Annotated in this window: 114 protein-coding genes (2 of these 114 only partly in view); 50 read left to right on the top strand and 64 right to left on the bottom strand. The window is 71.4% G+C overall.

Annotation, left to right across the window (positions count from 1 at the left end):
- Positions 1-122, top strand: the end of a protein-coding gene (locus C4T78_RS06430; RefSeq protein WP_093353507.1) for an ABC transporter ATP-binding protein. It extends 679 nt beyond the left edge of the window; only the last 122 of its 801 coding nucleotides appear in the window; its start codon lies off the left edge, out of view; the stop codon is at positions 120-122.
- 63 nt (positions 123-185) lie between these two features.
- Here C4T78_RS06430 and C4T78_RS06425 read toward each other — a convergent pair whose 3' ends face one another.
- Both C4T78_RS06425 and C4T78_RS06420 read right to left on the bottom strand, forming a co-directional pair.
- Positions 186-968, bottom strand: coding sequence for an SDR family NAD(P)-dependent oxidoreductase (locus C4T78_RS06425; RefSeq protein ID WP_093353505.1), 783 nt, complete (start codon positions 966-968; stop codon positions 186-188).
- A 318-nt stretch (positions 969-1,286) separates the two neighbouring features.
- Positions 1,287-1,739 carry a hypothetical protein gene (locus C4T78_RS06420; RefSeq protein WP_170210408.1) on the bottom strand — a complete coding sequence of 151 codons (453 nt, stop codon included), beginning with the start codon at positions 1,737-1,739 and terminating at the stop codon, positions 1,287-1,289.
- Positions 1,740-2,117: 378 nt separating this feature from the next.
- On the opposite strand from C4T78_RS06420, the gene C4T78_RS06415 reads away from it, so the two are divergent.
- Positions 2,118-2,369 carry a helix-turn-helix domain-containing protein gene (locus tag C4T78_RS06415; protein WP_093353502.1) on the top strand — a complete coding sequence of 84 codons (252 nt, stop codon included), beginning with the start codon at positions 2,118-2,120 and terminating at the stop codon, positions 2,367-2,369.
- 65 nt (positions 2,370-2,434) lie between these two features.
- Here C4T78_RS06415 and mug read toward each other — a convergent pair whose 3' ends face one another.
- From mug to C4T78_RS06400, 3 genes are all read right to left on the bottom strand, one after another.
- Positions 2,435-3,025, bottom strand: coding sequence for a G/U mismatch-specific DNA glycosylase (gene mug, locus C4T78_RS06410; protein WP_093353500.1), 591 nt, complete (start codon positions 3,023-3,025; stop codon positions 2,435-2,437).
- Between the two features lie 579 nt (positions 3,026-3,604).
- On the bottom strand, positions 3,605-4,636 hold the full coding sequence (locus tag C4T78_RS06405; protein ID WP_235863577.1) for a coiled-coil domain-containing protein: 1,032 nt from the start codon (positions 4,634-4,636) through the stop codon (positions 3,605-3,607).
- A gap of 522 nt (positions 4,637-5,158) precedes the next feature.
- Positions 5,159-6,394: a multidrug effflux MFS transporter gene (locus C4T78_RS06400; protein ID WP_093353497.1), complete on the bottom strand. Its 1,236-nt coding sequence runs from the start codon at positions 6,392-6,394 to the stop codon at positions 5,159-5,161.
- 51 nt (positions 6,395-6,445) lie between these two features.
- Between C4T78_RS06400 and C4T78_RS06395 the strand changes: the two genes are divergently transcribed.
- Positions 6,446-6,967 (top strand): CGNR zinc finger domain-containing protein, encoded by a 522-nt coding sequence (locus tag C4T78_RS06395; RefSeq protein ID WP_235863576.1) that lies wholly within the window; start codon positions 6,446-6,448, stop codon positions 6,965-6,967.
- Between the two features lie 183 nt (positions 6,968-7,150).
- Here C4T78_RS06395 and C4T78_RS06390 read toward each other — a convergent pair whose 3' ends face one another.
- Together C4T78_RS06390 and C4T78_RS06385 are read right to left on the bottom strand one after the other, a co-directional pair.
- Positions 7,151-8,041 carry an NmrA family NAD(P)-binding protein gene (locus tag C4T78_RS06390; protein ID WP_093353496.1) on the bottom strand — a complete coding sequence of 297 codons (891 nt, stop codon included), beginning with the start codon at positions 8,039-8,041 and terminating at the stop codon, positions 7,151-7,153.
- A gap of 117 nt (positions 8,042-8,158) precedes the next feature.
- Positions 8,159-8,989: a helix-turn-helix domain-containing protein gene (locus tag C4T78_RS06385; RefSeq protein ID WP_177247627.1), complete on the bottom strand. Its 831-nt coding sequence runs from the start codon at positions 8,987-8,989 to the stop codon at positions 8,159-8,161.
- A gap of 174 nt (positions 8,990-9,163) precedes the next feature.
- Here C4T78_RS06385 and C4T78_RS06380 point away from each other — a divergent pair, with 174 nt between their 5' ends.
- Both C4T78_RS06380 and C4T78_RS06375 read left to right on the top strand, forming a co-directional pair.
- Positions 9,164-10,081: an aminoglycoside phosphotransferase family protein gene (locus C4T78_RS06380; RefSeq protein WP_093353491.1), complete on the top strand. Its 918-nt coding sequence runs from the start codon at positions 9,164-9,166 to the stop codon at positions 10,079-10,081.
- A 116-nt stretch (positions 10,082-10,197) separates the two neighbouring features.
- Positions 10,198-11,385, top strand: coding sequence for a tyrosine-type recombinase/integrase (locus C4T78_RS06375; protein ID WP_093353489.1), 1,188 nt, complete (start codon positions 10,198-10,200; stop codon positions 11,383-11,385).
- 6 nt (positions 11,386-11,391) lie between these two features.
- Here the strand turns inward: C4T78_RS06375 and C4T78_RS06370 are convergent, their stop codons facing one another.
- The 4 genes from C4T78_RS06370 to C4T78_RS06355 all read right to left on the bottom strand — a co-directional run bounded on the left by C4T78_RS06370 (position 11,392) and on the right by C4T78_RS06355 (position 15,730).
- On the bottom strand, positions 11,392-12,300 hold the full coding sequence (locus C4T78_RS06370; RefSeq protein ID WP_093353488.1) for a helix-turn-helix transcriptional regulator: 909 nt from the start codon (positions 12,298-12,300) through the stop codon (positions 11,392-11,394).
- Positions 12,301-12,430: 130 nt separating this feature from the next.
- The gene (locus tag C4T78_RS06365) at positions 12,431-13,657 is read right to left on the bottom strand and encodes a cytochrome P450 (RefSeq protein ID WP_093353485.1); all 1,227 of its coding nucleotides are present in this window, start codon (positions 13,655-13,657) and stop codon (positions 12,431-12,433) included.
- A 67-nt stretch (positions 13,658-13,724) separates the two neighbouring features.
- Positions 13,725-14,927: a cytochrome P450 gene (locus C4T78_RS06360; protein ID WP_177247626.1), complete on the bottom strand. Its 1,203-nt coding sequence runs from the start codon at positions 14,925-14,927 to the stop codon at positions 13,725-13,727.
- A gap of 29 nt (positions 14,928-14,956) precedes the next feature.
- Entirely contained in the window at positions 14,957-15,730 is a 774-nt protein-coding gene (locus tag C4T78_RS06355) for a tRNA-dependent cyclodipeptide synthase (RefSeq protein ID WP_177247625.1), read from the bottom strand.
- A 468-nt stretch (positions 15,731-16,198) separates the two neighbouring features.
- Between C4T78_RS06355 and C4T78_RS06350 the strand changes: the two genes are divergently transcribed.
- From C4T78_RS06350 to C4T78_RS06340, 3 genes are all read left to right on the top strand, one after another.
- The gene (locus C4T78_RS06350; protein WP_093353479.1) at positions 16,199-16,606 is read left to right on the top strand and encodes a RidA family protein; all 408 of its coding nucleotides are present in this window, start codon (positions 16,199-16,201) and stop codon (positions 16,604-16,606) included.
- A 114-nt stretch (positions 16,607-16,720) separates the two neighbouring features.
- Positions 16,721-17,623 carry an MBL fold metallo-hydrolase gene (locus C4T78_RS06345; protein WP_093353477.1) on the top strand — a complete coding sequence of 301 codons (903 nt, stop codon included), beginning with the start codon at positions 16,721-16,723 and terminating at the stop codon, positions 17,621-17,623.
- Positions 17,624-17,637: 14 nt separating this feature from the next.
- Positions 17,638-19,074, top strand: a complete 1,437-nt coding sequence (locus C4T78_RS06340) for a carboxylesterase/lipase family protein (RefSeq protein WP_093353475.1) — start codon at positions 17,638-17,640, stop codon at positions 19,072-19,074.
- 64 nt (positions 19,075-19,138) lie between these two features.
- Here the strand turns inward: C4T78_RS06340 and C4T78_RS06335 are convergent, their stop codons facing one another.
- Positions 19,139-20,116, bottom strand: coding sequence for an esterase/lipase family protein (locus C4T78_RS06335; RefSeq protein WP_107916136.1), 978 nt, complete (start codon positions 20,114-20,116; stop codon positions 19,139-19,141).
- A 293-nt stretch (positions 20,117-20,409) separates the two neighbouring features.
- On the opposite strand from C4T78_RS06335, the gene C4T78_RS06330 reads away from it, so the two are divergent.
- From C4T78_RS06330 to C4T78_RS06320, 3 genes are all read left to right on the top strand, one after another.
- On the top strand, positions 20,410-20,811 hold the full coding sequence (locus C4T78_RS06330; RefSeq protein WP_093353470.1) for an SgcJ/EcaC family oxidoreductase: 402 nt from the start codon (positions 20,410-20,412) through the stop codon (positions 20,809-20,811).
- Positions 20,812-20,836: 25 nt separating this feature from the next.
- Positions 20,837-21,460, top strand: a complete 624-nt coding sequence (locus C4T78_RS06325) for a TetR/AcrR family transcriptional regulator (RefSeq protein WP_235863575.1) — start codon at positions 20,837-20,839, stop codon at positions 21,458-21,460.
- 115 nt (positions 21,461-21,575) lie between these two features.
- Positions 21,576-21,986 carry an MmcQ/YjbR family DNA-binding protein gene (locus C4T78_RS06320; protein WP_093353464.1) on the top strand — a complete coding sequence of 137 codons (411 nt, stop codon included), beginning with the start codon at positions 21,576-21,578 and terminating at the stop codon, positions 21,984-21,986.
- Between the two features lie 77 nt (positions 21,987-22,063).
- On the opposite strand, the gene C4T78_RS06315 is transcribed toward C4T78_RS06320, so the two are convergent.
- The 3 genes from C4T78_RS06315 to C4T78_RS06305 are packed head-to-tail and all read right to left on the bottom strand — an operon-like array spanning position 22,064 to position 23,915.
- On the bottom strand, positions 22,064-22,357 hold the full coding sequence (locus C4T78_RS06315; RefSeq protein WP_093353461.1) for a DUF6204 family protein: 294 nt from the start codon (positions 22,355-22,357) through the stop codon (positions 22,064-22,066).
- A complete protein-coding gene (locus tag C4T78_RS06310; protein ID WP_093353459.1) occupies positions 22,345-22,998 on the bottom strand; it encodes a TetR/AcrR family transcriptional regulator in 654 nt (217 codons plus the stop codon). Before C4T78_RS06310 ends, C4T78_RS06315 begins: the two co-directional genes overlap by 13 nt.
- An 11-nt stretch (positions 22,999-23,009) precedes the next feature.
- Entirely contained in the window at positions 23,010-23,915 is a 906-nt protein-coding gene (locus C4T78_RS06305; protein WP_093353456.1) for an EamA family transporter, read from the bottom strand.
- Positions 23,916-23,983: 68 nt separating this feature from the next.
- Here C4T78_RS06305 and C4T78_RS06300 point away from each other — a divergent pair, with 68 nt between their 5' ends.
- Positions 23,984-24,847 (top strand): LysR family transcriptional regulator, encoded by an 864-nt coding sequence (locus C4T78_RS06300; protein WP_093353453.1) that lies wholly within the window; start codon positions 23,984-23,986, stop codon positions 24,845-24,847.
- An 18-nt stretch (positions 24,848-24,865) separates the two neighbouring features.
- On the opposite strand, the gene C4T78_RS06295 is transcribed toward C4T78_RS06300, so the two are convergent.
- Entirely contained in the window at positions 24,866-25,405 is a 540-nt protein-coding gene (locus C4T78_RS06295; RefSeq protein WP_093353451.1) for an AAA family ATPase, read from the bottom strand.
- 615 nt (positions 25,406-26,020) lie between these two features.
- Between C4T78_RS06295 and C4T78_RS37265 the strand changes: the two genes are divergently transcribed.
- The gene (locus C4T78_RS37265) at positions 26,021-26,266 is read left to right on the top strand and encodes a GNAT family N-acetyltransferase (protein ID WP_328586469.1); all 246 of its coding nucleotides are present in this window, start codon (positions 26,021-26,023) and stop codon (positions 26,264-26,266) included.
- 4 nt (positions 26,267-26,270) lie between these two features.
- Here the strand turns inward: C4T78_RS37265 and C4T78_RS06285 are convergent, their stop codons facing one another.
- From C4T78_RS06285 to C4T78_RS06275, 3 genes are all read right to left on the bottom strand, one after another.
- On the bottom strand, positions 26,271-27,416 hold the full coding sequence (locus C4T78_RS06285; RefSeq protein ID WP_177247624.1) for a glycosyltransferase family 9 protein: 1,146 nt from the start codon (positions 27,414-27,416) through the stop codon (positions 26,271-26,273).
- Between the two features lie 40 nt (positions 27,417-27,456).
- A complete protein-coding gene (locus C4T78_RS06280; protein WP_093353448.1) occupies positions 27,457-28,200 on the bottom strand; it encodes an SDR family oxidoreductase in 744 nt (247 codons plus the stop codon).
- A gap of 133 nt (positions 28,201-28,333) precedes the next feature.
- Positions 28,334-28,921, bottom strand: coding sequence for a CGNR zinc finger domain-containing protein (locus C4T78_RS06275; RefSeq protein WP_093353446.1), 588 nt, complete (start codon positions 28,919-28,921; stop codon positions 28,334-28,336).
- A gap of 103 nt (positions 28,922-29,024) precedes the next feature.
- On the opposite strand from C4T78_RS06275, the gene C4T78_RS06270 reads away from it, so the two are divergent.
- Positions 29,025-30,197, top strand: coding sequence for an epoxide hydrolase family protein (locus C4T78_RS06270; protein WP_093353443.1), 1,173 nt, complete (start codon positions 29,025-29,027; stop codon positions 30,195-30,197).
- Positions 30,198-30,246: 49 nt separating this feature from the next.
- Here C4T78_RS06270 and C4T78_RS06265 read toward each other — a convergent pair whose 3' ends face one another.
- On the bottom strand, positions 30,247-33,342 hold the full coding sequence (locus C4T78_RS06265) for a UvrD-helicase domain-containing protein (protein ID WP_093353441.1): 3,096 nt from the start codon (positions 33,340-33,342) through the stop codon (positions 30,247-30,249).
- Between the two features lie 120 nt (positions 33,343-33,462).
- Between C4T78_RS06265 and C4T78_RS06260 the strand changes: the two genes are divergently transcribed.
- Positions 33,463-34,938 carry an MFS transporter gene (locus C4T78_RS06260; RefSeq protein WP_093353438.1) on the top strand — a complete coding sequence of 492 codons (1,476 nt, stop codon included), beginning with the start codon at positions 33,463-33,465 and terminating at the stop codon, positions 34,936-34,938.
- On the opposite strand, the gene C4T78_RS06255 is transcribed toward C4T78_RS06260, so the two are convergent.
- From C4T78_RS06255 to C4T78_RS06240, 4 genes are all read right to left on the bottom strand, one after another.
- Positions 34,939-35,760, bottom strand: coding sequence for a pentapeptide repeat-containing protein (locus C4T78_RS06255; RefSeq protein WP_093353436.1), 822 nt, complete (start codon positions 35,758-35,760; stop codon positions 34,939-34,941).
- 115 nt (positions 35,761-35,875) lie between these two features.
- Entirely contained in the window at positions 35,876-37,066 is a 1,191-nt protein-coding gene (locus C4T78_RS06250) for an MFS transporter (RefSeq protein ID WP_093353433.1), read from the bottom strand.
- A 78-nt stretch (positions 37,067-37,144) separates the two neighbouring features.
- Positions 37,145-37,726: a TetR/AcrR family transcriptional regulator gene (locus C4T78_RS06245; RefSeq protein ID WP_235863597.1), complete on the bottom strand. Its 582-nt coding sequence runs from the start codon at positions 37,724-37,726 to the stop codon at positions 37,145-37,147.
- A 108-nt stretch (positions 37,727-37,834) separates the two neighbouring features.
- On the bottom strand, positions 37,835-38,245 hold the full coding sequence (locus C4T78_RS06240) for a RidA family protein (RefSeq protein WP_177247623.1): 411 nt from the start codon (positions 38,243-38,245) through the stop codon (positions 37,835-37,837).
- Between the two features lie 316 nt (positions 38,246-38,561).
- Here C4T78_RS06240 and C4T78_RS06235 point away from each other — a divergent pair, with 316 nt between their 5' ends.
- From C4T78_RS06235 to C4T78_RS06225, 3 genes are read left to right on the top strand one after another with little or no spacing between them, the layout of a single operon-like run.
- Positions 38,562-39,644: a serine hydrolase domain-containing protein gene (locus C4T78_RS06235; RefSeq protein ID WP_093353428.1), complete on the top strand. Its 1,083-nt coding sequence runs from the start codon at positions 38,562-38,564 to the stop codon at positions 39,642-39,644.
- A 49-nt stretch (positions 39,645-39,693) separates the two neighbouring features.
- On the top strand, positions 39,694-40,152 hold the full coding sequence (locus C4T78_RS06230; RefSeq protein ID WP_093353426.1) for a GNAT family N-acetyltransferase: 459 nt from the start codon (positions 39,694-39,696) through the stop codon (positions 40,150-40,152).
- Between the two features lie 28 nt (positions 40,153-40,180).
- Complete coding sequence (locus C4T78_RS06225; RefSeq protein ID WP_093353423.1) at positions 40,181-40,573, top strand: VOC family protein; 393 nt, start codon at positions 40,181-40,183, stop codon at positions 40,571-40,573.
- Between the two features lie 4 nt (positions 40,574-40,577).
- Here the strand turns inward: C4T78_RS06225 and C4T78_RS06220 are convergent, their stop codons facing one another.
- Entirely contained in the window at positions 40,578-41,120 is a 543-nt protein-coding gene (locus tag C4T78_RS06220) for a GNAT family N-acetyltransferase (protein ID WP_093353421.1), read from the bottom strand.
- Positions 41,121-41,226: 106 nt separating this feature from the next.
- On the opposite strand from C4T78_RS06220, the gene sph reads away from it, so the two are divergent.
- Entirely contained in the window at positions 41,227-42,171 is a 945-nt protein-coding gene (sph, locus tag C4T78_RS06215; protein WP_218161598.1) for a sphingomyelin phosphodiesterase, read from the top strand.
- Between the two features lie 64 nt (positions 42,172-42,235).
- Here sph and C4T78_RS06210 read toward each other — a convergent pair whose 3' ends face one another.
- Entirely contained in the window at positions 42,236-43,222 is a 987-nt protein-coding gene (locus C4T78_RS06210) for a malate dehydrogenase (RefSeq protein ID WP_093353418.1), read from the bottom strand.
- Between the two features lie 320 nt (positions 43,223-43,542).
- On the opposite strand from C4T78_RS06210, the gene C4T78_RS06205 reads away from it, so the two are divergent.
- Entirely contained in the window at positions 43,543-44,310 is a 768-nt protein-coding gene (locus C4T78_RS06205; protein WP_218161597.1) for a DUF899 family protein, read from the top strand.
- A gap of 85 nt (positions 44,311-44,395) precedes the next feature.
- The gene (locus tag C4T78_RS06200) at positions 44,396-45,034 is read left to right on the top strand and encodes a LysE family translocator (RefSeq protein WP_093353416.1); all 639 of its coding nucleotides are present in this window, start codon (positions 44,396-44,398) and stop codon (positions 45,032-45,034) included.
- Positions 45,035-45,037: 3 nt separating this feature from the next.
- Here C4T78_RS06200 and C4T78_RS06195 read toward each other — a convergent pair whose 3' ends face one another.
- From C4T78_RS06195 to C4T78_RS06140, 12 genes are all read right to left on the bottom strand, one after another.
- Positions 45,038-45,304, bottom strand: a complete 267-nt coding sequence (locus C4T78_RS06195; protein ID WP_093353818.1) for a YdeI/OmpD-associated family protein — start codon at positions 45,302-45,304, stop codon at positions 45,038-45,040.
- 26 nt (positions 45,305-45,330) lie between these two features.
- Positions 45,331-46,587 carry an MFS transporter gene (locus C4T78_RS06190; RefSeq protein WP_093353413.1) on the bottom strand — a complete coding sequence of 419 codons (1,257 nt, stop codon included), beginning with the start codon at positions 46,585-46,587 and terminating at the stop codon, positions 45,331-45,333.
- Between the two features lie 77 nt (positions 46,588-46,664).
- Positions 46,665-48,953, bottom strand: coding sequence for a PQQ-dependent sugar dehydrogenase (locus C4T78_RS06185; RefSeq protein ID WP_093353411.1), 2,289 nt, complete (start codon positions 48,951-48,953; stop codon positions 46,665-46,667).
- 29 nt (positions 48,954-48,982) lie between these two features.
- Entirely contained in the window at positions 48,983-49,633 is a 651-nt protein-coding gene (locus C4T78_RS06180; RefSeq protein ID WP_093353408.1) for a hypothetical protein, read from the bottom strand.
- Entirely contained in the window at positions 49,630-50,499 is an 870-nt protein-coding gene (locus C4T78_RS06175; protein ID WP_235863596.1) for a sugar phosphate isomerase/epimerase family protein, read from the bottom strand. The genes C4T78_RS06180 and C4T78_RS06175 overlap by 4 nt, the downstream gene beginning before the upstream one ends.
- A gap of 20 nt (positions 50,500-50,519) precedes the next feature.
- The gene (locus C4T78_RS06170) at positions 50,520-51,701 is read right to left on the bottom strand and encodes a dihydrodipicolinate synthase family protein (RefSeq protein WP_093353403.1); all 1,182 of its coding nucleotides are present in this window, start codon (positions 51,699-51,701) and stop codon (positions 50,520-50,522) included.
- Complete coding sequence (locus C4T78_RS06165; protein WP_177247622.1) at positions 51,698-52,852, bottom strand: Gfo/Idh/MocA family protein; 1,155 nt, start codon at positions 52,850-52,852, stop codon at positions 51,698-51,700. The genes C4T78_RS06170 and C4T78_RS06165 overlap by 4 nt, the downstream gene beginning before the upstream one ends.
- A gap of 31 nt (positions 52,853-52,883) precedes the next feature.
- Positions 52,884-53,624 carry an ABC transporter ATP-binding protein gene (locus C4T78_RS06160; protein ID WP_093353401.1) on the bottom strand — a complete coding sequence of 247 codons (741 nt, stop codon included), beginning with the start codon at positions 53,622-53,624 and terminating at the stop codon, positions 52,884-52,886.
- Positions 53,614-54,342 carry an ABC transporter ATP-binding protein gene (locus C4T78_RS06155; RefSeq protein ID WP_093353398.1) on the bottom strand — a complete coding sequence of 243 codons (729 nt, stop codon included), beginning with the start codon at positions 54,340-54,342 and terminating at the stop codon, positions 53,614-53,616. The genes C4T78_RS06160 and C4T78_RS06155 overlap by 11 nt, the downstream gene beginning before the upstream one ends.
- Positions 54,339-55,373: a branched-chain amino acid ABC transporter permease gene (locus C4T78_RS06150; RefSeq protein ID WP_177247621.1), complete on the bottom strand. Its 1,035-nt coding sequence runs from the start codon at positions 55,371-55,373 to the stop codon at positions 54,339-54,341. The genes C4T78_RS06155 and C4T78_RS06150 overlap by 4 nt, the downstream gene beginning before the upstream one ends.
- Positions 55,357-56,241 (bottom strand): branched-chain amino acid ABC transporter permease, encoded by an 885-nt coding sequence (locus C4T78_RS06145; RefSeq protein ID WP_093353396.1) that lies wholly within the window; start codon positions 56,239-56,241, stop codon positions 55,357-55,359. Before C4T78_RS06145 ends, C4T78_RS06150 begins: the two co-directional genes overlap by 17 nt.
- Positions 56,242-56,248: 7 nt before the next feature.
- The gene (locus C4T78_RS06140; protein WP_235863574.1) at positions 56,249-57,463 is read right to left on the bottom strand and encodes an amino acid ABC transporter substrate-binding protein; all 1,215 of its coding nucleotides are present in this window, start codon (positions 57,461-57,463) and stop codon (positions 56,249-56,251) included.
- A gap of 117 nt (positions 57,464-57,580) precedes the next feature.
- Here C4T78_RS06140 and C4T78_RS06135 point away from each other — a divergent pair, with 117 nt between their 5' ends.
- Both C4T78_RS06135 and C4T78_RS06130 read left to right on the top strand, forming a co-directional pair.
- Complete coding sequence (locus tag C4T78_RS06135) at positions 57,581-58,612, top strand: LacI family DNA-binding transcriptional regulator (protein ID WP_093353393.1); 1,032 nt, start codon at positions 57,581-57,583, stop codon at positions 58,610-58,612.
- Positions 58,613-58,697: 85 nt separating this feature from the next.
- Entirely contained in the window at positions 58,698-59,408 is a 711-nt protein-coding gene (locus C4T78_RS06130) for a hypothetical protein (RefSeq protein ID WP_093353808.1), read from the top strand.
- A 52-nt stretch (positions 59,409-59,460) separates the two neighbouring features.
- Here C4T78_RS06130 and C4T78_RS06125 read toward each other — a convergent pair whose 3' ends face one another.
- The 4 genes from C4T78_RS06125 to C4T78_RS06105 form a co-directional block, all read right to left on the bottom strand.
- The gene (locus tag C4T78_RS06125) at positions 59,461-60,363 is read right to left on the bottom strand and encodes an RNA polymerase sigma-70 factor (RefSeq protein ID WP_093353391.1); all 903 of its coding nucleotides are present in this window, start codon (positions 60,361-60,363) and stop codon (positions 59,461-59,463) included.
- 45 nt (positions 60,364-60,408) lie between these two features.
- A complete protein-coding gene (locus C4T78_RS06120; protein WP_093353806.1) occupies positions 60,409-61,596 on the bottom strand; it encodes an NAD(P)/FAD-dependent oxidoreductase in 1,188 nt (395 codons plus the stop codon).
- Positions 61,597-61,961: 365 nt separating this feature from the next.
- Positions 61,962-63,428, bottom strand: coding sequence for an SMI1/KNR4 family protein (locus C4T78_RS06110; RefSeq protein ID WP_093353386.1), 1,467 nt, complete (start codon positions 63,426-63,428; stop codon positions 61,962-61,964).
- 55 nt (positions 63,429-63,483) lie between these two features.
- Positions 63,484-64,263, bottom strand: a complete 780-nt coding sequence (locus C4T78_RS06105; protein ID WP_093353383.1) for an SDR family NAD(P)-dependent oxidoreductase — start codon at positions 64,261-64,263, stop codon at positions 63,484-63,486.
- A gap of 296 nt (positions 64,264-64,559) precedes the next feature.
- On the opposite strand from C4T78_RS06105, the gene C4T78_RS06100 reads away from it, so the two are divergent.
- Together C4T78_RS06100 and trpS are read left to right on the top strand one after the other, a co-directional pair.
- Positions 64,560-65,306 (top strand): GNAT family N-acetyltransferase, encoded by a 747-nt coding sequence (locus C4T78_RS06100; RefSeq protein ID WP_093353381.1) that lies wholly within the window; start codon positions 64,560-64,562, stop codon positions 65,304-65,306.
- Between the two features lie 196 nt (positions 65,307-65,502).
- The gene (gene trpS / locus C4T78_RS06095) at positions 65,503-66,555 is read left to right on the top strand and encodes a tryptophan--tRNA ligase (RefSeq protein WP_093353378.1); all 1,053 of its coding nucleotides are present in this window, start codon (positions 65,503-65,505) and stop codon (positions 66,553-66,555) included.
- Positions 66,556-66,603: 48 nt separating this feature from the next.
- Here the strand turns inward: trpS and C4T78_RS06090 are convergent, their stop codons facing one another.
- Positions 66,604-67,287, bottom strand: coding sequence for an ABC transporter ATP-binding protein (locus C4T78_RS06090; RefSeq protein ID WP_093353376.1), 684 nt, complete (start codon positions 67,285-67,287; stop codon positions 66,604-66,606).
- Positions 67,284-68,351: an FtsX-like permease family protein gene (locus C4T78_RS06085; protein WP_093353373.1), complete on the bottom strand. Its 1,068-nt coding sequence runs from the start codon at positions 68,349-68,351 to the stop codon at positions 67,284-67,286. Before C4T78_RS06085 ends, C4T78_RS06090 begins: the two co-directional genes overlap by 4 nt.
- A 234-nt stretch (positions 68,352-68,585) precedes the next feature.
- On the opposite strand from C4T78_RS06085, the gene C4T78_RS06080 reads away from it, so the two are divergent.
- Positions 68,586-69,803 (top strand): sensor histidine kinase, encoded by a 1,218-nt coding sequence (locus C4T78_RS06080; protein WP_235863573.1) that lies wholly within the window; start codon positions 68,586-68,588, stop codon positions 69,801-69,803.
- The gene (locus C4T78_RS06075) at positions 69,803-70,435 is read left to right on the top strand and encodes a response regulator (RefSeq protein ID WP_177247620.1); all 633 of its coding nucleotides are present in this window, start codon (positions 69,803-69,805) and stop codon (positions 70,433-70,435) included. The genes C4T78_RS06080 and C4T78_RS06075 overlap by 1 nt, the downstream gene beginning before the upstream one ends.
- 55 nt (positions 70,436-70,490) lie before the next feature.
- Here C4T78_RS06075 and C4T78_RS06070 read toward each other — a convergent pair whose 3' ends face one another.
- Positions 70,491-71,063, bottom strand: coding sequence for an ASCH domain-containing protein (locus C4T78_RS06070; RefSeq protein ID WP_093353366.1), 573 nt, complete (start codon positions 71,061-71,063; stop codon positions 70,491-70,493).
- A 109-nt stretch (positions 71,064-71,172) separates the two neighbouring features.
- Here C4T78_RS06070 and C4T78_RS06065 point away from each other — a divergent pair, with 109 nt between their 5' ends.
- Entirely contained in the window at positions 71,173-71,898 is a 726-nt protein-coding gene (locus C4T78_RS06065) for a 3-keto-5-aminohexanoate cleavage protein (RefSeq protein ID WP_093353363.1), read from the top strand.
- Positions 71,899-71,958: 60 nt separating this feature from the next.
- On the opposite strand, the gene C4T78_RS06060 is transcribed toward C4T78_RS06065, so the two are convergent.
- The 4 genes from C4T78_RS06060 to C4T78_RS06045 form a co-directional block, all read right to left on the bottom strand.
- Positions 71,959-72,738, bottom strand: a complete 780-nt coding sequence (locus C4T78_RS06060) for a MerR family transcriptional regulator (RefSeq protein WP_093353361.1) — start codon at positions 72,736-72,738, stop codon at positions 71,959-71,961.
- 4 nt (positions 72,739-72,742) lie between these two features.
- Positions 72,743-73,897, bottom strand: a complete 1,155-nt coding sequence (locus C4T78_RS06055) for a serine hydrolase domain-containing protein (RefSeq protein ID WP_093353803.1) — start codon at positions 73,895-73,897, stop codon at positions 72,743-72,745.
- Between the two features lie 106 nt (positions 73,898-74,003).
- Positions 74,004-74,879 (bottom strand): alpha/beta fold hydrolase, encoded by an 876-nt coding sequence (locus tag C4T78_RS06050; RefSeq protein ID WP_093353358.1) that lies wholly within the window; start codon positions 74,877-74,879, stop codon positions 74,004-74,006.
- Positions 74,876-75,547, bottom strand: a complete 672-nt coding sequence (locus C4T78_RS06045; RefSeq protein WP_093353354.1) for a TetR/AcrR family transcriptional regulator — start codon at positions 75,545-75,547, stop codon at positions 74,876-74,878. The genes C4T78_RS06050 and C4T78_RS06045 overlap by 4 nt, the downstream gene beginning before the upstream one ends.
- A 201-nt stretch (positions 75,548-75,748) precedes the next feature.
- On the opposite strand from C4T78_RS06045, the gene C4T78_RS06040 reads away from it, so the two are divergent.
- A complete protein-coding gene (locus C4T78_RS06040) occupies positions 75,749-76,576 on the top strand; it encodes a GNAT family N-acetyltransferase (protein ID WP_177247619.1) in 828 nt (275 codons plus the stop codon).
- A 1,008-nt stretch (positions 76,577-77,584) separates the two neighbouring features.
- On the opposite strand, the gene C4T78_RS06035 is transcribed toward C4T78_RS06040, so the two are convergent.
- Both C4T78_RS06035 and C4T78_RS06030 read right to left on the bottom strand, forming a co-directional pair.
- Positions 77,585-78,091 carry a putative immunity protein gene (locus C4T78_RS06035; protein WP_093353798.1) on the bottom strand — a complete coding sequence of 169 codons (507 nt, stop codon included), beginning with the start codon at positions 78,089-78,091 and terminating at the stop codon, positions 77,585-77,587.
- Positions 78,092-78,253: 162 nt separating this feature from the next.
- The gene (locus C4T78_RS06030; RefSeq protein ID WP_235863572.1) at positions 78,254-78,733 is read right to left on the bottom strand and encodes a DUF6463 family protein; all 480 of its coding nucleotides are present in this window, start codon (positions 78,731-78,733) and stop codon (positions 78,254-78,256) included.
- Positions 78,734-78,815: 82 nt separating this feature from the next.
- Here C4T78_RS06030 and C4T78_RS06025 point away from each other — a divergent pair, with 82 nt between their 5' ends.
- A complete protein-coding gene (locus tag C4T78_RS06025) occupies positions 78,816-79,367 on the top strand; it encodes a TetR/AcrR family transcriptional regulator (RefSeq protein ID WP_093353351.1) in 552 nt (183 codons plus the stop codon).
- A 32-nt stretch (positions 79,368-79,399) separates the two neighbouring features.
- Here the strand turns inward: C4T78_RS06025 and C4T78_RS06020 are convergent, their stop codons facing one another.
- Positions 79,400-79,783 carry a winged helix-turn-helix transcriptional regulator gene (locus C4T78_RS06020; protein WP_093353349.1) on the bottom strand — a complete coding sequence of 128 codons (384 nt, stop codon included), beginning with the start codon at positions 79,781-79,783 and terminating at the stop codon, positions 79,400-79,402.
- Positions 79,784-79,885: 102 nt separating this feature from the next.
- On the opposite strand from C4T78_RS06020, the gene C4T78_RS06015 reads away from it, so the two are divergent.
- On the top strand, positions 79,886-80,284 hold the full coding sequence (locus C4T78_RS06015; RefSeq protein ID WP_218161596.1) for a RidA family protein: 399 nt from the start codon (positions 79,886-79,888) through the stop codon (positions 80,282-80,284).
- 42 nt (positions 80,285-80,326) lie between these two features.
- Here C4T78_RS06015 and C4T78_RS06010 read toward each other — a convergent pair whose 3' ends face one another.
- Together C4T78_RS06010 and C4T78_RS36910 are read right to left on the bottom strand one after the other, a co-directional pair.
- Positions 80,327-80,635 (bottom strand): DUF6221 family protein, encoded by a 309-nt coding sequence (locus C4T78_RS06010; RefSeq protein ID WP_093353344.1) that lies wholly within the window; start codon positions 80,633-80,635, stop codon positions 80,327-80,329.
- A 226-nt stretch (positions 80,636-80,861) separates the two neighbouring features.
- The gene (locus C4T78_RS36910; RefSeq protein ID WP_235863571.1) at positions 80,862-81,032 is read right to left on the bottom strand and encodes a hypothetical protein; all 171 of its coding nucleotides are present in this window, start codon (positions 81,030-81,032) and stop codon (positions 80,862-80,864) included.
- Between C4T78_RS36910 and C4T78_RS06005 the strand changes: the two genes are divergently transcribed.
- Positions 81,013-81,948, top strand: a complete 936-nt coding sequence (locus C4T78_RS06005) for an N-acetylmuramoyl-L-alanine amidase (RefSeq protein WP_235863570.1) — start codon at positions 81,013-81,015, stop codon at positions 81,946-81,948. The genes C4T78_RS36910 and C4T78_RS06005 overlap by 20 nt on opposite strands.
- A gap of 90 nt (positions 81,949-82,038) precedes the next feature.
- Here C4T78_RS06005 and C4T78_RS06000 read toward each other — a convergent pair whose 3' ends face one another.
- Together C4T78_RS06000 and C4T78_RS05995 are read right to left on the bottom strand one after the other, a co-directional pair.
- Positions 82,039-83,022, bottom strand: coding sequence for a TerC/Alx family metal homeostasis membrane protein (locus tag C4T78_RS06000; RefSeq protein WP_093353341.1), 984 nt, complete (start codon positions 83,020-83,022; stop codon positions 82,039-82,041).
- A gap of 166 nt (positions 83,023-83,188) precedes the next feature.
- Complete coding sequence (locus C4T78_RS05995) at positions 83,189-84,382, bottom strand: MFS transporter (protein WP_309599261.1); 1,194 nt, start codon at positions 84,380-84,382, stop codon at positions 83,189-83,191.
- A gap of 77 nt (positions 84,383-84,459) precedes the next feature.
- On the opposite strand from C4T78_RS05995, the gene C4T78_RS05990 reads away from it, so the two are divergent.
- Entirely contained in the window at positions 84,460-84,903 is a 444-nt protein-coding gene (locus C4T78_RS05990; protein ID WP_093353336.1) for a winged helix-turn-helix transcriptional regulator, read from the top strand.
- 64 nt (positions 84,904-84,967) lie between these two features.
- On the top strand, positions 84,968-86,119 hold the full coding sequence (locus tag C4T78_RS05985) for a glycosyltransferase (protein ID WP_093353334.1): 1,152 nt from the start codon (positions 84,968-84,970) through the stop codon (positions 86,117-86,119).
- 36 nt (positions 86,120-86,155) lie between these two features.
- Here the strand turns inward: C4T78_RS05985 and C4T78_RS05980 are convergent, their stop codons facing one another.
- Positions 86,156-89,146, bottom strand: a complete 2,991-nt coding sequence (locus tag C4T78_RS05980; RefSeq protein WP_093353331.1) for an alpha-mannosidase — start codon at positions 89,144-89,146, stop codon at positions 86,156-86,158.
- A gap of 154 nt (positions 89,147-89,300) precedes the next feature.
- On the opposite strand from C4T78_RS05980, the gene C4T78_RS05975 reads away from it, so the two are divergent.
- The 4 genes from C4T78_RS05975 (at position 89,301) to C4T78_RS05960 (ending at position 92,964) form a co-directional block, all read left to right on the top strand.
- Entirely contained in the window at positions 89,301-89,561 is a 261-nt protein-coding gene (locus C4T78_RS05975; protein ID WP_093353328.1) for a metallothionein, read from the top strand.
- A 705-nt stretch (positions 89,562-90,266) separates the two neighbouring features.
- Positions 90,267-91,016 carry a putative protein N(5)-glutamine methyltransferase gene (locus C4T78_RS05970; protein ID WP_374703860.1) on the top strand — a complete coding sequence of 250 codons (750 nt, stop codon included), beginning with the start codon at positions 90,267-90,269 and terminating at the stop codon, positions 91,014-91,016.
- 101 nt (positions 91,017-91,117) lie between these two features.
- Positions 91,118-91,987, top strand: coding sequence for a helix-turn-helix transcriptional regulator (locus tag C4T78_RS05965; protein WP_093353323.1), 870 nt, complete (start codon positions 91,118-91,120; stop codon positions 91,985-91,987).
- Positions 91,988-92,109: 122 nt separating this feature from the next.
- Positions 92,110-92,964 carry an oxidoreductase gene (locus C4T78_RS05960; RefSeq protein ID WP_093353321.1) on the top strand — a complete coding sequence of 285 codons (855 nt, stop codon included), beginning with the start codon at positions 92,110-92,112 and terminating at the stop codon, positions 92,962-92,964.
- An 88-nt stretch (positions 92,965-93,052) separates the two neighbouring features.
- Here C4T78_RS05960 and C4T78_RS05955 read toward each other — a convergent pair whose 3' ends face one another.
- The 7 genes from C4T78_RS05955 to C4T78_RS05925 form a co-directional block, all read right to left on the bottom strand.
- Positions 93,053-94,207, bottom strand: coding sequence for an AAA family ATPase (locus C4T78_RS05955; protein WP_218161595.1), 1,155 nt, complete (start codon positions 94,205-94,207; stop codon positions 93,053-93,055).
- 252 nt (positions 94,208-94,459) lie between these two features.
- Positions 94,460-95,992: a hypothetical protein gene (locus tag C4T78_RS05950; protein ID WP_093353319.1), complete on the bottom strand. Its 1,533-nt coding sequence runs from the start codon at positions 95,990-95,992 to the stop codon at positions 94,460-94,462.
- A gap of 220 nt (positions 95,993-96,212) precedes the next feature.
- A complete protein-coding gene (locus tag C4T78_RS05945; protein ID WP_093353316.1) occupies positions 96,213-97,460 on the bottom strand; it encodes an MFS transporter in 1,248 nt (415 codons plus the stop codon).
- Entirely contained in the window at positions 97,457-97,936 is a 480-nt protein-coding gene (locus C4T78_RS05940) for a MarR family winged helix-turn-helix transcriptional regulator (protein WP_093353314.1), read from the bottom strand. The genes C4T78_RS05945 and C4T78_RS05940 overlap by 4 nt, the downstream gene beginning before the upstream one ends.
- Positions 97,937-97,993: 57 nt before the next feature.
- Positions 97,994-99,253 (bottom strand): carboxylesterase family protein, encoded by a 1,260-nt coding sequence (locus C4T78_RS05935; protein WP_258958335.1) that lies wholly within the window; start codon positions 99,251-99,253, stop codon positions 97,994-97,996.
- 91 nt (positions 99,254-99,344) lie between these two features.
- Positions 99,345-99,872 (bottom strand): gamma carbonic anhydrase family protein, encoded by a 528-nt coding sequence (locus C4T78_RS05930; protein ID WP_093353308.1) that lies wholly within the window; start codon positions 99,870-99,872, stop codon positions 99,345-99,347.
- Positions 99,869-100,627, bottom strand: a complete 759-nt coding sequence (locus C4T78_RS05925; RefSeq protein WP_093353788.1) for a GntR family transcriptional regulator — start codon at positions 100,625-100,627, stop codon at positions 99,869-99,871. Before C4T78_RS05925 ends, C4T78_RS05930 begins: the two co-directional genes overlap by 4 nt.
- 154 nt (positions 100,628-100,781) lie before the next feature.
- On the opposite strand from C4T78_RS05925, the gene C4T78_RS05920 reads away from it, so the two are divergent.
- The 12 genes from C4T78_RS05920 to C4T78_RS05865 all read left to right on the top strand — a co-directional run.
- Positions 100,782-101,999: a CaiB/BaiF CoA transferase family protein gene (locus C4T78_RS05920; protein ID WP_093353306.1), complete on the top strand. Its 1,218-nt coding sequence runs from the start codon at positions 100,782-100,784 to the stop codon at positions 101,997-101,999.
- Positions 102,000-102,048: 49 nt separating this feature from the next.
- Complete coding sequence (locus C4T78_RS05915) at positions 102,049-103,026, top strand: tripartite tricarboxylate transporter substrate binding protein (RefSeq protein WP_093353303.1); 978 nt, start codon at positions 102,049-102,051, stop codon at positions 103,024-103,026.
- Entirely contained in the window at positions 103,023-103,505 is a 483-nt protein-coding gene (locus C4T78_RS05910) for a tripartite tricarboxylate transporter TctB family protein (RefSeq protein WP_093353301.1), read from the top strand. The genes C4T78_RS05915 and C4T78_RS05910 overlap by 4 nt, the downstream gene beginning before the upstream one ends.
- 21 nt (positions 103,506-103,526) lie before the next feature.
- Entirely contained in the window at positions 103,527-105,026 is a 1,500-nt protein-coding gene (locus C4T78_RS05905) for a tripartite tricarboxylate transporter permease (RefSeq protein ID WP_093353299.1), read from the top strand.
- Complete coding sequence (locus tag C4T78_RS05900) at positions 105,019-105,792, top strand: enoyl-CoA hydratase/isomerase family protein (protein ID WP_093353296.1); 774 nt, start codon at positions 105,019-105,021, stop codon at positions 105,790-105,792. Before C4T78_RS05905 ends, C4T78_RS05900 begins: the two co-directional genes overlap by 8 nt.
- A gap of 107 nt (positions 105,793-105,899) precedes the next feature.
- A complete protein-coding gene (locus C4T78_RS05895) occupies positions 105,900-106,811 on the top strand; it encodes an aminoglycoside phosphotransferase family protein (RefSeq protein WP_093353294.1) in 912 nt (303 codons plus the stop codon).
- Between the two features lie 137 nt (positions 106,812-106,948).
- Positions 106,949-107,407 (top strand): MarR family winged helix-turn-helix transcriptional regulator, encoded by a 459-nt coding sequence (locus tag C4T78_RS05890; RefSeq protein ID WP_235863569.1) that lies wholly within the window; start codon positions 106,949-106,951, stop codon positions 107,405-107,407.
- 40 nt (positions 107,408-107,447) lie between these two features.
- Positions 107,448-108,833 carry an MFS transporter gene (locus C4T78_RS05885; RefSeq protein WP_235863568.1) on the top strand — a complete coding sequence of 462 codons (1,386 nt, stop codon included), beginning with the start codon at positions 107,448-107,450 and terminating at the stop codon, positions 108,831-108,833.
- Between the two features lie 33 nt (positions 108,834-108,866).
- Complete coding sequence (locus tag C4T78_RS05880; protein WP_093353286.1) at positions 108,867-109,163, top strand: DUF1330 domain-containing protein; 297 nt, start codon at positions 108,867-108,869, stop codon at positions 109,161-109,163.
- Between the two features lie 187 nt (positions 109,164-109,350).
- A complete protein-coding gene (locus C4T78_RS05875) occupies positions 109,351-110,145 on the top strand; it encodes an MBL fold metallo-hydrolase (protein WP_093353786.1) in 795 nt (264 codons plus the stop codon).
- Between the two features lie 202 nt (positions 110,146-110,347).
- Positions 110,348-111,268 (top strand): NADP-dependent oxidoreductase, encoded by a 921-nt coding sequence (locus C4T78_RS05870; protein WP_093353284.1) that lies wholly within the window; start codon positions 110,348-110,350, stop codon positions 111,266-111,268.
- 14 nt (positions 111,269-111,282) lie between these two features.
- Positions 111,283-111,631 carry the 5' portion of a cupin domain-containing protein gene (locus C4T78_RS05865; protein WP_093353281.1) on the top strand. 95 nt of this gene lie beyond the right edge of the window, so the window shows 349 of its 444 coding nt (coding positions 1-349); the start codon lies at positions 111,283-111,285; its stop codon lies off the right edge, out of view.

Raw genomic sequence — 111,631 nt, 5'->3', positions numbered from 1 at the left:
ACGGCCAGTGCCTGGCCTCCGGCGAGGTCGACGAGGTGATCACCACCGACCACATCAGCAAGTGCTTCGACCACCCGGTGCGCATCACCCGCACCGACGGCCGCTGGCACGCCCGCGCCTGACCCGGGTCCGCGCCCGCCGGTCCGCGCGACCGCTCTCCGGCGGTGGCGCGGACCGGCTCCCGGTCACAACGCGTGGCCGCCGGCGACCTGCAGGACCTGCCCGGTGATCCAGCGCGCCTGGTGCGAAGCCAGGAACACCACCGCATCGGCGATGTCATCGGGCTCACCGACCCGGCCCATCGGCACGATCGCGGTCACCGCATCGATCTCCTCGGCACCGATCCACCCGGTCTGCACCGGCCCCGGCGCGACCGCGTTCACCCGGACGCCCCGAGCCGCCAGATCCAGCGCCATCGACCGGGTCAGCGCCTCCAGCGCCGCCTTCGAGGTGCCGTAGCCGGTCTGACCGGGAAACGCCCGCGCGGCGTCCGTGGTGATGTTGACGACCGACAACTGCCCGCTCTCGCGCCGCGAGCGCACCGCTTCGGTGATCAGCACCGCCGGAGCGATGGCGTTGACCCGGTAGTGCCGCTCCAGCGACCCGGCGGTCAGCGAATCGACCGAGTCCGGCAGCTCGCAGTGCGCGGCGTTGTTGACCAGCACGTCCACCGAACCGGCCTGCTCCACCACCGCCCGCACCAGCCGCCGCGGCCCCTCCGGTTCGGCCAGATCCTCGCTCACGGCGAAAGAACCGTTGCCGAGCTCGGCGGCGAGCTCGGTGGCCGCCGAGCTCGCGGGCGTGATGTGCGCCCACTCGACGTGCTCGGGCGCGGGGGTGTCCTGTGCGAGGTAGTGGACCGCCACGCGCGCGCCTTCAGCGGCGAACGCCCGGCTGATCGCCGCACCGACATTCCCCGAACCTCCGGTGACCAGCACGGTCCGACCGGCAAGACGGGTATCGATCATCGTCGTCCTCCTCCATCAACGGGATGCTCAACCAGCGATCACCCGTCGAGGAGGAGGCCCGCGCGCCCCAGCAGAGGCGCGCCCGGAAAAACGACAGAACATGAACCCGACCCGTCAACGCGCAGCACCCCGCCGGGCAGCACGCCTCGGACGCGGGGAAGGACGAGATCAGGAACGCATGCCTGGCACCCTACCCGAACCCGATCAACTCAGACGACCGGCCGGGCAGAACGGGCAGTGGGAATGACAGTGGCCCCGGTCCCGGCGCAGGATGCAGGTCTGCGCCAGGGCCGAGGCCACCGCTGTTGACGCTCGGGGTCAGCGCCGCTTCTTCGGCGGGTCCTTGCGCAACAGGTCCGGTCCGATGATCCGCCGCACCACGCGCCGCACCAGGCTGCGCTTCTTCGCCGGAGCCGCCGGTGCCTTCGCGGCGGGCCGCGAGGCGGGCTTGGGCTGCGGCGGCGCGACTGCCGGCTGCGGCCCCGTCAACACCGGCGAGGCCGCCGGGGGATCGGGGTTGAGCCGCTTGGCGAACTCGGGCTGCTCATCGCGGATCGCGGGAATGTAGGGCTGGGTGACCTCCACCCGCTCCGGCGCGTCGGCCATCGTGGGTGGGGGAACCGGTCGAGTGGGAACGATCACCTCGTCCAACGGCAGCTGACCGACGATGCGAGTTGTCGGCGGCCCGGCGTCGGGACGCGGCGCCTGCTGGGCCGCCGTCGGGAGCGCCGGCTGGAACCACGGTCGAGCAATGTCGTCTTGAATAGTCATCCGTATCGACTCTGCGAGGGAGCAAACGGCCAGTGTCACCGGAACGGGGTCTTCCCGATCCAGCCGATCAGACCCTACCGGTAACGGACAGATAAAGCACACCCCCGTGTTCCCTAGCTCTCCCCGGCGATCACGCCCAGTGCTGAATCGGCCATTCAGCGCTACCGACTGCTCCACCAGGCGTGGCGCGAATAGCGGAATCGGCGTTCCACCAGCGCAAACACCTACCAGGCTCCGCTGATCGTCCACACCGGAACAACCCGGCCCGCGATCACGGCGCCGCCGAACCTACGGACGGAGACAGAAAGATCCACTCCGGTAGCGTGTCCGCAGCCGCCCGCCGGCCGGCGCGGGCACCAACGACGAGGAGAAACATCCATGCCAGATGGCGGCGACCGCCCAGCGCAGGTCGAGCAGGAAACCGAACACCCCCACGACACCGAAGACCTGGTGCGGCTGGTGACCCTCATCCGCACCGAGCAGGGCTGGACGAAGACCAGGCTGTCCGACGCCACCGGCGTCCCCGAGTCCGAGATCTCCCGCTTCGAAGCGGCCGAGATCGTGCCCGCCAAACCGATGGCGATGCGCTTGCTCGAAGGAATGGGCAGCATCGAGCCCGGCCTGTTCTGAACTGATCCGCGGGGGAAGGCGGGCCCGCACCGCGCGGATGCGGGCCACCGCCCCGCGCACGTCGCCTAGCGGGCCGTTTCGCGGTCGCTGCGATCGGCCGGCGGCTCGGGCAGCGCAGCCTGCCGCAACTGCCGGAACTCCGCGGCCAGCGTGCCCGCTGTCCAATGCGCGTTGAGACCGCTGGGATTGGGCAGCACCCACACCTGCGCGCCCTCGATCAGCCGGTCCTGACGGCCCACCGTCGCCCGCCGCTCACCGAAAGCCACCCGGTAGGCGGTGATCCCCACCACCGCCACCCACTGCGGGCGGTACTGCCGCACCTTCGCCGCCAGCGCCACGCCACCGGCGCGCAGCTCGTCATCGGACAACTCGGCGGCACGCGCACTGGCCCGCGCCACGAAATTCGTGATTCCCAGGCCTAAACCCGGCAACTCGTCCTGCTCGTGGGGCGCCAGCAGCCGCGGCGTGAACCCGGAAGCGTGCAGCGCCGGCCAGAACCGGTTGCCCGGGCGGGCGAAGTGGTGCCCGGTCGCACCCGACCACAATCCGGGGTTGATCCCGCAGAACAGCACGCGCAGACCGGGGGAGAGGACGTCCGGGATCCTCGCCCCCTCCGCTGCGGCCAGCTCCTGCGCACTCGGACGGTTCCCCGACAACTCCCACCTCCGGTACAGGCACCCGATTCACCCCGGACCTTAGCCGGGCACCCGAAGCCGCCCGCCCCCAACCCCGAATCGCACCGGCATCGCCAACCGGGCGGAAAAGACCGGCCCGGACCGGCAACATCACTTTCTGGTGCGGAAAGACGTTCCAGCGGAGATCCATCGCAATACCGGGGGCGATCTCATTCCGAGCCCGAATGCATCCTCACACGCCAGACCCGCGTGATACGCGGGAACAGGGCTACCGCCCGCGGCTCCGATGCCCGAAAACGCCGAGATAAAGCCGGTTCGACGTTTCCAGCGCAGGAGCGCGGCCTCGATTCGCGATTTGCTTTTACTTCCGCATCGGTGTGCACATCGAGGCGAGAAACCGGGGGATCGGACCGGCATCACACGCAGAATGCAACCCCGCTGATTCCGCCAAAGGAACTCGCCGGATTCCGCTTTCGCATTGATTTTCTCCGGACAGCTGTTCCACGCGGAATGCGCATTCCGCGCGACAATGCCTGACTCGGCCTGCAACGTCGGGCAACCAGGTCAAGATCACGCTCCCAGCCACACCACCCAGTTTCGTCACTGTGACGATCCCGGTGCGCGATCGGCAGCCGGATCGCCGGGCTCCAGGACCGACTCGACGCGCTTTCGCAGCGCGGCGTCGTCCCCGGCGCTGTCCAGCGCACTGGCGATCCGGTTCCTCAGCTCCGCCAGCTCCCGGCGCGCGGCCGCTTCGGCCTCGCGGCACCGGGCGGCCTCGCTGCGCAGGGAATCGAGCTGGCCGTGCAGCGGAGCCAGGTTGCCTGCGTAGTTGTGAGCGGCCTCGGCGAGCTGATCGGTCAGCTTCGCGATGCGCCGATCAGCAGCGTCCTGAACGTTCTGCAGCCGCAGAGCGTGTTCCTCGGCTTGAGCGCGCAACCGTTGCTCACCGTTCTCGGTCAGGGCAGCGCGCAGTTCCTGACGAACCTGTTCCTCCTCACGACGCAGCTGATCGAGCCGTTCGAGCCCGACAGCACGCTCATCGGCCAGAGTTCGTTGCAGCTCGGTGATGCGGTCCTGGGCATCGGTGAGCTGCGCGAGAGCCCGCTGCCGGTCACTGCGAGCGCTCTCGGCCGCCTGCTGCGCCTCATCACGTTCGGCGAATGCTCGGTCACGCTCGGATTCCGCCCGGCGGGCCTGCTCCTCGGCGGCCGCTCGTTCCTTCCGGGCTTCCTCGGCCTCGCTGCGCGCCAGCTCGGCCGAGGAAGCCGCCTGCTCACGGGCGACCTCAGCTGAGCGCGCGGCCTGCACGGCCTGCTGGCGTTCGCTCTCAGCCGCCTCGCGAGCGGCGAGCGCAGAGGCCAGCTCCCCGGCGGTGTGGGCCTGCAGGGCCGCGACCTCCTGGCGCACCGGGTCCAGCGCGGAGTGCAGCACGGTCAGACGTTCGTCGAGCGTGTGCACGTCGAAACGGGTCATCGGCTGATCCGGGCCGTAGACCTGCACCCAGATCTCGCGGTGCTCATCGAGCATCGCGCAGGTGATGGTCTTGGCGCCCCAGTTGCCGTAGCGATCGGGATCGGCGGGGCAGTAGGGGGTCGGCCGGCCGCCCCGAGGCGGCAGCGGCGGCAGCACCTGCCCGCAGTAAGCGCAGAAGGCCTCCTCCCCGGCAGCCAGGGCTCGCAACGTCACCTCCCGCCGCTGCTCCCGGCTGCCCCTGCGTGCCGGAGCGGTCACCCGCCCCTGCCCATCGGTGATCTCCGCGCCTTCCAAGCCATCCACCTCGGCACTCATACCGCCATGACCTGCACTTTCTCAAGCCACCAAGTTTCAGTTCCAAAACTCTAACATCAACTTCGAGGTTTCAATCCAAAACCATGCCGAGTGTCATGATGGATCGACGTCATATAAATAAGGAGGATTATGGATATAAACTCGGATGGGGCCGCAGGCCCCCGGAGCGCAGGGCTGTCACCCCCTGAACTGGGTGCCGTTTGGTCGCGAGGGGTGCCCGTTCTGACTGGGCTCGGGGCCAGGGCGGGGGAATGGCACTCAGCCTTCTCATACGTCACCGTGACGAAATGACGTGGTGTCCCAGAACCTTGATCGGCGCACCGGAGAAGAGCTGATCGCCCCGTCAGGCCCCCAGCCACGTCCTCAGCTTCGGCCGACCGGTTCGCCGTGGCCCTCCCACGGCCGGGCGAGCACGACCAGCGCCAGCGCGGAGACGAGGACGAAGATCAGCACCACCGCGGTCATGGACGCGGCAGTGGTACTGCCCAGAACACCGGGCAGAGGTGCGGCCACGGCGCCGAGTGCGAACTGGGCTCCGCCGAGCAACCCGGAAGCCGCACCAGGGGCAGCACCGCCCACGGCGAGGATGATCGTCGTCGCCGCGGGCAGCACCAACCCGAACCCGAACGTCACGCCGAACAGGCAGACCCAGGTACCGGAGAACGTGCTGACACCGGCGGAGAGCAAGCCCGCCAGGCCCACCACGGAAACCACCATGACGGCCACCCCGACGACGAGCAGGGTGTTGAGCCGCACCCGACGGGCCAGCCGTCCGAACAGGACACCTGCCGCCACCGTGCCGACGGCGTTGGTGGCGAAGACGAGGCCGTACCCGGCCGAGGACAGGCCGTAGACGCTCTGGAAGACGAACGGCGAACCGCTGATGTAGGCGAACAAGGCCGCCAGGCCGCAGCCCATGACGAGCAGGTAGCCGATCAGTTCGCGACGCCGCAGCAGTCCGCCCATCGCCACGACCGCAGCGCGCAGGCCACCGGACCGGCGCTGTTCGACGGGCAAGGATTCAGGAACCCACGCCCAGACCGCGACCGACAACAACAGCCCGCTCGCGGCCAGCGCCAGGAACACCAGCCGCCAGGAACCGACGCCGAGGAGGAGACCTCCGGCCACCGGCGCCAGCACCGGCGCGGTCATGGCGATCACGCTCAGCACCGAGAGCTGCCGCGCTGCACCGGCACCGGTGAACCTGTCGCTGATGACGGCCCGGCCGATGACCAGCCCCGCGCTGCCGGCGACTCCCTGCAGCAGTCGAGCGGCGTTGAACACCGCGATGGACGGCGCGAGCGCGCAGGCCGACGACAGCACGGTGAACAGGATCGAACCGATCAGCAGCAGGCGCCGCCGGCCCATCGCGTCGCTGAGCGGGCCGAGAACGACCTGACCGGTGGCGAGCCCGACCAGGCAGGCCGTCAGGGACAGCTGAACCGCGGTTCCCGAGGTGCCGAAGGAGGCGAGGATCTGAGGGAAGCCAGGGGTGTACATGTCGGTGGCGAAAGGAGATGCGGCCGAGAGCCCGCCGAGAGCGAGGACGAGCCGCCCGGTTCCGGTCCGCGACGTCGCGGAAACGAGGCCGGCGCTCATCGGACACCGAAGATCGCATTAGGCATGCCTACACTATGTTGTAATACCCTTGTGCAGGAAAACCATTACTACCGGGACGCGCTGCGGCTCGCGACCGACCTCGTGAATCGTCCGCCGCTGCGGCCGGAGGAACTGGCCGACCGGTGGAACGAACTCGGTCTCGGCAGCCGCGCGAGGGCGTCCGACGCCGATCTGGAGGAAGTCTCGCGCTTCACGCAGCGGTGGACCGCCGTGATCGACGCGCGGACAGAGGAAGAACGGGTCGCCCTGCTCAACGAGCTTCTCGCGGAAGCGGCCGCCTACCCGCGGATCACCGACCACGACGGTTCGGGCTGGCACCTGCACTACCGCGACGACGACGTACCGCTGGCGGCGATGATCCGCGCCGTGACCGCGGTGGCCGCGGCCAAGCACCTCACCGAGCACGGCATGCACCGCCTCGGCCGCTGCGCACTCGCGGAATGCGCGCAGGCCTTCGTCGACCTCACCAGGGGAGGCCGGCAGCGCTACTGCACCCGGGTGTGCGCCAACAGGGATGCCGTGCGGCGGCATCGCGCCCGCCACCAGCGGTGAGGCACCGGAAGCGGGCTGCGCCCGCTGCGCCACCCGTCCGAACTCGACGAGGAACAGATCGACCGCTCATGGATGGGCGCCCTCGACGACTTCCAGGAGACATCCGCCTTGTCAGGCCTCTCCGACGCCGGTCCTGCCGGTCTGTGGGTGGAAGGACATTCCCCAGCGTTTTCGCAGGGCCGGTCAGGAGGCGTTGAGTGCGGGCACGAATTCGGTCCTGATGAATGTCTCCAGCGATGTCGGGGTGGTCGTTCCTGCGGTCCGTGGCTGGGTCATGCGCAGGTGACCGGTGTTCACAGCGTGCGGGACCTCCGTCATCATCGCGGCGACGTTGTCCGACACGCCGGCTTCGCGCAGCTGCTCGTGGAAGGCCTCCACGGTGCAGCGCTCGTAGGTCACGGGTGCGTCGATCGCTGTTGCGATCGCCTGTGCGACCTCGTTCATGGTCACGTCTCGTTCGCCTTGCAGTTCTCGGATTCGTGTCCCGATCTGCGGCCGTGTCAGTTCCTCGGCTGCGGCGGTGCCGACGTCGGTCGTGGTGATCAGCGGCAGCGGCACGTCGGGGTCGAACGGCGCGATGATCCGGCGGCGGGTGCGCACGGAATCGAGGTGGTCCAGGAGGTTTTCCATGTAGTAGCCCGCGCGCAGCCACGTGATGTCCACTCCGGGAACGGCCGAGAGGCGCTTCTCGAAGCGGTGCAGACCTGCGACGGGACCGGTACCGCTGGGGTGTTGTGCTCCCCAGCTGCTCAAAGCCACGACACGGCGCACTCCGGATCGGGCGAGCGCGTCGGTGAGCGCGGCTGCCGCCTGGTCTTGGAAGGCGGCGAAGTCGGGGTGGTCGGGGATGTAGTTGGGCTGGATGACCAAGTAGGCGGTATCGGCCTCTCGGAGGGCGTTGGCCATCGCGGTGGGATCGGATTGGTCGGCCTGGTGGATCTGAGCTCCGCGGTCGGCGAGGTGCGCGAGGTTGCGCGGGTCGCGGCCGACTGCTCGTACGTTGTGGCCCTGTTCCAGCAGGTGCGCTGCTGCGGCGCGGCCGGTGCGGCCGCTGGCTCCGGTGATGACGTGCATGCCTTTTCCTGTGTCAGTAGCGGTTTCCGGCGATCTCGGTGAGATCGTCCGCGGTGCCCTGTTCCGGTACCTGCAGCGAACCCAGGTGCCGTCTTCCGAGAGAGGTCCGAGGAGGCGTCATGATGTGCTCTCCTCTCGGGTGGTGAACGTGGAAGCCGACAACGTGGCAAGCGATCCGAGGCGCACCAGCGCTTCTTCCGTGGCGTCGTCGGTGGGGTGGTAGGCCCAGATCCGGTGACCGTCGCTGTCGGGGAGTTCCAGCACGTGCTGGTCGAACGCGAGCGCGCCGACCAGCGGGTGCCGGAGCCGCTTGCGGTCGACGGCCTTCTCGTACACCTCGTGCTGCGCCCAGGTGGCGCTGAACACCTCGCTGGCCACGGCGAGCTCACCCACCAGCCGCTCCAACCGGCCCGAACCCGACTCGGAACCGGCGCCGGCGCGCAACGCCGCCACCATGCAGTGGGCCAGCTCGGACCAATCGACGAAGAACTCCTGCGCCCCCGGCGACAGGAACACCATCCGCGCGTAGTTCTCCCGATGCTCCAACCCCTCGTGAAGCATCTCACCCAACGCATTGGCGGCCACAACGTTGAGCCAGCGGTCCACCAGGATCGCGGGGACGGTCAACGAGCCGAGCAACGGACGCACCGCATCCAGCCGCCTTGGCTCAACAACACCACCGACGTCGGCGTCGTAGTCGGCCGCGGCGAGCTCACGCAGATACCGCGACGAGGCGCGGTCCAGCAGCAAAGCCGCCGACAGCCCGTCCAGCACCATGCGCGAAGGATGCCGCTCCCGGCCCTGCTCCAGCCGCACGTAGTAGTCCGTGCTGATCCCCGCCAGCATCGCGACCTCATCACGCCGCAGCCCCGCCACCTGCCGAGACCCGCCCGGCACGAGGCCCTGCTGCTCCGGACGCACCTGCTGACGCCGCGCCCGCAGGAACACGCCCAGCGGGCTGTCCAGCGCCTTCGCCTCCCATGAGTCCATGAACCCACCGTAGGCAGCCCACCCGGACCCGGGGGTAGGAGCACAACACCCACCCCGACCCCGCAGACAGGCCGAAGAGGTGATCACCGGCTGCGGTCGGTCGCCGATCGCGGCCCTAGTACGTTTCTGCGCATGACCCACACCAAGATCGAGATCACCGCGGAGCTGATCCGCGACCTGCTGCGCGACCAGCACCCCGATCTCGCCGATCTGCCGGTGGAACTCGGTGCGCGCGGCTGGGACAACCAGCTGTGGCGGCTCGGTGACGAACTCGCGGTCCGGCTGCCCTGGGCCACGGAGTCCGCCGACGTCCTGCTGCGCAAGGAGCACACCTGGGTGCCCGCGCTCGCCCCGCACCTGCCGCTGCCGGTTCCGGTTCCGCAGCGGCTGGGCGAGCCCTCCGAACTGTTCCCGCGGCCCTGGATCGTCACCACCTGGGTGCCGGGCGAGCCTGCCGACCGGGCTCCGGTCACCCGCACCGAGGACGCCGCCGAAACTCTGGCCGCTTTCCTGACGGCACTGCACCGCAGCGCTCCCGACGCCGCACCCGCCGGCCGCGGCCGCGGCGGACCGCTGGCCGAAGCGTCCGGGTGGGTCGCCGAACAACTCGCCTCGGCCACCGGACTGGGCCTGATCTCCGATCCGGACGCGGTCCGCGCGGTGTGGGAGGACGCCCTGGCAGCACCGGTCTGGACAGGACCGGCCCGGTGGCTCCACGGCGATCTGCACCCGGCCAACGTCCTCACCGAGGACGGCACCATCTGCGGGGTGATCGACTTCGGCGATCTCTGCGCCGGCGACCCGGCCCACGACCTGGCCGCCGCGTGGATCCTGCTGCCCGACGGCGGCGCCGAGCACTTCCACCGCGCCTACCAGCCCGCCGCGGACGCCGCGATGCTGCGCCGTGCCCGCGGCTGCGCGGTGATCAAGGCACTGATGCTCTTGCACGTCGGAGACGCCGGTGTGCACGGCCGTCCCGGTGGAAAGGCGACCTGGGGGCCACCCGCCCACGACGCGCTGCGACGTCTCATCGCGACAGCCGGCGGCTGATTTCCCGGCCCAGCACCGCCAGAACCGGGCGCACGAACCGCAGTCAGGCCCCCGCTGCCGGACGGACCCGGCGGTGCCCGATCATGAACCCGCCGCGAATGCCCGAGGAGGTGCCCGTGACCAAGGCGATCGCCCCGCTGGAGGAGGAGCTGCGCAAGAGCGGCCAGGAGCGGTTCGCGGAGTTCCTGCGCATCTACGCATCGCTGAACACCCGCCTGGCCTACGCCACCGATCTCGGGATCCCGCTGGACTGGGTCCCCGGCTACCGGCCACCGGACCCCACCCGGCGCCGGGGCCGCGCCCGCCGAAGCCAGCCCACCGGCCTGGAATGGCTGCCGTGGTGCCTGCGCAACGGCTTCACCTCCTTCGCCGAGGTCCGCGTCGAGCACGTCGAGCGCTGGCTCGGCGAACTGGCCGCCGCAGGCTACCGCGACGCCACCCGGGCGCGGATGCTCTCAGCGGTGTCGGCCTTCTACCGCAAGTACCTCCTGCGGGAAGGCCTCGCCGAGCACAACCCGGTGGCCCTGGTCGACCGCTCCGCCCAGCACCTCAACCGCCCCGCCGGGACCCCGTCGAGCACCGTGCTGTGGTCCTTCGAAGCCTGCCGCGCGCTGCTGCTGGCCGCCTACCTGCTCGCGGACCGCCACCGCCACGGGCTACGCGACCGCGCGATGGTCGAGATCCTCATCGGCACCGGGGTGCGCGCGGAGGAACTGGTGGGCATCGACATCGCCGACTACCACCGGCCGGAACCCGGCGGGCCGGCCGCCCAGCGGGTGCACGGCAAAGGAGCCAAGGACCGGCGCGTGGCGCTGGCACCACCGGTGGCCGACGCCGTCGAGGCCTACCTCGCCGAGCGCCTGCCCGCCACGGTGCCCGCCCGCACCGGGCAGGTCGGCGCCCGGTCCCGCGAACCGCTGTTCATCACCCGCACCGGAGCCAGGGTGCACGTCTCCCACGTGCAAGCCGTGCTGCGACGGCTGTGCGCCACCTTCGCTCCGCCCGCCGACGCCCCGCCGCCCCGGGCGCGCTGGCTGCGGGACCTGCTGGCCACCGAACAGGCGGCGTTCATCGCGCTGCACCTCGAACCGCTGCGCGAGACGATCCACCCGCATTCGGCCCGGCACTCCTACGCCACCCACGCCAAGAACCGGGGCGCGGAAGCCCGCCAGGTCCAGCGCGACCTCGGTCACGCCTCGTTGACCACCACGGAGGGTTACCTGCACGACGCGGAGAACCTCGCGCTCTCCGCCGCTCACGACCTCTCCCCGGCGCTGCACCGCGGCTGGCTCGCCGCACCGTAGGCGCGGTCAGGAGGTCAGGTTCCGCGCCCGGTCGCGGGTCTGCTGGGCCGCGTCGGCACCGGTGGGCTTCTTCGCGGTCAGCTGGGCAAGCAGCTCCAGGGTGTCGGCGGAGCTGGAGCCCTGCTCGGCGGTGACCACCACGATGGACTGGTCCGGCGCGCGGGGGATCTGGAGGCTCTGCTGGGTGATGGTGAGTTCGCCGACCAGCGGGTGGCGCAGCCGGAAGGCGTCGCCCTGGCAGGGTTTGACCCGGTGATCGCCCCACATCGCGACGAACTCCGGGCACTTCACCGACAGCTCACCGACCAGCGACGCCAGCAGCGCGTCATCGGGGTGGCGGCCCGCCGTGAGCCGGAGGCTGGCCACCAGGCCGCGTGCCTTGTGCTCCCAGTCCACGTAGAGCTCGCGGGTGTGCGGATCCAGGAACAGCATCCGGACCAGGTTCGGTCGCTCGGCGGGGCGCTCCGGTGCCGCGGGGTCGATGTGCCCGGCCAGCAGAGCATGTCCCTGGGGTGTCCAGGCCAGCACGTCCGTGCGCCTGCCGACGAGCAGTGCGGGCATGTCCTTCAACGACTGCAGCAGCTCGCGGGTGAACCCGTCGACGCGTTCCGCCGGTGGGCGCTTCTGCCGGCGGGGGCGCTGCGCTGCCAGTTCCCGCAGGTGCGCGCGTTCGTGATCGTCCAGGCGCAGTGCCGTGGCCAGTGCGTCGAGCACACCGTCGGAGGCGTTGACCGACTGGTGCTGCTCCAGCCGCGTGTAGTAGGAGACGCTGACCCCGGCCAGCTGCGCGAGTTCCTCGCGGCGCAGCCCGGCGACCCGGCGGTGCCCGGGCGGGGTGATCAGCCCGACGTCCTCGGGCCGCAGCCGCGCCCGCCGTGCTCGCAGGAATTCGCCGAGGTGCCCAGAACCGCTCATGCCTCCACTATGCCGTGCCCGCCTGCGGCGAGCCTGCCCCTGCCAGTGGTAGGCAGCGCCAGGCAGTGGGTGCCGGCCTCACCGAGGCCGCAACACCTCGATCAGTTGCGTCACCGGCTGAAATGGCGGGTCACCAGCTCACGGGGAGCCGGTGCACTCCGTAGATCACCTTGCTGGTGCGGAAGGAAAGCTCGTCAGGAGTCGCGGCCAGGTGCAGGGAGGGGAACCGGCGCAGCAGCGCGGTGTGGGCGATGCGCATCTCGGCGCGGGCCAGGTGCTGGCCCAGGCAGATGTGGATGCCGTGGCCGAAGGAGAGGTGCCCGGTGGCCGGCCGGGTGAGATCGAGGCGGTCGGGGTCGGTGAAGTGCGCTGGATCCCGGTTTGCCGTGGACTGCAGGACGGTCACGGCATCACCCGCCTTGATCAGGTGGCCGGCCAGTTCGACGTCCTCGCGGGCTGCGCGGAACAGGCCGAACTGGAAGATCGTGATGTAGCGGAGCAGTTCTTCGGTGGCCTTGTCGGCCAGCGAAGGATCCGCGCGCAGCGCCGCGAGCTGTTCCGGGTTGACGAGCAGCGCGAGCGTGCCGAGCGCGAGCATGTTCGCCGTGGTGGTGTACCCGTTCTCCAGCAGGAGCCAGCAGAGCCCGACCAGTTCGTCGTCGTCGAGTTCGCCCGTGGCGATGAGGTCGCTGAGCACGTCGTCGCCGGGATCGCGGCGCTTGCGCAGCACGAGATCCCGCAGGAAGTCGGGCACCGCCCGCATGACGGCGGCGACGTCGTCGAAGGTGACGTCCGTTGCGATCATCGTCTCCACGTGCCGGTGGAAGGCGCCCCAGTCGGAATCGGGGGCACCGACGATGTGGCGGATCACCTGGGACGGGATCGGCATCGCGAAGGTGCTGACGAGATCGGCGGGCGGGCCCTGCCGCTGCATCTGATCCAGCTGCTCTGCGGTGACCTGCTCGATCTTCGCCTCCAGCTGGTGCATCCGGCGGGTGGTGAACTTCGCCGCGAGCAGCCGGCGGTAGCGCGTGTGCTCGGGAGGATCCATCGCCTGGAAGATGCCCGGGTGCAGCGCACCCGGTTGCTGCGCCGCGGGGTCGCTTCCCGGTCCTGGCACCGGAAAGCGGAACCGGTGCATCTCGGCGCTGAAGCGGTGATCGGTCAGCACCGCGCGTGCGGCCGAGTACCCGGTCACCAGCCAGCCCACGTGGCCGTCCGGGTACACCATGCGATAGATGGGCCGCCGGTCGCGCGAGCGTGCGAACTCGGTGGGCAGGCCGAATGCGTTGCCGCGCGGGACGGGCAGGCCGTCGAGCACGGTGGCGGCGCGGGACGCGTCGTTGCCCGGTGGCACTGCCGGGATTCCTTGAGAGGTGTGCACAGGCGTTCAACTCGTTTCCATCCGCTGCGCGCTCGCACAGCTACCAGCTCACGGGAAGGGCGTGGGGTGTTCGGATGACCTGGCCGGTGAGCCAGGTGAGCGTGTCGACGGGTGCGACGAGGTGGAGGGTGGGGAGGTGGCGCAGCAGGGCGCGCAGCGCGGTTTCGACCTGCATGCGGGCCAGGTGGTGGCCGGGGCAGCGGTGCGGGCCGTGCCCGAATCCGAGGTGGTCGACGGGCTTGCGGTGGATGTCGAGCCGGTCGGGGTCGGGGTAGGCGCGGGGATCGTGGTTGGCGGCTTCGTAGGAGAAGGCGACGCACTGCCCGCGGGTGAGGTCGAGCCCGGCGATGTGCGCGTCCGCGGTGACCAGCCGGGGCGCACCGCCGGTGGCCAGCGGGGTGTAGCGCAGCAGTTCGTCGATCGCCTGGGGGATCAGGTCGGGCTGATCGAGCAGTTCGTTCCAGGTCTTCGGGTGCAGCAGCAGGGTCAGGCAGGCGTTGGTGAGGAACCCGACGGTGCTCTCGTAACCGGCGGCCCACAGCATTCCCGCGATCTCTGCCAGGTGGTGCGCGGAGAGAGGTTCGGGAGCGGCGTGGTGGATGCGGGCCATGAGGTGGTCACCGGTCAGGTGGGCCGGGTCGGCGTACCAGTCGGTGAGCAGCCGGTGGTAGTCCAGCCAGGCGGTTTCGATCTCCTCGCGGGTGTGCCCGACACCGGTGAGCCCGATGCGGGCGTCGGCCTGGAGCCGGTGGCGCAGCTCCGCGCTGAGGTCGCCCAGCAGTGCCCGGCCGGCCATCTGGAACGGCAGCGGCACGGCGATCTCGGCGTAGAAGTCGATGGGTCCACCGGTGCGGGCGATGCTGGCCAGGAGGTCTTCGGCAGCAGCGGCCGCAGCAGGTTGCAGGCTTGCGGCGGCGTGCGGGCTCAAGGCCTGCCGGAACACCCGTCGGAGCGCGGGATGGTCCAGCACCGGGGTGGCGTCGCCTCGGGTGCCCGGCGGCCGGAATCGCACCGGTTCCTGACGTGGGGCGTCGTCGGCGCCGGCCGCGCGCAAGCTCATCCGGGGGTCGCTGAGGCAGGCGCGAGCGACGGCGGCTTGGGTGACCAGCCAGATCGTGTCCCCGTTGTGGGTGCGGACCCGGTAGCCGGGTTCGTCGGTGTCGCGCAGCCGGGCCACCCACGGCGAGAGCTGGTGGTCCCAGCGCTCGAACGGCCACACCGGGATGTCGTCGATGGTGAACATTGCGCTCCCTTCGCCGCTGGGCACCTCGGTCACGAGGTGGTGGCTCGTCTGGGCTGCGGCACGTTCCCGGCAACTGCGCGCGGTCTGATCAGCGCGCATCCCTGGTTGGGCGCGGGGCTCAGCCCGCACCGGGCGGACACCACTTCGCGGATGAACGCAGCGGGCCGGTGGTAGAAGCTCACCGACGAGGGCACGCCCAAGATGCTGGGCGTGTCCACGATGAACGGCAGCTCGGCCACGACGTACTGGGCGCCCTTCTCGATCTGCTCGTCGGTGAACGACGCGCCGGGCTTCCGGCTCGCCAGCACGGTGCGGCTGGTCTGCAGGCACGCTTCGCGCAGTGGTGACGCATGGGTGACCGCGTCCTCGGCCTGGCGCAGCAGGGCCTGGTAGCGGGGGTGGTCGGTGAAGTCCGAAAGCCGGTGCCACCGTTGCGGAGCGGCCGCCAGCCCGGCCTGGCTCCACGCCCGCACCACGCGGTTGTGGACGCGGTTGCACTCCTCCCGGCTGCGCTGGTGGGCTCGTTTCGCCTCGTGCCCCAGCGCCAGCTGCGTGTGCACCAGCGCGGTGTCCGGGATGACCACGTCCACCGCGGTGAACCGCCGGTGCGCCCAGGCGAACAGCCGCGCGAGCAGGTCGACGCTGAAATAGCTGTTGCCCGGGCTCACGCCCACCAGCAGGTGCTCTCCCCGCGCGCACACCCGACGGCAGTTCTCGGTGTAGGGCTCGACCGTGAAGTCGTCTTCGACGCAGGTCGCGGCATCGCCCTCCAGCTGGACAGCAGTGGTAGGCGTGAGTCGCATCGAACGATTCCCTCCTGTTCCGGCGAATCTTGAACCGCGGCCCAACTTCACACGCGCTCCGCGCGTCCGCGCGTCGGGCCACCTGGCCGTGTTCACCGGGAAAATCACCTGGTCGGGCTGGTCCGGCCGGGCGGTGCGATGCGCTCGGCACCCACTGTCCATTGTGGATCTGGACGGTCCCGGAGAGCGCGATGTCGCGGTGGCGAGCATGTTCCGGCCGCAGTGGTCACCGGATCGGGGCGAGGCCAGCAGATCAGCGTCACCGGGAGGAGTGGGCCGCGGCCCGGCATCCGCCGGTACCGTGCTGCACGTCGAGGGAACTCGCGCACCGAGCGTCTGCACCGCGCTCGCTGACCTGCTGGGTCACCGCGGGGTTCCCCGGTTACGGAAAAGTGCGTTCTTCCCGCGCGGTGCACGTCCTCCTACGGTTTTCCGGGTAATCACCAGTGAGCACGGAGGAAGATCGGTATGCCCATCACCCTGGTCGATCCCGACGGGCTCCCGGAGGTCGGCGCCTACAAGCAGGTGTCGGTCGCGACGGGGTCGAAGCTGGTCTTCATCGCCGGGCAGGTCGCCTGGGACGCCGACGGCGCCACCGTCGGCGAGGGCGATCTGGCCGCGCAGGTCGAGCAGTGCTACCTCAACGTCGCCACCGCCCTGGCCGGAGTCGGCGCGTCCTTCCACGACGTGGCGAAGCTGACCGTGCACGTCGTGGACTGGTCTCCGGAGAAGATGCCCCAGTTCCTCGACGGTGTGTCGCGCGCCGCCGCGAAGCTGGGCATCACCCCGGTCCCGCCGGGCACGCTGCTCGGCGCTGCAGCCCTGGACGTCCCCGAGCACCTGGTCGAAGTCGAAGCGATCGCGGTCCTCGGCTGAAAGGCCCCGGCCGTGCCTGCCACTGGCAGTGGTACGCACGGCCGGGGCTGGTTCACCGGTGGCAGTGGCGCGCAGGCTGGTGGGGTCCTTCCCCCGAGAGCCTTCGGAGCAGCCATGCGAGAAATCGTGCTGGGCGATGTCACCATCACCCGGATCGTCGAGTACTACGGGCCGGTCGGGATGTCGCCCGGCCAGTTCTTCCCCGACCTGCCCGCGCAGAGCTGGCAGGACCACGAGTCGTGGCTGGCGCCCGACTTCGTCGATCCCGCCGCCGACGCGTGCATCTGCGCCATCCAGACCTGGCTGCTGCGCAGCGAGGGCAGGACGATCCTGGTCGACACCGGCGTCGGCAACCACAAGGAACGACCCAACTCACCGGTCTGGCACCACCTCGACACCGACTTCCTCGGCGAGCTCGCCCGAGCCGGCGTGCGACCCGAGGACGTCGACCTGGTGGTCAACACCCACCTGCACGTCGACCACGTCGGGTGGAACACCCGGCTGCAGGACGGCGACTGGGTGCCGACCTTCCCCAACGCGACCTACCTGGTGCCGCGCGCGGACTTCGAGTTCTGGAACCCCGCCGACGGCCACGACCCGGCCCTGGGCGGCGGCAACGAGAACGTCTTCGCCGACAGCGTCGCCCCGGTGCACGAGGCAGGTCAAACCCTGCTGTGGGAGGACGAGCACGTCATCGACGGCAACCTGCGGCTGCTCCCCGCACCGGGGCACACCCCCGGATCAGCCGTGCTGAGCCTGGATTCGGGCACCGACCGGGCGCTGTTCGTCGGGGACCTGATGCACACCGCCGCGCAGATCGTCGAACCCGACGCCAACAGCTGCTTCTGCGAGGACCCGGCCACGGCCAGGGCCACCCGCCGCAGGCTGCTGGAGCAGGCCGCCGACACCAACAGCCTGGTGGTGCCCGCGCACCTCGGCGGGCACGGCGCGGCCGAAGTGGCGCGCGACGGCGAGAAGTTCGCCGTCAAGGCCTGGGCACCGTTCGACCGGATCTGACAGGAGAACCACCCGTGTCCGAGTCACTCGTGACCACCACCGCCGGAACGCTCCGCGGCAGCACCGGTGGCGGCGTGCGGCGCTTCCTCGACATCCCCTACGCCAGCCCGCCCGGCCGGTTCGCCGCTCCGGCCCCGCACCCGGGCTGGACGGAGATCCGCGACGCCACCCGGCCGGGACCGACCGCGCCGCAACCGAACCGGGACGGGTTCGCGGCGCTGGACATGTCACCGTTCTTCGGACCCGGATGGGTTCGCGGCGAGGAGTTCCTCACCGCCAACGTCTGGGCCCCGCAAGACGCCCGGCACCGGCCGGTGATGGTGTTCGTGCACGGCGGCGGATTCGTCTCCGGCTCGACCCGCTCCCCGCTCTACGACGGCACCGCTTTCGCCCGCGACGAGGTGCTGCTGGTGACGCTCAACTACCGGCTGGGCATCACCGGCTTCCTCGACGTGCCCGGCGCTCCGCGCAACCGCGGCCTGCTCGACGTCATCGCCGGCCTGCGGTGGGTGCGCGACAACATCGAAGCCTTCGGTGGTGATCCCGGCAACGTCACGCTGTTCGGCCAGTCCGCAGGTGCCACGCTGGTCGCCGCACTGCTGGCCGCACCCGAGGCGAGAGGGCTGTTCCGCCGCGCGATCGTGCAGAGCGGCAACGGCCTCGGCGCGTTCTCACCGGAGCAGGCCGCGGTGGTGACACGCGCTGCGGCATACGTGCTCGGCGTCGAACCGAACGTGGCCGGGTTCGATTCCGTGCCCGACGAACGGCTGGTGGAGATCATGCCCGGGCTCACCGGGCTGGATCTGCAGACCGCGGGGGAGTTCGACCCGCTGGTCGGCCTCACCCCGTTCGACGTGGTGCTGGAGCGCCAGCCCGCCGACAGCGACCTGGCCGAGGTGGACCTGCTGGTGGGCTCCAACGCCGAGGAGGGCAACCTCTACCTCGCGCCGCAGGGCAAACTGACGTCCTCCACCGCTGATGACGTCCGCGAACTCGCCGCCCGGGTGCACCGCGACCCCGAGGCGCTGATCACGGCCTACCGCGCGCAGCGTCCAGGCGCTGGTGACGGTGAACTGCGGTCGGCGATCCTCGGCGACGCCATGTTCACCGCAGGAGGGCGCAGGCTTGCCGAAGCCCACGGCAGCGCGCACGTCTACGAGTTCGCCTGGCGATCGTCGGCTGTGGACGGTCAGCTCGGCGCGGCGCACTCGGTCGAGCTCCCGTTCGTCTTCGACCTGCTCGACCTGCCGGTGTTGCGCGGCCCGCAGGCCCTGCTCGGTCCGGAGGAGCCGCCAGCGGACTTGGCGAAGGAGATGCACGGGGCGTGGATCTCCTTCGCGACCACCGGTGATCCCGGCTGGCCCCGGTTCGGCGCGCAGGGCCGGATCCGGCGCTTCGACGCGGTTTCGGAGACCACCACAGCTCGTGATCTGTCCGTGTGGCACACCTGATCGACTTCGTCACGGTGACGAAATAGTCGGTGGCGCGGGGGCTTCCGCGCCACCGACCGGGGTGTCACCGGGGGAGGTCATCCCCCTTGTAGGTGGCGGCCTTGAAGGCGACCTTCAGCGGGGACCAGCCGTTCTCGGTGGTGTAAGGGCCACCGTCGGCGCCGTGGTGCCAGTACCGCAGGCAGAAGCCGCCCGCACCCTTGAGCTGGCGGAGGTTGCCGTGGCTGACGTTCGGGTCCGAGCAGCCGGCGGCGATGTTCTCGTCGTAGCCGTACTTCTGGTGCGCGAAGTAGCCCTTGTCGATGCCCGAGTAGTACGAGACCGTCTCGTCCTCGATCGAGCCCACGAGGCTCCAGTCGATCCCAGCGGCCCACGGATCGTCCAGTCCGCGGTCGGCGCGGCCCGGTGCGGACTCGTGCAGCTTCTCGATGAACCCGGAACCGCCCTCGTCCTTCGGGGTCATCTGGTTCCACTGGCGGGTGCACTTGTCGTTCGGGTCAGCATCGGGGTTGCCGCACCCGTTGATCAGGCCCTGGTGCGGGGTGCCGAGCGTGACGACGTCCTCCACCGCCACCTTCGGCGGGAAACCGCTCCAGCCCTCGCGCGTGCCCAGCACCGCGACGCGGGTGATCAGGCCGCCCATCGAGTGCGCGACGATGTCGACCTCCTCGCCCTTGCTGGTGTACTTCTCGTAGATGTGGTTGGCGAAGTCCTTGGCGATGTCCTGGATGGGGCGCTCGCGAGTGGCCTTGCCGTCGCCGATCACGTCGTCGCAGTACTCCGCGTCGCCCGCGTAGTAGCCGATCGTGCGCATGGTGGAGCGGTCGCGGCCGCCTGATTCCTGGTAGTAGGCCAGAGCTTCGTCCCAGGTCGAGACGTTGCACTTGGTGGGCGGATCCGGGTTGTAGCCGTGCACCAGCAGCATCGTCTTCGGCTTGGCCGCCGGAACCGGCACTGCCGCCTGGACCGCCGCCGGTGCGCTGAGGGCGAGCCCCGCGGCGGCGATCGCGGCGGCCACTGCGTGCCATCGTCTGTTGATCATCGAGCGCTCCCGTCAGTCGGTTCCGGCGCGGGACCAGGCGCCGGCGGCTCTCGGCCGGGGCCCACCTGGTGCCGGTCCGCCGACCCTAGGCACCCGACCCGGGCATTCGTGGACCAACACGGGCTTTCCCTCCCCGCAGAGCACCCGGTTGATCCGATCGGAGGAGTGCGGTCGGATCGCCGACGCCGTTCGGCGGGCGAAGTGCTGAGGACCGCTTGACGGCGAGCCGCCGCCTCAATAGCGTGAACACACGTTCATGAACAGTTGTTCACAACGATGGGACGGTGACTCGCATGAACCGGGACGAGGACAGGGCCGCGTTGGACCAGCTCGAGCAGCAGCAGGTGCTGGCGTGGGGCGAGGACGGGACAGCCTTCGCCGCGACCTTCACCGAGGACGCCGACTTCGTCGATGTGATGGGCGGCCACCTGCACGGGCGCACCGCCATCGCCGAGAGCCTGCAGCAGGGCTTCGACACCTTCATGGCCGGCACCCGGATGTCGGCTCCCCGGGAGCGCAGCGTGCAATTCATCTCCGACGACCTGGCCGTGGTCATCAACAGCGGGAACTGCGTCCTGCGACCCGGCTCGCAGGAATGCCGCACCGAGGACCTCTCCATCCAGACCAAGGTCGCCGTCCGGCAGGATGGGCGGTGGTTGTTCCGGACCTTCCAGAACACCCGGATCCGCACGTGAGAACCCGTCCGCGAGGGGAGAGCCGGTGCCGCGCACCGCAGCCGCGCTCCGGGACAGCAGCAGTCCCGATCTGCGCGATCACCTGATCGGCGTCGCCGAGCGGCTCATCGCCCAGCGCCGCACCGACAAGCTGACCGTGCGCGCCATCGCACGGGAGGCGCAGGTCGCCGACGGAGTGCTCTACAACTACTTCGCCGACAAGGAAGAACTGCTCGCGCACGCGCTGCTGGCGCACATCGAAGCGGCCGAGCGGCAGCTGCCGGAGCCACCGCGGCCCGGCGAAGGCGCGCTGGAGACCAGTCTCGCCGGCTACCTGCGGCACATCCTCGACCTGCACGAGCGGATCCTGCCCGCGTTCGCCGGACTGCTGGGCCAACCCAAGGTGCTGGCCCGGTTCAACGGCTGGCCCCGGTCGAAGAAGGGCGACGACCTGCGCCAGACCCTGACCGCCTACCTCGACGCCGAACAACGGCACGGCCGCATCCGCGCCGGAGCCGACACCCGGGCGGCAGCGGCGCTGCTCGTCGGCGCCTGCTACGAAGTCGTGCTGCCCCGCCTGCTGCAGCCCGCCGTCGAGGAACCTCTCGACGTGGCGGCGGAGTTCCTGGACAGCCTCGTCACGACGATCCTCGGCGGCATCCGAGCCTGAACCCGTCGAGCATGCCGAGCTAGCGTGAACCGATGGCCTGCTTCCCGGCTGAGCAGACCTCGGCGCGGTCGTGGCCGGGCCCGCCGATGCCCGTGTTGACGAGGAGGGTGTGGCGATGAGGGGAAGATCCTTGCAGGAAGCGGCGCAGCGGTGCGCGTTGAACCTGCCCGGGACCACGCTGTACTCCTTCGAGGCCGGGTGGGAGGCTTGCCGGGTTCACGAGAAGTGGTTCATGTTGATGACCGAGGTTCCGCGGCATTCCCGCGTGCGGGACGCCGAAGTCGTGGCCGGTCAGCCGGTCGTGATCGTCAAGGCCGATCCGAGCGACGCGGCAACTCTGCGCGAGGCGCATGCGGACATCACTGCCGGTTACCACATGGACAAGCGGCACTGGATCACACTGTCCCCCGGCGGCTCGATCGACCAGAAGCTGGTCGAGGAGCTGGTGACCGAGTCATACCGCCTCGTGCTCAGCACGCTGCCCCGCGCGCGTCGGCCTGTTGATCCGGAGGCCCTCGGCACCTGACCGCCATCCGCTCCTGGTCTTCACCGGCACTCGGTGTCGTGGAACGACCGCGGCAGTTGATCCGGCACCGGTGATCCTCAAGTCCGGGTCTTGCGGCGGATCTTGATCTGGCGCATGTCGGTCACCGCCACGCGCAGGACCTGGTGCGGGTGGCCGTGGGCCTCCAGCGCGGCCAGCGCGCGGCGGGTCGCCACCTTCTCGTCGTCATCGTCGCCGGCGGGAACCTGGCAGCGGAAGGTGAACACCGAGACGCTCGCGTCGTGGGTGAAGGCACCCTCCTCGGTGAACGCGGCACCGGCGGCGGCGCGCACCTGCTCGCGACCCGCTTCGCTGATGCCGTCGAACTTCCCGCGGATGGTCACTCGGAACACGTCCGGTCCTCTCTGGTGGCGTAGTCGAGCACGTTGTCGCTGAGTGCGCGCTCGATGGCGTCCAGCAGCCTCGTTGCGGCCTCGGCCAGCTCTTCGGGTCGTGCGCCTGCGGCCAGGTGCGCGCCGAGCTCGGCGTAGACCAGCGAATGCAGGCCGCCGAGCTGGTGGGCCACCACGCGCGGCAGCGGGTCTGCGGCATCGGCACCGGTTTCCTCGGCGAGCACCTCCGCCAACGCCTCGGTCATCTGCCCGCCCAGCGCCTCCAGGCGGGCCAGCAGCGTGGGCGCGGCGCGCATCATGGCCAGCACCGGGGCGAATCCCGGCGACATGCCGAGCTTGCGGTCCCGCCGCGCCACCTCCGCGCGCAGCTGCTCCAGCACCGCCCCGGCCGCTGACTGCCCGGACCGCCGGGCCCGCACGATGTCGGCGAGCCGCTGCGGGGAGGCTTCCTCGGGCGGCAGGACGAGATCTTCCTTGGTGGGGAAGTAGTTGTAGACGGTGTTGACCGACACCTCCGCCGCGGCGGCGACCTCGGCGATGGTGACCTGGTCGAAGCCCCGCTGCACGAACAGCGCGGTGGCCACCCCGCTGATGTGCTGCCGCGTCCGGCGCTTCTTGCGCTCCCGCAATCCCTCGGTCACGAGAATGAAGCCTACTCCATTTTTGGAGTCGACTCCAAATTATGTGCGCGGCGCAGTCCCGAGGTGACGCTGACGGCGTTGGCGGCCACGATCGCCGCGATGCTCAACCACTGCGCCACCTGCAACGACTCGCCCAGCACCACCACGCCGACACCCGCGGCCAGCACCGGGTTGACACTCATGAACACCCCGAACGCGGCAGCCGGAATCCGCCGCAACGCCAGCAGATCCACCAGGAAGGGCACCGCCGAGGCCAGCAGACCCGCACCCGCCGCGCACAGCAGAGCACCGGTGGTCGGCGGGTTGTGCAGCAGCACCAGCACACCGACCGGCACGAACACCAGCCCGGAGATCCCGGCGGCCGCCGCCGAACCCTGCGCGCCCGGCAGCTTCTGACCCACCGCGCGGTTGAGCAGGATGTAACCGGCCCAGCACACCGCCGCCAGCAGCGCCAACCCGATGCCGAGGTAATCGGTGCTGGGCTGCGGGCGGGTCAGCACCACCACCCCGGCCGCGGCGATCACCGCGCAGCCCAGGTCCAGCCGCCGCCGCGACCCGGCCAGCGCCACCGCCAGCGGCCCCAGGAACTCCAGCGTCACCGCCAGCCCGAGCCCGATGCGCTCGATGGCCGCGTAGAGCGAGAGGTTCATCGTCGCGAACACCGCCGCCAGCGACAGCACCAGCCGCCACTGCGGCAACGTGAACGCCCGCAGCCGTGGCCGCCCGACGCCCAGCAGCAGCACCGCGGCGATCCACTGCCGCACGGCCACCACCCCGGCCGGGCCGATCACCGGGAACGCCATCGATCCGATCGCCGCACCCAGCTGGTTGGACAACCCGCTGCCGAGCAGCATCGCGAAACCCGCACCGCGACCGGCCTTCACCGAGTCGTGCGCGGGAGCTGTCGTGGTCTGCATGCGGCGAGCCTGCGCCTTCCCGAGGCATTCGCAAAATGCATGTGCGGCCGCAGCGATACGCTCCAGTCATGCACGTGGAGTTGCGGCAGCTGCGGTGCCTGGTCGCCATCGTCGACTCGGGCACCTTCACCGACGCCGCCATCGACCTCGGCGTCTCGCAGGCAGCGGTCTCCCGCACCCTGGCGGGCCTGGAGACCGCGCTCGGGGTGCGGTTGCTGCGGCGCACCAGCCGCGAAGTCGCCCCCACCGCTGCGGGCACCCGGGTGATCGCCCGCGCCCGCCGCATCCTGGCCGAAACCGACGACCTGGTGCGCGAAGCCACCACCGGGCACAGCCACCTGCGCATCGGCTACGCCTGGTCGGCGATGGGCCGCCACACCCTGCAGTTCCAGCGCCGCTGGGCCCGGCTGTTCCCGGAAACCGAGCTGCAGCTGGTGCGCACCAACTCCGCCACCGGCGGGCTGGCCGAAGGCGCCTGCGACATCGCCGTGGTGCGCTCCGAACCCGACCAGCGGCGCTTCGACGGCGTGATCGTCGGGCTCGAACGGCGCCACCTCGCCATCGCCGCCGACGACCCGTGGGCGCGGCGCCGCTTCGTGCGCCTGGCCGAGATCAGCGACCGGACCGTGGTCATCGACCGGCGTTCGGGCACCACGACCCCCGACCTGTGGCCGCCGGAGAAGCGCCCGGCCGTGGAGTACACCCTCGACATCGACGACTGGCTGACCGTGATCGCCACCGGCCGCTGCGTCGGCATCACCGCCGAGAGCACCGTCACCCAGTACCCCCGGCCGGGAGTGGTGTTCCGACCCGTGCGCGACGCGGCACCGATCCCGGTCCGCCTGATCTGGTGGCGCGACGACCCGCATCCTCTCGCCGACCGCGCCACCCGCCTGCTCACCGAGCTCTACGGCGCGGCGGAACGCTCCTGACCCGGTCCCGGAGCGCGATCAGCCGGCCAGCTCGGCGCGGACGAACCGCACCCGGTGCTCCACAGTGGAGCGGGGGAGGTGGACGAGTTCGTAACCGCAGTCGGTGTAGGCGGCGGCCACGTGGTGGTAGGTGCTCTCGGCTTCGGCGAAGGACTGGCGGCGCTGGTCGTCCTGGCGGTAGATCTGCTGCCACGGCGGGGCGATGAGGACTCGGGCGCGGTAGCGGAAGCGGCGGGCGGCTTCGTGCACGTGCGCCGGAACGGGCAGGCCGCTCAGCCGCAGGTAGCCGATGAGGTCGGGCAGTCCGCGGTCGAAGAGCACCGGCCCGGTGGTGCGCTCGGCCTGGCGGTAGGAGCGCAGGTCCCAGGCCAGCATCAGCTCGGCGAACAGCTCCGGGTCCTGCCACGGCAGCCCGCGACCGCCGATGGCCAGCTGGTCGGTGATAACCGCGCGCCCCGCCTCCGGCGCGTGGGCGCACCCGGCGGCGGCCAGCCGCTCCACCACCGTCGTCTTGCCCGCTCCCGGGCCTCCCGTGATGACCACGAAACGTTCTGCCACGACACCCTCCCGGTGCAACCAGTGCTGAGGACGAACCGAGGGGATTGATTCCGCCTGAGACGACGGGGAGACCGGGTGCCGGATCCGGCCGGAGCTGAGAGCGGCTTCACGTCACTCTAGCGCGCCCGGCGAGGAGAATGGCGGCAGCCGGCACGACACGAGGGGCAGCACGATGGTCAACCGCGACACCAGGGCACTCGACGACCCGGTGCGCAGCTCGCTGCGCGGTCAGCACGCGCATCTCGCCCGCCGGTTCGGCGCCGCCCTCACCTTCCCGCCCGCGGTGGCGACCTTCTCCGCGACCACCGGCGATCCCGGACCGCAGGAGTGGGCCGACCTCGCCCGGTTGCTCGGCAGCGGCGAGTTCGCCGACATGTTCAGCAGCCCGGCGATCCCGCCACCTGACTGGGAGCCGGTTTTCGAGCTCGAAGGCCGCCAGATGATCTACACCGGACGCCGGCCCGACCACGACGGTGACGGCGTGGTCGAACTGGGCGCGGACGGCGTGCCGGAGATGATCGACCTCGCCGAGCGGCGAAACCGGGACCGTTCTGGCCGCGGACCCGCGAACTGGGCACCTATCTCGGCATCCGCGAGCACGGTGAGCTGGTGGCGATGGCGGGTGAGCGGTTGCGGCCGGCGGGCTGGACCGAGATCAGCGCGGTGTGCACGGCACCGCAGGCGCGCGGGCGAGGCCACGCCGCCCGGCTGGTCCGCGCGCTCACCGCGCGCATCAACGCCCGCGGTGACCGTCCCTTCCTGCACGTGGCCGAGGCCAACACCGGCGCGATGGCGCTCTACGAGGGGCTCGGTTTCGAAACCCGCAAGCACGTGACCTTCCGCGGCTTCCGCACGCCCTGACCCGTCACGCCGGCTCTTCGGCCGGCAGGTAGTCGGCCAGCAGACCGTCCACCGAGTACAGCAGCTCGCGGCGGCCGCCGAAGAGCGCGTGCACGCGGCCGGCGTGATCGCGCATCGCGGTCTCGAAGTCCAGGCCCGCCAGCAGTCCGGCCGCGCCGTCGAGGAGCTCGGGCAGGTCGGTTTCGATGCGCTCGGCCGACATGCTCGGGGCGCGGGGCCCGTCGTCGTCGACCGGATCGGGCGTGTTGCCCAGCATCAGGTAGCAGGGGAAGCGCTGCAGGTCGGGCAGCACCGAGTGGAAGGGCACACCGGGGTTGAAGTAGTACTCGGCCCAGTCGTTGCCCGCCAGGGTGAGCCACGGGGTGCCCGCGGCCATCGCGGCGAAGGCGAACCCGGTGTGCGGCGAGAGCAGCATCTCGCAGCGCTGCAGCGCCGCCAGCTGCCGCTCCAGCGGCACGTCGACCGCCCACACCACCTGCGGCGCCACCTCGGCCAGGGCCTCGAACTCCGCGCTGGTGAACCCGGTGCTGGTGCGCCCGTCCTCGGCGTGCTTGCCGGTCAGGCAGAACCGGACCTGCGGCCAGCGCTGCGCGAAGGCGTCCAGGATGCGCTGCCAGGAGGCCAGCGACGGGTAGCGCCAGCGTTCGGCGCTGCCACCGGGCAGCACCGCGATCGTGGGGCCGTCGTGCTCGGGCAGCAGCTGCGCGGCCCAGTCGCGGGCCTCCTGCGGCAGCGCCAGCCGCAACTGGTTACGGCGCTGGTAGGACGGCCGGGGCGCACCGACCTGCGTGTGCCCGCGCGTGGTGCGGAAGTGCTGCGCGGAGAGCTCGTAGTAGCGCTGCAGGCCGGGGAAGTACTGGTGCTGCCAGCTCTGGTGGCCGCGCGGGTCGTCGACCACCCAGTCCCACTCGGCCGGGACGTGCGCCAGCATCCCGGCGTCGCCGGGCTCGAACACGTCGATGTCCACTGTGTACAACTCGTCGACGGCGTCGCACCAGTCGGCCAGCTGCACGGCGGTCGCGGAGTTGAGCACCACGCCGATGCGCCGGTCCGGGTCGGCCCGCCGGTACCCCAGGGCGTACTGCAACGCCTCCACGGCATGCCCCACCGGGTGGCAGTAGACGAAGTTCACCAGTAGCGATTCACCCACGCCCACCAGCCTAAGACGCGCGACAAGGGGTTTTCGGCGCTCACAGCCCGCCGGCGACACGCAGCACCGCCCCGCTGGTGTAGCTCGCCTCCGGACCCAGCAGCCACCCGATGGCCGGCGCGATCTCCTCGGGTTCACCGACGCGCCCCACCGGCACGCGCTGCACGGCGGTGTCGATGCGCTCGGGAACCCCGGCCCCGGCGTGGATGTCGGTGCGCACCAGACCGGGCGCCACCGCGTTGACCCGCACCCCGTCCTGGGCGAGCTCCTTGGCCAGCCCGACGGTGAAGGCGTCGACCGCGGCCTTGGCGCCCGCGTAGTGGACGTACTCGTGCGGGGAGCCCAGGGTCGCGCCGCTGGAGGAGACGTTGACGATCGCCCCGCCCGAACCACCGCGCCGGGTCGACATCACCTGCGCGGCGCGCCTCGAGCACAGCACGGTGCCGAGGTAGTTGACGTCGATGACCCGCCGGATCGCCTCGACCGGGGTGTCGGCGAGATCGGCGATGTGCGCGGTCAGCCCGGCGTTGTTGACCAGTCCGGTGACCGTCCCCAGCTCGGCGGCCGCGTCGAAGAGCCGTTCCACATCGGACTCGCGGCTGACATCGGCCTGCACCGGGACGCAACGCCCGCCGTGTGCGGTGGCCTGCTCGGCGATCTCCTCGGCGCCGTCGCGGTTGCCGAGGTAGCAGAGCACGAGGTCGTGCCCGGCCCGGGCCAGCCACAGCGCGGTGGCCGCGCCGATGCCCCGGCTACCGCCGGTGATGATCGTCAGAGCTCGCATCGCCCGATCATGTCATGTGCCGTGCGCGGGCCACCGCGACGCTGACGCCGTTCGATCACCTGTCGGCGCAGTCGGCGGCCGTCACCGCGAAAGAGCGTGCCGCAGAGCGGTTTCCTGACTCCGGTGAACCGGATCAGTTGGCGCCTGACCGCGCGGCAGTCGCGCTCTTGCGCTGGTTGGCGTTGAAGCGCGCCTTCTTCTGGCGGTTCCCGCACGTGTTCATGTCGCACCACTTGCGGCTGCGGCTCTGACTGGTGTCGAAGAAGGCGGCTCGGCAGGTCGGTGAGGCGCACAGGGCCAATCGTCCGTCGCGTTCGCCTGCGAGGATGCTGATCGCATCGGCGGCGATCACGCCGAGGGCGTCTTCCACGCGGGACGCCGAGCTGAGCCGCCACTGCCGCTTGCCATCGGGCGTCAGGATCGCAGCGGCCCGCCCTTCAGCGCTGCGGTCGTTGATGACTCGGACCGCGGATGCGGGCAGGGCGTCGTGGACCGCGGCCGCTGTCGCGGCGGCGTGGATCGATTCCCTCAGCTCCCGAGCGAGTTCGAGCTGGGCGGCGGTGCAGGAGTCCACGGCCAGGTCGTTCACCGCCAGCCAGTCGACGAGTCGCTGCGGTGTGGGGATGCGCTCCACGGCGTTGCCGCACCGCTCCGTCAGAGTCGCCGTGAAGCTGGTCGCCAGCACGCTACCGAGGCGGAAGTCGGGGAACCCAGCACGCATGGAACCACCTTAGCCGGTTGCACGCCGACGCGACGACGTGTTAGAACCACCTAAGCCGGTTCCACGCAGGTCGTAGCCGGTATCGCGATGGCCAGGAGGTCTCATGCCCCGTCCGACCGACGACGTGCACGAATTCGAATCCCGCGCGACCGACGCCGACCTCGACGATCTGCGCGCGCGACTGGCCGCGGCGCGGCTACCGGAGGCGGAGACGGTCCGCGGCGCCGCGCCCGGCCCCGGCCGGTGGGCGCAGGGCGTCCCCCTCGCCGACCTCGTCGAAGTCGTGAACTACTGGCGCACCGAGTACGAGTGGCGGTCGTTCGAAGAGCGCCTCGACCGGATCGGCCAGTTCCGCACGACCATCGACGACCTGGGGATCCACTTCCTGCACCGCCGGTCCGCGCGCGCGGATGCCACCCCGCTGATCGTGACGCACGGCTGGCCGGGCAGCGTCGCCGAGTTCGTCGACGTGGTCGACGAACTGGCCGATCCGCACGACGCGGACGCGCCGGCGTTCCACGTCGTGGTTCCGTCGCTCCCGGGCTTCGGCTACAGCGACAAACCGGCCACCACCGGGTGGGGAACCGAGAAGATCGCGGCCGCCTGGGTGCAGCTGATGGGGCGTCTCGGCTACGACAGGTTCGCGGCCCACGGCGGCGACTGGGGAGGGAACATCACCACGGTCCTCGGCGGCAGGTTCCCGGCGCACGTGCTCGGCATCCACACGACGTTCGCGGAGGGGCTTCCCGGGTCGACAACGGACGGGCTGACGGCGGCCGAGCGCGAGTGGGCCGAGCAAACCCGCCATTTCTGGCGCCACCGCGCGGCGTACGCCAAGCAGCAGGCGACCCGGCCGCAGACCATCGGCTACTCGCTCGTCGACTCGCCCGTCGGGCTCCTCGCCTGGCTCCTCGACAAGTTCGCCGAGTGGTCGGACACCGAGGACAGCCCGTTCGAGACGATTTCCGCGGACAGGGTTCTCGACGACGTCACCCTGTACTGGCTGACGCGGACCGGTGCATCGGCGGCCCGGATCTACTACGAGAGCCACAACTCGCTGGATCCCGATCTCCGGGTCGACGTCCCGTCCGCGATCACCATGTACCCCCGCGACGTCGAGAAGTGCCCGCGGCCCTGGGCGCAGGAGCGGTACCGGCAGATCGTCCGGTGGAGCTCGCCCGAGCGCGGTGGGCACTTCCCGTCGCTGGAGGTCCCCGAGCATTTCGTCAAGGACCTGCGAGAAGGCCTCGCGGCGGTGCTGGCCGCCGCTCGGTGAACGCGGCGGGTACCCGGCCGCAAGCCGATCACAGCGGCGCGGGGAACGTTCACAGCAGGGACAGCTGGGCCGGTCGTTGGCGGCGGGCGGGGCTTTCGGCTTCGGCCACCAGCTCCCCGAGGCCGTCCAGGAACGGCGAGCGGGTGCGGTCCTGGGTGCTGCCGCGGACGGTGCGGCGGGCCGCGTGGGTGAGGTAGAGGTGGTCCTGGGCGCGGGTCATGCCGACGAAGAACAGGCGGCGTTCCTCGGCGATGTCGGCTTCGGTGGGTTCGGTGCCCGGCCAGCGCAACGGCAGCAGGCCGTTCTCGCAGCCGATGAGGAACACCACCGGGAATTCCAGGCCCTTGGCCGCGTGCAGGGTCAGCAGGGAGATCGCCTCGGCGCGCGGGTCCAGGGTGTCGACCTCGGCGCCCAGCAGCACTTCCCGGCAGAACAGCGGCACGTCGCGGCCGCAGCGCTGCGCCAGCGGGCTCAACAGCTCCGCGGCGGTGTGGATGTCGGGGCGCTGGTCCTCGGGCACGGTACCGGCGACGGTTCTCGCGGCCGCGCGCAGCTGGTCGGTGACCGGGCCCGTGCGGTCGGCGACGTGCAGGAGCTCGCGCACCAGCAACTCGACACCCGGTCGGGCTGACAGGCGGTCGTGGGAGCGCTTCTGCACCGGCAGCCCGCAGCGGGTCAGCTCCTCCAGGACCGCGCGGGACTGCGCGTCGGTGCGGTAGAGCACGGCGATGTCGTTGAACCCGATCCCGCCCGGTCCGTCGCCGGTGACGCGGCCGCTGTCCAGGGAGTGGAAGGACGCGCCGCCGATGAGCTGGTCGACGGTGCGCGCCACGAATGCCGCCTCGGCGCGCTCATCGCAGGCGCGGTGCCCGGTGATGCGGTGGGCTTCGCGCGGTGCGGCGGCGTGCAGCCTGCGGTCGGCGACCAGTGTGGACGGTGCGATGGCGCGCAGCGCGCCGTCCAGGATGTGCGCGCCGCTGCGGTAGTTGCGGGTCAGGGCCAGCACCGGGGCTCCGGCGTAGTCCTGCTCGAAGCGCAGGAAGAAGCCGACGTCGGCGCCGCGGAAGGAGTAGATCGCCTGGTCGGGGTCGCCGATGGCGGTCAGGTTCGCCCCGGGCGGGGCGAGCAGCCGCAGCAGCCGGTACTGCAGTTCGTCGACGTCCTGGTACTCGTCGACGGTGATCCACCGGTAGCGCCGCTGGTAGTGCTCGGCGATGTCGGGACGGTCGGTGAGCAGCTCGACGGTCAGCGCGACCAGGTCGTCGAAGTCGACCAAACCGGCCTCGCGCAGTGCGGCGAGGTAGTCGGCCAGCAGCGGGTCGGCAGCGCCGGTGCGGCGGGCCAGCGACAGCTGCGGTCCGGCCTGGCGCGCGCTGCGCTCGTCGCCGGTGAGGGTGGTGAGGATCTGGTGGCGGCGAGCGGCGTCGGCCAGGCCGAACTCGGCGGGCAGCCCGACGTGCTCGTGCTGTTCGCGCAGCACTTGCAGGCCGAAGGAGTGGAAGGTGGCCACGGTCAGGTGCTGGGCGGGTTCGCCGATGAGGTGTCCGAGGCGCTCGGTCATCTCCTCGGCGGCGCGGCGGGTGAAGGTGATGGCCAGGCATTCGGCCGGGTCGACGTCGCGCTCCAGCACCAGGTGCGCCAGCCGGTGGGTGACGGTGCGGGTCTTGCCGGTGCCGGGTCCGGCCACGATCAGCAGCGGCCCGCCGGGGATTGCGGCGGCGGCGCGCTGGTCGGGGTCCAGGCCGGCGAGCACGCCGTCGCCGCCGGCGGCGACGGCTGCGGGTTGCGGTGCTTCGGCGGCGACGGCGACCGGTGCCGGTGCGGGAGCGGCGGGTTCAGGCGGCGGGGCGAACAGGTCGTCGCCGAATAACGCGGGGGTGTTGTTGTTGCGCAGGCGGGCGAGTTCGGCGGGCTGGAAGAGCCGGATCGTGCCGTACTCGCCGTCGTAGCCGGGGTCGCGCAGCACCTGCCCGCCGCGCAGCCGCTCGACGGCTTCGGCCACCGCTGCGTCGGTGCGGCGCAGCTCGTCGAGCGGCACGTCCTGAAGGATTCCCAGTTCCGGGCCGTGCGCGGCGGTGAGGTCGCTGATGCGCCCGAAGACCTTCTTGCTCTTCGGGCCCACGCCCAGGACTTCGCCGACGATCTCCGGCAGCGGGATGAGGTTGCGGAACTCCGCCGCGCCCGCGGGCCGGATTCCCGCGGGGCGGTCCGCCAGCGTCTCGACGCGGTGCAGCACGCCGACGGTGAGCGGCTTGCCGCAGCTCGGGCAGTCGCCGCCGTGCGCGCGGGTCTCGCCCGGTTCCAGCCGCACCTGGCACTTGCGGTGCCCGTCGAGGTGGTACTTGCCCTCCTCCGGGAAGAACTCGACGGTGCCCGCGAAACCGTCACCGGTCTCCAGCGCGCGTTTGACCGCGAAGTAGTCCAGGTCGGTGTCGAAGACGCTGGCCTCGCGGCCCAGCATCGGCGGGGAGTGCGCGTCGGAGTGGCTGACCAGCGTGTACTTGTCCAGGGCGGAGATGCGCCAGTTCATCTCCGGGTCCGAGGACAGCCCGGTCTCCAGGGCGAAGATGTGCCCGGCCAGGTCGCGGTAGCAGTCCTCGACGGCATCGAACCCGGCCTTGGAACCCAGCACCGCGAACCACGGTGTCCAGATGTGGGCGGGCACCAGGTAGGCGCCGTCGCCGGATTCCAGGGTGATCTCCAGCAGGTCTCGGGAATCCAGGCCCAGGATCGGGCGGCCGTCGGAGCCGAGGTTGCCGATGCGGCCCAGGCGCTGGTTGAACTTCTCGGCGGCGGCGAAGTCGGGCAGGTAGCACAGGTGGTGGATCTTGCGGGTGCGCTCGCCGCTCTTGTAAATGGTCGAGATCTCCACCGACAGCATGAACCGCACCGGGCCCTCGCAGTTGGCGGGCATGCCGCGCGTCATCTCCCGGTCCAGCTCCGCGCGCAGCCGGAACAGGCCCGGTTCGGCGGGTTCGAGGACTTCCCGCAGGTGGGCGAACCAGGCGGGGTGCGTGACGTCGCCGGTGCCGACGAGGGTGATGCCCTTGCGGCGCGCCCACCAGGTCAGGTGCTCGATGTCGCAGTCCTTGCTGCAGGCGCGGGAGTACTTCGAGTGGATGTGCAGGTCGGCGTAGAAGCGCACTCGGCGATCTTGCCAGGCACGCCGCGGCGCGGCGTCCCCGGCCCGGGCGACCGCCGAACGCGCCGGGCGGTGCGGAAATTCCCTTGACCTCCAGCATGGTCGAGGTCTGACGATCAGGGCATGGTTCCCGAAGAGAAGCGACGGAGTCGCGCCGGAGCGCGGGAGTGGGCCGGACTGGCCGTGCTCGCGCTGCCCCTCCTGGTGCTGGCCATGGATGTCAGCGTCCTCTACCTCGCCGCGCCGCACCTGAGCGCGGACCTGCGCCCGAGCAGCACCCAGGCGCTGTGGATCATGGATGCCTACGGGTTCCTCATCGCCGGTTTCCTGGTCACGATGGGCACGCTGGGCGACCGGATCGGCCGCCGCAGGCTGCTGCTGATCGGTTCGGCCGCGTTCGCCGCGGCCTCGGTGCTGGCGGCGTTCGCTCCCACCGCGGGGATGCTCATCGCCGCCCGCGCGCTGCTGGGCATCACCGGGGCGACGCTGATGCCCTCCACCCTGGCGCTGATCCGCACGATGTTCACCGATCCCGCTCAGCGGTCGGTGGCGATCGCGGTGTGGATGACGACCTTCACCGCGGGGGTGGCGGTCGGCCCGCTGATCGGCGGGCTCCTGCTGGAGGCGTTCTGGTGGGGCTCGGTGTTCCTGCTCGCCGTGCCGGTCATGGTGCTGGTGCTGCTGCTCGGACCGTGGCTGCTGCCCGAACACCGCCCGGAGAGCGCCGGCCGGCTGGATCCGCTCAGCGTGCTGCTGTCGCTGCTGACGATCGTGCCGCTGGTCTACGGGTTCAAGGAGCTCGCGCACCGCGGTCCGGGCCTCGTGCCGCTGTTGGCGCTGGCGGCCGGAGCTGTCGCCGGGGTCGTCTTCGTGCGGCGGCAGCGGCGCATGAGCGATCCGCTGGTGGACGTGAGCCTGTTCGGCAACCGCACCTTCAGCGTGGCGCTAGTGCTGCTGCTGACGGGGCTGCTGGTGGTCAACGGCGTGTACTACCTGGTGCCGCAGTTCCTGCAGGGCGTCGCCGGCCTCTCGCCGCTGCGGACCGGGATGTGGCTGACCGCGGTGGCCATCACCGCGGCGGGCGCATCGCTGCTGGCGCCCGTGGTGGCGCGCCGGTGGGGGCCGGCGCGGGCGATCGCGGCGGGCGCGGTGCTCTCGGTGGCCGGATTCGTGCTGTTCATCGCCCTCGACGGCAGCAGCGTGCCCGCGGTGGTGATCGCCACGGCCCTGGTGACCGCCGGGTTGAGCCCGATGAGTGTGCTGACCACCGATCTGGTCGTGGGCAGCGCCCCGCCGGAGCGCGCCGGGGCGGCCGCGGCGCTGTCGGAGACCAGCGGGGAGCTCGGCGTCGGGCTCGGCGTGGCGGTGATGGGCACGCTCGTCACGGCCATCTACCAGGCGCAGATGGCGAGCGCGCCGGGCCAGTCGGAAACCCTCGCCGATGTCATCGCGCTGGAGGGCACGCAGCCCACCGGGCTGCTCGACGCCGCTCGCGAGGCCTTCACCAGCGGGATCAACGTCGTGGGCGGCATCGGAGCGGTGGTGCTGGCCGGGCTGGCCGTCGTCGCGGTCGTGCTGCTGCGCCCGGCCAAGGCCTGATCACCAGTGCGCGGGGCGGTCCAGTCCGGCGGGGATCACCGTGGCCGCGTCGCCCTTGGCGGCGTTGACCTGGGCCTGGGTGAGGAAGAGGGCATTGGTGAGATCGGCGCCGCGCAGATCGGTGTCGCGGAAGTCCGCGCCGATGACATCGGCCGATCCCAGGTCCGCGCCGCGCAGGTCGGCTGCGATGAGCAGCGCTCCGCGCAGGTTCGCTCCCCGCAGCCGCGCACCGCGCATCGAGGCGCCGATGAGGTCGGCGCCTCGATGGTTCTTGGTGCGGCCGCCGACCTCGGCGCGGACCAGTTCGCTGGTGCGCACCAGCAGGGCGTTGATGTCCTGGCGCACCGCGGCGACGTCGACGTCGGTCACTTCCTCGGCCGTCCCGCGGGTGAGCGCGTCGGTCTCGCGCAGCGCCCGCCGCAGGTCCTCGTGCACCGGCGCGGCGGCCGGCCGGGTCAGCGCGTCGGCCAGGTACCACAGCAGTTCGTGCAGCTGGCGCATCACGGCGAAGGCGGTGAACATCTGCCCGGCTCGCCGCGGCTCCTGCCGCCAGTCGCGGCCGCCGAAGGTCAGCTGGGAGACCTTCTGCCCGGCGCCGAAGCAGTCGAAGACCGTGCACCCGGAGAAGCCCCGTTCGCGCAGGTGGGCGTGGATGCCGCAGCTGAAGTCGGCGAGCAGGTTGGTGCACGGCGTGCCGGCGTCCTTGTCCACGGCGAAGCCCGCGGAGGCGGAGAAGGGCAGGGCCACGCAGCACAGCCCGGCGCAGCTGCCGCAGTCGGCGTGCAGGCCGAGCCCGGCCGGGGTGAGGTCGGTGTGGGACAACGCTGATGTGCTCCAGGTGGGCGGTCGGGTTGCTCCATTGTCCCTGGTTCCGGTGGCGGACCCGCCCAGGGGCGTGCGGGCCCGGGTCCGCACGATCTCGTCTCCGGGAAGCCGATCAGCGATCTGAGCGGTGGTCGGCTCGCTTCCGCCCCGGTTCCGGGGCGCGTGCGGTGAGCAGCAGCAGGCCGAGTGCCACCAGGCCCGCCGCACCGGCGATGACCGGCAGCGGCCCGGGCCCGGAGGTGTCGATGGCCAGGCCTCCGACGACGCCGCCGAGGGCGGCTCCCAGGTAGGTGCCGGAGGTGTTCATCGCCAGGGCCTGCGCGGAGACCGGACCGGCGAGCTGGTGCAGTCGCGCCTGGATCGCCGGGGAGATCCAGAACGCCGCAGCGCCCTGCAGCGCCACGACGGGCAGCAGCGCCAGGACGGGCACCGGGCGGACCGTCCACAGTGCCGCCAACGCGACCACTGCCAGGATGAACGCGCCGATGCCCGCTGCCAGAGTGCGCACCGGGCCCCACTCGTCCGTGGCGAGCCCGCCCGCCCAGATGCCCACCATGCCCGCGACGCCGGAGAAGGCGAACAGGGTTCCGCGCGCGCTGATGTCGGCGGTGGACAACGCCGCGGTGAACGGGGCCAGGTAGGTCAGCAGCATCATCGAGCCGAGCATGAGCGTCACGTTCGCGGCCAGGCCGAGGGAGATGGCGGGTCGCAGCAGGATCGTCAGCTGCGACCGCAGCGAGAGCGCGGGTGCGCTGCCGGTGCGCCCGGGCAGTTGGGTGGCGAACCCGGTGGTGATCAGCGCTCCGGCGATGGCCATCGTCATGAACGTCGCTCGCCAGTTCAGGGCACCGCCGATCCAGGTTCCGGCCGGAACGCCGAGCGCGATCGCTCCGGTCACCCCGAAGGCCACGGCTGCGACGTAGCGGCCGATGCGCTCGGGCGGGGCGAGTTGGGCGGCGAGGCCGAACAGCGCCGGGGTGGCGGCGGCCGCCGCCAGTGCCGCGATCACGCGCAGGACGAGCAGGGCTTCGAAACCGGTTGCCGTGGCGGCGAGGGCGTTGGCGAGGGTGAAGACCGCCGCCGCGGCGGTCAGCAGCGTGCGACGGCGCACGCGGGTCGCCGCGATCGCGGCGACCGGCGCTGCCAGCGCGACCGTCACCGAGAACACCGTCACCAGCTGGCCCGCGGTGCCTTCGGAGACCGCCAGGTCGGTGGCGATCTCCGGGAGGACACCGGCGATCACGTAGTCGTCGGTGTAGAAGACGAGCGCGCCCAGGGACAGCGCGATGATCCAGCGGGGCAAGGCAGGTCTCCTCAACGGGTGCGGAATTCCCCGCAGCGCGCTCGACGGGAGCAGCAGATGGCCGCAGCGGGCGGGAGATCAGGGGATGAGGGTGGCGATGTGGTGCCGCAGGACGTCGACCGGGGAGAGGTCCTCTTGCGAACCGTGCGGGTACACGAGCTCGAACGTCAGTCCTTCGATGACGGCGACGAACAACTCCGTCTGCAGGTCGTCGGCCTGGACGCCGGTCAGCTCCAGGGCCTGGCGGACCACGTACCGCATGTCGGTGCCCATGCGCACGGTGACCTGCCGGAACTCCGGCCGGATGCGTGCGGCCACGAGGAACTCCACCAGGACGATGAGCTCTGCGCGCTCTTCAGGCGCGATCGGCAGCACGGCCAGGGCGACGGCCTGCAGCAGCTCCCGGCGTTCGGCTGCGCTCGCGGGGTGCTGCGGTGTCGCCGTCGCGGCCAGCCTGCGTTCCATTCGTGCGCCGACCTCTTCGGCCGCGGCCACCATGAGCGCCTCGTGGCTGTCGAAGTAGTGGCGCACGGAGCCGATGTTGATGCCCGATGCGTCGGCGACCTTCCGCAGCGACGCCTCCGCCAGGCCTCCTCGCGCGACCAGGTCGAAGACGGCGTCGAGGATTCGTCGCCGGGCAGTGCTCCGCCGCTCGGTCATCTCACCCACGCCCAGAAACTATCACACCCGTGATAGTGGTGGTGGGAAGCGATCGGCGTTCCGGCGCGGGAGGCGGTGGTGCGCCCGGCCCGGCGCACCACCGCGGGATCAGCCGGCGTCCAGGGCCGCCAGTGCGTCGATCTCCACGAGCTGGTCGTCGTAGCCCAGGACCGTCACGCCGAGCAGGGTGCTGGGCGGGTCGTGGTCGCCGAAGCAGTCGCGCACCACTTTCCAGGCCGCGACCAGGTCCCGCTGGGAGCTGCTGGCCACGTAGACGGTCGTCTTGACCACATCGGACAGTTCGGCCCCGGCCTCGGCCAGGGCGGTCTTGAGGTTGTGCATCATCTGGCGGGCCTGACCGGCGTAGTCGCCGACCGCCACGGTCTTTCCGGCGTCGTCGAGCGGGCAGGCTCCGGCGGCGAACAAGAGGTGGGCATCGGGTGGCACGGCGGCGCCGTAGGCGTATTCGGCCACATCGGACAGTGCTGCGCAGCGCAGGAGGCGGATCTTGCTTGGCACGCCACGACGCTACCGGCGTCGCGCGGTCCGCGAGCCGGTGTTCGCTGCGGGGGAAAAATCGGTTGATCGTCCCAATAGTCTGGAGTGGTCAGTCGATGACAGGACTGGTTGTGGAGAGGGTGCTGCGGGAGGAGCGGGGTGGCCAGCGGGCACGCTGCTGATGGGCCGTTCGTCGGGCGCATCGCCGTGGCCGCAGCGCACCGCATCGACCGCAGCACCCCGGGACTCGTGCGGGCGGGCTGGGGCCGACCCGCGTTCGACCCGCAGGTGGTGCTCCGAACCAGCAGCCGGGTCCATTGTGGAAGAACGGGGAGCGATGAGGTCGCAGGGCGTGGTGGACGAGCGGTTCGCCGCGGTGCGCGAGGTGTTCGACCGGTTGCTCGCCTCCGGCGCGGAGACCGGTGCGGGGCTGGTGGTGCGCCACGATGGCCGGGAGGTGGTGCGGCTCAGCGGTGGTTGGACCGACGCCGCGCACAGCGCACCGTGGCGCGATGACACCTTGGTGCAGGTCTTCTCGCTGGGCAAACCGCTGGCCGCGCTGACGGCGGTGAAGGTGCTCGCCGATGCCGGAGTGGGGCTGGACCGGCCGGTGGCCGAGGTGTGGCCGGACTACGCCGCGGCGGGCAAGTCGGCCACGACGCTGCGGCAGCTGCTCAGCCACCAGGCCGGGCAGCCGGCGTTCCCGGAGACGACCAGCGACCTGCTCGACGACGCGCGGCTGCGCGCCGAGCTCGCCGCGGCCGCACCGGAATGGCGGCCCGGCAGCCGCATCGCCGAGCACGCCCTGACCTACGGGCACCTGCTCGACGGGGTGGTGCGCGCGATCACCGGGCGCAGCCTGGGCGAGGTGTTCCGGCACGAGGTGGCCGCACCGCTGGAGTGGGACGCGCACTTCGGCGTGCTCGAGGCGGATCTGCCGAGGGTGGCCGAACTGGTCGTCGGCGATCCCGCGTACTGGACGTTCGGGCAGGCGGGCGGGCTGGTCCAGCGCGCCCTGACCACACCACCGGGAGCGCTGGAGGTGGCGGTGGCCAACAGCGGGCGGTGGCGGCAGGCGCAGTTCCCGGCGATCGGCCTGCACGCCACGGCCGCCGCGGTGGCGTCGTTCTTCGCCGCGCTCACCGACACCGCCGGACCGGTGGCGCGGCTGCTCGGCGAGCAGCTGCACGGCGAGTTCATCGCCCCGCAGGCCAGCGGCCACGACGAGTTCCTGAACCACGACGTGACCTGGACGCTGGGAGCGCAGCGCGGCGAGGACGAGCTGGCCATGGGCGGGATCGGTGGTTCCACTGCGTGGGTTTCGCTGCGGCACGGCTATTCCTGCGCCTACCTCACCCGCCACCTCGCGGGCCCGCACCGCATGCTCGCCCTGGAGGAGGTCCTCGACTCGCTGTGGTGAGCCCGCACATCGCCGCTGGGTGTCGTGGGCGTGGTGTTGACTCGGCGTCATGACGACGCACGTGGAGGACGCGACGATCGCCGATGCCGAGGAGCTGACGCGGATCGTGCGCACCAGCAGCGCCTACGACGGGCACTACCGGGTGATGGTGGCCGGACTGGGCATCGACGCCGACTACCTCGCCGAGCACCTGGTGCGGGTGGCCCGCGACGGTGACGGGCGGCCGCTGGGCTTTCACACGGTGATCGTGCCGGGGCGCGGCGCCGAGGGTGAGGGCGAGCTGGACTACATGTTCGTCGACGATGCGGCGCAGGGCCGGGGTCTCGGGCGGCTGCTCATCGCCGATGCCTGCCGGCAGGCCCGCGCTCGGGGGCTGCGGCGGCTGCACGTGGTGTCGCACCCGCCGTCGGAGGGCTTCTACCTGTCGGTGGGCGCCCGGCGGGTCGGCACGGTGCCGCCGGCGGGTGAGATCACCTGGTCGCGGCCGCATCTGGCGTTCGAATTGTAGGCGCGGGCGATCGGTTTACGGTGGCGTCATGCGCATCTCACGCCTGCAGTTCGTGTCCGTTCCGGTCAGCGATCAGGCCCGCTCCCGCGACTTCTACGTCGACGTGCTCGGTTTCGAGCTGGTGGTGGACGTGGCCGGCCCGCACGGCCGGTTCCTGATGGTCGCTCCGCCCGGTTCGCCCAGCGGCGTGGTGCTGGTGGACTTCCCGGTGGCGGGCATGGAGCTCAGCGGCCCGGTGCACCTGCAGTTCCACACCGAGGACGTGGACGCCGATGTCGCCGAGCTGCGCGCGGCGGGCGTGCAGGCCGGCGACGCGCAGGCGATGCCGTGGGGCCGGGCGACGTCGTTCACCGATCCCGACGGCAACGCGATCTCGTTGCTGGAGCCCTCCCGGATGGGTGATCGCCCGGCCGCGACGTGAGCGGTCAGCGGGTCAGCCGCCAGATGACGTCGATGCCGGCTTCGCCGGGGCTGGTGGGCAGTTCGCGGGGCGGGCTGCGGCGGTCGACGCAGGTGAAGCCGAGGCGCTGCGGGACTGCTCCGCTGGCGGTGTTGCCCGCGTCGTGCCAGATCTCGACGTGGTCGATGCCGGGCAGGGCCAGCGCTCGGTCGACGAGCGCGGCGGCCGCGGTGGTCACCAGGCCGCGCCCGGTGTGGCCGGGGTGCAGCCAGTAGCCGATCTCCAGGCCGGTGGGACCGATGCGGCGTTCCAGGGAGATGCAGCCGGCGATGGTGCCGCCGACGGTGATGGCGTAGGTGAACGCCCGGCCGGTGTGCCAGTTGTCCTGGGCCTTCTGGAGGAAGGCCGCGGCGCTCTCCAGCGAGTAGTCGCCGGCTGCCCACGGCATCCACGGCCGCAGGTGCGGCAGTGATTCGGTGACCACGCGGTGCAGCGCGGCGAGGTCGGTGCCGCGCCAGCGACGCAGCACCGCGGATTCCAGGTCGATCTCCTCGGCAGGGCGGTCCATGCGTCGATATTGCTGGTCCGCGCCGTGCGGTGGCAACCGAATTGATCCCGGCTGTTCGCCGCCGGGGTCTGGTTGGCGGTGCGGGCGGGCGGCATGATGATCCACCGTGAAGATACGAATCGCTTTCACGTCTTTGGCGGTGGTGTTGAGCGGGCTGGCCGCCCCGCCCGCCGTGGCCGCCGCCGACGGCCCCCGGATCGCCTCCTACAACGTGTTCATGCTGCCGCGGTCGCTGTTCCCGAACTGGGGACAGCTGGAGCGCGCCGACCTGCTCGCTTCCGAAGGCGTGCTGGCGGGCCAGGACGTCGTGGTGGTGCAGGAGGCCTTCGACAACGAGGCCTCGCAACGCCTGCTGGACAACCTCGCCGGTGACTACCCGCACCAGACGCCGGTGCTCGGGCGCTCGCGGGACGGCTGGGACGCCACGCTGGGGTCCTATTCGGACACCCGCCCCGAGGACGGCGGGGTGGCGGTGCTCAGCCGCTGGCCGGTGGCCGAGCGCGTCCAGTACGTCTTCGGGCCGGGATGCGGCGCCGACGCCACCTCCAACAAGGGATTCGTCTACACCCGCATCGACTCGCCCACCGGCCCGGTGCACGTGATCGGCACTCATCTGCAGGCCGACGACAGCGCCTGCGGCGACCGCGCTCCGGGCGTGCGAGCCGGTCAGCTGGGCGAGATCGCGCAGTTCGTGCGGGACCGGGCGATTCCGGCCGCCGAACCGGTGGTGGTGGCAGGCGATCTCAACATCGACGCCGCGGCCGAGGAGTTCACCGCCGCGCTGACCACCCTGGGCGCCACCGCACCGGAGACCACCGGGCATCCCTTCTCCTACGACCCGGCGACCAACTCGGTTGCCGCCTACCAGGCGCCGGGCTGGCCGGGGCAGCAACTCGACCACGTGCTGCCGCTGGCCGGGCACGGGCAGCACAGCTGGGTCTCGGAGACCCGGGCGGTGCACTCGCCGGAGTGGTCGGTGACCTCGTGGGGCCAGACCTACACCTACACCGACTTCTCCGACCACTACCCGGTCTTCGCGCACCCGGCGTAGCGGCCGCGGAAACACCGCGGGGCCGCACCCCTCGCGCGAGAGGTGCGGCCCCGAGCGGTCCGGCTCAGATCAGGCCGAGCTTGCGGACGGCGTCGCGCTCCTCGACCAGCTCGTTGACCGAGGCGTCGATGCGGGCGCGGGAGAACTCGTCGATCTCCAGGCCCTGCACGATCTCGAACTTGCCGTCGCGGGCGGTGACCGGGAACGAGGAGATCAGGCCCTCCGGCACGCCGTAGGAGCCGTCGGAGACGACCGCGGCGGAGGTCCAGTCACCCTCGGGGGTGCCGTTGACCCAGGTGTGCACGTGGTCGATCGCGGCGTTGGCCGCCGAGGCCGCCGAGGAAGCACCGCGAGCCTCGATGATGGCCGCGCCGCGCTTGGCGACGGTGGGGATGAACTCGTCGGCCAGCCAGGACTGCTCGACCTGCTCGGCGGCGATCTTGCCACCGACCTCGGCGTGGAAGAGGTCCGGGTACTGGGTGGCGGAGTGGTTGCCCCAGATCGTCAGCTTCTTGATCTCGCTGACCGACACGCCCAGCTTCTGCGCCAGCTGGGTCAGCGCCCGGTTGTGGTCCAGGCGGGTCATGGCGGTGAACCGCTCGGCAGGCACGTCCGGGGCGTGGGCCTGGGCGATCAGGGCGTTGGTGTTGGCCGGGTTGCCGACCACCAGCACGCGCACGTCCTCGGCCGCGCCGGCGTTGATGGCCTCGCCCTGCGGCTTGAAGATGCCGCCGTTGGCCTCCAGCAGGTCACCGCGCTCCATGCCCTTGGCGCGGGGGCGGGCGCCGACCAGCAGCGCGACGTTGGTGCCGTCGAAAGCGGCGCGTGCGTCGTCGGTGATGTCGATGCTCTGCAGCAGCGGGAACGCGCAGTCGTCGAGCTCCATCGCGGTGCCCTCGGCCGCCTTGACCGCCTGCGGGATCTCCAGCAAGCGGAGCTTGATCGGGGTGTCGGGCCCGATGAGCTGACCGGAAGCGATCCGGAACAGCAACGCGTAGCCGATCTGACCGGCCGCACCGGTGACGGTCACGGTGACGGGAGCTTTGGTCATGGGGTTTCGTTCTCCTGCTCGCCGGGTGATTGCCTAGTCCGGATGCTATCCCCAGCGCCGCAGAGCTGCGGCGGGCCCGCCACGGATCACAGTGGACCCGGCGCGGGACCGATTCAGCCCGCCACCGGGCACCACAGCCGGGGTGGCAACGGCCCGCGGCCACCACGGCGAGGGTTGTGCGGGCGAAAAGCGCTGGTGGCCGAGCCCGGCGATGAGTTCGCGCAGGTTTCCCGGTCTGACCTGGAGACGTTGCCGGCTCACCACCATCGGAGGACACCTTGTGCCAACCGGAGCCCTGCTCGACCGCACATCAAGGGGCCGTGCTGCAACCCGGCCACGACAACCCGCTCGACGCGCCCTCGATCCCGGATGCGACCACCGCTGAGAATCGCGGCGAGGCGGGACCGCTGCGCATGACCAAGCACGACCGGCCGCAGGCCGCACCGGAGGTCGTCGACCGCGCGACGTTCGACGAGGCGCTCGCCGAGCAGGTCGCCGCGGAGAAGGAGCTCACCCGGCACAACGACCGGGTCGCCGCCGCCCGGCGCCGGCTGCCGATGGTGGAGGTCACCGACTACGTGTTCACCGGCCCCGACGGACCGGTGCCGCTGACCGGGCTGTTCGGCGACACCTACCTGCTGGTGGTGCAGAACGTGATGTTCGGCTCCGACTGGGACGAGGGATGCCCCAGCTGCACGTGGGCGGTGGACAACCTGCCCGCCACCACGCAGCGGTTGTCCGAGGAGGCGATCGCGTTCGCGATGATCTCCCAGGCGCCGATCGGCAAGCTCGAGGCCTGGCGCGCCCAGCGGGGCTGGGAACACCTGTGGGTCTCCTCGGCCGGGACGACCTACCACTACGACTGGGGTTGGACGCAGCGCGACGAGCAGGGTGGTGAGGTGCTGCGGCCCGGCTACTCCTACTACTTGCTCAAGGACGGCAAGCCGCACCTGACGTACATGACCACCGCGCGGGGCGTCGAGGCGGTGCTGCCGGTGGCGCAGATGATGGACCGCACCGCCTACGGGCGGCAGCAGGACTGGGAGGACAGCCCCGCGGGCTGGCCGCAGTACCCGACCTACGGGTGAGGGTGGCCAGTGCCGGCGGATTGGCCGTTCGCGCCCGCCGCGCTGCCGCTTAGCGTCACCGGAGCGGACGAGCGGAGGTGGCGGCGTGGTCAGTTTCGGTGCGGTGGCCGGGATCGCGGTGGTGGCGCTGGGATTGGTGCTCACCCCGGGGCCGAACATGGTCTACCTGGTGTCGCGGTCGGTGACGCAGGGGCGGCGGGCCGGTCTGGTGTCGCTGGCCGGGGTGGCGGTGGGGTTCCTGATCTACGCCGCGGCGGCTTCCGCCGGGATCGCGGCGGTGTTCACGCTGGTGCCCGCGCTCTACACCGCGGTGCAGGTGGCCGGGGCGGTGTACCTGCTGTGGCTGGCCTGGCAGGCGGTGCGCCCGGGCGGGGTGTCGGTGTTCGCCCCGGCGGCGGTGCCCGAGCACACCGCGGGCCGGTTGTTCGCGATGGGGCTGGTGACCAACCTGCTCAACCCGAAGATCGCGGTGCTCTACGTGTCGTTGCTGCCGCAGTTCGTCGATCCGTCGCGGGGCGGGGTGGCGGGGCAGAGCCTGCTGCTGAGCGCGGTGCAGATCGTGGTGGCGGTGTCGGTGAACGCGCTGATCGTGGTGACGGCGGGTTCGGTGTCGGGGCTGCTGTCGCGGCGGCCGGGATGGCTGCGGGTGCAGCGGTACTTCATGGGCGCGGTGCTGGCGGGCCTGGCGGTGCAGTTGCTGGCCGGGCGGGCCCGTCCGGCCTGAGCGCTACCGGCCGTTGCGCTCGCGGTGCTTGCACCCGGGCCAGCAGCAGGGCCTGCGCTTGCCCTCCAGCAGCTCTTCCTGCGTGCGGCGGATGCGGCGCTGGCGGGTGGCCGCCTGCTTGGCGTCCTCGACCCAGCAGATGAACTCGTTGCGGGCCAGCGGTGTGATGTCGTGCCACGCCGCGAGCGCCGCGCCGTCGGCGATGAGCGCCTCGCGCAGGTCTGCGGGCAGTTCGTGCACCGGCCCACCGGGTACTGGCTTGCTGTTCACGACCGACACGGTAGCCGAAACGCAGGTCAGCTCGTGGTTTGCGGGGTGGCGGGCTCGGGGAGGGTGGCGTGCCGGAACGGGGACGCGGCCAGCACCACAGCGGAGGCGATGAGTCCGGCGATGCCCGCCCACAGCGCGGTGCGCAGGCTGGTGGCGTCGGCGATGAGGCCGCCCAGCGGGGCGCCGATGACGATCGCGCCGCGGTTGAGGGAGCGGATGGTGGTGTTCACCCGGCCTTGCAGCCGGCCGGGCGTGACGGCCTGCCGGTAGGCCATCTCGTTGGGGCCCTCCAGACCCATGAGCACCCAGAACAGCAGCTGTGAGAGTCCTAAGAGGACGATCACGGCCGGGTTCGGGCCGAGCAGCGGCACCAGCAGCCACGGCAGCGGCATGAGCGCGCGGGTCACGACGACGGTGCGCCCGGCGCCGAAGCGGCGGCCGCTGCGGTTGGCCAGCGCACCACCGGCCACCGCCCCGACACCGGCGCAGGCGTAGCTGACGCCCAGCTGCACCTCGCCGAGTCCGAGGCCGTTGTCCGGTGCGCGCAGCACGTAGAGGACGTAGACGGTGGTCAGCATGCTGTGGGCGAGGAACCACAGGTGCCCGGCCAGGGACTGGGGCCCGAGCATGCGGTGCCGGTAGACCCAGGAGGCGCCTTCGCGCAGCTCGGCGAGCACGCTGCGCCGCTGCGAGCGCGGTGCGGACCGCTCGCGGGTGCCGATGCCGGCCAGCAGAGCTCCGGAGATCAGGTAGGAGATCGCGTCGACCAGGATGGCCAGCGGTGCGCCGACGGCTTTGACCAGGGCGGCGGCCAGCAGCGGGCCGGTGGTCTGGGCGACGGCGTGGGACTGCTCCAAGCGCGCGTTGGCCGAGGTCAGCATGCTCACCGGGACCAGCTTCGGCAGGAAGGCCTGGTCGGCGGCGTCGAAGAACAGCGACAGCAGGCCCAGCAGCGCGGCGAAGCCGATGAGCACCGGCAGGCTCAAGAGGTCGGCGAGGTGCAGCAGCGGGATCGCGCACAGCACGACGGCGCGGGCGAAGTCGGCGCCGACGAGCAGGGGTTTGCCGCGGTAGCGGTCGACCAGGACGCCGACGAACAGGCCCAGCACCAGGTAGGGCACCCAGCGGGCGGCGTTGAGCAGGCCGAGTTCGGTGGCGGTGGCGTGCAGGGTGAGCGCGGCCAGGACCTGCAGGGCCAGGGTGGTGACGTAGGTGCCGAAGATCGAGGTGGTCGATGCGGCCCAGAACCTGCGGTAGTCGGCGACACCGGCCGGTTGCGTCATGATCAGAACGGTAACAGCCGTCTTTTCGCAGCTGAGGCGCTTCGCGCGGGGCGGGCGGGCCCGCCCCGCGCGGGAGCTCAGCGGTGGGTGAAGCGGCGGTACTGCTCGGCGATGGTGCGGTGGTCGGCCGCGGTGTCGAGGAACATCAGCGAGTCCATGCGGCAGTGGCAGGGATTGCGCTCCCGATCGTTGCCGGGGAAGCTGCCGCCGATCTTGATGCCGCGCGGGGTGGAGGCGGTGGTGCCGGTGCCGTCGACCTGCCACGGGTCGCCCGGGTCGGTGTAGAAGCCGGGCAGCGGTGCGCCGTTGCGGTACAGCGCCATCTGCCCGGTGGTGTAGTCGAACGTCGCCGCCAGGTGCACCCACTGGCCCGCGGGCAGCAGTTCGCGCCAGTCCTGCCGGGCGGCGAAGGTCTGCGAGGCCCCGCCGTCGAGGCGGCGGCCCAGGGCCACCAGCCGCAGCTGCCCGTCGACCTCGATCAGCTCCAGCAGGGCCCGCACGTCGTGGCCGGTGGAGTTGCCGGTGAGCAGCCCGGCCAGGCCGACGGCGTTGTAGCGGTCGCCGGGGTCGGGTGTGGTGGTGTCGGGTGCGGGGTTCTCGCCGGTCATCTTGAACCAGCCCATCACGGTGGCGCCGTCGGTGGCGTTGAAGGCCGACAGCGTGCCGTTGTCGTCCCAGACGCCTGCCTTCCAGTCGTCGTTGCTCTCGGCGTCGGGGCTGATCTGCCGGGTTTGCAGGGCGTTGTTGCTGCCGGGGAACGCCCCGTCGGGCACCCGCATGTCCTGCCCGCCGTTGATCAGCGACAGCAGGGTGCGCGAGGAGCCGGTGTCGAGTTCGCGGGAGTCGTCGGCGGCGAAGGGGTGCTCGAAGTCGTAGTGGGCCACCAGGTTGCGGCGCACGGTGTCGGTGACCTCGGAAGCGCGGGCCGGGCGGGTGCCGGTGACCTTCCAGATCGTGCCGCTGGCCTTGGCCAGCAGGTAGAGGTTGCGCTGCGAGTCGGTGCCGAAGCGCAGGTCCACGCGCCCGTCGCCGACGAAGTCGCTCATCCGCAGCTGCCTGCCGGTGGTGTCGAACAGCGGGAGCTCGTGCAGCGGTGCGCGCGGCTCTCCGCGGCGCATCCGGTCGGTCTCGGTGTAGAACACCCGGCCGTCGACGAGGTCGCCGAAGACGTACTTCCCGCGCAGCTGCGGCAGGTCGTGGCCGCGGTAGACCTGGCCGCCGGAGACGGCGTGGCCGCTGTCGGAGTTGCACGGCCAGTTCGGCGGCGGGTCGTGGTCGTAGGCGGCGACCGGGTAGGTGTAGCCGTAGTCCGCGTCGTCCTCGGGCAGCGGGTAGAGGTAGCACTGGGTTCGCGGGTCGAAGGTGAAGGCGCCTTCGCGCCGGCTCCAGCCGAAGTTGTCGCCGGCGCGCACCTCGTAGACGGCTTCGATGGCGTGCTGGCCGATGTGCCCGAGGAACATGCGGCGGTCTTCGGGATCCCAGCTGAAGCGGTGCGGGTCGCGCATGCCGACCGCGTAGATCTCACCCAGCGCACCGGGCCGGCCGGCGAAGGGGTTGTCGGCGGGGATGCCGTACCGGCCGCCGGGGCCGTTGCCGCCGGCCGGATCGATGCGCAGCAGCTTGCCCGCCGGGGTGCTCAGGTCCTGCGGGATGTCGGTGTCCAGGCCGATGCCGCCGTCGCCGACGCCGAGGTAGAGCAGCCCGTAGTCGGGGTCGCCGGGGCGGGCGGTGGGGTTGAAGTCGATCTGCTGGACGGCGTGGATGTGGGTGGAGAATCCGTAGCGGAAGATCTCGCGCTGGGTGCCGGTGAAGGTGTCGGCGGCCGGGTCCTGCGCGGTCCACTCGGTGACGACGCTCTGCACGACGGCGTCGGGCTGGTTGGGGTAGGTGGGCGGCCGGGTGGCGATGGCTTCTCGGCCCTCGGAGTGCACGGTGTAGAACTTGCCATTGGCGGCGAAGTCGGGGTGGAAGGCGACGAACCCGAATCCGCTGCCCATGCCCTTGCCGGAGAAGAAGTGCTCGAAGCGCTCCCGGAAGTCCAGGTAGAGGTGCTGCCGACCGTCTTCGAGCAGGTACAGCGGGCCGTTGAGGTCGGGCACGTACTGGCGGCCGGATCCGTCGGGCAGCTCGCCGATGTGGTTGATGCGGTTGTGGCGGATCAGCCGCGGATCGGTGGCCGGCGGGGTGGCTTCGGTGGCGGGCAGTTGTGCGTGCTGTTCGAGCACCAGGCCGAACTCGGCGGCGATGGGCTCTTCGGGGATCGGGTCGGTGATCGGCTCCTCGGCGGTGGCCGGTGGTGCCGCGGTCAGGGTCGCGGCGAGCACCGCAGCGGTGATCGCGGCGACCCGGCGTCTGTTCGCGCGCATGGGAACTCCAGCGGTGGTCGGGGCGGAGGTCAGGCGGGGCGGCCGGTGAGGGTGAGCTCGCGGATGCGGCCGTGGTTGTCGAAGGAGCCGAATCCGGCTCGGCCGCCGGGCAACCGGGTGTCGGTGGCGGTCAGCAGCGGCTCGGGCGAGCCGTCCAGGTGCACGGCGATGCGGCCCGTCGCGGGGTCGTGGTCGAGGAGGACGTGGTGCCAGTCGGTGTCGTCGATGGCCGGTGGCGCGCCGGTGGTGCCGTCCCACTGGTCGTCGATGCGCACCCGGTCGGCGTCGACGACGACGAACAGCCCGTTGTGCGGGTAGATGGTGTTGTCCTGGGAGAGGTGGGCGTAGTAGAAGCGGGTGGGTGAGCGGTAGCCGAAGATCAGCACCACGTCGCGGTCGTCGCGGGTGACGGGCTCGTCGATGCGTACCTCGGCGGTGCAGCGCAGCCGCCCGAAGTCCGGGCCCTGCCGCACGATCGCGTACTCGTAGGGCCGTCGCGGCCCTTCGGGGGCTTCGCCGCGTTCGGTCATGACGACCTGGCCGTGGCCGAAGGCCCACTTGTGCGGGGTCAGCGGCGCCCAGTGCGCGGGATCGTCGCCGGGTCGGATGCGCACCGACGGGGCGGCCATGGCCAGGGTCGGTGCGGCGGCCAGCAGCGCGGTGAACGTCCTGCGTCTCATGTGGACCGTCCTTCCCTGCTCAGGTGGGGTGCGAGGAGTTCGGCGTGGCGGCGGGCGCAGGTGGCCACCACCTCGGCGCCGGGGGCGGCCCAGACCTCGGCGTTGAAGATCTCCACCTCGACATCGCCCCGGTAGCCGGCGGCGGTCACCGCGCGGGTGAAGGCGGCGAAGTCGATGTGGCCGTCGCCGACGACACCGCGGCTGAGCAGCGCGTCGGGCGGCAGCGGGGTGATCCAGTCCGACACCTGGTAGGCGGCGATGCGCGGCCCGGCGCGGGCGATCCGGTCGAGCACCCCGGGTTCCCACCACAGGTGGAAGGTGTCGACCACGACCCCGACGGCTTCCGGCGGGTGCTCCTCGGCGAGGTCGAGCGCCTGGGCGAGGGTGGAGATGACACCGCGGTCGGCGGCGAAGATCGGGTGCATCGGCTCGATGCCCAGCCGCACCCCGCGCGCCCGGGCGTGCGGGACGAGTTCGGCGATGGCCTCGGCCACGCGTTGACGCGCCCCGGGCAGGTCGCGGGAGCCTTCGGGCAGCCCGCCGGGCACCAGCACCAGGGTGGGGCAGCTCAGCGCGGCGGCTTCGTCCAGTGCGGCGAGGTTGTCGTCCAAGGCGTTCCCGGTGGTGAAGAAACCGCCCCGGCACAGCGAGGACACGCGCAGCCCGGCGTCGGCGATCATCCGCGCGGCCCGGGCGAGCCCGGTCTCGGCCAGGGGCTCGCGCCACACGCCGATCGCGCCGATGCCGGCCTCGGCACAGCCGCGCACCGCCTCGGGAAGCGACCAGTTCGCGGTGGTGCGCTGGTTGAGCGCCAGCCGCGCCAGCCGCGGATCGCCGGGCTCGGGAGTGGGGATGCGGGCGGGCATCCCGGAGGGGATGTCGGTTGTCATCGGCTCGCTCCTGCCGCTTGCAGCCACAACCGCATGCGGTGCGCGGCCAGCTCGGGGTCGGGCAGCAGCCGCAGCTGGTCGGCCAGCTCGAAGGTCCGCGCCAGGTGCACGACACCGCGGGCCGATTGCATGCCGTGCAGCATCGTGAACCCGGGCTGGTGACCGGAGAGCCAGGACAGGAACGCGATGCCGGTCTTGTAGTGGGCCGTCGGTGTGCTGAAGATGTGCCGCGACAACGCGGCGGTGGCCTCCATCTCCGCGTCGTAGGTGGCCAGGTCGCCGTCGTCGAGGGCGCTCAGCGCCGCCGAGGCCGCGGGGGCGATCGCGGCGAAGGCGCCCAGCAGCGCGTCGGAGTGGTGGGTGCCGTCGCCGCGGATGAGCTGCGGGTAGTGGAAGTCGTCGCCGGTGTAGAGCCGCACCCCGGCGGGCAGCTCGGCGCGCAGGTGGCGTTCGTGCTCGGCCGACAGCAGCGAGACCTTCACCCCGTCGACGACTCGCGCGTGCTCGCGCACCAGCTCCAGGAACACCGCGGTGGCGGCATCGAGGTCGGCCGATCCCCAGTAGCCGGCCAGGTGCGGGTCGAAGACCTCGCCGAGCCAGTGCAGCACGACCGGTTCGGCGACCTGGCGCAGCACCGCGTCGTAGACCCGCCGGTAGTCCTCGGGGCCGCGGGCCAGCGCGGCCAGCTGCCGGGAGGCCATCACGACCACTTGCGAACCGGTGGACTCCACGAACGCCACCTGCTGCTCGTAGGCCGCGATGACATCGTCCAGTGTGGACACATCAGTGCGGTGGTCGGTACCCGCGCCGGAGGCGATGCGGGCACCGCACGCGCGGGCCTGCTCGGCGCTGCGCCGCACCAGTTGCTGCACCGCAGGCCAGTCCAGGCCCATGTTGCGCTGCGCGGTGTCCATCGCCTCGGCCACGCCCATGCCGTAGCCGAACAGCGAGCGGCGGAACGCCAAGGTGGATTCCCAGTCCACGGCGGCGGGCGCGCCGGGGGTGTTGTCGCCGAGCGGGTCGGCGACAACGTGCGCGGCGGCGAAGACCACCCGAGAGGTGTAGGGCTGCGGATGCGGCTTCCACGCCCGGGGCTCGCGCAACGCGATCCGCCGCCAGCCGCCCCCGCTGGTGGGCAGGTCGATGCGGGTCCCGCCGCTCCGCTCGGGACTGCTCATGCCGCATCACCATCACCGGGCAGTGCGATGCGGCGGCCTTCGGCCGAGGACGCCAGTCCGGCGTGGGCCAGCTGCAGGCCGCGCACACCGGCGGCCAGGTCGTAGGGGTGCGGGCGGTTGTGGTGGACGTCGAGCAGGAACTGCTCCCACTGGGCGCGGAATCCGTTGCCGAACTCGGTGTTGTCGGGCACCTCGTCCCACTGGGCGCGGAAGTCCTCGGTGGTGGGCTCGTCGGGGTTCCAGCGCGGGCGGGGCGTGCGCACCCGGGGCTGCACGCGGCAACCGAACAGGCCCGCCACCGCCGAACCGTGCGTGCCGTCGACCTGGAACTCCACCAGCTCCCGCCGCTCCACGCGCACCGCCCACGAGGAGTTGACCTGGGCGATGACGTCACCGTCGAGCTCGAAGATGGCGTAGGCGGCGTCATCGGCGGTGGCCCGGTACGGGCGGCCCTGCTCGTCCCAGCGCTGGGGGATGTGGGTGACGGCTTTGGCGGTGACCGCGCGGACGCGGCCGAAGAGGTTCTCCAGCACGTAGTTCCAGTGGCAGAACATGTCCAGCACCAGCCCGCCGCCGTCCTCGGCGCGGTAGTTCCAGCTGGGCCGCTGCGCCGGCAGCAGGTCGCCTTCGAAGACCCAGTAGCCGAACTCGCCGCGCACCGACAGGATCCGGCCGAAGAAGCCGGCGTCGACGAGTCGTTTGAGCTTGCGCAGCCCGGGCAGGAAGATCTTGTCGTGCACCACGCCGTGCACCACCCCGGCCGCGCGGGCGGCTTCGGCCAGCTGCCTGCCTTCGGCGATGGATCCGGCGACGGGCTTTTCGGTGTAGACGTGCTTGCCCGCGGCCAGTGCGGCGGTGATGGCCGCGTGCCGCCTGCTGGTGACCTGGGCGTCGAAGTAGATCTCGGCGTCACCGGCCAGCTGGGCGGGCAGGTCGGTGTGCCATTCGGCGATGTCGTGCTGCTTGGCGATGTGGGCGAGCTTGTCGGCGTTGCGGCCCAGCAGGACCGGCTCGACCTGGATGCGCGAACCGTCGCCCAGGTCGATGCCGCCGTCCTCGCGGATGGCCAGCACCGAGCGCAGCAGGTGCTGGTGGTAGCCCATCCGGCCGGTGACGCCGTTCATCAGGATGCGGTAGGTGTGCTCGGTCATGTGTGCGGCTCCCTGCGGTGGGAAAGCGGTGTCATGACGTGCTCGCGCGGCGGGTGCCGAGGTAGAGCTCGCCCAGCCGGTCGTCGGCGAGCAGCTCGGCGGCCGGGCCCGACAGGTGCACCCGGCCGAGGTCCAGCACGCAGCCCAGGTCAGCGGTTTGCAGTGCGCGGCGGGCGTTCTGCTCCACCAGCAGCACCGCGGTGCCCGCTTCGCGCATCCGGGCCACCTGCGCGAAGACGGTCTCGGTGGCCTTGGGGTCCAGGCCCATCGACGGTTCGTCGAGCAGCACCACCCGCGGGCTGACCATCAGCGAGCGGGCGAACTCGACCTGCTTCTGCTGCCCGCCCGACAGCGCCCCGGCCAGCGCGTCCCAGCGCTGGGCCACCACGGGGAACAGGTCCTTGACGAACTCCACGCGCTCGGCGGTGCGGGCCTTGTCCCGCACCGCGTAGGCGCCGAGCAGGACGTTCTCGCCCACCGTCATCTCCGGGAACACGCTGTGGCCCTGCAGCACGTGGGTGAGCCCGGCGGCGGGCATCTGCTGCGGGCGCCTGCCGGTGATGTCGGTGCCCTCCAGCAGGATCCGCCCCGAGCGCGGGGCGAGCATGCCGCTGGCCACTTTGAGCACTGTGGACTTGCCCGCGCCGTTGGGGCCGACCAGGCACACCACGCTGGCCGGTGGCACCCGCACGGTCAGCCCGCGCAGGACCAGCGCCGCCCGGCCGTAGCCGGCTTCGATGTCGCGCAGTTCGAGCAGCGGCTCAGACGCCAAGGTATGCCTCCAGCACTGCCGGGTCCGCGCGCACCTCGCCGGGCGTGCCGGTGGCGATGGGCCGCCCCCGGTCGAAGACGACGACGTGGTCGGACAGGCTCATCACCAGGTCCATGTTGTGCTCGACGATGACGAAGGTGCGGCCTTCGGCGTTGAGCTCGCGCACCAGTGCCGCGATGCGCTCCAGCAGCGCCGGGTTGACCCCGCCCGCCGGTTCGTCGAGCATGATCGTTTCCGGGTCGGTCATCAGCACCCCGGCCAGTTCCAGGAGCTTCTGCTGGCCGTAGGACATGTCGCGGGCCTGGGCCTCGGCCAGGTGCTCGATGCCGACGCGTTCGAGCAGGTGCTGCGCCCGCGCGACGTCGGCGCGCTGGCGGGCCGGGAGCAGCTTGCCGAGCAGGCCCGGCGCGCGCACGGCCACCAGCAGGTTCTCCAGCGCGGTCATGCGCGGGAAGATCCGGCACAGCTGGAAGCTGCGGCCGATGCCGGCGCGGGCGATGCGGTGCGCGGGCGCGCCGGTGATGTCGCGGCCGCGGTAGCGGGCGGTGCCGGAGTCAGGCCTGACCATGCCGGTGACGCAGTTGAAGAAGGTCGTCTTGCCCGAGCCGTTGGGGCCGATGAGCGCGTTGACCTTGCCGGGCAGGAAGGTCACGGTCGCGGAGTCCACGGCCCGCACCCCGCCGAAGGACTTGGTGAGCTCGGTGGTCTGCAGGCTCATCGGGTGGCCTCCTCGGGGGTGCGCTGCGCGGCGAGTTCGGCCTGGCTGACCTCGCGGATCGAGGTGGCCCGGGGCCGCAGTTTGCGCAGCTGGCCGCTCAGCGCGGGGATGACGCCCTCGGGCATGAACAGCACCACCACGGCCAGCAGGACGCCGAGGGCCACCAGGTGCAGCTGGGTGTCGCCGTACTGGTTCTTGAAGAACTCCACGGCGTAGCCGACCACCACCGCGCCCAGCAGCGGCCCGAACAGGCTTCGGATGCCGCCGAGCAGGCTCATCAGCACCAGGTAGGAACCGGCGAGGATGGAGAACTGGAAGACCGGGTCGAGGAAGCCGAACCACAGCGCGTACAGCCCGCCGCCCAGCGCGGTGAACAGCGCCGAGATGACGAACACGACCAGCTTGTAGGCGAAGGTCGGCACGCCGAGGGACTGGGCCTTGTCCTCGTCCTCGCGGATTGCCTTGAGACCGGCGCCGAAGCGGGAGCGGTCGATGGTCCACCAGCACAGCAGCGCCACGGCCAGCAGCGCGGCGTGCAGGTAGAAGAACCGCTCGTGCTGTTCGGGGCGCAGCACTTCCTCGCCGAAGGGCCGGGGCACGCGCAGGCCGTTGGAGCCGCCGGTGAGAGCGCCCCAGCTCTGGAACACCAGCAGCGTGATCAGCACCAGGGCGATGGAGACGATGACGAACGAGGCGCCGCGCACCCGAAGGCTGGCGATGCCGATGGGGATGGCCAGCAGCGCCACGAGCACGGCACCGGCCAGCAGCGCCAGCCACGGGTTCATGCCGGTGCGGGTGATCAGCAGCGCGGTGGCGTAGCCGCCGAGGCCGGAGTAGGCGGCGTGGCCCAGCGAGATGTAGCCGGTGAAGCCGCCGACGAAGTTCCACGAGGTGGCCAGCACCGCGTAGCTCATGATCACCACGCCGACGGAGAGGATGAAGGCGTCCGGCGCCAGCTGCGGGAAGGCCAGCACCAGGGCGGCCAGGGCCAGCAGGCCGGTGTAGCGGAGGAGGTCAGAAACGCTGCGCAAGTCGGCCTCCGAACAGTCCGCGGGGTTGCAGCATCAAGGTGGCGAACAGCGCGACGTAGAACAGGGTTTGCGCCCAGGTGGTGCCCAGCGGCAGCTGCAGCAGGCTCTGGCCCAGGCCCAGCACCATCGCGGCGATGGCCGCGCCGCCGACGCTGCCCAGCCCGCCGACGACGATGATGGCCATCAGCGGGCCGATCCAGTGCCAGTGCAGCGACGGGTAGATGGTGGAGTCCAGGGCCAGCGCGGTGCCGCCGACCGCGGCGGTGGCCAGCCCGAGCCCGAAGCCCAGCCCGGCGGTGCGGTCGGTGTTGATGCCGACCAGCTGCGCGGCCTCGCGGTGCTGGATGGTGGCGCGCAGCGCCCATCCGAAGCGGGTGAACTTCAGCAGCGCGTACAGCCCGCTCAGGGCGACGGCGGCCAGGGCGAAGGCGATGAGCTTGACCACCGGGATGCTGGCGCCGAGCACGACGAGGTCGGAGCCGGAGTAGGGCAGCTGGATGCGCCGGTGGGTGCCGGAGAAGACCAGTCCGAGGACGCCTTCGACGATGAGCGCCAGGGAGAAGGTCAGCAGCACCGACATCATCGTCATCGTGGCCGGGCGCAGCCGGGAGATCAGCAGCCGCTGCAGTCCCACGCCCAGGGCGAAGAACAGCGGCACGGTCACCAGCAGCGAGAGCAGCGGGTCCAGGCCGGTGCGCTGGTGGAACCACCAGGCCAGGTAGGCGGCCAGGATCAGGAACGCCGAGTGGGCGAGCATCACCACGCGCATCACGCCGAAGTAGAGGGTCAGGCCGGCGGCCAGCAGGGCGTAGAGCCCGCCGAGCAGCACGCCGAGCACCAGGCTCTGCAGCAGCAGGGATCCGGTCATCGGGGCCTCACCACGCCGGTTTCGGGTGCACGAGGGCGGTCTGGGCGGCGTCTTCGGGCAGCACGATCTGGATGCGGCCGTCGACGTACTGCTGGATCAGGTGCGCACCCTGGGGCTTCCCGGTCTCGTCCCAGCTCAGCGGGCCCACCACGGTGTCGACGGTGTTGGTGTGCAGCCAGTCGATGAGCTTGCGCTGGCAGTCCGGGTCGGGGTCGGCGCAGCCGACGGCCTGCACAGCGGCGGCCACGACCTGGCCGGTGGTGTAGGCGTTGGCCTCGTCCTCGGTGGGCTCGGTGCCGTGCTCGCGCTGGAAGTGGGCGACGAATTCGCGGTTGGAGGGGTACGGGGCGGCCGGGGTGTAGCCGGTGGGCGAGAGGATGCCTTCGGTGTGCTCGCCGATGGCGCGGGGGAACTCGGGGTTGGTGGGTGCGGTGGAGAAGGCGGCCATGGCCGGTTGGTGGCCGAGCTGGCGCAGCGCGACGATGAGGTTGACCGCGTCCTGGTACTGGGTTCCGCCGACGAGCAGTTCGGCGCGGGAGTCGGCGATCTTGGCGGCGATGGAGCCGAAGTCGGTGGTGTTGGGCGGGTACTGCTCGTCGGCGACGGTGCGCACGCCGGCGGCTTCGAGGCGGGTTTTGAGGCCGTGTGCGGTGCCTTTGGCGAACGGGTCGTCCATGACGGCGTAGGCGGCGGTGGCGGGGCGCTGGTGCGGTGGCATCGCCAGGATCGCCTCGGCGAGGTGCTGGTAGTGGTCCTCGGCCACGGCGGGTGCGGCGTAGAAGAGGTTGTCGAAGCCTTGCTGGAAGACCTCTTCGGCGGCGCCTGCGGGTTCGACGAACAGCATCCCGTAGTCCTTGGCCACTTGGGCGGCGGGGATGACCAGGCGGGTGGAGAAGGGGCCGAAGATGAGGTCGGCGCCGTCCTGGTTGATCAGCTTCTCGTAGTCGGCGGCGACGCGGTCGGCGTTGGACTGGTCGTCGAGGATGCGCAGTTCGACCTGGCGGCCGAGCAGGCCGCCGCGGGAGTTGACGTGCTGGGCCCAGGCTTCGTAGCCGCGGCGCACGCCTTTGCCCGGTTCGGAGAAGTCGCCGGTCAGCGGTAGTGAGATGCCGATGCGGATGGTGTCCTGGCCTGCCTGGGAGCCGGCGCTGAGGCAGCCGGTGAGGGCCAGCGAGGCGGCGGCCAGCAGTGCCGCGAATCGGGGGCCGTGTTGAGTTTTCATGGTCCACCCAATCGTTGGGGGCATGTCGTAAGCGCTTTCGTAAGCGCTTACGGCAGAATAGGTACCGATGATCGCAGTGACAAGGGTCACTGCCTGCTGCGGGGAGAGGAGACCCTGATGGCGCAGCGCGCGAGGCCGCGGCTGGTCGATGTCGCACAGGCGGCGGGGGTGTCGATCGCGGCGGCCTCGCGGGCGCTGTCGGGTGCGGCCGGGGTCAGCGAGGAGATCGCCCAGCGGGTGCGGGAGGTGGCGGCTGAGCTGGGCTACGTGGCCAACGTGCACGCCCGCACCCTGGCCGGTGGCACCAGCACCGGGGTGGGCCTGCTGGTGCACGAGATCGGCGACCCCTACTTCACCGAGATCGCCAGCGGTGTGCTGCGGGTGGCCGCGCAGCGGGGGCTGACGGTGCAGATCGGCCACACCGGCCGCGACCCGGACGCCGAGCTGCTGCAGGTGCGCTCGCTGATCGCCAACCGGGTGCGGGCGATCGTGATCTCCGGCTCGGGGTTCGTCGAGGCCAGGGTGCAGGCGCCGGTCAAGCGGGAGCTGCAGGACTTCCAGGCCGCCGGGGGCCGCGTCGCGGTCATCGGCCGCCACCACCTGGGCACCGATGCGGTGCTGCCCGACAACCTCGCAGGCGGCCGGTCGATCACCGAGCACGTGCTCTCGCTGGGCCACCGCCGCATCGCCTTCGCGGCGGGCCCGGTGGCGCTGACCACGGTCGCCGACCGGCTGGCCGGTGCCGAAGAGGCCCTGCGGGCGGCGGGTTCGCGGCTGGCGGAGCTGCCGGTGATCGAGGAGGCCTTCACCCGCGACGGCGGAACCCGCGCCACGCTGCGGATCCTCGACGAGCACCCGCGGACCACGGCGGTGATCGCGCTCAACGACGACATGGCCATCGGCGCGCTGGCCGCGCTGCGCTCGCGTGGTGTGGCGGTGCCGCGGGAGATGTCGGTGGCCGGCTTCGACGACGTGGCGGTGGCCGAGCACCTGTCCCCGGCGCTGACCACGGTGCGCCTGCCGATGACCGGCATGGGTGAGCAGGCGCTGCTGCTGGCGCTCAAAGAACCCTCCGTCCGGCCGCGCCGCCGCACCACCGGACACCGCTTGGTGGTGCGCGATTCCACCGCCGCACCGCGCTCGTCCTGATCGGGAACCGGTCGCTCGCGCTCAACGTCGCATCAGTTGATCAATCGGAGGCGGCCGTTCGGCCTGCGGACGAGAGGAACCGATGATGGCCGAGCTGACCGCGTACGAGACAACGTGGCTTGGTGTGCTGGACGAACTGCGCGGTTGCCCGGAGATCAGGGTGGAGTACGCCGAGCGGGGAGAACTCCTCGAGACCGAGGACGCCGACCGGGTTTTCGGTGAGCTCGCCGACTGCGACGGCATCGCGCTGGATGCGTCGCTGAAGGAGTGCCATCTGCGCTTCTCCGGTCTCTCAGCGGCCTGGGACGTCCCCGACCCCGAGTACGACGAGGAATCCCTCATCGCCGGGGAGTTCTACCTGGCCAACGTCCACCAGGCGTTCCGCTCGGGCCCGCTCGTGGAGCGCCTGCCCTTTCCCACGCCGGACGAGGTGCGGTTCTACGGCCAGCTGCGCAGCTTCGACGGAACACCGCACGGCGGGGTCGGGCACCTGTCGCTGCTGCGGCTCTCACCGGGTGTGAGCCGTCCTGAGCTGTGGTTCGACGCCACGACCAAGGGCTACCACCGGATGGATCTCGACTACCCCGGTTACCTCGAGGCGTTGCGCATCACCAAGGGAACCTACGGCTGGCAGTTCCTGTTCACCGACGTCTCGCTGGACGACGGTGGCGAGTTCGAGGTCGCGGGGCGGTTCGCGGAGATCATGCTCGAAGTCTTCCCGCGGTTGTTCCCCGGCCACGACTACGCGCCGCTGCGGTCCCGCCTGGCCGAACGCCGGCGGGATTTCCGGGCCTGAGCCCGGTCCTGCGCGGATGGTGGTCGCCTGCTCCCGGCCGGCAAGTGGGCGATCAGCGCAGGGTGAGCGGGGTTTCGGCGTCCAGCCGGGTCAGCTTCTGCGGGTTGCGGACGTAGTAGAGGCCGGTGATGCGGGTGTCTTCCACGCGCAGCGCCATGATGCCGTCGAGTTCGCCGTCGACGTGCAGGGCCAGGGCGGGGCTGCCGTTGATCGTGGTCGGCTCGGCGGTGAGTGCGACGTCGTGCTTGGTGAGGCCGCCGACGATGAAGCGGGCCACCTTCTCGGCGCCGGTGACCGGGCGCGGGGTGGCCTGCTTGATGCCGCCTCCGTCGCTGATCGCGACGACCTCGGGTGCCAGCACGTCGAGCAGGCCTTGCAGGTCCCGCGTTTCCAGCGCGTGCCGGAAGGCCGCGGTGGCCTCGCGGGCCTGGCGGGCGGTGACGGTGTGGCGGGGCTGGCGGGCTTCGACGTGCTTGCGGGCGCGGTGGGCGATCTGGTGCACTGCGGCGCGCGTCTTGCCGACGGCGGCGGCGATCTCGTCGTAGTCGATGCCGAACGCTTCGCGCAGGACGAACACCGCCCGTTCGGTCGGCGTCAGCGTTTCCAGGACGAGCATCAGCGCCATCGACACGCTCTCGGCGAGCTCGACGTCGCTGGCCACGTCCGGTGTGGTCAGCAGCGGTTCCGGTAGCCAGGAGCCCACGTAGGACTCCCTGCGGCGCTTGAGCGTTCGCAACCGGTTGAGCGCCTGGCGGGTGGTGATCCGCACGAGGTAGGCGCGAGGTTCGCCGATCTCGGCGGGGTCGACGGCGGTCCAGCGCAGCCAGGTCTCCTGCAGGACGTCCTCGGCGTCGGCCACCGAGCCGAGCATCTCGTAGGCGACGGTGAACAGCAGGCTGCGGTGGGCCAGGAACGCTTCGGTCGTCTGATCGCCGGGTTCGTGCGTGGTGTCCATGGAATCCTCTCCGCCGATATCCTCACGCCGTGCGCATCGCGTTCGCTAGGCGATCGGTGCCCTCCGGTCGTGCCGGGCCGCCAGCAGCGCCGACCGGTGCTTTCCGTCCTTGGGCCAGTGGTGCGCGCCGGGTTCGCGCGCCTCGGTCACCAGGTGCTTGACGCTGGCTTCGCAGGCGGCCTCCTTGAGCTTCTTGCCCGCGAATCCGGGGAAGTAGAGCGGCAGCGCGGTGTCGTCCTTGCGGCCGAGCTGGAAGATCCCGGCGTTGCGGCCGAAGCTGATGCACATGGCGGGGAAGGCCAGGTCGACCGGTGCCGGGCGCTGTCCTGCGATGCGCTGCAGCACCGTGTCGGCGGCGTGCGCTCCCAGGCATCCCGCGGCGTAGGCGCTCATCCGGAACGGCAGGTCCGATGGCGCCGAGCAGTCGCCCGCGGCGACGATGCGCTCGTCGTCGATGCTGGTCAGCGTTTCGTCGGTGAGCAGTCGTCCGGCGGAGTCGGTGCGCAGCCCGCTGCGGGCGGCCAGATCGGGCACTCCGAAACCGGCCGCCCAGATGGTGATCTGGCTGCTCAGCGTCCGGCCGTCGGCGAGTCGCACGGCATCGCGCCGCACTTCCACGACGGCCGAACCGGGGCCTTCCACGAGATCCACGCCCAGCCTGGCGAGGTACTTGCGGGCGGTGCGCCGGGCTTTGGGGTGCAGGTACGGGCCGAGGTCACCGCCGCAGACCAGCGTGACCTCACGCCCCTGCTCGGCGAGCTCGGCGGCGGTCTCGATGCCGCTCGGGCCACCCCCGACGACGGTCACCGCGGCCGGTGCGGGAGCGTCGAACAACGCTTCCCGCAGCCGCTGCGCCGCCTCCAGGGTCGCGACCGGGTAGGCGAACTCGGCCGCGCCCGGCACCCGAGGCACCGGGTCGCCGCTGCCCACCGCGTAGACGAGGTGGTCGTAGCCGGTGCTGCCCGCCTCGGCCAGCAGCACCCTGCGCTCGGCCGCGTCGATGCGGGTGGCGCTGTCGAGGACCAACCGGACGCCCTCGGCCAGGACGTCGGTGTAGTCGACGACCGCGTCGTGGGTTGCGCCCACCAGCTGGTGCAACCGCAGCCGCGGGACGAAGACCGGGCGCGGGTTGATCAGGGTCACCGCCACGTCCTCGCGCTTCATCAGGCGGTTGGCCGCCATCACACCGGCATATCCGCCGCCGATCACGACGACATCGGTCTTCTCGCCCACGATGTTCTCCTTCGCTCCGAGAGGTTCGAGCACAAGACACCGCGCGGGCGGATTTCCTGACGGTCTGTGGCTCAGGTCACTGGCCAGGCCCTGGGTGTCGGCCCGGGTTCACGTTCGAGGGGATCGATCCCGAGGAGTGCGGCCGTCTTGCCGTAGAACGACGCGGGCCAAGGCGTCGTCCTGGCCCGTGCGCGAGCAGGAACGGGGGCGGGGTGGTTGAGGGCGTGAGCGCGCTCCACACCGTCTGCGGTCTGCTGGTACTCGGGGAAGGTCGCGCCCGCGTTGTTGATGAGAACGTTCACCCGGGTGCCGTCGGCGGCGAGCTCGGAGGCCAGGGAGCCCCTGGCCGCTCACGCTCGCGAAAACTACTGGGAAACCGCGTTCTCCGGCAGGCGGCCGGTGTAGTAGCGGATGTCTTCATCGCCGTCGAGGCTTGCGGCCCATGCGGCCAGTGCCGCGGGCGACGGGGTACCGGTCAGCACTGCGGCGGCGAGGCCGGGTGGTCGGCCGGCGCGGTCGAGAAGTTCGTGCCACTGCTGCGGGCGCATCGACAGCCACAGCAGTCCGGGCATCCCGGCGACCACTTCCAGATCGTCCACCTCCGCCCGGGAGAGGTCCAGCCCGTACAGCCGGGGGCAGTTCCGCAAGGGGGCCAGGGAGAGCGGATCGGCCGACCGCGCCGTCACGGCCGTGAGCGTGGGGTGCCCGGTCAGGGACACCAGCTCTGCGTCGCAGGTCACCTGCACGTGGTGCACGGGGGCACCATCGCCGTCCGGGGCGTCGGTGGTGCTGGGGTTGTGGCGTCTCGGCGGTTCTGAGTGGATCCACAGCTGCTCGGTGGCGGCGTCGTACCGGTAGTCGCCCTGCTGCAGTGCCGTGAGCTGCAGGTGCAGCAACTCGGTCACCGAATCGGCGACGTGCACCGGCTCGTCGTGGTGCAGTCCCACCCGGATGACCTGGCCTGGGCGGCCGTGTTCGGCCGGGTCCATGTCGACTGCGAGGAAGTCGCCGCCGATGCTCTCGGCGAAGACGATCCAGCCGGGGCGATCGGCGGAGGACCGCACCCGGCCGTCGGAGGGGCGCTCGGCGCGCTCCGGGCCGAGGCTGTGGTGCCGCCAGGTGCTCTTCGATGCCCACCAGCGGTCCGCGTGGTGCACGGCGACCACCTGTCCCAGGTCCAGCCAGGGGTGGCGGTCGAAGAGGCGGGATCCGGTGTCCCCGCCGTCGCCGTCGGCCACGGCGTACAGCGCGCGCAGATCTTCCGGGAGTCGCGCGCCGAGCTGCCGCTCCAGCCCGGCGATCTCCTCCGCGTCCCGGGGCGCGGGCAGCACGTCGGAGAAGCGTTCCAGGCGCCCTGCTTCCCAGCCGAAGATCTCGGCGCGTTTGCGCAGGTACGCCCACAGCAGCCGCACCGCCTGCGCGGGATCTCCGGCCTCCGTCGGATCTGCGGGGCCGGCGTGGAGATCACCGGAGTCCGGAGGCCGGACTCCGGGTCGCAGAACGTAGAGGTGACCGGGTTCACCGCCGGGCCGCGGCGCGATCGTCCGGCTGGTCACCGCCTCGTACCGGCCGTCGGGGTGCACCATCAGCTCGACGGCCAGTTCACCGGTACCGGTGTCGTCCAGCTCGACGATCTGCTTGAGGTATTCGGGCGTGCGCATGCCACCGGGGCGCGAACGGCCGTTGGCGAGGACGTTGATCACGCCGCGACCGCCCACGCCGTGCTCGTGGGCATGGGCGCTGATCGAGGTCTGCTGCCAGCCTTTGGGTGCCTGCTTGACCATGCTGCGCGCCAAGTGCTGCAGCAGTGCGGTGATCTCTGCTTCGGGCATGGGACTCTTTCGTTCGCAAGGCGGCGCGCGTGCCACTCGGCGCCGACAGCCGGGGTCAGAGCATGCGTTTGCCGCCGCCCGCGTAGATGGTCTGGCCGGTGATCCAGCGGGCCTGGTGAGAGGCGAGGAAGACGGCCAGGTCGGCGATGTCGTCGGGTCGGCCGACGCGGCGCAGCGGGCTGAGCTCGGCCAGGCGGGCTCTGGTCGCCTCGTTGAGCCATCCGGTCTGCACCGGGCCGGGGGAGATGACGTTGACGGTGGTGCCTGCGGGGCCGAATTCCGCGGCGGCGGCGCGGCTGAGCGATTCCAGCGCGTTCTTGGTGGCCGAGTGGGAGATCTCCTCGGCGGTGCCGGGGGCGGTGTCGGCGGAGATGTTGATGATGCGTCCCCAGTCGGCTCTGCGGCGCAGGTGGCGGCGGTGGAACTCGGCCATCAGCAGCGCGGGCGCGCGGGTGTTGACCGCGTGGTGGGCGTCCAGGCCGGTCGCGTCGATGGTGACCAGGTCGCGCACCGGGTTCGGCTGGAAGGTGTCGGGCACGCGGTGCGCGGCGTTGTTGACGAGGATCTCCACCGGCCCGAAGGCGGCTTCGGCGTGGTCGAAGACCGCTGGTGCGGCCTCGGGCCGGGTCAGGTCGATGACCAGGGATTCGGCCTCGGCGCCGTCGGCGCGCAGGGCCTCGCGCACGTGGTCGGTGCGGGTGCCCTGCGGGGTTTCGGCGAGCACGAGCTTGCAGCCCTGGCGGGCCAGGGCGCGGGCGATGGCCGCGCCGACGTCCAGCGGGCTGGTGGCGCCGGTGATCACGGCGACGCGGTCGCGCAGGCGGGGGTCGATCACCGGGCGGTCCTCCCGTGGCCCCGGTTGCGGCCTGCGACCGCGACCGGCCGTAACTTGTCCACTGTGGACATGAATGTGCGGGTCATGGCGGTGGTCTCTTCTCCGGCGGTGTGCGGGTGCCGAGCGCTCCACGGGGCAGCGGGGTTCGCGCCGGCCGGTCGTCTCCGAGGCGAGCTGCCCCGGGCCCGGATCTCCGCGGCTTGTTGATCTTAGTGCACCGGCCGCGGCCGTCAATTCCCCATGATCGCGGCAGAATTCGATTGCCTGCGCGGAGTTCGCGGTGTAGACCTTGGCGAATGCTGCGAGAAGACGGCGCCTCCGACGGCGTCGTGGTGCTGCGCCAGGGCACCACGACGGTGTCCTACGCGCCGGTGACCGGCGTACCGAGCATGGCCCAGGTGCTGGAGGCCAGCGGCCCGGACGTGCTCGCGGCGCTGGCCGCGGAGCTGCCCGGCTGGCAGATCTCGGTCCCCGAACAACTCGGCCGCCAGCTCGTGCTGGCCGGCGCGCGCATGGTGCGCCACGCCGCCACGATGCACCGCGACCTGCGCAAGGACCCACCTCCACCGCAGTGGGCCGAGCAAACCCCGCAAGCACCGCTGCGGCTGGTGCCCTGCGACCGCCCGGCCAGCGCCCTGCTGCCCGCGCAGCGGCAGGCCTACCCGCCCGGGCATCCCGACTCCTTCGACGGCAGCGACCAGCAACTGCTGACCGAGATGATCCAGCCGCTGCTGAGCGGACGGGTGCTGGGCCCGGTGCTGGACTGCAGCGCGCTGGTCGTCGACGCCGACGACCAGGTGGTGGCCGGCCTGGTCGCCAACGACTTCAACGGCACCGCCTGGATCGGTGACGTCTTCCGCCGCCCCGGCCCCGACTTCGCCGGGCTGGGCGGCCTCCTGCTGCGCCGCGCGCTGGCGCTGGCCGCAGCACAGGGCTGGCCGGTGATGGGCCTGGCGGTCACCGTCGGCAACACGGCGCAGCAGCGCTACGAGAAGCTCGGTTTCACCACCACCGAGACCTCGATGAAGATCGTCGTGAACTGAGCCCGGGGCAGCGGGTACAGTGTCGGTCGTGATTCGCAGTTCGTGCCAGGCCTGGTGGCGCTCCGGATAGGAGCGGCCGCCAGCTTTCGCGCACGACAACATGTGCGGGCCGTTCGGTTGAACGGCCCGTTCTCGTGTTCTCCCACGATCCGGCGGGACTTCGACCGAAGCCCGCCGGGAGAAGACCGGGAGAACCATGACCAGCCTGATCGACACCGCCCCCGCCGCCCGCCGCAGCGCCGAACTGGAACAGCTGATCCAGCAGCAGCCCGAGCGATTCCGCGTGCTCACCGGCGACCGGCCCACAGGACTGCTGCACCTGGGCCACTACTTCGGCACCCTGCACAACCGGGTCCGCCTGCAGCGCCAGGGCGTGGAGCTGATGGTGATCATCGCCGACTACCAGGTGCTCACCGACCGCGACATCGCCGAACACCTCCAGCAGCGGGTCGAGGACCTGGTGCTGGACTACCTGTCCGCCGGCATCGACCCGCAACGGGCCACGATCTTCACCCACAGCGCCGTCACCGCGCTCAACCAGCTGCTGCTGCCGTTCCTGAGCCTGGTCTCGGTGGCCGAACTGGGCCGCAACCCGACGGTCAAGGACGAGATCGCGCACTCCCGGCAGAACGCCGTCAGCGGCCTGATGTTCACCTATCCCGTCCACCAGGCCGCCGACATCCTCTTCGGCAAGGCCAACCTGGTGCCGGTCGGCCAGGACCAGCTGCCGCACCTGGAGCTGACCCGCACCATCGCGCGCCGCTTCAACGACCGCTACCGGCCGCTGTTCCCGCAGCCCGACGCGCTGCTGTCACCGGCACCGCTGCTTCTGGGCACCGACGGCACGAAGATGAGCAAGAGCCGCGGCAACGCGATCCTGCTCTCGGCCACCGCCGATGAGACCGCCCGCCAGATCCGCGGCGCCAAGACCGACTCCCAGCGCCACATCACCTACGACCCGCAGAACCGCCCCGAAGTGGCCAGCCTCCTGCTGCTGGCCGCGCTGTGCGGCGACCGCGACCCCCAGGAACTGGCCGAGGAGATCGGCTCCGGCGGCGCGGCACTGCTCAAGAAGGTGGTGACCGAAGCCGTCAACGAACACCTCGCCCCGCTGCGGGCCCGGCGGGCCGAACTGGCCACCGACCGCGCGCACCTGCGCGAAGTCCTGCACCAGGGCAACGCCGCGGCCAACGCCCTGGCCGAGACCACCCTGGCCGAAGTGCGCCAAGCCATGGGCACCCACTACTGACCAGCACTCCCGTGGTGCCCGCCGCCAGAGACGGGCACCACGGGAGGCTCAGCGGCGACCGCTGAGCGCGCTCAACCGCCCATCGCGCATCTCCACGACCTCATCGACCTGATCCAGGTGCTCCGTGTCGTGGGTGACCATCACGGTCGCGACCTGGTGCTGACGGGTGACCTCGGCCAGCAGCTCCACGATCTGCGCACCGCGATCGTGGTCGAGCGCCGCGGTCGGCTCATCCACCAGCAGCACCGCAGGCCGCCCGCTGAGCGCCCGGGCGATGTTCACCCGCTGCCGCTCACCACCGGAGAGCTGATGCGGACGCCGGTGCTGCTTGCCGTCCAAACCCACCGCGGCCAGCAGCTCCGCCGCGGCACGACGCTGCCGCCGCACCGACCCGCCGCGCATGTGGTGCGCCGCCAGCAACTGCTCGACAGCCGTCAACGACGCCAGCAGATTCGGCTGCTGGAAGACGATGCCCACCTTCTCCAACCGCAACCGGGCCCGCTGCGCCGCCGACAGACCACCGGTGTCCACCCCGTCGACGAGCACCCGCCCCGCATCCGGGCGCAGCAGCGTCGCGGCAACCGCCAGCAAGCTGGACTTGCCCGACCCCGACGGCCCCACCACGGCCACCAGCTGCCCGGCGGCCACCTCCAGGCTCACCCCGTCCAGGGCGGTCAGCACCCGGTCACCATCGGGGTAGGTCAAACGCAGATCGGTCAGGACGAGACTCATCGGGCAGCTCCCAGCGCGGTCAACGGGTCGACGGAGGTGATGCGCCGCACCGCCAGCACGGCACCGATCATGCCCAGCACGATCATCAGCGCCACCGGCAGCACGGTCGTGGCGGCGGTGAGCTGGAAGGGCACGACCCGCGAGGCCAGCGCCCCCAGCCCGACACCCACCGCACCACCGAGACCGGCACCCAGCAGCAGCACGACCACCGACTGGGCCAGCGCATCGCGCAGCAAGTACCCGGTCGCCCCGCCCAACGCCTTGAGCACCGCGATGTCACCGCTGCGCTGGATGGTCCACACCGTCATGAACGCACCGATCACCAACGCCGAGATCGCATACAGCAGGCTCTGCATCATCAGCAGCGACCCGTTCTCCGAGGAGTAGGAACCGATGCCCGCCAAACTGCCCGACAGCGTCTCCGAAGCGGTCCCGGCCGCCGCATCGGCAGCAGCCGGATCGGCGAGATCAGCGGCGATCACGGTGGCCACCGCGGCATCCGCGCGAGGCGGCCGCAGCTGCGACCACGTCTCCAGCGCCGTCCAGGCCACCGGGGTGTGGCTGTAGTAGGAGTCATCGACGATCCTGCCGATCCGCAACTCCTCGACACCGGCCCGCACCCGCTGACCCACCGCCAGCCCGGCCTCCTCGGCCAGCTCCCGGCTGATCACCAGCTCACCCGGCACGACCGCGGCGGGGGACAGGCCCGCCTCGGCCGTCACCCCGAACACGGTGGTCGAAGCACCACCGGACGGGGTGTCCAACCTGGTCTGGGTGATGCCCAGCGGCACCGCCCACCGCACCCCGGGCGCAGCGCGGTAGGCCGCCAGCTGCTCGGCGGTGACCGAGGAATCGGCGAACGACTTCTCCGGGGCCTGCCCGTCGGCAGCCCCGAAAGCGATGTGGGTGGCGGGCAGCTGCGTGATCGCCGAGGTGGACTGGTGGGCCAGGCCCGCGGTCAGTCCCGACAACAGCACGATCAACAGCGTGATCAGCCCGACCACCGAACCCATGAGCGCGAACCGCCCCTTGGCGAAGCGGATGTCGCGGATGGCGAGGAACACGAATGCCCTGCTTTCCGGTCGTGGTCGATTGCGCTTCCCAGCCTCGCCACCGCGAGCACCGCTGCCATCGCAGCGCCGATCGATTCCCCGCCGCCACCGGGTGCAGCCCGGACTCAACCGAACGAACGATGCCGACCCGCCGCCGCGATGGCTAGAAAGGTCCTGGTGAGCACCCCACCGACCGGCCGCACCGCTGCCCAGGGAGAACCCGGCACCGCGACTAAGGTGAGCGCAGTGCCCGAGACGTCCTCCTCACCCGGCCCCGGCCTGACCGCCGTCCTGCGGCTGGTGCGCCTGGCCTTCCACGCCGGCTTCCTGCTGCTGCTGGCCATCGCCACCGCACGGGTCTGGCTGACCCACCCCACCGGCACCACCGGCTGGCTGGCCGCGGCCGGAGCCGCACTGCTCGCGGTCGTCTACGGCTCCGGCGCCGCCCTGCGCCACGCCCTGCACCGCCGGTGGCTGGCGATGAGCTGGCTGGCCGCGGTGACCGCCGTCTGGGCCGCGCTGCTGGCCATCAGCCCCGACTTCTCCTGGCTGGCCTTCCCGCTGTTCTTCCTGCACCTGCACCTGCTGCGCGGAGTCCACGCCCTGATCGCCGTGGTGGCGGTGACCGCACTCGTGGTGACCGCCCAGGGCTGGCGCACCGGCACCTGGAGCGTGGGCATGGTGCTCGGCCCCATCATCGGAGCCGGCGTCGCCGTCATCATCACCTGGGGATACGCCGCCATCTACGCCGAGAACCAGCGCCGCCAAGCCCTCATCGACGACCTCACCCGCACCCGCGCCGAACTGGCCACCACCCAGCACCAGGCCGGAGTCGCCGCCGAGCGCGAACGCCTCGCCCGCGAAATCCACGACACCCTCGCCCAAGGCCTCTCCAGCATCATCCTGCTGCTGCGCGCCGCCGAAACCGCCCTGCCACCCGAAGCCGACAAGGCCCGCGCCCGCATCACCGAAGCCCACCGCACCGCTGCCGACAACCTCGACGAAGCCCGCCGCTTCGTCCGCGACCTGCGCCCACCCTCGCTCAGCGACGCAGGCCTGCCGCAAGCCCTGGACCGGCTGTGCCAGAACACCGCCCGCGAAACCGGCACCGACTGCCGCCTGCTCACCAACGGCGCACCGGTGGCGCTGCCCTCCGGCTACGAAGTGGCGCTGCTGCGCGCCGCCCAGACCAGCCTGTCCAACGTCACCCGCCACGCCGCCGCCACCACCGCCGTGGTCACCCTCGGCTACCTCGACACCGAAGTCACCCTCGACATCTACGACGACGGCACCGGATTCGACCCCACCACCGTGCGCCCCGCCCCCGACGGCAGCGGCTACGGACTGACCGGCCTGCGCGAACGCATCACCGCCCTGGGCGGATCGATGGCGGTGGAATCCGCACCCGGCGACGGCACCGCGGTGGCCATCCGGCTGCCCCTGACCCCCGAGGAGATCCGGTGATGGCAGACCCGCTGCGCATCCTGCTCGTCGACGACCACCCCGTGGTGCGCCGCGGCCTGCGCGCGATGTTCGACGACCGCCCCGACATGACCGTGGTCGCCGAAGCCGCCGACGGCCAAGCCGCCCTGGACACCCTCACCGGCACCGACGTCGACATCGTCCTGATGGACCTGCAGATGCCCACCGGCATGGACGGCGTCACCGCCACCCGACGCATCACCGCCGACGGCGGCCCACCGGTGCTCGTGCTCACCACCTACGACTCCGACGCCGACATCCTCGCCGCCGTCGAAGCCGGCGCCACCGGCTACATGCTCAAAGACGCCCCACCCGAAGAGCTCTGCCAAGCCGTGCAACTGGCCGCCCAGGGCCAGACCGCACTGGCACCCGGCGTCGCCGCCCGCCTGCTCGGCCACCTGCGCCGCCCCCAGCCCGCACTGAGCCCCCGCGAAGTGGAGATCCTGCAGCTGCTCGCCCAGGGCCTGTCCAACCGCGCCCTGTCCAAAGCCCTGTTCATCAGCGAAGCCACCGTCAAGACCCACCTGGTGCACATCTACGACAAGCTCGACGTCGACAACCGCACCGCCGCCATCACCACCGCGCTGCAACGCGGCATCATCCGCCCCCGCTGACCAAGCACACCCCACCGAGGTCGGCATGTTCCGCAAACGACGCGGACCGCCCCGGCTAGTCGCCGCCCTCGAGGTAGGAACGACCGCGCGCCGACAGCCCGAACCCCGACTCCACCTGCTCGACCAAACCCAGCTCCCGCAGCCGCCACACATCGGACTTGCACCGCGACACCGGGCGGTTGTGCTCCGCGGCCAGCTCCGCCGCCCGGATACCGGGCCGCCGCCGCAACACCTCCAGCACCTGCCGCGTCCACGGCCCGCGCGGAGCCGAGACGTCCAACCGCGCCAACTGCTGATCGATCACCGCCCGCTCACGCCCGCCCACCACCACCGGCTCGGCCACCGGCCGCGGCGCCGGTCCCTCGAAGCTCAACGTGAGGCGGTAGACCTCACCCCGGCCGTGCTTGGCCAACGAAGCCCGCAACCCCGCCGCCGAACCGAACCCCGCACGCCGCGCATCGTCATCGGTGAGCTCCCCGGGATCGACCCGGCTGACCTCGCCGACACCGATCAACCCCACCACCGTGCTCAACCGGGTGCCCGCCTCGGCCAGCGGCGAAGGCCACCGCAGGTAGGCCTCGCTGATCTCACCGGCGGCCACACCCCGCAGGATCCGCTTGCTCAACACCCCACCCACGCTAACCGGCACCCACCGATGGTGGGACAGCACCACATGATGATCACGAAACGCTCTCGCCAACTACCGCCCGCACATCCCACCAGGGGAGAATCGGGACATGCTGCAGGTCTGCCTCAACGGCGCCCGGTCACCGCGCGAGCACTTCCACCTGCCCGTCCACCCGGAAGAACTGGCCAAAGCCGCCGCCGACGCCGTGGCCGCCGGAGCCACCGACATCCACCTGCACCCCAAAGCCCCCGACGGCACCGACAGCCTCGACCCGCACCTGGTCGCCACCACCCTGCGCGCGGTGCGAGCCGCCGCCCCCGGCATCCCCGTCGGCATCACCACCGGAGCCTGGACCGCACCCGACGCCACCGACCGCGTCCGCGCCATCCGGGCCTGGACCGTGCTGCCCGACCACGCCTCGGTCAACTGGCACGAACCCGGCGCCGACGACGTCGCCGCAGCCCTGCTCGAGCGCGGCATCGGCGTCGAAGCCGGCATCTACTCCGGCACCGACGCCGACCAGCAGTTCCACAACTCACCGCACCGCATGCGCGTGCTGCGCGTGCTCGCCGAGGTCACCGACCGCACCGCCCGGGGCGCGGCGGCCACCGCCGAAACCCTGCTCGACCGGCTGCGCCCCGCACCCGCCCCGATCCTGCTGCACGGCGAAGCCGCCGGAGCCTGGCCGGTGCTGGCCGCAGCGGCCCGCCACGGCCTGGCCACCCGCATCGGCCTGGAAGACACCCTCGCACTGCCGAACGGCCAGATCGCCACCGACAACGCCGAACTCGTCACCGCGGCCATCGCCCTGCTCGCCACGGGGGAGCGGCCCTGACCCCGGCCAACACCGCAGACCGCCACACCACCCGCCCCAGGCCACCCCGGAAGCCCGCCCCTAACCCGCTCCGGGCACGCGAACCCCGGCGGAGCGGAGCTTGGACTCCACGAGCGAGACCAGCCTGCCCGCAGCCGACCCGCGGTCATCACCGTGGTGGGCGACCAACCGGTACCGCGTCGCGGTCTCCGAACGAGCCTGCAACCCGGTCACGATCTTCAACAGCGCGGGATCGGCGAGGCAGTGCTCGACGAAGGAGGTGACGAGCTCGTCGAGACGCGGATCGTCCGGTTCCCACGCCATCGCCTCGACACCGCGCTTGAACAGGGCGACGAACCGCGGATCGTCGAGCGCCTGCTCGACGTGACCGAGGTAGTCGTCGAAACCCTCCGGAACCAGCGCCCTGGCCAGCACCCAGCCCTCCCTGGTCGCCGCCACCTCCGCCGGCGGGAAGCCCAGCCCCCGCATCCGCTCCAGCAACGCCACCGCACGATCGGGCAGCAGCGCCCGATCACCATCGGCGAGCCGGTGCAGCACGTCCCGCCGCGCGGCCAACTCCTCGATCCGCTCGGTCAGCTGCCGCTCGACGTCGGCCAGCGCCGCGGCGAACACCGCGGCATCGGCGTCGAGCAACATCCCGATCTCCGCCAACGGCACCCCGGCACCAGCCAACGTCCGGACCCGCACCAGCCGCAACAACTCAGCCGACCCGTACCGCCGGTAACCCGAGCCATCGCGCTCCGGCTCCTCGACCAGACCCAACTTGTGGTAGTGCCGCACCGTCTTCACCGTGACGCCCACGAAGGCCGCCGCCTGCCCGATCGTGACCCCGTCGCTCATCGGCTCAGCCTGCCCCGCCCGCGAACACCTCGTCGACGAGCCTGCGCTGAGCCTCGGCGAACGCCGGCCCGATCGATAGGGACTCATCGTCGACGTAGTTCAGCGCAGCGGACAACGTCGTACCGCCGTCGAGCGAACCGCACATCAGCACCGAGTGACCCACGCTGGCCCCGTTGTGCGAGATGACGGCACCACCGCTGCCCACGAACACCCCCAAGCCGTAACCGGTGTCCGCAAGCCCCGTCGGACGCGGGCTCCGCATCTCGGCCAGCAGCTCAGCGGGCAGCAGCTCACCCCTGTTGAGCGCCGAGAAGAACTCGCACAGGTCCCGGGTCGTCGAGATCATGTCACCACCGCTGGAGACCCACGACGGGTTCTGCCGGGTCACGTCGACCGTCCGCTGCTCACCGGCCTCCTCGTACCGGTAGTAGGCCCGGGCGCACGGCTCGGGGATCTCCGGCGAATCCGGCACCACCGTGCCCGACAGCCCCAACGGCTCCAGGACGCGCCGCCGCATCTCCGCACCGACCGGGCAGCCGGTGACCGCTTCGACCAGCAACCGGGCCAGCACGTAGTTGGTGTTGGAGTAGCTCCACCCCGTCCCGGGCTCGAACCGCGCCGGCCGGGACAACCCTTCCCGCACCAGCACCTCCGGCCGGTAGGCGCGGAACCGGTTCTCCAGCCACTCCCCGCCGGAGGCGCCGTAGGGGATCGGGATCGCCTGCACGACCGTCCCGTCCTCGTAGACCTCGCCGGTGAAGTTGAACAACCCGCTGGTGTGCTGCAGCAGCATCCGCACCGTGACCCGCCGGTCCAGCCCGAAACCGGGCAGGTGATCGGCAACCGGGCTGTCCAGCCCGACCCGGCCCTCACCCACCAGCTGCAGCACCAGGACAGCGGTGAAGGTCTTGGTGCTGCTGCCGACCCGGACGTGCCCGTCGACCGGCGGTGCCGCCGTCCCGCCCAGCTCCGCCAGCCCGGCGCTGCCCACCCATTCGCCCCGCTCGTCGCGCACCCGCAGCGACACCCCGATGAACCCGGACTCGACGACGTCCTCGATCGCCCTCCGCAGCTCCGGCCGGCCCCGCCCGGGAGCCGCCCCGCTGTCCGAAGTGGCGGTGGGCTCGCTGTGATCCTGACCGGAAAAGGTGGTGGACATGGCCTGATCCTCCGTCTCGGTGATCCCGGCTTCCTGCCGCTGCACCGAGCTTCCACCCTGACCCGAGGTCAACCTCAACCATGATCCGGATCACAGCACCCGCGGCTCAGCCGAGCCTGTCGAGGAAGGACACGACCGCCTCGGCGACGGCATCCGGCTGATCCAGCGGCGCCAGATGCCCGGCACCACCGATCTCAGCCAGCACCGCCCCAGGAGCCGACTCCACGGCCCGCCGCATCACCGCCCGGCTCACCAAGGTGTCCTCCCGCCCGTGCACCCACAACGACGGAACCCGCAGCCGCGGCAGCTCCGGCAGGTGGTTGAGCCGCATCCGCCGCGGCCCGTACGCAGCGATCTGCCAGTCGTCCAGCGCACGTTCGCCGTGCTCGGACCGGCGCCGCGCCTCGGCCCCGATCAACTCCATCAGCGCCTCGAAGTCGCGCGTGCCCTCGCCCCGGACGAACGTCCGGACCATCGAACGCCGCAGCACCGACGGCGAAGCCACCCACCGCGCCGACCAGCGCAGCAGGGGAGAGCACTGCAACGACAACCACGTCAGCCACTGCAGCGGCCGCTTGTCGTCCAGCCCGCCCGGGTTGATCGCCACGAGCCCGGCGACCCGCTCCGGACGCGCCAAGGCGTAGCCGATGCCGATCCCACCGCCCATCGACAAACCCACCAGCACCGCGCGGGAGACGCCGAGGTGATCCAGCAACTCCTCGACGACCCGCTCCATCCGCGCCTGGTCGAGCACTCCCGCCCACGGGCGCGACCCGCCGTGCCGCGGCAGATCCACCGCCACCACCCGCCGGTCGCGCGCCAGCACCGGCATCAGGTGCCGCCAGGTCAGCTCCGCGGTGTCGAGCATCGCCCCGTGCAGCAGCACCACGCACGGCGCGCCCTCCGGCCCCGCCTGGTACACCCGCAACGGACCCTGCGCCAGCTCGACGTCCTGGTGCTCAGCGAAAACATCGGTGGTCATGCTTCTCCAATCTGGTCGGCGAGCAGATCCAGCAACCGCGAATGAGCGCGGTGCGCGGCCGCCGGATCACCGTCACCGCCCACCTCCCACCCGGCGGCGACCAGCCCGGCCATCGACTCCACCGCCCGGCTCAACTGCTCACCGCTGAGCGCCCCCACCGTGGCCGAAGCGTTCGCCAGACCGACGGCGAACACCGACATCACCAGCGAGGCCGCCGCAGGATCCAGATCAGCGCGCAGCAGTCCCGCCCGGCTCAGCTCGGCGACGTAGTCGGACAGCCACTCCATCCGAGGCCGGTACCGCTGCGGCCCCTTCTCCCGCAGGTAACCGCCCAGTGCACCGTCATCGGCCAGGTAGCAGGCGAGCATGAGCTCATCGCCCAGCAACGCCTCCAGCCCGAAGCGGTAGACCGCCGACAGCGACACCGGCTGCGCGCTGCTGTCCACCCGGTCGCGCACCGCCTGCGTCAGCGCCCGCGCGGAGCGGACGAGCAACGCCTCCAGCAACGCCTCCTTGGACGGGAAGTCCAGGTAGACGGCTCCTTTGCCGACTCCGGCGCGGCGGGCGATCTCAGCGATGGTGGTGTGCTGGTAGCCCTTCTCCAGCACGATCGCCCGCGCCTGGTCCAGGATCACGTTCGCGCGATCGGGAATGGTCGCACGGGGCATGGAACCTCCCACCCGTCGTAGTGACCAAAATTCTACATCCAGTCACTACGGCCGCGCTCACCGCACCACGAGGAGCGAAAACCCGTTGCTGCGCGCGGAAAGCGCCCGCTTCGCCGTCGATGATCGGCAGAATCGGGGGAGAGGCACCGCACTGCGGACCGGCGTTCCCGCTCCGATGTCCGGCTCACCCGAGGAGGACTGGTGACGATCCCGGCGGACTCGATCGAATCGATGCACCAGCTCACCGTCGCGTGGCGAGCAGCGGTGCTGGACCGGAACCCGCACGGCGACGTGCGAGACCTCCCGGGCATCGCCGTGCGCTGGGCGGACTGCCAGTTCCCGATCTGGAACTGCATCGCGCTCACCGACATCGCCCCGGACGCGACGCTGGTCGCCGAACACCTGAACCGCGCCGCCGACATCATGCGCACCAAGACGTTCCCCGGCCTGGTCGCGGTTTTCGAAGACCTGCTCACCGCCGACGCTCGCACCGCGCTGAGCTCAGCTGCCGAGCGGGCAGGGCTCGACCACGCCTTCTCCGGAACGGGCATGGCCGCAGACCCGCTGCCCGCACCAGGGCCGGACCACCCCGACCTGACCTTCGTGCGGGTGCGCACCGAAGCCCAGTTGCGCGACTACGCCGACCTCAACTCGCGAGCCCAGGATTTCCCCCTGGAAGCCGGCCGAGACGGCCTGACCGGATCAGCGCTCCGGAAGACCCGAGTGCACGCCTACCTGGGGCTGCGCGACGGTGTCCCGGTGACGTGCGCCGCGACGACGGAAACCGCAGGCCGCCTCTTCGTCATGCTCGTCGCCACCGACCCGCGATGGCAGCGCAGGGGCTACGGCGCAGCGGTGACGCGAAAAGCACTCCACGAAGGCGCGAAGGCCACCGGCCTGACCCGCGCGACGCTGCACGCGACACCAGCCGGTGCGCCGGTGTACGCCCGAATGGGCTTCAAGCCGAACTCACCGATCCACTTCTACGGTCTGCGAACCGAAAGGCCAGGGGAGAGGTCGACCACCTGAGAACGGGATGGGCGGCAAGGCGGCCGACGGCGGGCATCTCGATCTCCAGTCGAAGCCCGGCGGCCAGGGTGCGTAGTCGCGCGGACGGCGACTGAGCGCGGACGGCAGCGCAGCCGCAGAACGACCTGGCGAGGCCTGCCGCGCGGACGAAACTGGTTCGGCATCAGCGGAACCTGAGATGGCCGGAGGAGGGGGCGAATCGCCGCCGATCAACTCGACTTAACATAATGTACATTATCGGCGTTACGGCGACCTGCGGAGATGACCCCGGGAAGGGCCTTCGGGCGACGTCGGCTGATGCAGGACTCATGCGGCTGACAGCCTGTCCGGCAACCGGTGCGTGCAGCGGCTTGTCGTGTTGGCTCGGCGCGGGCGGATCGCCGTCGGCCTCCGCGAGCGCCGCCTCAGCCAGCTGGCGATGTGCGGTTCGGCGCAGCTCGCGCATTGACGCGAAGTTGCCCCCTGGGCGCCGGATTGGCCTGCTGGCGCGGCGTTTCGAGGCCACGCCCATCCGACCATTAACGTCACAGTGACAAAACTAGGCCGATGGAGCCGGACGTTCATCCGCGGCACCGAGCGGTTCCAGCTCGGCGACTCATGATCAACGGGCGCTGCGCCCGGCTGGGCTCGATGATCGGCAACCCTCGCACCGCGGCCGCCATCGGCCGACTCGACATGCTCAGCGGAGTGATCAACAGGCTTCGCTTGTGAGAGGCGGATGTTCGTCTGAGCGTGAAGTCCGGTTGATCAACGCGCGCGGGGGCGCACCTCGATCCCCCGGAGCGAGCCACCTCCACTCGGGAACTCACTTCTCCATTTGATGGATAATGTTGATTATCCATCAAATGGAGAAAGCGATTGAGGGGCTGGCTCGCCGCAGCCACGCGCGGTCGACGGTTGCGCGCACCGGAGTTCGAGTCGGCACGTCTTCTCGACCATCCACCTCGGCATCGCCCGGGCTGAACGCTCCCCTCGAACAGAGCTCCCCGCCCACCGCTGCTGGGCCGGTCATCGCAGTGATCGGTCCAGCAGCCGCAGCAGTTCCCCTACCCGGCCGCGCCCGCCTGGTGCATCCGGGTAGCGCGCCAGGACATCCGTCACGGTGGGGTCGGCGAGGTCTCGGGCGGTCTCGATGTAGGCGTTGCCGACGGTCGGGTCGTCGCCTGCTTCGAGTTCGAGCGCCCGGGCGGTGTGGGCCGCTGATCCGAGGATGTGCAGGACCTGGGTCGCTTTGGCCAGCGGGTGCAGGAATGCCGCGCTGGCTGCGGCGACGGCGGCGCGCGCCGCTTCACCGGCAGCGGGCTGTCCGGCGTCCCGGGCTTCCTGGAACGCCCGGTGCGCCGCCCATGCGCTGTCGCGGATCGCCTTGGTTCGCTTGGCTCCTCCGGCGAAGGTCTGCGCTGCCTCGATCGCGGTCCGGGTTCGTCGGTCACCGGGACGCGCGCGTTCGAAGATCTCCGTCGCGGGCTTGGCGCAGGCTGCGGCGTAGCCCGCGACGGCGCGCAGTTCGGCCATGCTGAGCTCGATGGTCAGGTTCTCGTCAGCCACGTTCACGCCGTTCAACGGTATCGTTGAAGATCCGGTTGAGCCTTTCTCGGGACAGCAGCGCGAAAGTCCGGCAGAACCCTCAAAGCAGCGAGGACGCGATCGGGACGACTCCCCTGCCCCGCCGGGGTCTCAGCCGTCTGCTGCCGCTTGCCGCTGCGGTGCTTTCGTCCGGGTGGCCAGGACGATGAGGGCTCCGGCGATGGTTCCAGCGAAGTACGGGGACGGGACGAGGACGATGCCGGCGAGCGTGCACCACACCAGCAGAGCCCAACCGATGCCTGCGGGGACCGAGGCCCCGCGCCCGGCGAGGTGCCAGATCAGGCAGGCCAGCAGGATCAGCGGGACGGCGAAGCTGCCGGGACCGCCCCAGAAGGCGACTTTGTCCTGCAGGGCCTCCACGGTCGGTGCGGTGCCGATGTCGGCGAGCGGAACGGTTGCCCACAAGCCCTGGTACAGCCAGTCGGTGAACTGCGCCGAGCTGATGAGCGCGATCAGGCTCAGATGGCCTGCTCCGAGCACGAGCATGATGGCGCTGGCCCAGCGGAGGAGTCGCTTCCTGGTGTTCATGGTGGTCGTCCCGTGGTCGGTCGCGCAGGTCGCCCAGCGCATGCGGCTGCTCTGTGTTGACCAACATAGAATATGTCGGCCAACACAGGCTCTGTTCGCGGGCATACCTGGTTAGATGGGCCGCATGGCCACGCGACGTGTCGAGCGAACGCAGGAGAGCCGGCAGCTCCTGGTGGCGGCTTCCGCCGAGCTGTTCGCGGAGAAGGGCTACCGGCAGACGAGCTTCGTCGACATCGCCGACGCGGCGGGCATCAGCCGCGGTTCGATCCCCTGGCACTTCGGCAACAAGCTGGGTCTGCTGGAGGCGGTGGTCGACGACCAGCTCCAGCACGTGCTGGCCGACGTCGCGCCTGCCGGGGATCCGCTGGACGAGCTCGTGAGCTTCATCCGCTCGCCCGCGACGCGGTTGTTCATCACCTTGCTGGCCGAGGCGGTGGAGGTCGGCTCGCCGATCCGGGAGCACTACGCGCGGCTGCACGCGACGTTGCGGGAGGCGGTGCGGGCGCGGGTTCCGGGTGAGGTGGTGCCCGCCGGCACGACGCCGGAGGCGTTCGCGGTCGTGCTGGTGGGGATCGTCATCGGTGTGCACGCGCAGTGGCGGGTCGCGCCCGAGGCGGTGGATCTGGAGTCGGTCCGCGCGACCATCGGTGCGCTGCTCGCGGTGGGCGGGGCCTGACTCCCCTGTCCCGGCGTTCGCGCGGGTGGTGATCAGGTCGTGAAGCGGTGGCGGGCTTTCTCGATGTGGTCGAGGTACTGGTGGGTCCAGCCGCAGATGGCGTCGACGGTGCTTCGCAGGGCTCGGCCCGGTTCGGTGAGGGTGTAGTCGACGCGGGGTGGCACGGTCGGGTGCACGGTTCGCTCCAGCAGCCCGTTGCGCTCCAGCATGCGCAGGTTCTGGGTGAGCATCTTGTGGCTGATGCCTTCGACTTCGTTGCGCAGTTCGCTGAAGCGGCGGGTGTCCTCGCCGAGGGCTTCGATGATCAGCAGCGCCCACTTGTTGGCGACGTCGGAGAAGATCTCCCTGGCCAGGGAATCGGCGCGCCGCAGGTCGGCGTCTTCGGGCAGACCGGCGAGCTGGTGCTTGGTCACCATCGGGTTCCTCTGTTTCGGAAAAGTGCGTTCTTCCGGGTCGGCCCACACTCTCCTACGGTTTCCGAGTAACCACAAGAGAGCGTGGAAGAAGGGTGAGCACTGTTGACCATCGATGTTTACGTCCACGGCGTGTCCGCGGAGGGCGAGTTCGGCTACTCGCAGGCGATCCGCTCCGGTGAGCTGATCCACGTCTCCGGGCAGCTGTCGCTGGACGAGTCGGGCGAGTTCGTCCACGCCGACGATTTCGGCGCGCAGCTGGAGCGGACCTACCTCAACGCGGACCGGGTCTTGGAGCACTACGGCGCCACGCGCGACCAGGTCGTCTCGCAGACCGTGTACGTGGTGGGCCTGCAGCGCTACGCCGCGGCGGTGGCGGAGGGCAATCTGGCGTACTTCGGTGCTCACCGGCCGGTGAGCACCGTCGTGGGCGTCTCGGAGCTGACCTTCCCGGGTCAGGTGGTCGAGATCGCTTTCCTCGTCGACACCGGTCTGCCCGCTTGATCTGCTCCCGGGCGCTCGCCGGTGCGGCGGGCGCCCGGGGGCTCAGGGGCGCCAGCGCGGGGCGTAGCCGGGGCGGTCGGTGTAGGGCAGGCCGATCAGGGCTCGGGTGGGGCAGCCTCGTTCGTCCTCGGGCGGGTAGCTCTCCCCCAGTTCGTCGCAGGGGCCTTCTCCGGTGCCGCAGTGCTGGTGGGCGGTGAGCAGGCGGGTTTTGAGCTCGCACTCGCGGAAGCCTCGGATGGGGGTGATCAGGCAGGTGTGGTGGGTGCCGGTTTCGGCGTCCTGCCTGGCTCGGCGCAGCAGTTCGAGGTCGATGTCCAGCTGGCGGTGCAGGAACTGGGCGAACCGGTCCATCTGTCGCACTCCCGGTGTCCGCTGTGGTGGTCGGTCACAGGCAGGGACATGGTGGCGGCTCGGTGATGACGTCGTTCGGCGGGTGATCTTGCCCGTGTTTGTGGGTGGTTGTCGGATTGGTGGCGGGTTGTCGCCAAGAATTCCCGTGCGCGGGTGGCGCTTCTTAGGGTCGGCGCGGATCTGGTCGTTCCGACGTGCGGGAGTTCGGCATGGTGTTGCGCGGTGTTCAGGTGGCCCGGCGGGTGTTGCTGGCCGGTGGGTTGGCGGCCACGGCGGTGGGCGTTTCGGGGATTCCGGTGTGGGCGTCGTCGTCGCGGCGGGCGGCGCCGGAGATCGCTTCGACGTCGGATTGGCAGGCGCGGGAGCCGAGTTCTCCGGTGCAGGTGCTGGACGTCAAGCCGGTGAAGATCGTGGTGCACCACACCGCGACGCCCAACAGCGAGGACACCTCGCAGGAGCACGCGATGGAGCTGGCGCGCCAGATCCAGGACTTCCACATGGATTCCAACGGGTGGATCGACACCGGGCAGAACTTCACCAATTCCCGGGGCGGCTGGTTGCTGGAGGGAAGGCACAAGAGCTTGTCGGTGCTGACCGCGGGTGAGCAGCACGTGCTGGGCGCGCATGCGGGTGAGCAGAACTCGGAGTCGCTGGGGATCGAGAACGAGGGCACCTACATCGATGCCAAGGTGCCGGACGCGTTGTGGGATTCGCTGGTGGAGCTGTGCGCGTACATGGTGGCGCAGTACGGGATCGAGCCGGGTGAGATCTACGGGCACCGGGATTTCATGGCAACCGAGTGCCCGGGTGATGTGCTTTACGCGCGATTACCGGAGCTGCGGGAGGCGGTGGGTGCTGCCGCGGGCAAGGTGGTGGCGCAGCCGGTGGTGTGGCCGTTGCTGCGGTCGGGTTCGGCGGGGCCGCGGGTGAGCGCGTTGCAGCTGCTGTTGCGGGCGCGGGGTGAGTCGGTGCCGGTGGACGGCGTGTTCGGCGGGCGGACGCAGGAGGTGGCGGCCCGGTTGGCCGCTGAGCTGGGTGCCACGGGTGCGGAGTGCTCCGGGACGCGGGTGGCCGAGCCGGGGTTGTTCGGCGGCCGTGGTTGGGACGGTCTGGTTCCGGTGGTCGGTGGTGGCGCGTCGGGTGATGTGGTGCGCGCGGTGCAGGCGCTGCTGATCTCCGGTGGCCGGTACGTGCCTGCGGATGCGCGCTTCTCCGACCGGATGGTGTCGGTGGTGCGGGAGTTCCAGGCTGCTGGTGGGCTGGCGGTGACCGGTGTGGTGGACCGGGCGACGTGGCAGCGTCTGCTGGCGTGATCGGTCAGGGGTCGTAGAGCACGGCGCAGGTGATCAGCAGGGCGAGCAGGATCAGCGCGGTGGCGGCGATGTCGAGTGCGAGCGCGGTGGTCATGGTGAGTTCCCGGGTTCTGATCGCTGGTTCCTGCGGCGGGCGTGCAGGCTGGTCACCGTCACGGTGGCCAGCACCAGCACGATGACGGCCAGGGACAGCGTGGTGGGGATCTGCGGGAGTGCGGGCCAGATGTCGTGGGCCCAGTGCAGGACGAGCTTGGCGCCGATGAAGGCCAGGATGATGGCCAGTCCGTGGCTGAGGTGTTCGAGCTGGGTGAGCGTGGTGTGCAGGACGAAGTAGAGGGCGCGCAGTCCCAGCAGGGCGAAGGCGTTGGTGGTGAAGACGAGGTAGGGGTCGTCGGTGACGCCGTAGACGGCGGGTACGGAGTCCACGGCGAAGACGATGTCGGTGGCGAAGACGGCGACCACGACGACTGCCAGCGGGGTCAGGGTCCTCCGGCCGCTGTCGCGGACGATCAGGCGGGTGCCGCGGTAGTCCTCGGTGATGGGCGTGAGGCGGCGCAGCAGGCGCACGGAGCGCAGGTCGGAGACGTCGGGGTCGAATCCGGTGCCGGTGATGGCCTGGTGGAGGATCTTGCCGGCGGTGACCAGCAGGATCGCGCCGAAGAGCAGGAACGCCCAGGCCCCGGTGTTCAGGAGGGCGGCGCCGGCGGCGATGAACACGCCGCGCAGGACGAGTGCGCCGACGATGCCGTAGAGCAGGACGCGCTGCTGGAGTTCGGGTGGGACGGCGAAGCCGGCGAGCAGGATCATGAAGACGAACAGGTTGTCCACCGACAGGGATTTCTCGACGACGAAGCCGGTGATGAACTCCAGCGCGTGCTGGCCGCTGAAGGTGGCCCACAGCAGCACCCCGAACAGCAGGGGCAGGGTGAGGTAGAACGCCGACCAGCCGATGGCTTCGCGCAGCCGGACTTCGTGCGGGTGCCGGGTGACGAGGAAGTCGGTGGCCAGCAGGGCGAGCAGGACGGCGATGCTGATGGCCCACAGCCAGGGGGTGCCGATCGAGGTGGTGGGCACGGGGCCTCCTCGAACTCGGTGGGTTCGAGGTCTCCTTCGCCCGTGGTGGGCGGCCTGCCGGGAACACCTGCCGGGGTTGTTCGTCCTGACCGGTCGGGCCTTTGGTGAAGTACTCCCCTCTTGGCCGAGTATCGGCCAAGAGGGGCGGGGTGCAAGCCGGGCGGGGTCAGTGCGCGCTGGTGCGTTCTGCCGGGGTGCTTCGGGTGGGCAGGTGGCGGTCGATGGCCCAGGTGGCCAGGCCGCAGGCGGCGAAGGCGGCTCCGAGCAGGCTCGCCGCGGTCCAGCCCGCGGTGGTGTGCACGGCGGTGGTGGTGGCTGCGCCGAGGGCGGAGCCCAGTGAGTAGAAGATCATGTAGCCGCCGATGGCGGTGCTGGTGCGGTCGGGGTGTGCGGTGGCGAGCAGGTGCTGGTTGCTGACGTGGGCGAGTTGGACGGCGAAGTCGAGCAGGAGGATTCCGGCGGCCAGCGGCCACAGCGATCGCGGGAGTTGGGCGATGCCCGCCCAGGAGGCGATGAGCAGGATCAGTGCGATGCCGGTGGCGGTGCGGGCGTGTCCGGCGTCGGCCCATCGTCCGGCGCGTCCGGCGCCGAGGGCTCCGGCGAGGCCGGCGATGCCGATGAGTCCGATCTGGGATTCGGTGAGGTGCCAGGGTGCGGCGGCCAGTGGTAGTGCGATGCCGCTCCAGAGGGTGGCGAAGGAGGCGAAGAGGAAGAAGGCGATGAGGCCGCGGGTGAGGAAGAGGCGTTGCCGGAAGAGTCCGCCGAGTGCTGCCAGGGCTTGGGTGTACCGGGCTGGGGGTTGGGGTCGGTGGTCGGTGGGCAGTGCGGCCAGGACTAGGGCGGTGAGGGCGAGTGCGAGGGTGGCCAGCACGAGGTAGGTGCTGCGCCAGCCCCAGATGTCGGTGAGCGCGCCGGCGAGGATTCGGCCGCCGAGGATGCCGATGACCACGCCGGAGACCACGGCTGCGATGTTCTTGCCGCGTTCGTCGGGTGCGGAGATGGTTGCGGCGTAGGCGACGGTGGTTTGCACGACGACGGCGAAGAGGCCTGCTGCGGCCAGGCCGGTGAGGGCCGTCCAGGCGGTGTTCGCCGCGGCGGTGAGAATCATGCCCGCTGCGGTGAGTGCGAGGTGGGTGGCGATGAGCTTGCGGCGGTCGAGGACGTCGCCGAGCGGCATGAGCAGGATCAGGCCCGCGAGGTAGCCGATCTGGGCGGTGGCGACGATCCAGCCGGTGTGTTCGGCGGGGATGCCGAGGTCGTGGCCCATGGGTTCGAGCACGGGTTGGGCGGTGTAGATGCTCGCCACCGCCACTCCCCCGACCATCGCCAGCAGCAGTCGTCGCCAGGTTCCCATCACCACGTCCAATCAGTAGCATTTTGCAACTGTTTTGAGGCTAGGGCACAATGGTTTCAAAACGCAACTCTCCTGGTGGTGCCATGACCTCTCCGGACCCGGGGTGGACCGACCCCGAATGCCCGGTCGCCCGCACGCTCGACCTCGTCGGCGACCGGTGGAGCCTGCTGGTGATCCGCGACGCGATGGACGGGGCGCGGTCGTTCACCGAGTTCCAGCGCCGCACCGGCATCGCGCGCAACATCCTCACCGACCGGCTGCGCAAGCTCACCGCTCACGGGCTGCTCGTCCAGCGCGCCGCGCCCTCCGGACGCCGCCAGGAGTACGCGCTCACCGACGCAGGCCGCGACCTGTTCCCCGTCGTGGTCACGCTGCGCCAGTGGGGAGAACGGCACGCCTTCGCCCCCGGCGAGGCCCATTCCACCCTCCTGGACCGCAACGGCGCGGTCGTGCCCGAGCTGGTGCCCACCAGCGCCGACGGCACCGTCCTGGACGCCGAGAACACCCAGGTGCACAAGCTCCGGTAGCCGGGCGCAGGAAGACGCGCCCTCACCGTTGCGCCGGCGCCATGCCCACCGGCAGGGTGCCGGGATGCGCATGCTGTTCACCTGCATCGGTGGCCCCGGACACCTCAACCCGCTGCTGCCGATCTCCCGGGCGGTGGCCGACGCCGGGCACACCGTGCTGTGGGCGGCCTCCGGTGCTCTGGGCGGACTCGTCGAGAACGCCGGGTTCTCCTTCCACCAGCTCGGTTCCCGGCCCGCCCCCGGACCGCGGAAGCGGGCGCCGTTGCGGGTGGCCGACGCCGAGCAGTCCGACGAGGAGGTGCGGGAGAACTTCGCACGCAAGGCCACCAGAACCCGGCTGCCCCTGGTGGGGCCGCTGATGCGCGACTGGAAGCCGGACCTGGTGGTGTGCGACGAGTTCGACTTCGCCACGATGCTGACCGCCGAGCTGCTGGACGTGCCGCACGCGAGCGTCCTGGTATCGGCGAGCGGCCTGCAGATACGCCCCGACGTGGTCGGCGGAGCGCTGCGGGAGATCCGGGCCGAGTGCGGGCTGCCTGCCGATCCGGACCTGAGCATGCTCGGCCGGTTCCTGCGGCTCGCACCGTTCCCACCGACCTTTCGCGCACCCGGGGCGTGGCGGCACGGCACCGAGCGCGCGGTCCGGCCGCCCTCGCCCGCTCCGGCCGGGCCCGCACCGGAGTGGGCAAGGGTGCGCCCGCACTCGCCGGTCGTCTACTTCACCCTGGGCACCGAGTTCGGGATGGAATCCGGCGACCTCTACGAACGGGTGCTCGCGGGACTGCGCGAGCTGCCGGTGAACCTGCTGATGACCGTGGGGCGGCAGATCGACCCGGCCGAGTTCGGGCCGCAGCCCGAGCACGTGCGCATCGCCCAGTACGTGGACCAGGACGAGGTGCTGCCGCACTGCGACGCGGTCGTCTCGCACGGCGGGTCGGGCAGCGTGATGGGTGCTCTCGCGCACGGGGTGCCGTCAGTGCTGGTGCCGATAGGCGCCGACCAGCCGGTGAACGCCGAGCGCGCCGAGCAGCTCGGCGCCGCCACGGTGCTCGATGCCGCCACGGCGACACCGGCGGATGCCCGCGAAGCGATGTCGGAACTGCTCGCGGTGCCGACCTACCGGCAGCAGGCCGAACGCCTGCGCGCCGAATTCGCCGCACTACCCGGCCCCGATCACGCCGCGGCGCTGCTCGAGAACGTCGCGCGTGCGCGGTAGGTCGCCGGAACTCCGCGCACGCGCGACGTTCGGGTCTCAGGTGGCGCGGGTGAAGCGCAGGGTGCGGATCTCGAAGGGGCGCAGGCGGATGTGCAGGGCGTCGGAGGTGGCGTCGGGTTCGGCCAGCGGCCGCTCCAGCAGATCGGTGCGGGTGACGGCGGTGGCCGGGAAGGAGGTCGTCAGCCGCGCGCGGGCGCGGCCGCCGCGGGATTCGTAGAGGCGCACGACCAGGTCGCCGCTGCGGTCGTCGGCGAGCTTGACGGCTTCGACGACCACCGCGTCGTTGTCGACGGTGATCAGCGGCGCCACGGTGCGCGAACCCTGGGTGGTGCGTTCGGGCAGGTTGAGCTGGTAGCCCTCGCGGACGGCGTCGCCGATGTCGGCGCCGACGAGCAGCGCGTAGCGCAGCCGGTGGCGGCCGTGGTCGGTGTCGGGATCGGGGAAGCGCGGGGCCCGCAGCAGCGACAGCCGCACGGTGGTGGTCGTGCCGTCGGGACGGCTGTCGCGGGTGACGTCGTGGCCGTAGGTGGAGTCGTTGATCAGGGCGTGGCCGTAGCCGGGTTCGCCGACGTGCAGGTAGCGGTGCGCGCAGATCTCGAACTTGGCGGCGTCCCAGGAGGTATTGGTGTGGGTGGGGCGCATGACGTGGCCGAACTGGGTTTCGGCGGCCGAGCGGTCGGCGTGGACGTCCAGCGGGAAGGCGGCCTTGAGGATCTTCTCGGTCTCGTGCCAGTCGACGTCGGTGGTGATGTCGACGCGGCGGGCGTGCGCGGGCACGCTGATGCGCTGGTCGATGGTGGAATCGCCGATGCGGCGCCGGATGTGCACGGCGTGCTCGTCGAGGCTGACGTCCTCGACGTCGGTGAGGTCCTGGACGTGGTGGCGGTAGAAGCCGTCGAGGTCCCAGGCGTCCCAGGCGTTGGGGTGATCCCGGTGCAGTTGCAGCAGGTTGGCCGGTGCGGCGAGCGCTTCGCGTTCGGCGGCGTGGTCGTAGACCGAGGTCAGCAGGCCGCGCTGGTCGATGGTGGCGCGCAGCAGCCCGTTGTCGATGGTGATGGTGCCGTCGGGGTGGCGGGTGGGATCGGGCGGCGGGGCGTGCTCGCCGGTGGCCGCGCCCAGGGCGGGCACACCGCCCCTGCTGTGGGGCGCGGCGTTGAAGGTGATCGGGTGCACGGGCGGGCCGGCCAGCGCCTGCTGGGCCTGGGTGGTGATGGCCTCCAGTTCGGCGGCCACGCGCCGGTAGGTCTCCTGGGCCTCGCGGTGCACCCAGGCGATGGACGAGCCGGGCAGGATGTCGTGGAACTGGTGCAGCAGCACCTGCTTCCACAGCCGGTCCAGCGCTTCGTAGGGGTAGTCGCGGCCGGTGGCGATGGTGGCGGTGGCGCACCACAGCTCGGCTTCGCGCAGGAGGTGTTCGCTGCGGCGGTTGCCCTGCTTGGTCTTGGCCTGGGAGGTGTAGGTGCCGCGGTGGAATTCCAGGTAGAGCTCGCCGGACCACACGGCGGGGCCGGTGTGGTCGGCTTCGGCGGCGGTGAAGAACTCCGCGGGGGTGTCCAGGCGGACTCGTGGTGAGCCTTCCAGGTCGGCGGTGCGGGCGGCGCGGGCGAGCATCTCGCGGGTGGGCCCTCCCCCGCCGTCGCCGTGCCCGAAGGGCAGCAGCGAGCGGGTGCCGTAACCGTGTTCGGCGAAGTTGCGCTGGGCGTGGGCGAGTTCGCGGCCGGTGATCTCGGCGTTGTAGGTGTCGGCGGGCGGGAAGTGGGTGAACACCCGGGTGCCGTCGATGCCCTCCCACCAGAAGGTGTGGTGCGGGAAGCGGTTGGTCTGGTTCCAGGAGATCTTCTGGGTGAGGAACCAGCGGGAGCCGGAGGCGGCGATGAGCTGCGGCAGCGCGGCGGAGTAGCCGAAGGAGTCGGGCAGCCACACCTCGCGGGTCTCGATGCCGTACTCCTCGAGGTAGAAGCGCTTTCCGTGGATGAGCTGGCGGGCCAGGGCCTCGCCGCCGGGCATGTTGGTGTCGGATTCCACCCACATGCCGCCGACCGGCACGAACTGCCCGGTGTGGATGAAGGCGCGCACCCGGTCGTGCAGCTGCGGGTGGTGCTGCTTGACCCAGGCCAGCTGCTGGGCCTGCGACATCGCGAAGTGGAAGTCGGGGTGGGTGGCCATCAGCGCGGTGACGTTGGCGGTGGTGCGGGCGACCTTGCGGACGGTTTCGCGCAGCGGCCACAGCCAGGCGGAGTCGATGTGGGCGTGGCCGACGGCGGAGAGGGTGTGGGCGCTGGCGTGGGCGGGCCGGGCGAGCACATCGGTGAGTTCGGCGCGGGCGGCGGGTGCGGTGGCGGCGACGTCGTGCAGGTCGAGGCGGTCGAGCATGCGTTCCAGGGCGCGCAGGATCTCGTGGCGGCGGGGCGAGTCGGTGGGCAGTTCCCGCATCAGCCCGTTGAGGACTTCGGTGTCCTGGACGAGGTTCCAGACCTCTTCGTCGAGGACGGCGGCCTCGGCGCGGCGCAGCACGTACAGCGGTGGGCCGGGTTCGGTGGGGCGTTCGCCGAGTTCGGTGGGCTGGAAGCCGTGCGGGCCCAGGATGATGGGGTTGGCGGCGGCTTCGACGTAGAAGGTGCGGGTCTTGCCCGCGCTGTTGCGGCCCAGCGGCAGGTAGGTGTTGCGGGGGTGCAGGCCTTTGATCGGGGTGCCGTCGGGGGTGTGGGCGAGGCCCTCGCACTGGAATCCGGGGCGGTCGTCGTCGAAACCGAGGTCGACGAGGACTTCGGCGGTGCGGCCGTCCCACTGCTCGGGGACGGTGGCGGTGATGCGGAACCAGCTGGTGCCCCACGCCGGACCCCAGGGCTGGCCGACGGTGGTGGGCGTGTAGTCGGCGCGCAGGGCTTCGGCGACGGGCACGGGTTCGCCGGGGACGTGCCAGACGGCGATGTCGCAGGCGGCGGTGTGGCTGTGCTGGGCGGGGCGCAGTCGTTCGGCCAGGACGCGGTCGAGGCGTTGTTCGACGATGTGGCGGTCGTCGTGCATGGCTGCTCCCGGAGGGCTCGCGGGGTGTGACGGTGATCATGTTGGCACACCGCGGGATCGGTCGGCACCGCCTCGGGCGGGGCGCGGTTGCCGAGGCGGCCGAGGGCTCGCATGCTGCCGGTGCCAGAGGCGATTCCCAGCGGGAGGAGACGTCATGGGGACCTGCGAAGTCTGCGGCAACGACTACTGGATGACCTTCGAGGTGCACACCACCGGCGGCGGGGTGCACACCTTCGACAGCTTCGAGTGCGCCGCGCAGCGGCTGGCGCCGGTGTGCGAGCACTGCGGGTGCCGGATCCTCGGGCACGGGGTGGAGGCCAGCGGCCGGTTCTTCTGCTGCGCGCACTGCGCGCGCCGTTCGGACATGGCGATGGCCGCTGAGCTGCGCGATGCGGTGGGTGCGCATCCGGGGTGATGACGCGGCGTCCGCACGACCCACCCCAATTCCCCCTTTCGGGGGACAAACACACCGTCCCGATCTTCGTTATCACTCCGTTACGTAGTGGGTGAAACATCGGGACTACCTGCAACGACATGGCGGGTGAGACGGCCGTTGGCGGTCCGGTTCACGTCGGTTGTCGGGAACCGGAGTTGACAACCGGCGACGAGTCGTCGATTAACCCTCTCGGAGTAGTGGAGGACGCCCCGATGGCAGGTCTGGTTCGTTGGCTGGGCAGCATGGCGCGCGAGATGGAGCGGGCCCGCACCGTGATGCGGCACCCGCACACGAGCGTCCACCAGCGCAACGCGCGGGTCTGACAACACCCGCTGTCCGCCCGGTGCGCCGGTGCGGGCTTGAGGCAGCAGGCTGGCGGCACTCGCCGCGAGCGCAATACCGGGGCACCAGAACGACAACCGGGGCCTGTTGCCAGGACTTGCGAAGCCTGGGGTCGTGACCAGCCCGGTCACGGCCCCAGTGCTGTTTTCCGCGCCCTGCGCCCGATGCGGGCGGGCGCGGTTGCTAGCGTGCACGACAACCGCGCGAGACGAGGAGGTGAGACCCATTTCCGCTGTGGCAGACCGGGTGCTCCCCTCCGGCCGACACCGCCGGTGATCGCGCTGGAGCGCCCGACCGGATCTTCGAAAGGCGCTCACCATTTCTTCGTCGACTTCTCCTGATGTGGTGGCCGAACTGCGTTCGGCCGGTTGTGTTTTCGCCGAGGAGGAAGCCGCGCTGCTGCACGAAGCGGCCGGCGACCAGGCCGAGCTCGCCGAGCTGCTGCGCCGCCGCGTCACCGGGCTCCCGCTGGAGCAGGTGCTGGGCTGGGCGCAGTTCTGCGGGCTGCGCATCTCGATGGCCCCCGGCGTGTTCGTTCCCCGCCGCCGCACCGAATTCCTCGCCGAGCGGGCCATCGCGCTGGCCGCACCCGGCTCGGTGGTGGTGGAGCTGTGCTGCGGAGCGGGTGCGGTGGCCGCCGCGGTAGCAGCCGCGCACCCGCGGGCCGAACTGCACGCCGCCGACATCGATCCCGCCGCGGCGGCCTGCGCCGCGACCAACCTCCCCAGCTCCGCCGGAGTCACCGAAGGCGACCTGTACGAGGCGCTGCCGGTGGGGCTGCGGGGCCGCATCGATGTCCTGGTGGCCAACGCCCCCTACGTGCCCACCGGCGAAGTCGGCCTGATGCCACCGGAAGCCCGGCTGCACGAACCGTCGATCGCGCTCGACGGCGGCACCGACGGCCTGGCCGTCCAGCGCCGCGTGGCCCAGGACGCGCCGCACTGGCTGGCCCCCGGCGGGACCGTGCTGATCGAGACCAGCGGGAGCCAGGCACCGCACACGGCCGAGATCCTTGCCGCGGCGGGCCTGCTCCCCCGCGTCCTGCACTGCGACCAGCGCGATTCCACCGTCGTGACCGGCACTGCCGGATAGCAGCGCACCACGGGCGCGGTGGGCTGCGGATCCGCCCGGGTGGTCCTCGCAGGGCCACCTATCCCGTTGGCCGGTGACCACGACGAGATCAGACTGGGTGCATGGCGAACAAGGAACTGGGCGACTTCCTCCGCGCCCGCCGCGCTGGGCTCACCCCGGAGGAGATCGGCCTCCCGGTCGAGTTCGGCGGGGCTCGCCGCGTCGCAGGCCTGCGGCGCGGCGAGGTCGCCCGGTTGGCCGGGGTGAGCGCCGAGTACTACACCCGGCTCGAACAGGGCCGCGCCGGACAGCCCTCCGAACAGGTGCTGCTCGCCCTCGCCGAGGCCCTGCGGCTGGACGACGTCGAGCGCCGGCACCTGTTCACCCTGGCCGGCACCGCACACGGGATTCGGGATCGCGGCGAGCACTCGGCGCGACTGCGGCCGGCGATGCGGCAGGTGCTGGAATCGATGGACCTGTGCCCGGCCTACGTCCGCGACGGCAACCTCGAGATCGTCGCCGGGAACGCGCTGTGGGCACTGCTGTTCCCCGACATCGCCGCGCTGCCCCGCCGGGAGCGCAACATGGTCCGCTGGACGCTGCTGGACCCCCGGGCGCGCGTGGTCTGGCGCGACTGGGAGCACGTGGCCCGCGACTACGTCCACGTGCTGCGGCTGGCCGCTGCCGACCAGCCCCGCAATCAGCGCATCGCCAACCTGATCGGCGAGCTGATGGTGCGCTCACCGGAGTTCCCGGCGTGGTGGTCCGAGCACCGCGTGCACGAACGCAGCACCGGCAGGAAGCGGATCCACCACCACATCGCCGGTGACCTCGACCTGCAATTCGAGATCTTCACCCCGGTGGCCGACCCGAGCCTGTCGATGCTGGTCTACTCGGCCCCCACCGGCTCCCCCAGCGAGGAGCGGCTGCGGCTGCTCGCCAGCTGGGGAAGTGAGCCTGCGGCACCGCGCAGCGCTGACGCCGACGCCTGACCGCCACCCCCATCACCCGGACTCGCGTGCGCCGCGCACGCGGAGTCGATATCGCCGTGCGCGCACGCGCCCGGTGCCGCTCGATCACGGCTTGCGGGCCGTCACGGAAAGGAAACTCCCCGATGAGCAAGACGTTCCTGGTCACCGGTGTCAGCAGCGGGCTCGGGCTGGCGATCGCCCGCCAAGCGCTGGCCGCCGGGCACCGGGTGGCGGGCACGGTGCGCACCCAGCAGCACGCGGCCGCCTTCGAGTCCCTGGACGCCGAACGCGCCCGGGCCTTCCTCCTCGACCTGACCGAGCAGGACCGCATCGAGCCGACGGTGCGCGCCGCCGAAGCCGCGCTGGGGCCGATCGAGGTGCTCGTGGCCAACGCCGGCTACGGCGTCGAGGGCACCTTCGAGGAGTCCTCGATGGCCGATCTGCGCCGCCAGTTCGAGGTCAACGTCTTCGGCACGGTGGCGACCATGAAGGCGGTGCTGCCCGGCATGCGCGAACGGCGCGGCGGGCACATCTTCGTGATCACCTCGATGGGCGGGATGACCACTTTCCCCGGTCTGTCGTTCTACGAGGGCAGCAAGCACGCGATGGAGGGCATCACCGAGGGGCTCGCCCAAGAGGTCGAGCAGTTCGGGGTGCGGGTGACCGCGGTGGCCCCCGGCGCCTTCGCGACCGACTGGGCGGGCCGGTCGCTGGTGCGCGCGCCACGCGGCATCCCCGACTACGACGAGCTGTTCGATCCGATCCGCGCCCGCCGCCAGGCGCTGGCCGGTCAGGGGATCGGCGATCCCGACCGCGCCGGCCAGGCCGTCCTCGCCGTGCTCGACGCCGAGGTGCCGCCCGTGCACCTGCTGCTCGGCTCGGACGCCCTGCGCCTGGTCACGGCCGGACGCCGGCGCGTCCAGAACGACATCGACACCTGGAAGGAGCTCAGCCTGTCCACCGACCGCTCCGACGGCGGAGTGACCGTCTCCGCCTGACCGATCGGGTCCCGTCGAGGTGGTCGGCCGCGTCGGCGGACCACCGGTGGGCTGCGGGGCGGCCGTCCTCGGCCGCCCCGCAGCCTGATCACGGCAGCGGCACCTCGGCGGGCGCTGCCCATCCGGTGCGGGCGATGACCTCCTCGGCGGCCTGCTGCGCGGTGCTGGTGGTGGTGTCCACGCGCAGATCACCGAGCCCGGCGTGCTCGAGCGAGTCGGCTCGTGCGGCGGCGGCTTCGGCGATCCGGCGCAGCTGCTCGGGCGGGAGCCCGGTCAGCGGATCGCCTGGTTGCGGCCAGCCCTCGCCCTTCCCGCGCAGCGCGATCCGGTGGGCGAGCTGGTCGGCCGCGGCGTGCAGGCGGCAGACCGTGAACGCTGCGCCCGGCAGCGCCTCGGTGTAGGTCTTGACCGCCGCGGCGTCTTCGGCCGGGCCGGTGATGACCAGGTGGCGGGCCCCGGCGGCGTGGTAGGTCTCCCACAATGCCGCGAGGTTGGCGGCCTTGAGCCGGTGATCGCCGGGCGGGCCGCAGAAGGCCAGCTGGTCGAGGTCGACGTAGGCAGCGGTGTGCCCGGCGTGCAGGGTCTGCTGGTAGACGGCGAAGCCGGTGGCGGATTTGCCCACACCATCGGCCCCGCACAACCACAGCACCGCGCCGTCCGCCGTGGTCGAGCGCCGGGGTGCTCGCGGCTGCCCGTTCGCCTGGCGGGCAGGCCGGAACCCGCATCGCTGCCTGACCAGTTCGGCCGTCTCGCCGATGGTGCGGCCGGTGGTGTCCACGCACGTTCCGGCGACGTTTCCGGCGTCGAGGGCCTCGGCTTCCCGCAGCATCTCGGTCACCGGGGCGTTCTCGCCCTGGCGGGCCCGGAAGCGCTGGGCGAGCTCATCGTGGTCGGCGCGCAGCCGGCACAGGCTCAGCCGCGCCTGCGGGATCTCCTCGGCTTCCACACCGCGCGCGGCGTCGAGGACTCCGGAGACGATCACGCACCGGGCGCCCGCGGCCTGGAAGTGGGCCACCACCGACCGCAGGTTGGCGGTCTTCATCCGGTAGCGCCCGGGATCGCCGGCCGGTTCGGGGAAGCACATGCCGAGCTGGTCGATGTCGACGAAACCGGCGTCGACGCCCTCGCGGATCAGCCGGCTGCGGATCTCCCAGGCCACCGTGGTCTTGCCGACTCCCGGTGGGCCGCACACCCACAGCACGGGGATCTGCGAGTGGTCGGCGATGTCCGGGGTGTCAGCCACGGGCGGAATGCTGCCGCGCGGAGGAGGTCGTGTCGAACGATTTTCTCCGCGCTGGGCCGGGTTCTGGCCGGACCTGCCCCAGGGGGGCGGGGTCGGAGATCGGCACCCTCGGTGATCTCGGCGGTACCGGGGCCGCCGACCGGACACGGTCGCGGCGCGCATGAGCATGCTGATCCCCTGGACCGGGACGTCCGGACCGCTTCCAGCCGCAGCCCGCGACCCCGAGGTCGCCGGGAGCACTTCGCGGGCCGATCACTTCGGCAGCGTGCTGTCGCTCTCATCGGTGTTCTGCGCCGCCGGACCGGGAAAACCCGGATCGGCGGTGCTGCGCGGCGACGGTGCTGGGGGCAGCTGAGAAATCGGGTCCGTGACCGGTTTGAGCGCGCGCCGCACCAGCCTCCGGATGGTCCAGACGTGCCTGAGCCGCGGCACGGCCGGCGGGAATCTCGTGAACCGCGGACGCCATCGGTGGTCGAAGGACAGGATTCCTCTGAGGGGGAAGTCCCAGCGGAGCCCTTTGGTGTGCGCAGCGGGCGGGATGTCCGGCAGCTGCGGCAGCGGTGGCCAGTCGATGCCCGGCTCGGCCGACGACCTCCTCGCGTGCTCCTGCCCCGCCCCTTCCCGGAAGGCGTGATAGAGCTCGTCGTCGTAGACGAGCAGCAGCAACCGGGTGGGTGCGGTGGCGTGCAGTGCTTCGGTGAACTCCCACATCGTGCCGGAACCCGGGACCGCCGAGATGATCACGGCGTGCGCGCCCCGGATCAGCCCGCTCACCGCCTCCTGCCAGTTGTCGACGGGCAGGTAGCCGCGCTCGGCCCCGAGTGCCGGTAAGCGCTCGCCGGGTTGCCCGATCGCGACGACACGACCGAGGCCGCGGAACTGGCGCATCAGGAATTCCTCGTGCGTGCCGGGAAGCTCGAAGGGCGAGCGGGTGCTCCAGCCCGGGGCCTCGGTCGGCGGCAGCGCCATCGCGGGATCGATGGTGAAGGGTCGCAAGTACAGCAGATAGCGCTGCCCGGTGAGCTCCTCGAATGACGGGATGATCCGGTGGCGGTGTCGCCTTCCCTGGTCCAGCAGACCAGCGCTGACGCCGAAGAGCAGAAGCGCAGGAATGACGAGCGCGACCGCGAGCAGCGGATGTGTCCACAGCGGAAGGTCTGCCCCGGACACGAGGTCGTTGTACAGCGGCGCGCCGATGAGGAACATCAGCAGCACCAGGATCCTCAGCGTCCATCCCAGCGCGGTCAACGCGCGTCCTCGGGCAGGACTTTGACGTGCCCGGTCCGCACCGCGATCTCCATCCGCTTCCTCGGCGCCCGTGTCGGTTGCGGGGCCGAGCTGCCGGCTGTCGTCGCTTGATCGCCCGGCCGGGACCTCGACGTCGGCCAGCAGGCCACCGATGACACCCAGCACGATCAACGGCCAGGGAATGGTGAGGTCGCCGTGGACGTGCACTTTGGTGACGACGATCAGCACGCCGGCGGTCGTGGTGGTGACCAGCGTCGCGATGTGCACGAGGATCTGCGTGCTGTCCAGGTGTCCGGCGATCAGGCTGCTGATGAGCACGCCGATCAACCCCGCCGCCGGGAAGATCAGGACCACCACGGTGCCCAGGTCGAGCAGGAGGAACACCCACCGGAAGAATGCGCTGTCCCACTCCGGACGGATCGTGGAGTAGACCAGCGCCCCGAGGTGCCTGCGCTCCCGCCCGTAGCTCTCCACCGTCAACCACAGTGCGGCGAATGCGGAGACGGCCAGGCCTAGCCCGGCCAGGGTGTTCGGCACGGCCCTGCGCGGGCCGGATGCGCTCGTCGACCGGCCGTGACGGACCTGAATTGCCGTTGTGAGCGCCTGGACCGACGCAGCGGCCACGGCCGTCCACGTGACGACATCGGCGACATGAGCCATCCGCCCATGATCGCCCCGGGATACCTCGCCGGTGCGGGCTTGGGGAGGACGGCGCTCGGCGATGCCGACGATCACTCGTGTGGAGCAGCCAGGCTGGTCACCCTCGGCTCTGCTGCGGTTGCGGCGTGTCGAAGCGGCGCAGTTGGGGGTGGCTCAGCGCCAGCCACGCGATGCCCGCCACGCACAGCAGGCCACCGGCGCAGGCGGCGATCGCGGCCGTGGTGGCTTCGGCGACCAGTCCGGCGCGGAAGTTGCCCAGTTCGGGGCCGCCGGCGCCGACGATGTGCTCGACGCCGCTGACCCGGCCGCGGTGGGAGTCCGGGGTGGCCAGCTGCACGATCGCCGCGCGGGTGATCACCGAGGTGGTGTCGGCGGCGCCTGCCACGGCCAGGCAGCACAGCGCCTGCCACGATGCGGAGGCCAGTCCGAGCCCGGCCAGCGCCAGTCCCCACACCGCGGCGGCGGCCAGCAGGACCGTGCCGGGCCGGGCGGCGCGGGTGAGGATCCCGGATGCCGCACCCGCGGTGATGCCGCCGACGGCCAGGGCGGTGAACAGCAGTCCCAGGGTGCGTGGGTCGCCGCCGAAGCGTTCTTCGTTGATCAGCGGGAACAGGCCGATGGGCATGGCCATCAGGGTGGCCAGCGCGTCGGTGAGCAGCGCACCGCGCAGCACGGGGCTGGCGGCGATGAACCGCCAGCCGTGCCAGATCGCGCGGACTCCGGGTCGGCCGGTCTGGCCGTCGGGCCGCATCGGCGGCAGGCGCGCCACCCCGTAGAGCACGGCGGTGAAGGCCGCTGCGTCGAGCAGGTAGCAGGTGCTGACGCCCCACTGCGCGACCAGCACTCCGGCCAGGGCCGGGCCCAGCAGCATCGCGACCTGGAAGTTGAGGTTGAGCAGCGCCACACCGGCGCGGACCAGGTCGGCGGGCAGCAGGCGGGGCACGAAGGTGCGGCGGGCGGGTGCGCCGAGTCCGCCGCCTGCGGCGTTGAGGGCCACCAGCGCCAGCAGCACCCACTGCGATCCGGCGCCGGCCAGGCCGTGCAGCGCCAGCAGCGCCACCGCGCTCAGCTGCAGGGCGTTGGCCACCAGCGCCAGCGTGCGCCGGTCCACGGCGTCGGCGAGGGTGCCGCCGATGAGCCCGGTGACGACCATCGACAGCGCCTGGCTGAGCCCGACCGCGCCCACCGCCACCGCGCTGCCGGTCAGCTGCCACATCTGGAACAGCACCGCCACGACGGTGAACTGCCCGCCCATCGACACGATGGCCCCGGTCCACCACAGGCGCCGGAAGTCGGTGCTGGTGCGCAACGGCCGGGTGTCGAGGATCCGGTCGAGGCCGCTCACGACGGCGGGAGGTGGTCGTCGAGGCGGTCGCGGAAACGCCGCCGCTCCAGGGCTTCGCGCAGGTCGGCAACCGCTCGGCTCAGCGGGTAGGGGGTTTCGGCGTCGAGTTCGCGCAGGGCCGCTTCGCTGGCCCGCCACTCGGCTTCCAGCAGCGGCAGCATCCGGCGGGCGCGGTCGGTGAGGGTGATCTGACGGGTGCGCGCATCGGATCCGGTCGCGGTGCGCACGAGGCCTTCGCGGCGCAGCGCGGCGACGGTCTGGCTCATCGCCGAGTGGGTGACCTCCAGGGCGTCGGCGAGTTCGCGGATGGTCATGGTGCCGCGGTGACCGAGCCGGATCAGCGGCCCGACGAACCGCGGCCGCACGCCGGTGATGCCGCGCTGGGCGTAGAACTGGTCGATCTCGTCGTCGAGGGAGTTGAGCAGCTGTCGCAGCGGTCGCCAGACGCTGGTCTCCTCGGTGGGATCGTGCGTCACCCCCTCAAAGTAACAGCACTTGCACAAGTGCTGTTACTTTGAGGGCGAACCCGACGGTCAGGCGCGGTGGTGGTGCAGCACTCCGGGGATCCCGCCGTGGTCGGGCAGCCGGTGGCCGCGGGCGAACTCCGCCCACAGGCGGCGCAGCGCGGTGGCTGCGGTGGTGATCTCCTCCCAGTTGGCTCCTGCGACGAGTTCAGCGCGCTGCCAGGCTCTTTCGTCGCCGAACAGCAGCGGGAGGTCGATGGTGTGCGCGGCGCCGTTGGGGTTTCCCGGCGCCGCCCAGGTGATGACGTAGCGGTGCGCGCGGCCGCCCGCGCGGGCGTGGCGGCGGGCGAAGCGCTCGGCCGGACGCCCGTAGACCCGGGCGGTGATCGCATCGACGGCGCGGCCCAGGACCGCCTCGCCGAGGACGGGCACCCTGCTCAGCCGCTGCAGCGCGGGCACGGTGGCCAGGAACAGGCGCACTTCCTCGCGGGTGTGGCCGATGAGGACGTCGATGTCGCCGGCCACGGCCTCCCACGCCGCCGGCAGCTCATCCTCCCGGGGCAGCGGGTGGTGGCCGTACTGGGTGCCGAAGGGCATCACCGCTTTGAGCCCGAACCGCGCGGCGCTCCTGCCCGCGGCGGCCTGGCGGGCGACGACAGCGGCGGCCGGCATCTCCGGGGTGATGTCGCGGGTCGCCGCGGCCATGGCCCGGTACATCTTCGCGCGGCCGCGGGAGATCCCCAGCGGAGCGCTCTGGATGATGGCGCGGCGGAACAGCCCGGCGGCGCCGGGTGTGGCCATCAGGTGCGCGACGGCGTCACCACCGGCGGACTGGCCGAAGGCGGTGACGTTGCCGGGATCGCCGCCGAACGCGGCGATGTTGCGCCGCACCCAGCGCAGCGCTTCGAGCTGGTCGAGCAGGCCCAGGTTGGCCGGGCGGCCGCGGCCGTCGCCGAGGTAGCCGAACAGGCCCAGCCGGTAGGTCACCGACACCACGACGAGGTTCTCCTGGGCCACCAGCGGCGCCGGGTCCATGATCGCCAGGTCACCGGCGCCGGAGGTGTAGGAGCCGCCGTGGATCCACACCATCACCGGCAGGTCGTCGCCGGGCCGGGCACCGGCGGGCAGGGTGACCGACAGGTGCTGGCAGTGCTCGTCCTGGCGACGGTCCTCGGCGGTGACGCCGAGGACGCGTTCGAGGAAGGCCACCGGGGCTTGCGGGCAGCCCGGTGACCACTCGGTGGCCGCCAGCGGTGCGCTCCAGTCCTCGGCGGGGGCCGGGGCGGTGAAGCGGCGGGCCCGCGCGTAGGGGATGCCGGTGGCGCGCAGGACCTGCCCGTCGGCCCATCCGGTGATGGGCCCGCACGGCGGGGTGAAGGTGGGCTGGGCGTTCAGGGCGGTGTCCCTCTCCGGCGGGGCGTCAGCTCAGGGCGTCGCGGTGCTTGGCGGCCAGCTGGGTGTAGTGCTCGGCGGAGAGCGCGAGGGCCTTCCGCTCCTCGTCGGTCAGCTCCCGGCGCACCTTGGCGGGGGTGCCGGCGACCATCGAGCCGGGCGGCACCTCGGTGCCCTCCAGCACCACCGCTCCGGCGGCCACCAGTGATCCGGCGCCGATGCGGGCGCCGTTGAGCACCACCGAGCCCATCCCGATCAGGCAGCCCTGCTCCACGGTGCAGCCGTGCAGGACCGCTTTGTGCCCGACGGTGACGCCCTCGGCGATCTCGGCGGGGAAACCGGGGTCGGCGTGCACCACGCAGCCGTCCTGGACGTTGCTGCCCGCGCCGATGCTGATGGTCTCCATGTCGCCGCGCAGCACCGCGTTGTACCAGACGCTGGATCCGGCGGCCAGGCTCACGCGTCCGATCAGCGCCGCGCCCGGCGCCACGAAGGCCTCCGGGTCGATCTGCGGGCTGATGCCGTCGACGGCGAGGGTGATGGGGCGCGTGCTCACTGGTCCTCCTGTGCTCGGCGCTGCCGGTGCAGCCACCGCAGCGATTCTTCGGTGTGTCCGTCCACTTTGGTCTCGATGCCGTCGAGGAAGGTGCGATCGCCGTGCGCGGCGAGTTCGGCGAGCACCGCTGCTGGGTCACCGGCGTCGATGATCTCCAGCAGCCGCCGGTGGCGGGCGACGTCCTCGGTCAGGCTCTCCCGATCCTGACGGGCCTTGCGGTTGAGCGCCATGGACAGCATCAGCTGCAGCTGCAGCGACCGGTAGGCCTCCTCCAGCCGCTGGTGGCCGGACAGGCCGACCACAGAGACGTGGAAGTCGAAGGAGCGCTCCAGGAAGTCCGGCTCGTCGCCGGCGTCCGCGGCCTCGCTCATCCGCTGCAGCGCCTGCCGGCAGCGCCGCATCCGCGCCGCTTCGCGCACCGGCACGCCCAGCCGCACCGCCAGGGCCTCGAACTCCGCGCGCAGCGTGCAGATCTCGTAGATGTCGTGCAGCGTCAGCGGTGTCACGATCACGCCCTTGCGGGGGACCTGGCGCACCAGGCCTTCGCGTTCGAGCACGCGCAGCGCCTCGCGCAGCGGCGGGCGGCTGATGCCCAGCTCGTGGGTCAGCCGGTTCTCCACGATGCGCTGCCCGCACAGCAGATCACCACCGATGATCATGCGGCGCAGGGTGGTGGCGGCCAGTTCCACCAGGCTGGGCGGGCCGACGATGCTGGGAGCGCGCACCGCCCGGGTGTGGTCGACGGGTCCGGTCACGGCCGGCGGTGTCTCCTCTCCGGTGCCGGGCGGCTGGTCCACCCGGGGCAACCTCGACGGGAAGAGCTTGTCAGCTCTGATCTGCCTGCTGTAGACAAAATACAGTGATGCCGATCACGGTGTCCGGTTTTCCCCGGATCTCCTGGAGCCGCGCATGAGCACCTCCCCCGCCTCCGGCCCGCTCCCGCTGCACGGGGTGCGCGTGCTGGAGATCGGCGCGTTCATGGCCGCGCCGTTCGCCACGATGCAACTGGCCGACCTCGGCGCCGACGTCGTCAAGGTGGAGAACCCCGCAGGTGGCGACCCGGTGCGCCAGACCGGGCCGTTCCTCTCCGGCCACAGCTCCCCGTTCCTGCGCCTGAACCGCAACAAGCGGTCGGTGGCGCTGGATTTGAAGGACCCCGAAGGGCGGCGGCTGCTGCAGCGGCTGCTCGACGACGCCGACGTGCTGGTGGAGAACCTGCGGCCCGGCGCGCTGGCCGCCCTGGGCCTGGGCCACCAGCCGGTGCGGGCCCGCAACCCCCGCCTCATCTACGTCTCGGCCTCCGGGTGGGGGCAGGACGGGCCGCTGGCCGCCCAGCCGGGACTGGACATCATGGCCCAGGCCCGCGCCGGGCTGATGAGCATCACCGGCCACCCCGGCGGCCCGCCCACCAAGGTCGGCGTGCCGATGTGCGACCTGGTGTGCGGGCTCTACGCCGCGCTCAGCGCGGTGGCCGCGCTGCGGGCCCGCGAGCACACCGGGCAGGGCCAGCACATCGACGTCTCGCTGCTGGAGTCGGGCGTGTCCTTCGCGGTGTGGGAGGCCGGCGCCTACTTCGCCACCGGCGAGACCGGCCGCGCGCACGGCTCGGCGCACCAGAACAGCGCCCCCTACCAGGCGGTGCGCAGCCGCGACGGGTGGGTGACGGTCGGGGCGACCACCACCAAGACCTGGCCGGCGTTCTGCCGCGCCCTGGGCCTGACCGGCCTGCTCGACGACGACCGCTACAGCAGCTCCTACGACCGCTACCAGCACCGCGACAGCCTCATCCCCGCCATCGAGCGGGCCACCGCGCAGCTGGGCACCGCCGAGATCGTCGAGAAGCTCACCACGGCCGGGGTGCCGTGCGCGCCGATCGCCACCACCGATGAGGTGTTCACCGACGAGCACCTGGCGCAGCGGGACTTCTTCTGGGACGCCCCGCACCCCGAACTCGGGCCGGTGCGCCAGATCGGCTCCCCGATGCGGCTGTCGGCCACCCCGCCGCGCCGCGACCACGCCGGTCCCCGGCTGGGCGCCCACACCCGCGAAGTGCTCACCGAAGCGGGTCTGGACGCCGACGAGGTGACGCGGCTGCGTGACCGCGGGGTCCTCGCCACCGGCGAGTGATCACCGCCCGCACTGTCGGTTTTCCGCGACGCGAGCTCAAGGAGGAGCGATGCGCGCGTTGTCCTGCGGCCGCCGGGTGCTGGCCGCGTTGAGCACGGTGGTCCTGCTGGGTTCCTGCGCGCTGGGCGAGTCCGGCCAGGAGCAGGCCGGGGCGCCGCGCCCGGTGGGGCCGGTGACGATGGTGGTGCCCTTCGCCGCGGGCGGCGGCAGCGACATCTCCGGCCGCGCGGTGGCCGACGGGCTGGCCGCGGCGATACCGGGCCTGCGCGTCGACGTCGACAACCGGGAAGGCGGGCAGGGCGCGGTCGGCTACTCCTACCTGCTGTCCAAGGCCGGCTCGCCGAACTACCTGCTGGCCACCGAGACCTCCCTGCTGTCGCTGCCGCTGAGCGTGGAAGTGGCCTTCTCCCACCGCAGCTTCACCCCGGTGATGAAGCTCGGCGAGGACTACACGCTGCTGGTGGCGCTGCCGGGCTCGCCGATCACCAGCTGCGCCGACGCCGTCGCCCAGAGCCGCCACCGGCGGGTGCTGGCGGGCATCTCCGGTGCGGTGGGCCCGGATGCGGTGGTGTTCTCCGAGCTGCAGCGCCGCTCCGGCGCCGATTTCGACACCGTGCCCTACGAGGGCGGCGGCGAGACGATGGCCGCGGTGCTGGGCGGGCAGGTGGAGCTGGCCTCGCTCAACCCCAGCGAGGTGATGGGCCAGCTGCGCGCCGGCGAGCTCAAAGCGCTGTGCGTCTTCGCCGAGCAGCGCTACGACTACCCGCAGCTGGCGCACGTGCCGACGTCGCTGGAGCAGGGCATTCCGGTGTCCTTCGCCCAGTTCCGCGGCGTGATCGCCCCCGGCGGGCTGTCCCCGCAGGCCACCGCCTACTGGATCGAGGCCGCCCGCTCCTTCGCCGGGTCGGCGGCCTACCGCGACTACATCGCCTCGGAGTTCCTGCAGCCCCGGGTGGCCTTCGGCGAGGAGTTCGCCGCCTACCTCGCCGAGGCCGAGACGACCCTGGCCCAGGTGGTGCGGCGATGAGCGGGCAGCGCGCGCAGGTGGCGCTGTACGCCTCGCTGGCGCTCATCGGTGGGGGTTTCGCCGTCACCGCCCCGGCCTACGGGGTGCTGCTGGAGGAGTCGCGCATCGGGCCGGGCTTCCTGCCGCTGGTGGCCGGGCTGGGGCTGACGCTGTTCTCGGTGCTGCTGCTGGCCGAGCAGCTGCGCGCGCCGCGGCCCGCACCGGCGCAGCGCGGCACCGACGACTTCGGGCGCAGCCCGCAGCAGCGGATGCGGATCCTGCGGCGGGTGTTCGTGCTGCTGCCGGCGACCGTGGCGCTGGTACCGCTGCTGGGCATGGTGGTGGCCTTCGGGCTGCTGGTGCTGGTGATCTCCACCTGGCTGGAGGGGCGGCGGCCGCTTCCGGCGCTGGTGCTCAGCGCGGGCTCGGCGGCGGTGATGCACGGGGTGTTCGCGGTGGTGCTGCAGGTGCCGCTGCCCACCGGGGTGTTGGGGTTCTAGGCCGCTGCGGAGGTGATCGCATTGCTCGACAACCTGCTGCTGGGCGCTTCGACGGCGTTGAGCCCGGTGAACCTGCTGTGGTGCTTCGCCGGGGTGCTGCTGGGCACCGTGATCGGGTTGCTGCCCGGGCTGGGCTCCAGCACCGGGGTGGCGATCCTGATCCCGCTGACGCTGACCGTGGAGCCGGTGACCGCGCTGATCATGCTCGCCGGCATCTACTACGGCTCGCAGTACGGCGGCACGATCACCTCGGTGCTGCTGTCCACCCCGGGTGAGGCCGCCAGCGTGGTGACCACGCTGGACGGTTACCAGATGGCGCGGCAGGGCCGTGCGGGTGCGGCGCTGGCGATCGCGGCGATCGGCTCGTTCGCCGCCGCGATCGCCTCCCTGGTCCTGCTGGCCGCGGTGGCCCCACCGCTGGCGTCGGTGGCGCTGAACTTCGGTCCGCCGGAGAACCTGGCGGTGATGGTGCTGGCGCTGGTGACCATGGTGGTGCTGGCCACCGGGTCGAAGCTGCGGGCCGCGGCGATGGCCTGCGCCGGGGTGCTGCTGGCCTGCGTGGGCATCGACGCGGGCACCGGCCAGGCCCGCTACACCTTCGGCAGCGTCGAACTGCTCTCCGGCATCCCCTACATCGAGGTGGTCATCGGCCTGTTCGCCGTGGGCGAGGTGCTGCACCAGATCCGGGTCGGGGCGGCCACCCCGATCCGCGCCCGCTTCCGCGATCTGCTCATCCGCCGCCGCGACATCCGCGATTCGGCCGGGGCCATCACCCGCGGCACCGCGATCGGGTTCGGCCTGGGCGTCCTGCCCGGCGCCGGATCGACGCTGGCCTCCTTCATGGCCTACGGCCTGGAGCGGCGCGTGTCGGCCAACTCCGCGCAGTTCGGCCGCGGCGCGATCCAGGGCGTGGCGGCACCGGAGAGCGCCAACAACGCCGCCGCCAACGCAAACTTCATCCCCACCCTGACGCTGGGCATCCCGGGCGGGGCGACCACCGCGGTGCTGCTGGGTGCGCTGACCGTCTACGGCATCCAGCCCGGGCCGCTGCTGTTCGACGAGCAACCCGAGCTGGTGTGGGGGCTGCTGGTGTCGTTCTTCATCGGCAACGTGATCCTGCTGGTGCTCAACCTGCCGCTGGCCCCGGTGTTCGCGCAGCTGCTGCGCATCCCCTACGGCTACCTGTACCCGCTGATCCTGTTCACCAGCTTCGTGGGCGCCTACGCCATCGACAACAACCTCTTCAGCGTCTGGCTGGTGCTGATCTTCGGTGTCATCGGCTTCGGCATGAAGCGCTTCGAGCTGCCGATGGCGCCGCTGGTGGTCGGCGTGGTCATCGGCGCGCTGTTCGAGAAGGCGCTGGTGCAGTCCTCGGCACTGCTGGACGGCAACCTGTGGCTGCTGGCGACCGAACCCATCGCGGTGAGCATCCTGGCCGCCGCCCTGCTGCTGATCACCGGCCCCGCTCTGGTGCGGCGCCTGCGCAACCGCTCCACGTCCCCGGAGGAGAACCATGTCTGAGGAGCTGCTCACCACCCGCGACGGTGCCGTGCTGCAGGTGGTGTTCAACCGGCCCGCGCAGCGCAACGCCATGACCTGGCAGATGTACGACGGGCTGGTGGCGGCCTGCCGCACCGCCGAGGACGATCCCGGCATCCGGGTGCTGGTGCTGCGCGGTGCCGGGCAGGAGGCGTTCGTGGCCGGCACCGACATCGCCCAGTTCACCGAGTTCCGCGACGGCTCCGACGGCGTGGCCTACGAGCGGCGCATGGAGGCGGTGCTCGACGTGCTGGAGTCGGTGCGGGTGCCCACGATCGCGGCGATCTCGGGCTACTGCGTGGGTGCGGGCATCGCGCTGGCCGCGGTGTGCGATCTGCGGGTGTCGACCACGACCGGCCGGTTCGGGGTGCCGGTGGCGCGCACCCTGGGCAACTGCCTGTCGATGAACACCTACTCCCTGCTGGTGTTCCACCTCGGCCCGGCGCGTGCCAAGGACATGCTGCTGCGCGCCCGGTTGTTCGACGCCGCCGAGGCGCACGCGGCCGGTTTCCTCACCGAGCTCTGCCGGCCGGAGGAACTGGACGCGGTGGTGGCCGGGATCGCCGAGCGGCTGGCCGGGCACGCGCCGCTGACGATGTGGGCGGCCAAGGAAGCGGTGCGCCGGCTGCGCCTGGCAGCGCTGCCCGACGGGGAGGACCTGGTGCGCACCGTCTTCGGCAGCCAGGACTTCCAGCACGGCGTGCGGGCGTTCCTGGACAAGACCCCGCACCGCTGGCAGGGCCGCTGAGCGCCGGGGATCGGCTAGGGTGGCGACATGCTTTGACGCACCCGAGCCCCACCTCCGCTCCTTCGCCACCCGCACGTGCTTGCCCTTGGTGACGAAGGAGTTCTTGCGTGACTGGTACCGCTGTGGTGGTCCCCGCCGAGTACGCGGCCACCCACCACCAGATCTTCGGTGACGGCCCCTGGCTGACCGACTTGCCCGCACTGGCCGAGCAGCGGCTGGCAGCGTGGAACCTGCGCCTGGACGGCCAATCCCGCCACGGGATGGTGGCGCTGGTGCTGCCGGTGCTGCGCGACGACGGCACCCCGGCGGTGCTGAAGTTGCAGCCCGTCACCCCCGACACCGCCGGTGAGCCGCTGGGCCTGCGGGCCTGGGACGGCCGCGGCGCGGTGCGGATCCTCGAACACGACCCGGACTCGGGCAGCATGCTGCTGGAACGCCTGGGCCCGGCACTGTCGGGTGTGGACGATGACGATGCCGCGGTGGGCGTCATCGCCGGGCTGCTCGCCCGGCTGCACGCCGTCCCGGCACCTGCTGGAGTGCGCGAGCTGGGCGATATCGCCTCGGCGATGGTGCGCGAGACCCCGCGGGCGTGCGCGCAGCTGGAGGACGGCGAGGCGGCGCTGTTGCGGCGCTGCGCCGATGTCGTCACCGATCTGCTGGCCGAGCCCGGTGACCGGCTGCTGCACTGGGACCTGCACTACGACAACGTCCTGGCCGGTGAGCGCGAACCGTGGCTGGCCATCGACCCGCAGCCGCTGATCGGCGACCCGGGCTTCGACCTGCTGCCCGCCCTGGACAACCGCTGGGAGCAGATGGTGGCCACCGGTGACCTGCCGACCGCGCTGCGCCGCCGCTTGGCGATCCTCACCGACGTGCTGGGCCTGGACCGGCGCCGGGCGGTGGGCTGGTCGCTGGGGCGGGTGCTGCAGAACTGCCTGTGGGACGTCGAGGACGGTGAGACCCGCCTCAACCCGGTGCAGACCACCATCGCCGAAGTCCTGCTGCCGCTGGGGCCGTGAGCCGGCACGACTGCGGCGGTAGTCGCCTGGGTGCCGGTCATCGACTCGACCGGCCCCGGCTCGGCGCGGAGGCAATCGCCGGGGCCGCCCGCGACCATTTACATAAACTATGAATATAAAAGTGCTATGCTCCGGGTATGTCTCGTCAAGACACCGATCCTGGCGCGCCCGCCGCTATCGGGGCAGCCCTCTACGGCCTGGCCACCAGGGCCGCGAGACGCCTGCCCCGGGACATGAGCCTGACCTCCGCCGCCACCCTGGCTACCCTGGACCGGACCGGCCCGCGGCGCATCACCGATCTGGCCGCGGTCGAGGGCGTCACCCAGCCCGCGATGACCGCCCTGGTCCGGGTGATGGAGGAATCCGGCCTGGTCGAGCGGCGGGGCGACGCCTCCGACAAGCGGGTCACGCTGGTGTGCCTGACCGAAGCCGGTGCCTCCTACGTCCGGACGCGGCGCCAGGCGGGCGTCGACGCCTTCGAGCGGTTGATCGGCAAGCTCACCGGCGACGAGGTCGAGGCGCTGGTGGCGGCCCTTCCCGCGCTGAAGCACCTGGCGGAGCTGGAAAGCCAGGACCGCGAAGGGCCGCAGCAGTGACCGGGCAGCCGGCCGGCGGGGTCGCGTGACGGCGTTCCCGGTGGCGCGTTCCGAGGCGCGGCTGCTGGTCCCCGCCCTGATGTTCATCGCGCTGGTCGTGGCGGCGGTCGCCAGCCTCGGGGCACCGCTCATCACCAGCGTGGCGACCACGTTCCACGTCTCGCTCGGCAGCGCGCAGTGGACGCTGACCGTCGCGCTGCTCAGCGGCGCCGTCGCCACGCCGGTCCTGGGCCGGCTCGGCGCCGGCCCGCACCGGCGGGCCGCGATTCTCGCCACGCTGGCGGTCGTCGTCGCCGGCAGCGCGCTCACCGTGCTGCCGCTGCCGTTCGCGTGGCTGCTGGCAGGCAGGGCGGCCCAGGGCGTCGGGCTCGGGCTGACGGCGCTGATGATGGGCGTGGCTCGCGACCACCTCCCCGAGGCGCGCAGTGCGGCCGTGATCTCCCTGATCTCGGTGGTCTCGATCATCGGGGCCGGCGTCGGCTACCCGCTGGCCGCACTGCTCGCCGAGCTGGGCGGGGTGCGGGCCGCCTACGGCCTCGGCCTGGTCGTCACCGCCGCTGCCCTCCTGACCGCGTGGCGGTCCATGCCCGAAGCCCCCGGAGGCCGCTCCGCCCACGTGGACGTGGCAGGCGCGGTCGTCCTGGCCGCTGCGCTGCTCCTGGTGCTGTTCCTCGCAGGCGAACGGAACCTGTGGAGCCGACACCTCGCCGTGGCGGCGGGTCTCGCCGTCGTCGCGGTGGTGCTGCTCTGCGTCTGGGTCGTCGTCGAGTTGCGCAGCAAGACGCCCCTGGTCGATGTGCGGGCGGTGCGGCACCCGGCGGTCGCCGGGGCGAACCTCGCCATGTTCGTCGGCGGGATCGGCACCTACCTCCTGCTCACGCTCATCACCCGGTATGCGCAGACGCCGCACGGCGCGGGCTACGGCTTCGGGCTGACGACCTTCGTCGCCGGGCTGGTCCTCGTCCCGTTCTCCGCGCTGGGGTTCGTCGCCGGCAAGCTCACGCCGCGGGTCCGGACGAGGATCGCCGACCCCCTGCTCCTGGCCGGCAGCGCCGTCGTCGTCGGCGGCGGATTCGTCCTCTTCGCGGCAGCCCGGTCGCACGTGGCCGAATTGTTCGCGGCGATGGGCGTGCTGGGCTTCGGCGTCGGCGGCTTCTCGGCCGCCATGCCCGGCGTCATCCTGGCCGTCACCGCCCAGAGCGAGACGTCGAGCGCCATGAGCTTCAACTACGTCGTCCGAAGCGTCGGGTATTCCCTGGGCAGCGCGATCGGCGGCCTGATCCTCGCCGCGGGCACCGGCCCCGGGCAGCTCTTCCCCGACGACAGCGCCTACACCACCGCGGCGCTGGTCGGCATCGGCGCCATGACGATCACGACGCTGACCAGCCTCGCTCTCGCCCGGCGCTCGTCCGAGACCAACCCGTGAGTCAGATGCACTCATCCCAACACTGGAGGTTCCATGCCCAAGGGCTACTGGGTCAGCGTCTACCCCACCATCACCGACCCCGAGGGGCTTGATGTCTACAACGAACTGGCCGGCCGGGCCGTCAAGGCCGCGGGCGGGCGGCTGCTCGCCGGCATCGGCAGCCGGGTCGTCGCACACGAAGCCGGAATCGCCGAACGCGTTGTCCTGATCGAGTTCGACAGCTTCGAACAGGCGGTCGCCGCGTACGAGAGCGCGGCCTACCAGCAGGCGCTGGCCGAACTCCCCGACGGCTTCGAGCGCGACTTCCGCATCGTCGAAGGCATCGACTGACGAGGTCCAGTCGGATCCTCACCGAAGGACTCTGCCGGGAATCTCAAGGCCGGCACCGCGCCCAGGAGCACCGGTTCGCGGTTCGACGACCGAGTCCTGAGTGGACAAGGGCGCCGCCGCGCGGAACTCCGGTTCGGGCAGCGCGGTTGCGGGCAGCGGCTGACGACGGCGGTGGGATGCTGTGCGGATGCGGCAGATCACGGTGCTCGGCGGTTGTGGTGCTTTCCCGGAGCCGGGGCGCGCGTGCAGCGGTTTCGCGGTGGACTGGGAGGGCCACCGCCTGGTGCTCGACCTCGGTTACGGCACGCTGCCGCGCCTGCTGGCCCACTGGCCCGACGCTGCCGTGGACGCCGTCGTCATCACCCACGAGCACCCCGACCACTGCATCGACCTGCACGGGCTGTTCCGGATGCGGTTCTACGGTGACCCGGGCGGGCCACGGCTGCCGTTGTACTGCCCGCCCGGGGTGCTGGACCGGCTCAGCGGCCTGGAGCCCGACGTTGATCTGCGCACGGTCTTCCAGGTCCATCCGCTGCCCGGCTCCTACCGGGTGGGGCCGTTCGACCTGACCGGGCTGCGACTTCCCCACCACGTGCCCAACGCGGGCATCCGCCTGCACGCCGACGGGGTTGTCCTGGCCTACACCGGAGACACCGGTCCGGACCCGCTGCTGGCCGAGCTCGGCCGTGACGCCGACCTGTTCATCGTCGAGGCCACCGGCCGCCCCGGCGAGACGCGGCAGAGCAGGCGCAACCTGATGACCTCCCACGAGGCCGGGCACTGGGCGCGGCGCGCGGGTGCCCGCAGGCTGATGCTCACCCACTTCTGGCCGGGCACCGACCGGGTGACCGCGACGGCCGCCGCGCGCGCGGAGTTCAGCGGTGAGGTGCTCGCCGCCGAGGAGGGTCTCGTGGTCGCGCTCGGATCCGGTCGAGCTGCCAGCTGCGGCGGGCCGGGCGGTGGCGGGTTTCCCGGACGATGAGCCGAGTGCCGGTCGTGCGGCGGTAGCCGCAGGCCCCTCGGCCCGGCTCTGGGCGGTCACACCCGGCGGGGTCGGCTCGTCTCCCTGGTGAGGACGCACGACGGGCGGACGTGCGGTGTGGATTCCCTGGTGGCGAGCCACCATGGGCCCTGCGTGTGCACGGTTGTGCGTTCGGATCGCCCCTGCCCGGTAAGGACCTGTCATGCAAGCCATCACTGTGCGAGACCGTGACGCGGGTGTCGCCGGCCTGTCCCTGGCGGACATGCCCTACCCCCATGCGGCCGAGAACGACGTCATCGTGCGGGTGCACGCCGCGGGCTTCACTCCCGGGGAGCTGGAGTGGCCCGGGACCTGGACCGACCGCGCCGGCCGGGACCGGACGCCGAGCGTGCCCGGGCACGAGTTCTCCGGTGTCGTCGCCGAGCTCGGGTTCGGCACCACCGGCCTGAGCGTCGGCCAGCGCGTGTTCGGACTGACCGACTGGACTCGCAACGGCACCCTCGCCGAGTACACCGCGGTGGAGGCCCGCAATCTCGCACCGCTGCCGGCCGACGTCGACCACGCGGTGGCCGCCGCGCTGCCGATCTCCGGGCTCACCGCCTGGCAGGGCCTGTTCGACCACGGCCGCCTCACCACCGGCCAGACCGTTCTGATCCACGGTGCGGCGGGCGGCGTCGGGTCGATCGCGGTGCAACTGGCCCGCGAAGCCGGTGCTCGTGTCATCGGCACCGGCCGTGGATCCGACCGGAACCAGGCGCTCGCGCTCGGTGTCGACAGCTTCCTCGATCTGCAGACCGCGGACCTGGCCGAGGCCGGGCAGGTCGACGTCGTGCTCGACGTGATCGGCGGGGAGGTCCTCGACCGTTCGGCCGCCCTGGTGCGTCCCGGCGGCACGCTCGTGACCATCGCCGAGCCGCCCGAGGTCCGGCCGGTGGACGGGCGGGCCGTCTTCTTCGTCGTCGAACCCGACCGGGCCCGGCTGGCCGACCTCGCCACGCGGTTGCGCGACGGCCGGCTCAAGCCCGCCATCGGCGCCGTGCGACCGCTGGCCGAAGCGCCGGCCGCGTTCGGCCCCGGCAAGCGCACCCGGGGCAAGACGATCATCCGCGTCACCGAAGACTGAACAGGACACCCCTCATGAGTGGAATCCGCATCGCAGCAGGTCTACTGGTCCTCACCGCGCTGACCGGGGCCTGCGCCGCCCCGGACCAGTCCACCGGGGTCCCGGTGACCACCGCACCACCCGCCGAGACCCTGACGCCCTTGCTCCAGCAGGCCCTGCCGAATGCGCAGGGCAAGACGTTCACCTCGTCGATCGTCGACTTCCCGCCCGGGGCTCGCGCAACCCCGCACCGGCACGGCGAGGCCTTCGTCTACGCCTACGTCCTGGAAGGCACCGTGCGCAGCCGGCTCAACGACCAGCCCACGAGCACCTACCACCAGGGCCAGAACTGGGTCGAGCAGCCGGGTGCCCACCACGTCCTCA

The sequence above is a fragment of the Saccharopolyspora kobensis genome (genome assembly GCF_900108315.1).
GTDB classification, from domain to species: domain Bacteria; phylum Actinomycetota; class Actinomycetes; order Mycobacteriales; family Pseudonocardiaceae; genus Saccharopolyspora; species Saccharopolyspora kobensis.
This window is presented reverse-complemented; position numbering and strand designations above follow the sequence as displayed.

Bases quoted from the DNA above. Each gene is read 5' to 3' on its own strand.
- C4T78_RS37265 (WP_328586469.1), top strand. From the start codon at position 26,021: ATGGCGGGTGAGCGGTTGCGGCCGGCGGGCTGGACCGAGATCAGCGCG.
- C4T78_RS06060 (WP_093353361.1), bottom strand. From the start codon at position 72,738: ATGAGCGACGGGGTCACGATCGGGCAGGCGGCGGCCTTCGTGGGCGTC.
- C4T78_RS06425 (WP_093353505.1), bottom strand. From the start codon at position 968: ATGATCGATACCCGTCTTGCCGGTCGGACCGTGCTGGTCACCGGAGGT.
- C4T78_RS06075 (WP_177247620.1), top strand. From the start codon at position 69,803: ATGGCAGACCCGCTGCGCATCCTGCTCGTCGACGACCACCCCGTGGTG.
- C4T78_RS06260 (WP_093353438.1), top strand. From the start codon at position 33,463: ATGGTTCCCGAAGAGAAGCGACGGAGTCGCGCCGGAGCGCGGGAGTGG.
- C4T78_RS06335 (WP_107916136.1), bottom strand. From the start codon at position 20,116: ATGATCAACAGACGATGGCACGCAGTGGCCGCCGCGATCGCCGCCGCG.
- C4T78_RS06185 (WP_093353411.1), bottom strand. From the start codon at position 48,953: ATGCGCGCGAACAGACGCCGGGTCGCCGCGATCACCGCTGCGGTGCTC.
- C4T78_RS05870 (WP_093353284.1), top strand. From the start codon at position 110,348: ATGCAAGCCATCACTGTGCGAGACCGTGACGCGGGTGTCGCCGGCCTG.
- C4T78_RS06370 (WP_093353488.1), bottom strand. From the start codon at position 12,300: ATGAGCGGTTCTGGGCACCTCGGCGAATTCCTGCGAGCACGGCGGGCG.
- C4T78_RS06035 (WP_093353798.1), bottom strand. From the start codon at position 78,091: ATGGCCGAACTGCGCGCCGTCGCGGGCTACGCCGCAGCCTGCGCCAAG.
- C4T78_RS06415 (WP_093353502.1), top strand. From the start codon at position 2,118: ATGCCAGATGGCGGCGACCGCCCAGCGCAGGTCGAGCAGGAAACCGAA.
- C4T78_RS06390 (WP_093353496.1), bottom strand. From the start codon at position 8,041: ATGCACGTCATCACCGGAGCCAGCGGCCGCACCGGCCGCGCCGCAGCA.
- C4T78_RS06350 (WP_093353479.1), top strand. From the start codon at position 16,199: ATGCCCATCACCCTGGTCGATCCCGACGGGCTCCCGGAGGTCGGCGCC.
- C4T78_RS06050 (WP_093353358.1), bottom strand. From the start codon at position 74,879: ATGACCACCGATGTTTTCGCTGAGCACCAGGACGTCGAGCTGGCGCAG.
- C4T78_RS05900 (WP_093353296.1), top strand. From the start codon at position 105,019: ATGTCTGAGGAGCTGCTCACCACCCGCGACGGTGCCGTGCTGCAGGTG.
- C4T78_RS06010 (WP_093353344.1), bottom strand. From the start codon at position 80,635: ATGGACCGGTTCGCCCAGTTCCTGCACCGCCAGCTGGACATCGACCTC.
- C4T78_RS06355 (WP_177247625.1), bottom strand. From the start codon at position 15,730: ATGCGACTCACGCCTACCACTGCTGTCCAGCTGGAGGGCGATGCCGCG.
- C4T78_RS06225 (WP_093353423.1), top strand. From the start codon at position 40,181: ATGCGCATCTCACGCCTGCAGTTCGTGTCCGTTCCGGTCAGCGATCAG.
- C4T78_RS06165 (WP_177247622.1), bottom strand. From the start codon at position 52,852: ATGACCGAGCACACCTACCGCATCCTGATGAACGGCGTCACCGGCCGG.
- C4T78_RS06330 (WP_093353470.1), top strand. From the start codon at position 20,410: ATGAACCGGGACGAGGACAGGGCCGCGTTGGACCAGCTCGAGCAGCAG.
- C4T78_RS05965 (WP_093353323.1), top strand. From the start codon at position 91,118: ATGGCGAACAAGGAACTGGGCGACTTCCTCCGCGCCCGCCGCGCTGGG.
- C4T78_RS06145 (WP_093353396.1), bottom strand. From the start codon at position 56,241: ATGACCGGATCCCTGCTGCTGCAGAGCCTGGTGCTCGGCGTGCTGCTC.
- C4T78_RS05960 (WP_093353321.1), top strand. From the start codon at position 92,110: ATGAGCAAGACGTTCCTGGTCACCGGTGTCAGCAGCGGGCTCGGGCTG.
- C4T78_RS06170 (WP_093353403.1), bottom strand. From the start codon at position 51,701: ATGAGCAGTCCCGAGCGGAGCGGCGGGACCCGCATCGACCTGCCCACC.
- C4T78_RS06155 (WP_093353398.1), bottom strand. From the start codon at position 54,342: ATGAGCCTGCAGACCACCGAGCTCACCAAGTCCTTCGGCGGGGTGCGG.
- C4T78_RS06130 (WP_093353808.1), top strand. From the start codon at position 58,698: ATGGCCGAGCTGACCGCGTACGAGACAACGTGGCTTGGTGTGCTGGAC.
- trpS (WP_093353378.1), top strand. From the start codon at position 65,503: ATGACCAGCCTGATCGACACCGCCCCCGCCGCCCGCCGCAGCGCCGAA.
- C4T78_RS06220 (WP_093353421.1), bottom strand. From the start codon at position 41,120: ATGGACCGCCCTGCCGAGGAGATCGACCTGGAATCCGCGGTGCTGCGT.
- C4T78_RS06180 (WP_093353408.1), bottom strand. From the start codon at position 49,633: ATGAGACGCAGGACGTTCACCGCGCTGCTGGCCGCCGCACCGACCCTG.
- C4T78_RS06305 (WP_093353456.1), bottom strand. From the start codon at position 23,915: ATGCAGACCACGACAGCTCCCGCGCACGACTCGGTGAAGGCCGGTCGC.
- C4T78_RS06270 (WP_093353443.1), top strand. From the start codon at position 29,025: ATGCCCCGTCCGACCGACGACGTGCACGAATTCGAATCCCGCGCGACC.
- C4T78_RS06175 (WP_235863596.1), bottom strand. From the start codon at position 50,499: ATGCCCGCCCGCATCCCCACTCCCGAGCCCGGCGATCCGCGGCTGGCG.
- C4T78_RS06400 (WP_093353497.1), bottom strand. From the start codon at position 6,394: ATGAGCGCCGGCCTCGTTTCCGCGACGTCGCGGACCGGAACCGGGCGG.
- C4T78_RS06360 (WP_177247626.1), bottom strand. From the start codon at position 14,927: ATGTTCACCATCGACGACATCCCGGTGTGGCCGTTCGAGCGCTGGGAC.
- C4T78_RS05980 (WP_093353331.1), bottom strand. From the start codon at position 89,146: ATGCACGACGACCGCCACATCGTCGAACAACGCCTCGACCGCGTCCTG.
- C4T78_RS06320 (WP_093353464.1), top strand. From the start codon at position 21,576: ATGAGGGGAAGATCCTTGCAGGAAGCGGCGCAGCGGTGCGCGTTGAAC.
- C4T78_RS06020 (WP_093353349.1), bottom strand. From the start codon at position 79,783: ATGGTGACCAAGCACCAGCTCGCCGGTCTGCCCGAAGACGCCGACCTG.
- C4T78_RS06280 (WP_093353448.1), bottom strand. From the start codon at position 28,200: ATGCGAGCTCTGACGATCATCACCGGCGGTAGCCGGGGCATCGGCGCG.
- C4T78_RS06100 (WP_093353381.1), top strand. From the start codon at position 64,560: ATGCTGCGAGAAGACGGCGCCTCCGACGGCGTCGTGGTGCTGCGCCAG.
- C4T78_RS05890 (WP_235863569.1), top strand. From the start codon at position 106,949: ATGTCTCGTCAAGACACCGATCCTGGCGCGCCCGCCGCTATCGGGGCA.
- C4T78_RS06125 (WP_093353391.1), bottom strand. From the start codon at position 60,363: ATGGACACCACGCACGAACCCGGCGATCAGACGACCGAAGCGTTCCTG.
- C4T78_RS05875 (WP_093353786.1), top strand. From the start codon at position 109,351: ATGCGGCAGATCACGGTGCTCGGCGGTTGTGGTGCTTTCCCGGAGCCG.
- C4T78_RS06380 (WP_093353491.1), top strand. From the start codon at position 9,164: ATGACCCACACCAAGATCGAGATCACCGCGGAGCTGATCCGCGACCTG.
- C4T78_RS06065 (WP_093353363.1), top strand. From the start codon at position 71,173: ATGCTGCAGGTCTGCCTCAACGGCGCCCGGTCACCGCGCGAGCACTTC.
- C4T78_RS06025 (WP_093353351.1), top strand. From the start codon at position 78,816: ATGGCCACGCGACGTGTCGAGCGAACGCAGGAGAGCCGGCAGCTCCTG.
- C4T78_RS06235 (WP_093353428.1), top strand. From the start codon at position 38,562: ATGAGGTCGCAGGGCGTGGTGGACGAGCGGTTCGCCGCGGTGCGCGAG.
- C4T78_RS05975 (WP_093353328.1), top strand. From the start codon at position 89,301: ATGGGGACCTGCGAAGTCTGCGGCAACGACTACTGGATGACCTTCGAG.
- C4T78_RS05880 (WP_093353286.1), top strand. From the start codon at position 108,867: ATGCCCAAGGGCTACTGGGTCAGCGTCTACCCCACCATCACCGACCCC.
- C4T78_RS06245 (WP_235863597.1), bottom strand. From the start codon at position 37,726: ATGACCGAGCGGCGGAGCACTGCCCGGCGACGAATCCTCGACGCCGTC.
- C4T78_RS06140 (WP_235863574.1), bottom strand. From the start codon at position 57,463: ATGAAAACTCAACACGGCCCCCGATTCGCGGCACTGCTGGCCGCCGCC.
- C4T78_RS06210 (WP_093353418.1), bottom strand. From the start codon at position 43,222: ATGACCAAAGCTCCCGTCACCGTGACCGTCACCGGTGCGGCCGGTCAG.
- C4T78_RS06420 (WP_170210408.1), bottom strand. From the start codon at position 1,739: ATGACTATTCAAGACGACATTGCTCGACCGTGGTTCCAGCCGGCGCTC.
- C4T78_RS06230 (WP_093353426.1), top strand. From the start codon at position 39,694: ATGACGACGCACGTGGAGGACGCGACGATCGCCGATGCCGAGGAGCTG.
- C4T78_RS06030 (WP_235863572.1), bottom strand. From the start codon at position 78,733: ATGCGCTGGGCGACCTGCGCGACCGACCACGGGACGACCACCATGAAC.
- C4T78_RS05990 (WP_093353336.1), top strand. From the start codon at position 84,460: ATGACCTCTCCGGACCCGGGGTGGACCGACCCCGAATGCCCGGTCGCC.
- C4T78_RS06045 (WP_093353354.1), bottom strand. From the start codon at position 75,547: ATGCCCCGTGCGACCATTCCCGATCGCGCGAACGTGATCCTGGACCAG.
- C4T78_RS05985 (WP_093353334.1), top strand. From the start codon at position 84,968: ATGCGCATGCTGTTCACCTGCATCGGTGGCCCCGGACACCTCAACCCG.
- C4T78_RS06300 (WP_093353453.1), top strand. From the start codon at position 23,984: ATGCACGTGGAGTTGCGGCAGCTGCGGTGCCTGGTCGCCATCGTCGAC.
- C4T78_RS05915 (WP_093353303.1), top strand. From the start codon at position 102,049: ATGCGCGCGTTGTCCTGCGGCCGCCGGGTGCTGGCCGCGTTGAGCACG.
- C4T78_RS06090 (WP_093353376.1), bottom strand. From the start codon at position 67,287: ATGAGTCTCGTCCTGACCGATCTGCGTTTGACCTACCCCGATGGTGAC.
- C4T78_RS06345 (WP_093353477.1), top strand. From the start codon at position 16,721: ATGCGAGAAATCGTGCTGGGCGATGTCACCATCACCCGGATCGTCGAG.
- C4T78_RS05910 (WP_093353301.1), top strand. From the start codon at position 103,023: ATGAGCGGGCAGCGCGCGCAGGTGGCGCTGTACGCCTCGCTGGCGCTC.
- C4T78_RS06275 (WP_093353446.1), bottom strand. From the start codon at position 28,921: ATGCGTGCTGGGTTCCCCGACTTCCGCCTCGGTAGCGTGCTGGCGACC.
- C4T78_RS06135 (WP_093353393.1), top strand. From the start codon at position 57,581: ATGGCGCAGCGCGCGAGGCCGCGGCTGGTCGATGTCGCACAGGCGGCG.
- C4T78_RS06055 (WP_093353803.1), bottom strand. From the start codon at position 73,897: ATGTCCACCACCTTTTCCGGTCAGGATCACAGCGAGCCCACCGCCACT.
- C4T78_RS06110 (WP_093353386.1), bottom strand. From the start codon at position 63,428: ATGCCCGAAGCAGAGATCACCGCACTGCTGCAGCACTTGGCGCGCAGC.
- C4T78_RS05920 (WP_093353306.1), top strand. From the start codon at position 100,782: ATGAGCACCTCCCCCGCCTCCGGCCCGCTCCCGCTGCACGGGGTGCGC.
- C4T78_RS06190 (WP_093353413.1), bottom strand. From the start codon at position 46,587: ATGACGCAACCGGCCGGTGTCGCCGACTACCGCAGGTTCTGGGCCGCA.